Genomic DNA, 112812 nt, shown 5'->3' with positions numbered 1-112812 from the left:
CGGGCAGGTGCGGGGCCAGTTCGTCCAGCAGGGTGCCCATGTCCTGGGGCTTGACCGTGAGGATGAGGGTGTCGGCGGTCTTGGCGGCCTCGGTGTTGGCGACCGGGGTGACTCCGTAGCGGGCGCGGAGTTCTTCGGCGCGTTCGGGGCGGCGGGCGGTGACCAGGAGGTCGGCGGGGGCCCAGCCGGCCCGGATCATTCCGCTGAGCAGGGCTTCGCCGATCTTGCCGGTGCCGAGGACTGCGACTTTCTGGCTCATGGGGTTCAGTCTGGCACCGGGGTTGAGCCGTGCGGGCTGTTTGTCCGGCAGGTGGAACGTCGGTTCGCGGGTGGGTGCCGCCGCCCCGCCGCCCCGGCGGCACGACGGCCGGCGGCTACGCGGTACGCCGACGGAGTGTGGCCGCCCCGAGGGCCAGCACCAGTACGGCGCAGCCGGCCACGATCAGCACGTCCCTTACGAAGGTCGCCGTCATGTCCGTGTGGTGCAGGACCTGGTTCATGCCGTCGACGGCGTACGACATCGGGAGGACGTCGGAGACGGCTGTGAGCACGGGGTGCATGTCGGACCGGGGAGTGAACAGGCCGCAGAGGAGGAGCTGGGGAAAGATCACCGCGGGCATGAACTGGACCGCCTGGAACTCCGAGGCCGCGAAGGCCGAGACGAAGAGGCCGAGAGCCGTGCCGAGCAGGGCGTCGAGCAGGGCGACGAGGAGGAGGAGCCAGGGTGAGCCGGTGACGTCGAGGCCGAGGAGCCACACGGCGAGTCCGGTGGCGAGTGCGGACTGGACGATGGCGAGGGCGCCGAAGGCGAGGGCGTATCCGGCGATGAGGTCGGCCTTGCCGAGGGGCATGGCGAGAAGGCGTTCGAGGGTGCCGGAGGTGCGTTCGCGCAGGGTGGCGATGGAGGTGACGAGGAACATCGTGATCAGCGGGAAGATGCCGAGCAGGGAGGCGCCGATGTTGTCGAAGGTGCGGGGGCTGGCGTCGAAGACGTAGCGCAGCAGGATCAGCATCAGGCACGGGATGAGGATCATCAGCGCGATGGTGCGGGGGTCGTGCCGGAGCTGGCGCAGGACCCGGGCGGCGGTGGCGGCGGTGCGTGAGGTGTTGAGCGCGCTGGTGGGGGCTGCGGGGGTGGTCGTGCTCATCGGGTCGTCTCCTGGGCGCGGGTCGTCTGCTGGGTGCGGTGTGCGGCGGCGGCTTCGTCGACGAGGCGGAGGAACGCGGCCTCGACGGTGTCGGTGCCGGTGCGGGTCCGCAGGGCGTCGGGGGTGTCGTCGGCGAGGATCTCGCCCTCGCGCATGAGGAGGAGGCGGTGGCAGCGCTCGGCCTCGTCCATGACGTGGGAGGAGACGAGGAGGGTGGCGCCGCGGGTGGCGGCGATGTCGTGGAAAAGGGTCCACAGGTCGCGGCGCAGTACGGGGTCGAGGCCGACGGTGGGTTCGTCCAGGACGAGGAGTTCGGGGGTGCCGAGCAGGGCCACGGCCAGGGAGACCCGGCCGCGCTGGCCGCCGGAGAGGTTGCCGGCGAGGGCGTCGGCGTGGCTGGTGAGGTCGACGTCGGCGAGGACGCGGTCGGCTTCGTTGCGGCGGTCGGCGGCCGGGCGGCCGGGGGCGAGGATCGCGGCGAAGTATTCGAGGTTCTGGCGGACGGTCAGGTCGTCGTAGACGGAGGGGGCCTGGGTGACGTAGCCGATGCGGCTGCGCAGGGTGGGGTGGCCGGCCGGGTGGCCGAGGACGTTCAGGGTGCCGGTGACCTTGGCCTGGGTGCCGACGATGGAGCGCATGAGGGTGGATTTGCCGCAGCCGGAGGGGCCGAGGAGGCCGGTGATCTGGCCGCGGGGGACGGTGAAGCGGAGGTGGTGCAGGACGGTGCGGGGGCCGCGGGCGACGGTGAGGCCGTCGGCTTGGACGGCATAATTCATCATGCGGTGAATAATTGGCCCGGCAGGCCCGGACGTCAAGGGCCCGGACACGAAGGGGGGCGGGGAGTGAGGGTGTGGGCATGGGAAAGCGGCGGCCTGATGCCGTCCGCATCCGGCCGCCGCTGTGCTGTTCGCGCGAAGCCGTGGCTCAGGGCTTGGTGGCGACGAGGAGGAACACGTCGTAGGTCTCCTCGACGACGCCGTCCGGAAAGACCTTCAGCAGGTGGGCGCGCTCCTCTTCGAGGAAGGCGGTCCTGCGCTCGGCGGGCGTGAGGAGGAACGCCGAGTGGCTGCCGATGTTCGCGAGATGGGTGTCGATCGTGACCCGGCGGCTCCAGCGGACCTCCCGGCGGTCGAAGCGGAGACGGCCGCTCGGGTCGGCCAGTTCGGTGCGGCTGCCGTCCCGTTGCTGGGCGACGACGTCCACGCCGAAGAAGTCTCCGATCCGGACGGCGGCCTCGGCGATCCACTCGACGTCCAGGGCGTCGCCGTTCCACCACAGCGCCAGCGCCCCACCGGGCCGCAGCACCCGCAGCGCTTCCGGCACCGAGCGGGCGGTGTCGGTCCAGTGCCAGGACTGGGCGTAGGTGACGAAGTCGGCGTGCGCGTCCGCGACGGGGAGGGCGTTGCCGTTGCCTCGGACGAGCGGGAGACGGGGCAGCCCGCGGCGGAACTCGGCGGCCATGCCCGCGCCGGGTTCGACGGCGAGTACGTCGGCACCGCGGTCGTGCAGCAGCGCGGTCGCGATGCCGGTACCGGCGCCGACGTCCACGACCCTGGCACCGGACAGGGACCGGCCGGCCAGTTCCTCGACGGCGTCGAAGAGGGCGGGCGGGTAGGAGGGGCGGTTCGCCGCGTACTGGGCGGCGGCGGAGTTGAAGGACTGGGCGCGGTCCGTGGGCGAGGGCATGGGTGGTGGTGTCGTGGCCATACGGACAAGAACACCACTCGGGCGGGCGGTCTGCCGGGTGTGCGCGAACACCGGCTGCCCTGGCGGCCGCCGGAGTGCCGGCGGCGCGGCTGCGGCGGGTGGGCGGTGCGGATAACGTGACGGAAGTCGCCCGTGGTGCGGGCGTGTTGGAGAAGGAGGACGGCGTGGGCGGGGACATCGTGGTGCGGCCGGTGGGGTGGGTCGTCGGCGGGCGGGGAGAGGTGCGGGACGACGAGTGGGGCGGGGTGCGTGCCGTGATCAGGGTCGACGGTGAACGGTTCACCGCGGAGGCCCTGGCCGGGCTGGAGGACTTCTCGCATCTGGAGGTCGTCTACCACTTCGACCGGGTGCCCGAGGAGAGGATCGAGACCGGGGCCCGGCATCCACGGGGCAACGCCGACTGGCCGAAGGCCGGCATCTTCGCGCAGCGCGGCAAGAACCGGCCCAACCGGATCGGGGTCTCACGCTGCCGGGTGCTGCGGGTCGACGGACTGGACGTGCACGTCGAGGGGCTCGACGCGGTGGACGCCACCCCGGTGCTGGACATCAAGCCGTACATGGCGGAGTTCGGGCCGCAGGGCGCGACCCGCCAGCCGCAGTGGGCCACGGAGATCATGAGCCGGTACTACTGACCGGGCCGGACCGCGCCGGGTCGCTCCGGGCCGGGCCCGGTGGGGGCGGCGGGAGCCGTTACCGGCGGCGCTTCTTCTTCGACGGGTTGCCGGTCCGCCGGGAGGTGCGGCGCTCGTACTCCTCACGGGCCTTCTCGTATTCCTCGCGGTGCAGCTTCTCTCCGGGGGCCTCGGTGAGGCAGCGGAAGAAGTAGGCGAGGAGGGAGCCGACGAAGCCGATGGCGAGCAGGCCGCGCAGGGAGGCCTGGCGCTGCGGGTCGTGCCGCCGGGCGAAGCCCTCCCAGGTGTTGCGGAAGGCGAGCGCGCTGCAGATCGCGAACATGGCGATGATCAGCACGGTCACGAAGGAGCCGGTGTCGGCGATCCGGATGCCCTCGTAGGCGAAGCGCAGGACCAGACAGGAGACGACGGCGGCGGCGAGCGAGCCGATGGCGGCGCCGGCGCGGCGGGCCGGGTAGCCGTTGTCGTGGTTCACCCAGGTGGTGCCGAAGAAGCGGAGGGGCTCGGGGCGCGGGCCGCCGCTCTGGGCCGCTGCGCCCGGGGAGCCCGCCGGGGTGTCCGGGGTGCCGGTTTCGTCGCTCACGGGAACGATTATGGCGCCGGGCCGGGGCGGGCTCCCGGTGGGGTCAGCCGCAGCGCGGGGCGATGTAGCCGTCGCTGCCGGTCTGGACGTAGGCGTCGGACACGTACTCGCCGTTGTTGATGTTGTCCCAGACGTTCGTGGTGCCGTACGGGCCGCTCACCGTCGTTCCCGGCGTCTGGCAGAAGACCGGGACCTTCGCCCCGACGGCCAGGACGCGGACGAGGTTGTAGCTGGTGCCGGGGCCGCTGCGGACGTTCAGGCGGACGCCCGGGGCGACGGAGTAGTAGTGCAGTGCTGTGGCGCTGGCCTCTTCGGCACGTTCCACGGACATGAAAGCCCCCCGTTCGACCCCATGACTGTCATGGGGTCGCGTCGATTCCCAGGAAACGAGCCGCGAAACACCGGTGCGCGACTCGCGCGCGAAGGCTAGCAAGCCGCCTCTGTCCCGCACGAGTCATCGACTAGGCTCCGTGCGTCGCGCGCGCGGTCGAACAGCACGGGGGTGGTCGCATGACGCCACGCAGGAACACAGGAGCGGGCGCGGAAGCGGAACTTCCCGAGTACGCCGGTCACTACCGCCTGGAGTCACGCCTGGGGTCGGGTGGCATGGGTGTCGTCCACCTGGCCCGGAGCACCTCGGGCATGAAGCTCGCGGTGAAGGTCGTACATGCGGAGTTCGCCAGGGATCCGGAGTTCAGAGGCCGTTTCCGGCAGGAGGTGGCCGCCGCTCGCAAGGTGAGCGGGGCCTTCACCGCTCCCGTGGTCGACGCCGATCCGGATGCCGACCGGCCCTGGATGGCCACGCTGTTCATTCCGGGCCCGACCCTTTCCGGCGAGGTGAAGCGGAACGGGCCGATGGATTCGGGTCAGGTGCGCCGGCTGATGGCGGGGCTGGCCGAGGCGCTGCGCGACATCCACCGGGTCGGGGTGGTGCACCGGGATCTGAAGCCGAGCAACGTCCTGCTCGCCGAGGACGGGCCGAAGGTCATCGACTTCGGCATCTCCCGGCCGAAGGACAGTGAGCTGCGTACCGAGACCGGGAAGCTGATCGGCACGCCGCCCTTCATGGCGCCCGAGCAGTTCCGGCGGCCGCGTGAAGTGGGGCCCGCCGCCGACGTCTTCGCGCTCGGGTCCGTGATGGTGCACGCGGCGACCGGGCGCGGCCCCTTCGACTCCGACAGTCCCTATGTCGTGGCCTACCAGGTCGTGCATGACGAGCCGGACCTCACCGGGGTGCCGGACGACCTCGCTCCGCTGGTGCGGCGGTGCCTGGCCAAGGAGCCGGAGGACCGGCCGACCCCGGATGAACTCATGCGGGAACTGCGGTCGGTGGCCGCCTCGTACGACACGCAGGCGTTCATACCGGCGCAGCGGTCCGGTGCCGGAGCGACTCCGCAGCCCCCGGCCGATCAGCCCGTGCCCGCGGTCAGGAGGCGGGTCGGCCGCAGGGTGGCCGTGGGGGCCGGGGCACTCGGTCTCGCCGTGGTCGCCACGTTGGCCTCGGTTCGGCTGGCCGGCAGCGACGCGCCCACGTCGGCCGGCACGCATCCCCGTACCAGGGAGGCGTCGTTCAGTTCCTGGACGGCCAGGCCTGCGCCCGGGGCGTCGGGGATGCCCCAGTGCGCGTACGGCGCGGGGAAGTTGTTGTGCGCGCAGTCCGGCACGGTCTTCGCCTTCTCCCCCGCCGACGGAGAGCTGGTGTGGCGCCGCCCGCTCGCCACCGGGTCCGGCGGCGGACCGCCGGTCGTCTCGGCCGGGCTCATCCAGCCCTTCACCAATGGCGGCTCGCAGCTCGTGGCGCTCGACCCGGGCTCGGGCGACGAGGTCTGGAAGCGGCGCCTCGCCCCGGGTACCGCGGTCCGGTACACCGGCCGGACGGCCCTGGTCGCGGAGGCCGACGGAAGGGTCACCGGTATCGACGGCGCCTCGGGCAGGACCCTGTGGAGCCGCCGGATCGCCGGTCAGGGCAGGCCGACCCTCGTCTCGTTCCCCGCGGACCCGCTGGCGTACGCGACCAGCACGTCGGCCGACGGATCGAGCACACGGATCGCCGCCGTGGACCCGCGAAGCGGTGACGTGCGGTGGCAGGCCCGGCTGGAGGGAACGCTGGAGCCCGTCGGCACCGGGGGCGGCTCCGTCTCCTTCCTCTCCGTCGGCAGTGTCTACGGGGAGACGAAGGCCGTCGTCCGCTACACGCCCGCCACCCGGTCGACACGGCGTGTGGCGCTGCCTGTGGCGAGCGAGGCCGCACAGGCCACCGTGCGGGGGGACGCCGTGTACCTTCTCGCGGCCGGTGGCTCTCTGGAAGCCGTGGACATGGGCGTGCGGAAGCAGTTGTGGCGCGTGGAGACCTCGGTGAGCCGTGGTTCGGCGCCGGTCGCGGACGGCCGGTATGTGTACTTCACCGCGGGTGACGGACGGCTCCTGGCCGTCGACGCCCGTAAGGGGCATCTCGTCGGGCAGACTTCCGCGCGGCTGGGCGCGGACTCGGCGAAGGTCATGGGCGCGCCTCCCGCGCCGGTGCTCGACGCCGGCCATGTCTACGCCGCCGCCCCCGGCGGAGGCGGCCCCTAGTGCGGTGGTGCCGGGTCAGCCCAGCTTGGTCACGTCGCGCACGGCGCCCTTGTCGGCGCTCGTCGCCATCGCCGCGTAGGCGCGGAGGGCGGCGGAGACCTTGCGGTCGCGGTTCTTCGGGGCGTAGACGCCGTTCAGGGCCTGCTCGCGGCGGGTCAGCTCCGCCTCGTCGACCAGCAGCTCGATCGTGCGGTTCGGGATGTCGATGCGGATGCGGTCGCCATCCTGGACCAGGGCGATGGTGCCGCCGGAGGCGGCCTCCGGGGAGGCGTGGCCGATGGACAGGCCGGAGGTGCCGCCGGAGAAGCGGCCGTCGGTGATCAGCGCGCAGGACTTGCCGAGGCCCCGGCCCTTCAGGTACGAGGTCGGGTAGAGCATCTCCTGCATGCCGGGGCCGCCCTTGGGGCCCTCGTAGCGGATGACGACCACGTCGCCGTCCTTGACCTCCTGGGTGAGGATCCGCTGGACGGCCTCCTCCTGGGACTCGCAGACGACCGCCGGGCCCTCGAAGGTCCAGATCGACTCGTCGACGCCGGCCGTCTTCACGACGCAGCCGTCGACGGCGAGGTTGCCCTTGAGGACGGCCAGGCCGCCGTCCTTGGAGTAGGCGTGCTCGGCGGAGCGGATGCAGCCGCCCGCCGCGTCGTCGTCCAGGGCCTCCCAGCGCTCGGACTGGGAGAAGGCCTCGGCGGAGCGGACGCAGCCGGGGGCGGCGTGCCACAGTTCGACCGCCTCGGGGGACGGGGAGCCGCCGCGGACGTCCCAGGTCTTCAGCCAGTCGGCCAGCGAGGGGCTGTGGACGGCGTGGACGTCCTCGTTGAGCAGGCCCGCGCGGTGCAGTTCGCCAAGGAGGGCGGGGATGCCGCCGGCGCGGTGCACGTCCTCCATGTAGTAGGTGCGGTTCTTCGCGACGTTGGGGGCCACCTTCGCCAGGCACGGGACCCGGCGGGAGACGGCGTCGATCTGCTCCAGGCCGAAGGGGACGCCCGCCTCCTGGGCCGCGGCCAGCAGGTGCAGGATCGTGTTGGTCGAGCCGCCCATCGCGATGTCCAGGGCCATGGCGTTCTCGAAGGCCTGGAAGGTGGCGATGTTGAGCGGCAGGGCCGACTCGTCGTCCTGCTCGTAGTAGCGGCGGGTGAGGTCCATGACCGTGCGGGCCGCGTCGACGTAGAGCTGCTTGCGGGCCGTGTGGGTGGCGAGGACGGAGCCGTTGCCGGGGAGGGAGAGGCCGATCGCCTCGGTCAGGCAGTTCATCGAGTTGGCGGTGAACATGCCGGAACAGGAGCCGCAGGTCGGGCAGGCGTTCTCCTCGATACGGAGGATGTCCTCGTCCGAGATCTTGTCGTTGACGGCGTCGGAGATCGCGTCGACCAGGTCGAGCGTGCGGACCGTGCCGTCCACCAGGGTGGCGCGGCCGGCCTCCATGGGGCCGCCGGAGACGAAGACCGTCGGGATGTTCAGGCGCAGGGCCGCCAGCAGCATGCCCGGGGTGATCTTGTCGCAGTTGGAGATGCAGACCAGGGCGTCGGCGCAGTGGGCCTCGACCATGTACTCCACCGAGTCCGCGATCAGGTCGCGGGAGGGGAGGCTGTACAGCATGCCGCCGTGGCCCATCGCGATGCCGTCGTCCACGGCGATCGTGTTGAACTCGCGCGGGATGCCGCCCGCCTCCGTGATCGCCTCGCTGACGATCCGGCCGACCGGCTGCAGATGGGTGTGGCCGGGCACGAACTCGGTGAAGGAGTTCGCGACCGCGATGATCGGCTTCCGGCCGATGTCCGCACCGGGTACACCGGAGGCGCGCATCAGGGCGCGGGCGCCCGCCATGTTGCGACCGTGGGTGACTGTGCGGGACCTCAGCTCGGGCATCGTCGCTCGCTCCTTCGAAGACCTACGAAGACCTACCGTCAGAGAGTTCTGACTGTCTCCGAGCGTACGCCGGTGCTCCAAACGCTGGACACGGTTGTCCGGAATTCGGGACACACGTCCCATGAGCCGGCGGGTGCGGGCTCAGGGGCGCGTCAGATGTCCCTGCACGACGGGAGCGACCCGGGCGATGATCTGTTCCAGGTCGGCGGACGCCAGCGGCTCCAGTTTGATCACATAGCGCATCATCGCCGTTCCCACCAGCTGCGCGGCCGCCAGCTCGGCCCGCAGCTCCGGGTCCGGCAGGTCCACCTGGGCGGCGATGCGGCGCAGCAGCTGGGAGGCCACGAGGCGGCGGAAGACGGCGGCGGCGGTCTCGTTGTTCACGGCGGAGCGGAGGATCGCGAGGAGGGGCGTACGGGTCGTGGGGTTGTCCCAGACGCCGAAGACGAAGCGGGTCAGCCGCTCCCCCACCCCGTCCAGGGAGCCGGCGGCCAGCGCCTCGGGGGCGTTCAGCGCGGGCGCGAAGGCCACCGCGACGGCCGCCTCGAAGACCTGCTCCTTGGTGCCGAAGTAGTGGTGGACGAGCGCGGAGTCGACCCCGGCCGCCTTGGCGATCCCGCGTACGGACGTCTTCTCGTACCCGCGCTCGGAGAACTCCTCGCGGGCCGCGGACAGGATGCGGTCGCGGGTGTCGGCGGACTCGGCGCGCGGCGGGCGGCCTCTTCTGCGGGCCGTCGGCTCACCGGTGGCGGGTGTCTCGCTCATGGCCGGGGCACCCTCACCGCCGACGCCAGGTGCTTGCGGGTGAAGGCCAGGGCCTCGGCGAGGTCGGCCTCGCGCTCGGCGCTGGACATCGCCCGCCGGGTGTTGACCTCGATGACGACATGCCCGTCGAAGCCGCACAGGGTCAGGCGTTCCAGCAGCTCGGCGCAGGGCTGGGTGCCGCGCCCGGGCACCAGGTGCTCGTCCTTGGCCGAGCCCCGGCCGTCGGCGAGATGCACATGGCCGAGGCGGTCGCCCATGCGGCCGATCATGTCCAGGGCGTCCGTGCGGGCCGTCGCCGTGTGGCTGAGGTCGATCGTGAAGTGCCGGTAGTCGTCGTTGGTGACGTCCCAGTCGGGGGCGTAGGCGAGCATCTCGCGGTCGCGGTAGCGCCACGGGTACATGTTCTCGACGGCGAACCGTACGTCCGTCTCGTTCGCCATCCGCCAGATGCCGTCGATGAAGTCGCGCGCGTACTGCCGCTGCCAGCGGAAGGGCGGGTGTACGACGACGGTGGAGGCACCCAGCTTCTCGGCGGCCGCCTGGGCCCGCTGCAGCTTGACCCAGGGGTCCGTCGACCAGACCCGCTGGGTGATCAGCAGGCAGGGGGCGTGCACGGCCAGGATCGGGATGCCGTGGTAGTCCGACAGGCGGCGCAGCGCCTCGATGTCCTGGCTGACGGGGTCGGTCCACACCATGACCTCGACGCCGTCGTACCCGAGGCGCGCGGCGATCTCGAAGGCCGTCGCTGTGGACTCCGGGTATACGGAGGCCGTCGACAGGGCAACGGAGACGTCCCTTGGTTCAGCCACGTCCGACACCATACGGGGTGGAGTGGCCCGGGTGTCGGGTGCCTGTTCCCCGTTGTGAGCTTTGCCATTCGGGCGGGCGCGGCGACCTCCGGGGGGAAGCGCGCCCACGCGGCACAGCCGCCCGCCGGTACGGCCGCGCGCCCTCCTTTGCGGGCCTAGTCGGACCCCATGTGGTCCAGGCGGCGCAGGATCACGCCCTCGCGGAGGGCCCAGGGGCAGATCTCCAGGCTCTCCACGCCGAACAGGTCCATCGCGCCCTCGGCCACCAGGGCGCCCGCCAGCAGCTGGCCGGCCCTGCCCTCGGAGACTCCGGGAAGCTCGCCGCGCTGCTGCTCCGTCATACCGGCCAGGCGCGGGACCCAGGCCTCCAGGGACTCGCGCTTGAGCTCGCGCTGGACGTAGAGGCCCTCGGCGCTGCGGGCGGCGCCGGCGATGCGGGCGAGCTGTTTGAAGGTCTTGGAGGTGGCGACCACGTGGTCGGGGGCGCCGAAGCGGCTGAATTCGCCGACCGTGCGGGCGATCTCCGTGCGGACGTGGCGGCGCAGGGCGCGTACGGCCTCGGGGTCGGGCGGGTCACCGGGCAGCCAGCCCGCGGTGAGCCGGCCGGCGCCGAGCGGCAGGGAGACGGCGGTGTCCGGCTCCTCGTCTATGCCGTAGGCGATCTCCAGGGAGCCGCCGCCGATGTCCAGGACCAGCAGCTTTCCGGCCGACCAGCCGAACCAGCGGCGCACGGCGAGGAAGGTCAGGCGGGCCTCCTCGGCGCCGCTGAGGACCTGCAGCCGTACTCCGGTCTCGTCGGCCACGCGCGCGAGGACGTCATCGGCGTTGCCTGCCTCGCGGACGGCGGAGGTCGCGAACGGCAGCAGATCCTCCACGCCCTTGTCCTCGGCGGCCTGGAGGGCGTCCCGTACGACGGCGACCAGCTTCTCGATGCCGTCGTCGCCGATGGCACCGCTGTCGTCGAGGAGTTGGGCGAGCCGAAGGTCGGCCTTGTGCGAATGCGCGGGCAGCGGGCGCGCGCCGGGGTGAGCGTCCACCACCAGCAGATGCACCGTGTTCGAACCCACGTCCAGGACACCGAGTCTCATGTACGGAACGCTACTGCCAGATCGTCCGTGCACGGTCCCCGGTGCGGCCCCGGGGCACTTACCCTGGACGCGTGCCAAAGACGAAAAAGGCGAAGAACCACAAATCCGCCAAGGCAGTGAAGGATTCTTCGCAGGCGAAGGCGTCCACGTCCCGGAAGGCCCCGAAGGTGAGCGACGAGAAGGGGCTCGACTTCGCGCGCGCCTGGGTGGAGTTTCCGGATCCCGCGGACGACGAGCAGGTCTTCCGCTGTGATCTGACATGGCTGACCTCTCGCTGGAACTGCATCTTCGGCAGCGGCTGCCAGGGCATCCAGGCGGGCCGCGCGGACGACGGGTGCTGCTCGCTGGGCGCGCACTTCTCGGACGAGGACGACGAGAAGCGGGTCGCCGCGCACGTGGCCCGGCTCACGCCGGACATCTGGCAGCACCACGCCGAGGGCACCCGCGGCGGCTGGGTCTCCGAGGACGACGAGGGCTCCCGCCAGACCCGCCCCTACCAGGGCTCCTGCATCTTCCAGAACCGGCCCGGTTTCGCGGGCGGCGCGGGCTGCTCGCTGCACATCCTCGCGCTGCGCGAGGGCCGGGAGCCGCTGGAGACCAAGCCGGACGTGTGCTGGCAGCTGCCGATCCGGCGGACGTACGACTGGATCGACCGGCCGGACGACACGCGCGTGCTGCAGGTGTCCATCGGCGAGTACGACCGCCGGGGCTGGGGTCCGGGCGGACATGACCTGCACTGGTGGTGCACGTCGGCGACCTCGGCGCACGGCGCGGGCGAGCCGGTGTACGTGTCCTACCGGGCCGAGCTGACGGAGCTGATGGGCAAGGCCGGCTACGACCGCCTGGCCGAGCTCTGCGAACAGCGACTGGCGTCGCAGCTCCCGCTGGTCGCCCCGCACCCGGCCGACCCGGCCCCGTAGCTCCTTGCCCGCGCAGCCGCCCGCCCGTCCCAGGCCCGCGATCCAGCCCGCCCCGCACCTGCCCACCCCTAGCTCCCGGACGGGCTCGGCGTCTCGGTGTCGGGCTGTGTCGGCGTCGGGGTGGGGGACGCCGGCGGTGACGGCGGGCCGGTGGGGGGCGGGGAAGCCGGTGGTGACGGTGGGGGCTGGGTCGGCGGAGGGTCGGCTGGTGTGCTGGGCGGGGGCGGGGTGGGCTCGGCGGAGGACGGCGGGGGTGTGGCGCGATGGGTGGGCGCCGTGCCGTAGCCGTCGATGGAGACCACCGCGCCGGCCGGGGAGACCGCCACCTGTGCGTGCCAGTGCCCGGCGGGCTCGCGCAGATGGTCGACGTACACCTTGACCGTCAGCGTCTCGCCGGGCCGCAGGGTTCCCGAGGACCGGCTGAGGTAGAGCCAGCCCACCGAGGTGGACGCGGACCAGCGGACCGGCCCGGAGCCCGAGGCGCTGAGGGTGATCAGCGTGGTGTCGCCGTCGCCGTCGGCGCTGACGTCGAGCTGTCCGGAGTCCCTGCCGCCCGCCCCGTGGACGCTGACGACCTCCACGGAGACGTCCGCCTCGCCGTCCTCGCCGATGCCGGTGCCGGACTTCACACTAGCGTTCCCGGCGTTCTCGTAGCCGCCGGCCGTGTCGCTGCCGAGGGCGTCGGGGCCCTGCGCCTCGCGCGCGGTGGCCGAAGGGCCGCCTTCCGCCTCCGCCGTCGGGGCGCCCCGGTAGGCGGCCCACAGCGCCAGGACCGGGGCGGCGACCACCGTGGCGACGACCGTCGTGGTCACCGCACGCGCGCGTAGCCGGTCGCGGCGGGCCGCGCGGTCCTTGGGGTCCATCGGGAAGCCCTGCCGGTCGAAGCGGGGCACGGCCACGCCACGCGCGCGTGAGGGGTGGGCGAGAGCCATGTGGAGGGCCGCGCGCGGGGCCTCCAGGACGGGCAGCTCGGCCGGGGTGACCGTGTCGCCGGGCCAGCGGCCGGGGACGGCACGCTCGGCGGTGCGGCGGCAGCGCGGACAGTCGTCGACGTGCCGGACCAGTTCCCGGCGCAGGGCCGTGCTCAGGACCAGGCCGCTGTCCCCGGTGAGGTGGGCCACGCTCGGACAGCCGCCGGTCTCGACGACGGCGAGGGCCGCGCGGGTGCGCTCGACCTCGCAGGCGGCCGTGGCGAGCAGTTCGCGCGCGACGGCGGGTTCCCGGCCGAGGACGGCGGCGACCTCGTGCGCGGCCAGGTGGTGACGGACGGCGAGTTCGAGGGCCTCGCGCTGCTCCGGGGTGGTGCCGGCCGCCTCCGGCCAGGCCAGCAGGGCCAGTTCGCGGCGCCGCTGTTCCCGGACCTCCGGGGCGACGGGCGGCTCGGGGGCCGGGTGTGCGGCTCCGGGTCGGCCGGCCGCGTGGGTGGCCTGACGTTTCTGCTTGGCCTCGGCCAGCTTGCGCAGGCACGCCCAGCGGGCCAGGGCGTACAGCCAGGCCCTGCGGTCGGCGGCCTGCGGGGCCCGCTGGCCGCGCCGCTCGGCCAGGGCCAAGACGTCGCCCAGGGCGGCGGTGGCCGCGTCGTGGTCGCACAGCACCGACAGACAGTAGGTGAACAGTCCGTCCAGGTACGGCTCGTAGCGCCCCGGCGGCCGCTGGGCGAGGGTGCGCGCGGCGGCACGATCACGCGCCTCGCGGTGCACGCGGTGCGCTCCGGTGCTGCGGGTGGTGGTCTGTGGGCTGCTGCTCGTCACCCGTGCGACCGTAGGCGGCCGTGGAGTGCCCGTTCTCGAACCTTGAGCAGTTTTAACCCGCACGGGTGAAACGATCCCTCATAAGGGGACGGGAACCCTTTGTTCCATGGCGCGATCCCGACGGGTGGTGGCCGATACCGGTTCACCCCCAGGTGGTCCGGGGACGCGTTGTCAGTGCCGCGGGCTACGGTTTCCGCATGGCTGCCCGTACCAAGACCACCAAGGACCGCCCGTCCTACCGCTGCACCGAGTGCGGCTGGCAGACGGCCAAGTGGCTCGGCCGCTGCCCCGAGTGCCAGGCGTGGGGCACGGTCGAGGAGCACGGCACGCCCGCGGTCCGTACGACGGCACCGGGCCGGGTCACCACCTCCGCGCTGCCCATCGGCCAGGTCGACGGCCGGCAGGCCACCGCCCGCTCGACCGGCGTGCCCGAGCTGGACCGGGTGCTCGGCGGCGGCCTGGTGCCCGGCGCGGTGGTGCTGCTCGCGGGCGAGCCCGGCGTCGGCAAGTCCACGCTGCTGCTGGACGTGGCCGCCAAGTCCGCGAGCGCCGAGCACCGCACCCTCTATGTCACCGGTGAGGAGTCGGCGAGCCAGGTGCGGCTGCGCGCCGACCGCATCCGCGCCCTCCACGACGAGCTGTATCTGGCCGCCGAGACGGACCTGTCCGCCGTCCTCGGCCACTTGGACGAGGTCAAGCCGTCCCTGCTGATCCTCGACTCGGTGCAGACGGTCGCCTCCCCTGAGATCGAGGGTGCGCCCGGCGGCATGGCCCAGGTGAGGGAGGTGGCGGGTGCGCTGATCCGCGCGTCGAAGCAGCGAGGCATGTCCACGCTCCTGGTGGGCCACGTCACCAAGGACGGCGCGATCGCCGGCCCCCGCCTCCTGGAGCACCTGGTGGACGTGGTCCTGCACTTCGAGGGCGACCGGCACGCGCGCCTGCGCCTGGTCCGCGGTGTGAAGAACCGCTACGGCGCCACCGACGAGGTCGGCTGCTTCGAGCTGCACGACGAGGGCATCACCGGCCTCGCCGATCCCAGCGGCCTCTTCCTCACCCGGCGCGACGAACCGGTCCCGGGCACCTGCCTGACCGTCACGCTGGAGGGCCGCCGCCCGCTGGTGGCCGAGGTGCAGGCGCTGACCGTGGACTCGCAGATCCCCTCCCCGCGCCGGACCACCTCGGGCCTGGAGACCTCGCGCGTCTCGATGATGCTGGCCGTGCTGGAGCAGCGCGGCCGGATCAGCGCGCTCGGCAAGCGGGACATCTACTCCGCGACGGTGGGCGGTGTGAAGCTGTCGGAGCCGGCCGCCGACCTGGCGATCGCGCTCGCGCTCGCCTCGGCCGCCAGCGACACCCCGCTGCCGAAGAACCTGGTGGCCATCGGCGAGGTCGGCCTCGCGGGCGAGGTGAGACGGGTCACGGGCGTGCAGCGCAGGCTCGCCGAGGCGCACCGGCTGGGCTTCACGCACGCGCTCGTGCCGACCGATCCGGGCAAGGTCCCGCCCGGCATGAAGGTCCTGGAAGTCGCCGACATGGGGGACGCGCTGCGGGTGCTGCCGCGCTCCCGTCGCCGAGACGCCCCACAGGAGGCGGAGGACCGCCGGTAGACTTTGCCCTGGTCTCGCCCGTCCGTACGAACAGAGTGCGGCTGTGGGAGCGCGTCAGAACCTGCGACCGGAGGAGTGCAGTGGCAGCCAACGACCGGGCAGCAGCTCCCGGAAAGTCCGGTGGGAGTGCCGGTTCCGATGGCCTGATGCGCGCCTCGCTGAGCGCCGTGGCTCCCGGTACGGCCCTGCGTGACGGCCTTGAGCGGGTGCTGCGCGGCAACACCGGCGGGCTGATCGTCCTCGGCTCCGACAAGACGGTCGAGGCGATGTGCACGGGCGGGTTCGTGCTGGACGTGGAGTTCACCGCCACCCGGCTGCGGGAGCTGTGCAAGCTGGACGGCGGCATCGTGCTGTCGTCGGACCTGTCGAAGATCCTTCGGGCCGGCGTGCAGCTGGTCCCGGATCCCACCATCCCCACGGAGGAGACGGGCACCCGGCACCGTACGGCGGACCGGGTGAGCAAGCAGGTCGGCTTCCCCGTGGTCTCCGTCTCCCAGTCGATGCGCCTGATCGCCCTCTACGTCGACGGTCAGCGGCGCGTCCTGGAGGACTCCGCGGCGATCCTGTCCCGTGCGAACCAGGCGCTGGCCACGCTGGAGCGCTACAAGCTGCGCCTGGACGAGGTGGCGGGCACGCTGTCGGCGCTGGAGATCGAGGACCTGGTGACGGTGCGGGACGTGTCCGCCGTCGCACAGCGACTGGAGATGGTCCGGCGCATCGCCACCGAAATCGCCGAATACGTGGTCGAACTGGGCACGGACGGCCGCCTTCTCGCACTCCAGCTGGAGGAGTTGATCGCCGGGGTCGAGCCCGACCGCGAACTGGTCGTCCGGGACTATGTCCCCGAGCCCACGGCGAAGCGTTCCCGCACGGTCGAGGAGGCGCTGGCCGAGCTGGACGCGCTGACCCACGCGGAGCTGCTCGAACTGGGCACGGTGGCGCGTGCGCTGGGTTACACCGGGTCCCCCGAGACGCTCGACTCGGCGGTGTCCCCGCGGGGCTTCCGGCTGCTGGCGAAGGTTCCGCGCCTTCCGGGCGCGATCATCGACCGCCTGGTGGAGCACTTCGGCGGCCTGCAGAAGCTGCTCGCCGCGAGCGTGGACGATCTGCAGACCGTGGACGGCGTGGGTGAGGCCCGGGCGAGGAGCGTCCGGGAGGGCCTGTCGCGCCTGGCCGAGTCCTCCATTCTGGAGCGGTACGTCTGAGTTCGGGCCGTGCGCCCCAACCACCGGGCAACTTCCCCCAGTTGACCAAATGACGTTGCCTGCGGTGATCACATGTAGGTAACGTGACACCGACCATTGTTCGATTTCAAATTCGAACTGCAGGGGGAAATCCATGAAGAAGCGCCTTATCGGCACGTTCGCCGCGGTGGCAGTCCTCGCCCCGGCACTGACCCTTGTGGACACGGGGCAGGCGTTCGCCGCCGGCAACCGCGTGACCTGGAGGAACAACTACGACGGCGGGTATCTGACGTACGTCAACTACCGGCTCCGTACGACGGGGGACGGCGTAGACCCCTCCCAGAGCCCGACCGTGTGGTGGGACGAGTACAAGCAGTCCGACGGCAGCTACGTCCTCAAGTGGCACATGAACGGGAAGTGCCTCGACAGCAACAGAAACGGTGACGCGTACCTTCTCGACTGCAACGGTGGCGACTACCAGAAGTGGTACGAGACCCACGACTCCTCCGGCTGGCGGCTGAAGGACAAGGCCACCGGGCGCGTCCTCTCGTCGGTGGCCACCTTGCCGAAACGAATTCGGACCGTCGGCGACGACGGCTACCCGATCGAGCGCTGGAGCTGACCCACAGTTCACAACGCACTCCAGAAGGGACACCCCCGGCCTCGTCGAGACCGGGGGTGTCCCCTTCACCGACCGTCTTGGAGAGCCCGCAGAGGCCCGGCTCAGTCGGCCGACAGGACGAAGGACGCCTGCACCTTCCCGAACCCCGGTGCCTTCGCCTCCAGCAGATACGTCCCCGCGCCGGCCGAACCGCCGGAGGCCTTGGCGCAGTGCGGAGCGCTCGGCTTGCGGTCCCACTTCACGGTGTAGGTGATGCTCTGCCCCGCCGGCACCCGGAACACCAGGCTCCCCGGGCCCTTGGGGCAGTCGGCCGACGACCAGAACGCGTCGTTCCCGTCCGCCGGCGTGATCGTCAACACCGCGCCCTTCGGGCCGAGATCGACCTTGCAGTCGGCGGACGAGCTGTTCTTCGCGGTGAGTTCGAAGGCCGGCGTCTGGTCGGGCGAGTAGGAGTTGTGCAGGCTCCGCAGGCTCAACGCCACAGCGGCGGACGTGCAGTTGGGCAGGGGCGAGGATGCCGTGAGCGCATCGCCCGTACCGACGTTGCCGCCGGAGGCCGCGCCGGAGCCGCCGCCGGAACCGGAGGAACCGGCGGAGCCGCCGTCCGCACCGCTGCCACCGCCGGAACCGGAATCACTCCCGCCGGATCCGCCGCCCGACTCGTCGCGGCCGCCCGGCCGTTGGCTGATCGCGGGCCCGGACGAGGAGGGCCCCGGAGTGATGGTGGGTGCGGGATTCTTGCCGTTGGACCCGCCGGCGCTCTTCTTGCCGCTGCCGCCGCCGGCGGTGACGATCCACGCGATCAGCAACGCCAACACCGCGATCACCGACAGCAGTACGACCCTCCTTCGCCAGTAGATGGAGGAGGGAAGCGGCCCGATCGGATTGCGCAATGATCCCACGGCGCAAACTGTACGAGAGATCCCCGAGCTTGCTTGCGCCACCCGCCGCACGAGCGCCAACTTTTCCCGATCATCATCCCGGTAACTTCCGTCGGCCCGGGGACCCTTCAGCGGTCATGACGCTGAGTGATCGCGCCGTCACCTGTCATGCGGGGCGAGCCGTGGCAGGATCGGAAGGCCATGACTGAGAAGCTTCACGCCCCCGTGATCGCCTGGTTCGACGCCCACGCCCGCGACCTCCCCTGGCGCCGCCCGGAGGCGGGTCCGTGGGGTGTGATGGTCAGCGAGTTCATGCTCCAGCAGACCCCGGTCAACCGGGTGCTGCCCGTCTACGAGGAGTGGCTGGCCCGCTGGCCCCGCCCCGCCGACCTGGCCAAGGAGGCCCCGGGCGAGGCGGTGCGCGCCTGGGGCCGGCTCGGCTATCCGCGCCGGGCCCTGCGGCTGCACGGCGCCGCCGTCGCCATAACGGAACGGCACGGCGGGGACGTACCGACGGGCCACGCGCAGCTGCTGGCACTGCCCGGCATCGGTGAGTACACGGCCGCCGCGGTGGCCTCGTTCGCGTACGGGCAGCGGCATGCGGTGCTGGACACGAATGTGCGCCGGGTCTTCGCGCGCGCGGTGACGGGGGTGCAGTACCCGCCGAACGCGACGACGGCCGCCGAGCGCCGGCTCGCCCGTGAGCTGCTGCCCGAGAGCGAGGACACGGCCGCGCGCTGGGCCGCCGCCTCCATGGAGCTGGGCGCGCTGGTGTGCACGGCGAAGAACGAGGGGTGCGGGCGGTGTCCGATCGCCACCCAGTGCGCCTGGCGGCTGGCCGGCAAGCCGGAGCACACGGGTCCGCCCCGGCGGGGGCAGACGTACGCCGGCACGGACCGGCAGGTGCGCGGCAAGCTGCTGGCGGTGCTGCGGGAGGCGTACGCGCCGGTGCCGCAGGCGGTGCTGGACCGGGTGTGGCACGAGCCGGTGCAGCGCGCCCGCGCGCTCGACGGGCTCGTCGCGGACGGTCTGGTGGAGCCGCTGCCGGGCGGTCTGTACCGGCTGCCGCTGAGCTGACGGACAGCCAAGTCACAGTTCCGGGGGCTCTGTTACGGAGCCGTTTACTCGATGAAAGCGCCCATAAAGGGTCATAACAGTCGGCCTGCTCACCCCGTTCCCCCCTCCGTTACACAACCGACGGATAGCCGATTGCTAGCCGCAGGCTGGTTCGGACAACGCCGTGACAACCGCTCCGTAGCTTTCTTTCCGTGCCCGGCAGACCACCGGGCAAGAGGACGCGGGACTTCAGGCACGGGCCGGAGTGAACGGGGAACGGAGGCGGTTGATCATGGCGCAGGGCGAGGTGCTCGAGTTCGAGGAGTACGTCCGTACCAGGCAGGACGCGCTGCTGCGCAGCGCGCGTCGGCTGGTTCCGGACCCCGTCGACGCCCAGGACCTGCTGCAGACCGCGCTGGTGCGCACGTACGGCCGCTGGGAGGGCATCGCGGACAAGCGGCTCGCCGACGCCTACCTGCGCCGCGTCATGATCAACACGCGTACGGAGTGGTGGCGGGCACGCAAGCTGGAGGAGGTCCCGACCGAGCAGCTGCCCGACGCGTCCGTGGACGACGCCACCGAGCAGCACGCCGACCGGGCCCTGCTGATGGACGTCATGAAGGTGCTCGCTCCGAAGCAGCGCAGTGTCGTGGTGCTGCGACACTGGGAGCAGATGTCCACAGAGGAGACGGCCGCGGCCCTCGGCATGTCGGCCGGTACGGTCAAGAGCACGCTGCACCGGGCGCTCGCCCGGCTCCGCGAGGAGCTGGAGGCCCGCGATCTGGACGCACGCGCGCTGGAGCGTGAGGAGCGGGAGCGTTGCGCGGCCTGACCGGGGCCGGGTCCGTCGGGACCCGAGGAAGCACGCAGGCGGTGATCGCGACGGGGGTCGCGCTCGCCGCCCTCGCCCTTTTCGCCGCCGCGTGCGGCACGGGGGGCACCGGCACCCGGGACGAGGGCCCGGCACACGCGTCGGCGGCCACGGGAGTCGTCGCCTCCCCCAGCCCCAGCCCGACCCCGACCAGCCGCTACCGGGAGGTGGACGCGGTCTCCCTGCTCAAGGAGGACCCGGCGGTCTCCACGGAGGTGAAGCGGGAGCTGAAGCCGTGCAGCGGCGACGACTATCCGGTCGAGGCCACCTACGGCGATCTGACCGGCGGAGCCGTCAACGACATCATGGTCAACGTGTGGGCCTGCGGTGACGAGGTGGGAATCGGCACGTACGTGTACCGGGACGTCGGGGGGACGTACAAGAATGTGTTCAAGGCGGAGGTGTCGCCGGTCTTCTCGGAGATCGACCACACCGACCTGACCGTGACCCAGCAGGTGTACGACACGGACGACACGACGTCCAACCCGTCCCGGGAGATCGTGATCACGTACCACTGGAAGGCGGGCCGGTTCACCGAGCGGACCAGGCACGAGACCGTCTACAGCAGGACCGGCGGCGACGCGGCGCCGGCGCAGGACAACTGAACCCCCCACACGCACATTACGAGGACTGAGAGCACCGGGATGGCAGACCAGACCCACGTCCTGTTCGTCGAGGACGACGACGTCATCCGCGAGGCCACCCAGCTGGCCCTGGAGCGGGACGGCTTCGCGGTCACCGCCATGCCCGACGGGCTTTCGGGTCTGGAGGCGTTCCGGACGAACCGCCCCGACATCGCCCTGCTGGACGTCATGGTCCCCGGTCTGGACGGCGTCAGCCTGTGCCGTCGTATCCGGGACGAGTCGACCGTGCCGGTGATCATGCTGTCGGCGCGCGCCGACTCCATCGACGTCGTCCTCGGCCTGGAGGCGGGCGCCGACGACTATGTGACCAAGCCGTTCGACGGCGCCGTGCTGGTCGCGCGGATCCGGGCCGTGCTGCGCCGCTTCGGGCACGCGGGCGGCGGCAGCCAGGCCGAGTCCGGCGCCGACGCGTTGACCGGCGGGGTGCTCACCTTCGGGGACCTTGAGATCGACACCGAGGGCATGGAGGTACGCCGGGCCGGGCAGCCGGTCGCGCTCACCCCGACGGAGATGCGGCTGCTGCTGGAGTTCTCCTCCGCGCCGGGCACCGTGCTCTCCCGGGACAAGCTGCTGGAGCGGGTCTGGGACTACGGCTGGGGCGGGGACACCCGGGTCGTCGACGTGCATGTGCAGCGGCTGCGCCAGAAGATCGGCCAGGACCGCATCGAGACCGTCCGCGGCTTCGGCTACAAGCTGAAGGCCTGAGCGGGGCGGCGATGCGGCGGATACTCCGGAACCCGGTCCGGCGCATGGAGCGCGCGGGCCTGCACACCGGGCTGAGATGGAAGCTCAGCGCGGCGATCGCACTGGTGGCCGGACTGGTGGCGATCGTGCTGAGCCTGGTGGTGCACAACGCCGCCCGGGTCTCGATGCTCGACAACGCACGCGACCTGGCCAACCAGCGCCTCCAGTGGGCGCAGCTCAACTACGACCACAACCGGCGGCCGAACTACCCGAACGTCAAGCTCGACGACCGCGACCTGCCGGCCGCGCTGCTCAAGAAGGTCACGACGGGCCGCAAGGCCAGCGACGTCATCGACCAGGGCGGAGCGCCGGACATCTGGGCGGCCGTGCCCACCAAGGACGGGCATGTGCTGTCCCTGCACAGCCATATGCCCGACCGTTCCACCGACGTGATGAAGGACCTCGACCAGGCGCTGGTCATCGGCTCCGTCTCGGTCGTCTTCGGCGGCAGCGCGCTCGGCGTGCTGATCGGCGGGCAGCTGTCCGGGCGGCTGCGCAAGGCGGCGGCCGCCGCGAACCAGGTCGCCAAGGGCGAGACCGACGTCCGGGTGCGGGAGGCCATCGGCGGGGTCGTCCGGGACGAGACCGACGATCTCGCGCGGGCGGTGGACGCCATGGCGGACGCGCTGCAGCAGCGGATCGAGGCCGAGCGGCGGGTCACCGCCGACATCGCGCACGAGCTGCGCACCCCGGTGACGGGTCTGCTGACGGCCGCCGAACTGCTGCCCCCCGGCCGTCCCACGGAACTGGTCCTGGACCGGGCGAAGGCGATGCGCACCCTCGTCGAGGACGTCCTGGAGGTGGCCCGCCTGGACGGCGCCTCGGAGCGGGCCGAGCTGCAGGACCTCATGCTCGGCGAGTTCGTCACCCGGCGCGTGGCCGCCAAGGACCCGGACATCGAGGTGCGGGTGGTGCACGAGTCGGAGGTCACCACGGATCCGCGGCGGCTGGAGCGGGTGCTGTTCAACCTGCTCGCCAACGCCGCACGGCACGGCAGGCCGCCCATCGAGGTGACCGTCGAGGGCCGGGTCATCCGGGTCCGCGACCACGGTCCCGGCTTCCCCGAGGAACTGCTCGCCGAGGGCCCGAGCCGCTTCCGTACCGGCAGCAAGGACCGCGCCGGTACGGGCCACGGGCTGGGCCTGACCATCGCGGCGGGCCAGGCCCGGGTGCTCGGTGCCCGGCTGACGTTCCGCAACGTACGCCCCGCCGGAGCGCCCGCCGGCCTCCCGGCCGAGGGCGCGGTGGCCGTGCTGTGGCTCCCGGAGCACGCGCCGACGAACACCGGCAGCTATCCGATGCTGCCGACGTCGGGCGGAGCGGGCAGCTCCCGGCATCGGCCGGGGGCGGCGCCCTCGTAACCGGCAGCGGCCGGGGGCGGCGCGCTACCGCAGCAACGACTCGGTCAGCCGGTCGGCCGCGGCCCGGTCCAACGGCGCGTGCCCCAGCAGGAACCGGTACCAGAAGAACCCGTAGAACTGGTCGACCAGGACGTCGACGTCCCGGTCGGCGGCCAGTTCCCCGCGCTCCCGCCCCCGTTCGAGCACCGCGCGCACCGCGGCCCTGCGGGACTCCGTGAACACCCGCAGCAGCTCGGCCAGATGCGCGTCCCGGGCCGCCTCGCGGACGAGGGTGCGCAGGGCCGGCGCGGACGGCCGGCGCTGGGCGGCCTCGAAGGTGGCGACGGCCAGTCGGCGCAGGTCCTCGCGGAGGCTGCCGGTGTCCGGCGCGGGCACGTCCTGGGCGGCGCGGTCGGTGAGCGCGTCCAGCAGGACGGCACCCTTGGAGGGCCACCAGCGATAGAGGGTCTGTTTTCCGACCCCGGCCGCGCGCGCGATCGTCTCCACGCTGACGGGGGCGCCGTCGGCGTCGGCGAGCAGTTCCAGCGCGGCGTCGAGGATCGCGAGGCGTGCGGCCTCGTTACGGCGCCGTCCGGTGTGCGGGCGGGGTTCCTTGCTGTCGTGCACGGGCCCATCCTCTCCGAAACCGCTTGACGAGACCAGCAGTCTCGGCAATTCTTTAACGAGACCGGCGTTCTCGGCAATGGGCCGGAACCCGGTGATCCCTGGGAGAGAGAGCCCCTCATGAGCACTCCGCACAGCCCTGCGCACCCCTTGGCCGGCCGGCGCGTCGTCGTCATGGGCGGCAGCTCCGGCATCGGCGAGGCGGCGGCCGCGGTCTTCGCGGCGGACGGCGCGGAGGTGGTCGTCACCGGCCGCGACCAGGCCCGCCTCGACGCCGCGGCGGACCGGATCGGCGGCAAGGTCACGACCTACCGGCTGGACGGGACGGACCGCGCCGCGGTCGACGCCTTCTTCGCGGACTCGGGGCCCGTCGACCACCTGGTCGTCGCGCTCAGCGGCAGCAAGGGCGGCGGCCCCTTCGCCGAACTGGACCTGGCCGAGCTGCGGGACGGCTTCGCCGGCAAGTTCTGGCCGCACGTCCAGGTGCTTCAGGCCGCCCTGCCGGCCCTGCGCCGCGACGGCTCGGTGACGCTGGTGACCGCCGCCTCCGCCCGCGCCGCCCTGCCCGGCACCGCCGGCCTCGCCGCGATCAACGGCGCCCTGGAGGCGATGGTCCCGCCCCTCGCCGTGGAACTGGCGCCGCTCCGCGTCAACGCGGTCTCCCCCGGCGTCGTCGACACGCCCTGGTGGGACGGTATGCCGGCCGAGCAGCGCCGGGCCGTCTTCGACGGCTTCGCCGCGATCACGCCCGTCGGGCGCGTCGGCCGCCCGGAGGACATCGCCCGTGCGATCCACATGCTCGCCGCCAACGACTTCATGACCGGCGTGGTGCTGGAGGCGACGGGCGGCGCGACACTGGCGACGGGCCGCTGACAGCGCCCGGCCGCGAGGCGCTCATCAGGCCCAGTCGCGCTCCAGATCCAGACCGCCCGCTCGCCGCTGCGTGAACGAGAACCAGTTGCCGGAGTCGTCCCGGAAGAGCGCCTCCGTACCGTACGGCCGCTCCTGGGGCTCCTGGAGGAACTCCACTCCCCGCTCCTTGAGCTTCTTGTAGTCGCCGTGGATGTCATCGGTCGCCAGCACGCCCGCGCCGAGCGCCCCCTTCGCGATGAGCTTGCGCATCATCTGCGCGGACTCGGGGTCCATCGCGGGCGGACCCGGCACCATCAGCGTCAGCTCCACGTCGGGCTGGTCGGGGGCGCCGACGGTGAGCCAGCGCATCCCGCCGTCCCCCATGGTCATGTCCGTACGGACCTCAAGGCCCAGCTTCTGGGTGTAGAACTCCTTGGCCCGGTCCTGGTCGAGGACCCAGACGGTGGTGATGGCAAGCCCCTTGATCATGGTTCTGCGCTCCTGTCGGCGGCGTTTGGCGGGGGGAGGGATTCCCGTTCGTCACCGTAGGCAGGCCCGGACGCGGCGCGCTTCTCGGATGTTGCGCTTCTGAAGCCGCCGGCCCAGAGCATGGCGTAGCACCCGGGGATGAGAGCGGCGCCACGGCCGACGTGCTTCGTGCGGTACTCGCTCGGGGTGAGTCCGGTGCGGGCCTTGAAGCGGGCGGAGAACGTGCCGAGGCTGCTGAAGCCGACGAGCGTGCAGATCTCGGTCACGGTCAGGTTGGCGCAGCGCAGCATCTCCTCGGCCCGCTCGATGCGCCGGTGGGTCAGATACTGCCCGGGCGTCTCGCCGTAGGCGTCCTTGAAGGCGCGCAGGAAGTGGAACCGCGAGTACCCGGCGCGGGCGGCGACCGCGTCCAGATCGAGACCGGGGTCGGCCCAGTCCCGGTCCATGGCGTCCTTGGCCAGACGCATACGGCGCAGCTTGTCCATGCGGCCGATGGTGGCACGGGGCACTGACAACCGCGCCGGCCGGCAGGAGGGCGGGCATGAAGAAGGCCCCGGGGGCGGACACCGACCCGGGGCCTTCGGTTCAGATGCGGCTCAGACCGCTTCGACGACCTGCACGGGAGCCACGTCGTCGCCGCTCTCCGCCGACGGCTTCCCGCCCCTCAGCGGGACCTCCTTCACGAACAGCGCCGCGATCAGCACGACCACCGCGACCGCCGCGCCCAGCAGGAACGCCGAGTGCGTACCGGCGGACACCGCGTGCTGGTACGCGTCCCGGATCGGGCCCGGCAGCATCTTGAGGTGCTTCGCGTCCAGCGCGGCGCTCTTCTCGGTCATGTGCTTGCCCACCGCACCGGCCCGCTCGGCCATGACGTGCTGGACCCGGTTGTTGAACAGCGCGCCCATGATGGCCACACCGAAGGAGGAGCCGAGCGTACGGAACAGCGTCGAGGACGACGAGGCCACGCCCATGTCCTTCATCTCCACGCTGTTCTGCGCCACCAGCATGGTGACCTGCATCAGGCAGCCCATGCCCAGACCCAGGACGGCCATGTAGACGCCGGAGGTCAGCCGGGTCGTACCGGTGTCCATCAGCGACAGCAGGTACAGCCCGACGATCATCAGCGCGCCGCCGGCGACCGGGAAGATCTTGTAGCGGCCGCTGTTGGTGGTCACCCGGCCCGCGACCATCGAGGTCACCAGCATCGCGCCGAGCATCGGCAGGAGCAGCAGACCGGAGTTGGTCGCGGAGGCGCCCTGCACCGACTGCTGGTACAGCGGCAGGTAGAGCGTGGCGCCGAACATCACGAAGCCGGTGATGAAGCCGATGAGGGACATCAGCGTGAAGTTGCGGCTCCCGAACATGTGCAGCGGCACGACCGGCTCGGCCGCCTTGGTCTGCCAGAACCCGAACCCGATCAGCGCGGCGACACCGATGCTGATCAGCTCCATGATCCGCGCGGAGGTCCAGGCGTACTCGCTGCCGCCCCAGGTGGTGACCAGCACGATCGCGGTGATGCCGACGGTGAGCAGGGCGACGCCCAGGTAGTCGATGCGCGCCTGCGCCCGCTTCTTGGGCAGGTGCAGCACGGCGCTGACCAGCGCGAGGGCGACGGCACCGAGCGGCAGGTTGATGTAGAAGGACCAGCGCCAGCCCCAGTTGTCGGTGATGGTGCCGCCGACCAGCGGTCCGCCGATCATCGCCAGCGCCATGACGCCGGCCATCATGCCGGTGTACTTGCCGCGCTCCCGCGGCGGGATCAGGTCGCCGATGATCGCCATGACGCCGACCATCAGGCCGCCGGCGCCGAGGCCCTGCACGGCCCGGAAGCCGATCAGCTCGCCCATGTTCTGGGCCATGCCGCTGAGCGCTGAGCCGATCAGGAAGATCACGATCGAGCTGAGGAAGGCGCCCTTGCGCCCGTACATGTCGCCGACCTTGCCCCAGATCGGGGTCGAGGCCGCGGTGGCCAGGGTGTACCCGGTGACCACCCAGGACAGGTGCTCCAGGCCGCCCAGCTCGCCCACGATCGTCGGCATCGCGGTGCCCACGATCATGTTGTCGAGCATCGCGAGCATCATCGCGATCATGAGCGCGAGCAGGACCACCCGCACGCTCCTGGGCCGTTTGCCCTCCGTGCCGCTTCCCACCGTGTCCGCCATCTCTTCCACTTCCCCCTACCGCGGCCACTTACTTGCCGCCCGGCTAGTTCACTACACTGGGAAAGTAGACCCGCTACTAGCCGGTCGTCAAGTAAGTTTCCGCGGAAGCGCGAGGAGTACGAGGATGGGCGTCACCATGGACGGCACCAAGCAGCAGCGCCGCGGCAACACCCGCCAGCGCATCCAGGACGTGGCGCTCGAACTCTTCGTGGAGCAGGGCTACGAGAAGACCTCCCTGCGCGAGATCGCCGAGCGTCTCGACGTCACGAAGGCGGCCCTGTACTACCACTTCAAGACGAAGGAAGAGATCATCGTCAGCCTCTTCGAGGACCTGACGAAACCGATCGAGGACCTGATCGAGTGGGGCCGCAGCCAGCCGCACACGCTTCAGACCAAGCAGGACATCGTACGGCGCTACAGCGAGGCGCTGGCCGGCGCGGAGCCGCTGTTCCGCTTCATGCAGGAGAACCAGGCGACGGTACGGGAACTGCGCATCGGCGAGGCCTTCAAGGACCGGATGCGGGGTCTCAGGGACATCCTGATCGACCCCGAGGCCGAACTCGTGGACCAGGTGCGCTCCGTCAGCGCGATGTTCACGCTGCACGCGGGGATGTTCGTGATGCAGGACCTGGAAGGCGACCCCGAGAAGAAGCGCGAGGCCGTTCTCGAGGTCGCCCTGGACCTGGTCACGCAGGCGCACGAGCACGCCTGCGAGAAGGGCCAGGTCAGAGACTGACGCCCTTGGCGCGCAGGAACGCGACCGGGTCGACGGCGGAGCCGTAGTTCGGGGTCGTACGGATCTCGAAGTGCAGGTGCGGGCCGGTGGAGTTGCCGGTGGAGCCCGAGAGGGCGATGTGCTGGCCGGTCCTGACGATCTGACCGGCCCTGACGTCGATCCGGGACAGGTGCGCGTACTGCGAGAAGGTGCCGTTGGCGTGCTTGATGACGACGGCGTTGCCGTACGCGGGGCCGTCACCGGCGCCGTTCGGACCGGCCTTGACGACGGTGCCGCCGTGCGCGGCGATGACCTCGGTGCCGGTGGGCACGGCGAAGTCCTGCCCGCTGTGCTTGGCGACCCAGTGACTGCCGGCCTGCATGAAGCTGGCGGACAGCGTGTACGACCTCACCGGGTCGACCCAGGTGGCGGCCGACGGTGCGGCGGCGCTCGCGACCCCGGTCCCCAGCACGGCCGCGGCGCCGGCACCGGCGGCCAGGGCGGCCACGCGGGTGCGGAGCGGGGACGTACGGGAAGAACGGGACGTGACGCGCTGGAACATCGAGACCTCGTGAACTCGGGGACAAAACCGCCACCCCGCGAACAGAGGTCCGGCGAGGTGGCCGTCCTTTGGTAACCGATCACCTCATCCAGCCCAAAACGCCCCATCTACGACGCGACACCGTTCTCTTCCGCGCACTTCCGGGACGAAAGTCCTTGTCGCGCGGATGACCGATCCCACTATCACGGCTAGTAAGGGAAATTTCGCCTGTGCCGCTTATCACCGGCCGGCCAAACCGACGATCACAGAAATGTGACGCACGCCCCTAGGCGCCTACCGTCCAGTAACCCTACGGTTCCTCTCGCGCCATCCTCACCTCAGATCATGCCCCTGACATTCAGGCACGTGTACGGACGTGAGAGGACCCCCACCGATGACCAGACGCCCCTGGGCGCGCCGCATATCCGCGACCGCCGTCTCCGTGGCCGCCCTGGCCGCGCTGGCCGCCCCGGCCGAGGCCGCGACCGCGAGCAGCACCGCCGGCGGCACCGCCTCCGCGACCACGGCTTCCGCGACCACGGCCTCTGCCGCCAAGGTCGACTACGCCACCTGGCAGAAGGACTGCCAGGCGGTGATGGACCAGGCCCTGCCGTACCTGAAGGAGCGCATCGCCGCCGCCCGGCCGGGCGAGAAGCAGGCGATCGTCTTCGACATCGACAACACCACGCTGGAGACCGACTTCGGCTTCAGCTACCCGCAGCCGGCCAACAGGCCCGTGCTGAGCGTCGCCAAGTACGCCCAGGAACACGGCGTCTCGCTGTTCTTCGTGACGGCCCGCCCGGGCATCATCTACCTGCCCACCGAGTACAACCTCGCGTACGACGGCTACGACGTCTCCGGCCTCTACGTCCGCGGCCTGTTCGACCTCTTCAAGGACGTCGCCGCCTACAAGACCGCCCAGCGCGTCGACATCGAGAACAAGGGCTACTCGATCATCGCGAACATCGGCAACAGCGCCACCGACCTGTCCGGCGGCCACGCCGAGAAGACCTTCAAGCTGCCGGACTACAACGGCCAGTTGTCGTAACCGCGGTCGTCACCGGGGCTTCCCGGGCATGCGGAAGGGGCCGGTGCCCAAAGGCACCGGCCCCTTCCGTTCGGACGATCCGCCGGAGGCTTACGCGTCCTTGCTCAGGTTCGGTCCGGCACCGCCGGCCGCCTGCTCGATCGGCGGGACGTCGGGCAGCGCCGACTTCTCCTCACCCCGGAAGGTGAAGGTCTGGGTCTCGCCCTCGCCCTCGGTGTCCACGACCACGATGTGACCGGGGCGCAGCTCGCCGAAGAGGATCTTCTCCGACAGCGTGTCCTCGACCTCGCGCTGGATCGTGCGACGCAGCGGACGCGCGCCCAGCACCGGGTCGTAGCCCTTCTTGGACAGCAGTTCCTTGGCGGTCTGGGACAGTTCGATGCCCATGTCCCGGTCCTTCAGGCGCTCGTCCACCTTGCTGATCATCAGGTCGACGATCCGCAGGATGTCCTCCTGCGTCAGCTGCGGGAAGACGACCACGTCGTCGACACGGTTGAGGAACTCGGGGCGGAAGTGCTGCTTGAGCTCGTCCGACACCTTGTTCTTCATGCGCTCGTAGTTGGTCTTCGTGTCACCCGCGGCGGCGAAGCCCAGGTTGAAGCCCTTGGAGATGTCCCGGGTGCCGAGGTTGGTCGTCATGATGATGACCGTGTTCTTGAAGTCCACGACCCGGCCCTGGGAGTCGGTCAGGCGACCGTCCTCCAGGATCTGCAGCAGCGAGTTGAAGATGTCCGGGTGGGCCTTCTCGACCTCGTCGAAGAGGACGACGGAGAACGGCTTGCGGCGGACCTTCTCGGTCAGCTGGCCGCCCTCTTCGTAACCCACGTATCCGGGCGGGGAACCGAAGAGACGCGAGACCGTGTGCTTCTCGCTGAACTCCGACATGTCGAGGGAGATCAGCGCGTCCTCGTCGCCGAAGAGGAACTCGGCGAGCGCCTTGGACAGTTCGGTCTTACCGACACCGGACGGGCCGGCGAAGATGAACGAACCACCCGGACGCTTCGGGTCCTTCAGGCCCGCACGCGTACGACGGATCGCCTTCGACAGCGCCTTGACGGCGTCGTTCTGGCCGATGACCCGCTTGTGCAGCTCCTCCTCCATGCGGAGCAGGCGGCTGGACTCCTCCTCGGTCAGCTTGAAGACCGGGATGCCGGTGGCCGTGGCGAGGACCTCGGCGATCAGCTCGCCGTCGACCTCGGCGACGACGTCCATGTCGCCGGCCTTCCACTCCTTCTCCCGCTTGGCCTTGGCGGCCAGGAGCTGCTTCTCCTTGTCGCGGAGGGAGGCGGCCTTCTCGAAGTCCTGCGAGTCGATCGCGGACTCCTTGTCCCGGCGGACGGCGGCGATCTTCTCGTCGAACTCGCGCAGGTCCGGCGGAGCGGTCATCCGGCGGATGCGCATCCGCGAGCCGGCCTCGTCGATCAGGTCGATCGCCTTGTCCGGCAGGAAGCGGTCGGAGATGTACCGGTCGGCCAGGGTGGCGGCCTGGACCAGCGCCTCGTCCGTGATGGAGACGCGGTGGTGCGCCTCGTAGCGGTCACGCAGACCCTTGAGGATCTCGATCGTGTGCGGCAGGGACGGCTCGGCGACCTGGATGGGCTGGAAGCGGCGCTCCAGGGCCGCGTCCTTCTCCAGGTGCTTGCGGTACTCGTCCAGGGTGGTCGCACCGATGGTCTGCAGCTCGCCGCGGGCCAGCATCGGCTTGAGGATGCTCGCCGCGTCGATGGCGCCCTCGGCGGCACCCGCACCGACCAGCGTGTGCAGCTCGTCGATGAACAGGATGATGTCGCCGCGGGTGCGGATCTCCTTGAGGACCTTCTTCAGGCGCTCCTCGAAGTCACCGCGGTAGCGGGAGCCGGCCACCAGGGCGCCGAGGTCCAGCGTGTAGAGGTGCTTGTCCTTGAGCGTCTCGGGCACCTCGCCCTTGACGATGGCCTGGGCGAGGCCCTCGACGACGGCGGTCTTGCCGACGCCGGGCTCACCGATCAGCACCGGGTTGTTCTTGGTACGGCGGGACAGCACCTGCATGACCCGCTCGATCTCCTTCTCGCGCCCGATGACCGGGTCGAGCTTGGACTCACGAGCGGCCTGGGTGAGGTTCCGGCCGAACTGGTCCAGGACGAGGGAGGTCGAGGGGGTGCCCTCGGCGGGGCCGCCGGCGGTGGCGGTCTCCTTGCCCTGGTAACCGGAGAGCAGCTGGATGACCTGCTGCCGCACCCGGTTGAGGTCTGCACCCAGCTTGACCAGGACCTGGGCGGCGACGCCCTCGCCCTCGCGGATCAGGCCGAGCAGGATGTGCTCCGTGCCGATGTAGTTGTGGCCCAGCTGAAGGGCCTCGCGGAGCGACAGCTCCAGGACCTTCTTGGCACGGGGGGTGAAGGGGATGTGCCCGGACGGGGCCTGCTGGCCCTGACCGATGATCTCCTCCACCTGCTGGCGGACCGCCTCAAGCGAAATGCCGAGGCTCTCCAGGGCCTTAGCGGCGACACCTTCGCCCTCGTGGATGAGACCCAGGAGGATGTGCTCGGTGCCGATGTAGTTGTGGTTGAGCATCCGGGCTTCTTCCTGAGCCAGGACGACAACCCGCCGCGCGCGGTCGGTGAACCTCTCGAACATCGTTAATCGCTCCTCAGAGCGGTCAGGCAGTGGGGGGAACTTCCCCTCCCTGTCCTTCCGCAGCTTAGTCCCGCAAGCGGGGACCGCTCATTCCAACTGCCGACACCGTCCTTGGCCTCCTGACCCCGAACGCCGACATCTGCTCCAACCCGATGGTGCGAGACGATGTTCCCGCAGGCCAGGCAGTTACCCCACTCGCCAGTACGCCGATGGCGAACGTGAGACGGCCCATCCTGCGTGTCGCCCCCTCCCACTAGGGATGTCTTACCCGCTGGGACTGACACTCCATGCCGCGCGCACCCATTCCCTCCGCTATGGGCGAACAACCTCGCGCCTCCCCCGCACCCCCACGCGCCCCCATTTCGCGACTCTGCGCGATCACCGGGGAACCCAGCGTAACTCGCTGGTCGCTTCTGCGGTTGCGCTGGGCATGGTTGGCTCGTTCCCCACGGCCTCAACGGTCCCCCTTCCCCGGCGCCCCTTGGATCCGGGCGTACCGGATGCGTGCGATCTCCCGGCCGGCCCGGATGCCCGGGCCCGTCACTGGTACGAGAACGATCTGGGGTGGGCGACCGTGCCCGGACGGCCGCTGCGGCTGCTGACGGGGCTGCGGTTCGACGTCCTGGACGTGCCGGCCGAGGCGGGCGCGGGTGCGCTCCGGCATCTCGCGGCGGGCTCCGCCGTGGCGCTTCGGGGCGACCGGATGCAGCTGCTGGTGGCCGCGGGCAGCGCTGAGGAGCTGCCGGGGCTGCTGGACTGGCTGGAATGGAGCGCCGTGACGCTCGATCTGCGGGTCCTGGGCGTGGGCGGTGCGATCCGGGCACCGGCCCCACCGGGGGCCGTCCCCGCGGGGCGTGCGGCACCGATGGCCGTCCGCTCTGCGCAGGGGGCCGCCGTGTGGCTGCGGCCCCCTGGGCCTGGAGGCGAGGCCGAGGCCTCGCTGCCGACGATGCCGGCCGTGGGGCGCGAGGGGAGCGCCCCCGATCTCGTACGACTGGTGGACACGGTGGCAGCGCACTGTCACCGGGTCCGGCTGCGGCGCCTGCGCGCCGGGCTGCCGACCGACTGCCTGCGGGATCAGCCGTTGGCCTTCTCGTAGGCCTCGCGAATGGACGCGGGAACACGGCCGCGGTCGTTGACCTCGTAACCGTTCTCCTTCGCCCAGGCGCGGATCGCCGCGGTGTCCTGGTTGCCACCCGCGGCGGCGCGCACCTTTCCACGCCCGCCCGAAGCACGGCCTCCGGTACGACGACCACCCTTCACATAGGGCTCGAGAAGGCCGCGCAGCTTGTCCGCATTGGCCGTCGTGAGATCGATCTCGTACGTCTTGCCGTCCAGCGCGAACGTCACGGTCTCGTCCGCCTCGCCGCCGTCGAGGTCGTCGACAAGAAGGACCTGAACCTTCTGTGCCACCGGATTTCCTTTCATCGATAACGTTGAGGACCAGGGGTGTGTGGCGTCCCGCCGTTTCGCCGCCCCTGTTATATGCAGTACTGCAGTACGTCGGAAAGCAAACCGCTTTTGCCGGAAAAACACAAACCCCTGGCAGAGGACCGACGGACCGCCCCTGCCCGGAAACATGCGCGTTTCGGACATAGGGAACCTGGGCAATGACGATCACAGATGCAGAAGCATCCGGCTGTTGCCCAAGGTGTTCGGTTTCACTCGTTCGAGACCCAGGAACTCCGCGACGCCCTCGTCATAGGAACGCAACAGCTCCGCGTAGACATCGGTGTCGACCGGCGTCTCGCCGATCTCGACGAAGCCGTGCTTCCCGAAGAAGTCCACTTCGAAGGTGAGGCAGAAAACCCGGCGAACGCCGAGCCAGCGCGCGGTCTGCAGCAACTTCTCCAGCAACTGATGACCGACGCCCGCGCCCTTGAGGCCGGGCTTCACCGCGAGAGTGCGGACTTCCGCGAGGTCCTCCCACATGACGTGCAGCGCGCCGCAGCCGACCACCTCGGCGTTGTCGTCGCGTTCCGCGACCCAGAACTCCTGGATGTCCTCGTAAAGGGTGACCGTGGCTTTGTCGAGCAGGATGCTGTCACGGACGTAGGCGTCGAGGAGGTGGCGTACGGTCGGCACATCGCTGGTCCGGGCACGCCGGACGGTGATGGCTTTTGCGGAGACTTCGGGACGCTCTGCTGACATGAGCGGACGCTATCGCCCGTCCGCGCCCCCGGCCGAGCCGGGGTTCTCCTCTTGCCGGGCTTCGGGCGCTTCCTGTTGCGCGGCTTCCCCTTGCGCGGCTTCCCGTTGCCGCGGTTCGGGGGTTCGGGGGGTTTCCGGGCCCTGGACGATGCGTACGGCGTCCCTGAGGGCCTGGCGCTGTTCCTCGCTCATCATCCCGAAGAAGGCGACGAGAGCGGCGGCCGGGTTGTCGCTCTGCGACCAGGCGTCGTTCATGAGGGCGGCGGCGTACGCGGCGCGCGTCGAGACGGCCTCATATCGATAGGCCCGCCCTTCCGCCTCGCGGCGGACCCAGCCCTTCTGATGGAGATTGTCCAAAACGGTCATCACGGTGGTGTACGCGATGGAGCGTTCCTGCTGGAGGTCTTCCAGGACTTCTCGAACGGTCACCGGGCGGTTCCACTTCCACACCCGCGTCATGACCGCGTCTTCGAGTTCTCCCAATGGGCGAGGCACAGCTCAGAACAATAGTGGGAGATCCCGGCAATGGCCTGCCGGACGTGCACTAAGCCGCGAATAGGAACAAAAAGGGCGTACGGCTCGGAGTCGCACCGGGATAGCGACGGCCCGCGGGAGCGCTCAGGCGTCGCCGCGGGCGGGGGCCTGGCGCGCACCCTCCGCGCGCGCGAGGGCGGCGTCGACGGCGGCGTCCTCCTTGGCCTTGGCGGCCCCGCCCTGGGTCTTCACGATCACCCTGACCACACCGATGAAGAACACGGCCATCACGACCGGAGGCACGAGCGCGGAGACGTAGTCCATGGCACCAGAGTATCCACGCCCCAAACGCCCGAAAGGCACGGGGTACGCGCGCGAACCCGTACCGGCCGGGGGCCGGTACGGTCAGCCGGCGGCCAGTTCGCGGGACTCGGCCGGGGGTGCCGGCTTGCGGCGCGGGAAGACCTCGCCCGGCGTGGGGATGGGCCGCTTCGGCGTGGCGGGTTCCGGAGCGGGCCGCTCCGCGGGCGTCGGCGCGGGCTTCGGCGTCGGCTTCGACACGGGGTCCTGGGCGGGCTTCTGGGCGGGCTCCTGCGGCTCCTCGGCCTGCCGGACCCCTGGGCCCGCCCCGCCGCCCTGCAGGGCCATCAGGCGGGTGCGGGAGGGCGGTACGGCGGGTGCGGGCACCTTGCGCGCGCCCTGCGCGAACCGGGCCCGCACGTCCTGCTCCGCCAGTGCCCGGCAACGGTCCAGCAGCGCGGCCGCCGCCGGGCTCCTGGGCAGCGCCCGCAGTGCGGCGAGATCGTCCGGCGTCGGCCGGTGCCCGGCCCCCAGCGCCTCCTCCAGGAGGGTGAGATAGCCGGCGGCGGTGCCCGGGAGCGCGGCCCGGTACCGGCCCAGGTCGGCCACCAGGAAGGCGCGCAGTCTCGCCCCCTCGCGCATCGCCTCGTCGAGCGACTCTGCGAGCCGGCAACAGTCCTTGACGTCCTCGGCGGACGCTTGGCCGGGGTGAAGGGCGAGGGCGAGGGCGCGGCGGAGCACACGCAGCTCCTCCACGCCGAACGCCATGCCGCCGCGGGATCCGTATGGCGTGGGCATGCGGCGACGCTACCGCTAATCGGACAAAAGTGACGGATCTGGATGTTTTTTCGACGCGTGTCGTTCCCGGTTTCCCCCGACCGGGGCCACGCGCACGGAGAAACGGGAAAACCGGCGCTCCGGGAGGGCGCCGGTCACCTCACACGACGCGCCCAGAGGGCGCCGGTCACCTCACAGACGCGACACGTTCCGCTCGTACACCAGGCGCAGCCCGATCAGCGTCAGCCACGGCTGGTGCTCGTCGATCACCGAGGACTCCCCCAGCACCATCGGCGCGAGCCCGCCCGTGGCGATCACCGTCACGTCGTCGGGATCGTCGGCCAGCTCCCGCGCCATGCGGCTCACGACCCCGTCGACCTGCCCGGCGAAGCCGTACACGATGCCGGCCTGCATGGCCTCGACCGTGTTCTTGCCGATCACGCTGCGCGGCCGGGCCACCTCGATCTTCCGCAGCTGCGCGCCCTTGACGCCGAGCGCCTCCACGGAGATCTCGATGCCGGGCGCGATGACGCCGCCGACGTACTCCCCGCGCGCGGAGACCGCGTCGAACGTGGTCGCCGTACCGAAGTCGACGACGATCGCCGGGCCGCCGTACAGGTCGACGGCCGCGACCGCGTTGATGATCCGGTCCGCGCCGACCTCCTTGGGGTTGTCGGTGAGGATCGGCACCCCCGTCTTGACGCCGGGCTCGACGAGGACGGCGGGTACGTCGCCGTAGTACCGCCGGGTGACCTCGCGCAGTTCGTGCAGCACCGACGGGACGGTCGCGCAGATCGCGATGCCGTCGATGCCGTCGCCCAGCTCCTCGCCGAGCAGCGGGTGCATGCCCATCAGGCCCTGCAGCAGCACCGCCAGCTCGTCCGCCGTCCGGCGCGCGTCGGTGGAGATGCGCCAGTGCTCGACGATGTCCTCACCGTCGAACAGGCCGAGGACGGTGTGCGTGTTGCCGACGTCGATCGTGAGCAGCATGGCCGTTACTCCGCCTCGCGCAGATCCAGGCCGATGTCCAGGATCGGCGAGGAGTGGGTGAGCGCGCCGACGGCCAGGAAGTCCACGCCGGTGTCGGCGTACACGCGCGCGACGTCGAGCGTGAGCCGGCCGGAGGCCTCCAGGAGGGCCCGGCCGTGGACGATCCCGACGGCCTCCGCGCACTCGTCGGGTGTGAAGTTGTCCAGCAGGATCAGGTCGGCGCCCGCGTCGACCACCTCGCGCAGCTGGTGCAGGGTGTCGACCTCGACCTCGATCGGCACCTCCGGGAACTGCTCCCGTACGGCCTTGAAGGCCTGCGCGACGCCACCGGCGGCGACCACGTGGTTGTCCTTCACCAGGGCCGCGTCGGACAGCGACATGCGGTGGTTGACGCCGCCGCCGCAGCGCACGGCGAACTTCTCCAGCGAGCGCAGCCCGGGGGTCGTCTTGCGGGTGTCGCGCACCCGCGTCTTGGTGCCCTCCAGCGCGTCCGCCCACGCGCGCGTGGCGGTCGCGATGCCGGACAGGCGGCACAGGATGTTCAGCGCGCTGCGCTCGGCGGTCAGCAGGTCACGCGTGCGCGTGGTGACCGACAGCAGCTTCTGCCCGGCCTCGACCCGGTCGCCGTCCTCGACATGCCGCTCGACCTCGAACTCGTCCGCGCAGACCACGGACAGCACGGCCTCGGCGACCCTCAGGCCCGCCACGACGCCCGCCTCACGCGCGGTGAAGTCGCCGGTGGCCACCGCCTCCTCGGAAATGGTCGACACGGTCGTCACGTCCACGCCGCCGTCCAGGTCCTCCTGGATGGCCACGTTGGCGATGTCCTCGACCTCTACGGGATCGAGCCCGGCGGCGGCCAGCAGCTCGGCGAGCGCGGGGTCGAGCCCGCTCTCCAGGTACTCCTCGTCGCCGTCCGCGCCACAGGCACAGCCGTCGCCGCAGCCACCGGTGGGGGCGAGGGGAAGGTCGTCGGTGCTCACGTCTGTCACTGCTCCTGGGGCGCTGGGATTACCGGGTAGGGGGGAAGTCTGCGGTGTCGGTGGTGTGCACGGCCAGGGACCGGTCGGGGTTCAGCCGTACGACGATGTGGCGCCGCCAGCGGGTGTCGTCGCGCTCCGGGTCGTCCTCGCGCCAGTGGCAGCCGCGGGTCTCCTCGCGCAGCCGCGCGGCGGCGACCAGGACGCGGGCGACGCACAGCAGGTTGGTGGCCTCCCAGGTGTCCACACCGGGCTCGGCCGTCTTGCCGTTCTCGTCCAGCGCGTCACGGGCCTCGCTGTGCAGCCGCTGGAGCTGCCCGGCGGCCTTCGCCAGGGACTCCTCCGAGCGCAGCACGCCCGCGCCCTCCGTCATGATCCGCTGGATGGCGAACCGGGTCTCCGGGGCGAGCAGCGGGTGCGCCGGCTTCTCGGGGTCCGGGACGGGCTGGGGCACGCCCGCGTGCAGGCCGTTCTCCGCTCGGGCGGCGGCGATGTCGGCGGCGATCCGCTCGGCGTAGACCAGGCCTTCGAGGAGGGAGTTGGAGGCGAGCCGGTTCGCGCCGTGCACGCCGGTGCAGGCGACCTCGCCGCACGCGTACAGGCCGGGCACGGTGGTGCGCCCCTGGGCGTCCGTGCGCACGCCTCCGGAGGCGTAGTGGGCGGCCGGGGCGATCGGGATGAAGTCCGTGACCGGGTCGATGCCGTTGGCGCGGCAGGCGGCCGTGATGGTCGGGAAGCGGTGCTCCCACATCTCGGCGCCGAAGTGCCGGGCGTCGAGGTACATGTGCTCGGCGCCCTGCTCCAGCATCCGCCGCAGGATGCCCTTGGCGACGATGTCCCGGGGCGCCAGCTCGGCCAGCTCGTGCTGGCCGACCATGAAGCGCACGCCGTCCGCGTCGACCAGGTGGGCGCCCTCGCCGCGTACCGCCTCGGAGACCAGCGGCTGCTGGCCCTCGGCCTCCGGGCCGAGGAACAGCACGGTCGGGTGGAACTGCACGAACTCCAGGTCGCTGACCTCGGCGCCCGCGCGCAGCGCCAGGGCGACGCCGTCACCGGTCGACACGGACGGGTTGGTGGTCGCGGAGAACACCTGGCCCATGCCGCCGGTCGCCAGCACCACCGCGGGGGCGTGCACGGCGCCCACGCCGTCGTGCTGGCCCTCGCCCATCACGTGCAGCGTGACCCCGGCCGTGCGGCCCTCGGCGTCGGTGAGCAGGTCCAGCACGAGCGCGTTCTCGATGGTGCGCAGCCCACGCGCCCGTACGGCCTCCACGAGCGCCCGGGAGACCTCCGCGCCCGTCGCGTCGCCGCCCGCGTGCGCGATCCGGCGCCGGTGGTGGCCGCCCTCGCGGGTGAGGTGGATGTCGCCCTCGTCGTCGGTGTCGAAGTGGGCGCCGGTGGAGATCAGCCGCCGTACCGCGTCGGGGCCCTCGGTGACGAGGATCCGTACGGCCTCCTCGTCACACAGCCCCGCGCCGGCCACCAGGGTGTCCCCGAGGTGCTGTTCGGGCGTGTCGCCCTCCCCGAGCGCGGCGGCGATGCCGCCCTGTGCCCAGCGGGTGGAGCCGTCGTCCAGGCGGGCCTTGGTGACGACGACGGTCGTCAGGCCAGCGGCCTCGCAGCGCAGGGCAGCGGTCAGGCCGGCCACCCCGGAGCCGACGACGACCACGTCCGCGGAGATGGACCACCCGGGAGCGGGTGCGTGCAGTCGTATGCCAGTGCTGGTGCCTGTGCTGGTGCCTGTGCTGGTCACGAGGCGGCTCCGAAGGTGAGAGGGAGGTTGTCGATCAGCCGGGTCGTGCCGACCCGGGCGGCGACGGCGAGAACGGCCTCGCCGGTGAAGTCGTCGCCGATCTCGGTGAAGTCGGACGGGTCGACGAGGCTCAGGTAGTCCAGTTCGAGCGGCGGGGCGAAACGCGCGGCCTCGTCCAGCACCTGCCGTGCGGCCGCGCGGACGGCCGCGGGACCGCCCGGGGACGCCGTGGCGACCGCGTGCGCGTCGGCGGCGGCGCGGGACTCCCCCAGGGCGCTCAGCGCCTCGGCACGCGCGTGCGTGGAGGGCACTTCGCGGGCACGCGCGCGCAGCGCCTCCTGCGCGGCGTGCCGGTCGCGGCCGGCGAACAGCGCCCGGGACAGCGCGAGCGCGGTACGGCGCTCGTCGGGCGAGAGGTAGCGGTTGCGGCTGGACAGGGCGAGCCCGTCCTCCTCGCGCACGGTCGGTACGCCGACGATCTCCACGCCGAAGTTCAGGTCCCGCACCATGCGCCGGATCAGGGCCAGCTGCTGGGCGTCCTTCTGGCCGTACAGGGCCACGTCGGGGCGGGTGAGGTGCAGCAGCTTGGCGACGACGGTGAGCATGCCGTCGAAGTGGCCGGGCCGCGAGCCGCCCTCCAGGCGTTCCCCCATGGGACCGGCGGTGATCCGGACCTGGGGGTCACCGCCTGGGTAGACCTCGTCCACGGAGGGCGCGAACACCGCGTCCGCGCCGGCCTGAGCGGCGATCTTCAGGTCGGCGTCCAGGGTGCGCGGATAGCGGTCCAGGTCCTCGCCCGCGCCGAACTGCAGCGGGTTGACGAAGACGGTGACGACGACCTCGCCGTCCGGGCCGGCGATCTCACGCGCCGTGCGGATCAGGGTGGCGTGGCCCTCGTGCAGCGCGCCCATGGTCATCACGACGGCACGGCGGCCGTGGCGCACGCGCGCGTGCAGCTCGCCGGCGGTGCTCAGCAGGGCGGTGGTCATCGGTCGTTCCCCTCGGTGCCGTGAGTGCCGTTCGTGCCACGGGTGCCGTCGGCCAGCACGCCGAGCAGGTCCTCGGCGAGTTCGGGCTTCAGCAGGCCGTGCGCGAGCGCCCGGTCGGCGGTCGCGCGGGCCATCGCGACGTAGCCCGCGACGGTCTGCGGGGCGTGCCTGCGCAGCTCGGTGATGTGCGCGGCGACCGTGCCGGCGTCCCCGCGCGCGACGGGCCCGGTGAGCGCCAGGTCGCCGGAGCGCAGAGCGTTGTCCAGGGCGGCGCCGAGCAGCGGGCCGAGCATCCGGTCGGGCGCCGCGACGCCCGCCGTGCGCAGCAGCTCCATCGACTGGGCGACCAGGGTCACCAGATGGTTGGCGCCGAGCGCGAGGGCCGCGTGGTACAGCGGGCGGTTCTGCTCGCTGATCCACTCGGGCTCGCCGCCCATCTCGATGACGAGGGCCTCGGCCGCCAGCCGCAGTTCCTCGGGCGCGGTGACGCCGAACGAGCAGCCGGCGAGGCGCTGGACGTCGACGGGGGTGCCGGTGAAGGTCATCGCCGGGTGCAGGGCCAGCGGCAGGGCGCCCGCGCGCAGGGCCGGGTCGAGGACCCCCGCGCCGTACCGGCCGGAGGTGTGCACGAGCAGCTGTCCGGGCCGTACCGCGCCGGTCTCGGCGAGGCCGGTGACCAGGCCGGGCAGGACGTCGTCGGGAACGGTGAGCAGCACCAGGTCGGCGCGCTCCAGGACTTCGGCGGGCGGCACCAGCGGCACGTCCGGGAGCATGGTCTCGGCGCGCCGCCGGGAGGCGTCGGAGACACCGGAGACGGCCACCGGGCGGTGCCCGGCGAGCTGGAGGGACGCGGCGAGCGCGGGGCCCACGCGGCCGGCGCCGACGACACCGACGGTGAGCCGCGCGGGGCGGTCCTTGAGGTCTGGCTGGTGGACTGTACTCACGCGACGGAGGCCTTCCCGTTCCAGTCCGCTCTGGGTACCGGACGATTTCTCGTCATGTTAACGCTATCTCGGTCCGGCGCCGACCGGTTGTCCACAGGCTGTGGGTTACACCACGCCGTCACCACGCCCGCCCGCGTCTGCGCGCCGGGCCGTGCCGCGCCTGTCCCCGGAGCCCCGACGCATGCCGCCCCCGGCCGTAATCCGACTGACCGCGCGCGGGGCCGCGCGGCATGATCCGTGCATGACCAACATGGCCGAGCACGGTGAACAGCAGCAGACGGAGCAGTCCGGACAGGAGCGGATGCGGGAGCGGCGGCTGGCCGCCTTCGCGAAGGCGGAACGCGTGCTCGCGCGCGAGGGAGCCCGGCGCACCGTGAGGGAGCGGCTGGCAGCCCTCCAGGAGGCGGCACCCGAGGTGTACGACCTGGACCGGACGGTGGACATCTACGGCAACCGGATCGTGGCGGACCTGGAGGAGCGGGTAGCGGCCCTGCTCGGCACGGAGGCCGCCGCGTTCTTCCCGAGCGGCACGATGGCCCAGCAGGTGGCGCTGCGCTGCTGGGCGGGCCGCACCGGCGACCGCGCGGTCGCCCTGCACGCCCTGGCCCACCCCGAGGTGCACGAGCGGCACGCGTTCAGCGAGGTCAGCGGGTTGCGGCCGGTGCGCGTGACCAGCGAGCCCCGGCTGCCCACGGCTGCCGAGATACGCGATCTCGAAGAGCCCTTCGGGACGCTGATGCTGGAACTGCCGCTCCGGGACGCCGGCTATGTGCTGCCCACCTGGGAGGAGCTGACCGAGGTCGTCGAGGCCGCACGGGAACGCGACGCGGTGGTGCACTTCGACGGGGCGCGCCTGTGGGAGACCACGGTCCACTTCGGCCGGCCCCTGGCGGAGATCGCCGGGTTGGCGGACAGCGTCTACGTGTCGTTCTACAAGTCCCTCGACGGCTTCGGCGGCGCCGCGCTGGCCGGCCCGAAGACCTTGGTGGACGAGGCGAGGACGTGGCGGCACCGGTACGGCGGCCAGATCTTCCAGCAGTTCCCCACCGCGCTGTCGGCGCTCATCGGCCTGGAGCGCGAGCTGCCCCGGCTGCCGGACTACGTGCGGCACGCGCGCGTGGTCGCCGCCGCGCTGCGTGAGGGGTTCGCCGCGGCCGGGTTGCCGTGGGCTCGCGTGCACCCCGAGGAGCCGCACACCCACGAGTTCCAGATCTGGCTGCCGTACGACTCCGGGGTCCTGCTGGAGGCGGCGGTGCGCCAGGCCGAGGAGACGGGCACGTACCTCTTCCCCGGTTACTGGGAACGGGGCGGGCCGGGGCTGGCCTACGCCGAGGTCACCGTCGGCGCCCCCGGCCTGGAGTGGACCGCGGACGACGTACGGGCGGCCGTGGCCGACTTCGTCACCCGCCTGCCCGCAGGCTGACCGCGGCGACGCGGCGTGCCAGCGCCCACGTCCACGGCACGCGCGGGGCGCGGGCGCTGGGCGGGCTGATCAGAGCGCGCGTGGGCGCAGCCACCGGCGCAGGGCGTACCGCACACGTCCTCGCGCCGGGCGCCCGGCGATGACCGCGTCGAAGCGCCGGCGGTCCCGCAGTTCACGAAGTACGCCGACGTCGTGCCGGCCGGGCGCGGGCGGCTCCGGCTCGCCGAGCACGCGGGCGCGATGGCTGTCGAGGAGGTACTGCTGGGTGATGCTCATGGCGGATCGCCTTCTCGTAAGATCTCGGGACATGGACTGGTCACCGACCGCTCGATGACCGTTCGGGCTCCGCGGCCGCCCCGGTGCCTCCACCCTGCCGCCGGCCGGGGGTGGTTGTCCCGTGGATTGACGGCTGCCGTCAATCCACGGCGGCGCTGTCAGTGGCCCGGTGCACGATGGAGGACATGAGCGTGACCATCGACATCACCGGCCTGCCCCCGGAGCGGGTCTCCGTCGTGCCCTCCCCGCTGGCGGAACTGGGGATGGCCCTGCACGCCCTGAGCGAGCCCGGCCACCACCCCGACCTCCAGGGCTGGGCGACCGCCGTCTCGTCCCGCCTGGATCCCTGCCTGGCCGACCGGCTGTGCGAGGCGGACTTCCTGTGGCGTACGACGTTCTCGGACGTCTTCGCCCCGTTCGCGGGCATCCCCGGCGGCCGCACGCTCCCCGGGGCCACGCTCGCCGAGGAACTGGACCTCCTGGACAAGCTGACGGACGAACAGTTCGTCCACGCCGTCCTGGAGTTCACCTGCCAGCTGCGCTACGACGTCCAGGATCCCGGCCCCCTGGCCGACCCGGAGCTGCGCCGCCGCTCCCTGGAGCTGGCCGCCGCACGCGGTGGCGCGCAGGAGCGCTTCACGCACCGGCTGCTGGACGACCCGCCAGCCGTCCGGGCGTGGTTCCGGCAGCTGATGCTCGACTGCGACCAGGCCTTCTTCGCCGACACCTGGTCCCGGCTGCAGCCCCAGCTCGCCGCCGACGCCCGGCACAAGAGCGAACTGCTGCGCCGCAAGGGCCTCGCCGAGGCCCTGTCATCCCTCTCGGGAGCCATCTCGCTGGACCAGGAGGCCGCGCTCATCACGGTCGACAAGCTCCTGGTGGGCCGCACCGCCACCGGCGACGGCGGCCTGGTCCTCGTCCCGACGAGCATGGGCTGGCCGCACCTGATGGTGCTGCACCGGTACGGCTGGCAGCCCTCGATCACCTACCCCGCGAGCGGCACGCGCCCGCAGGCCCCGTCCGTCGAACAGCTCACGCGCCGGCTGGAGGCGCTGGCCCACCCGGTGCGGATGCGGCTGTGCCGGCATCTCGCCCGGGCCGCGCACACCACCGGCGAACTGGCCGACGCCCACGGCATGTCCGCTCCCGAGATATCCCGGCACCTCACGGTGCTGAAGAAGGCGGGCCTGGTCACCGACTGCCGCCGGGGGCGGTACGTCCAGCACCAGCTCGACCTCGCGGCGGTGGCCCGGCTGGGCAGCGACTTCATCGAGGGCGTCCTGCGCTGAAGCCGGGCCCGTGCGCCGCCCCTGGTGTCCCGCACCGAAGCCGGCGCCGTACGGCCCCCGGTGGCCCGCGCCGAACCCGGGGGGCCGTACGGCACGCGTCAGCCGTGCCCGCCCGCGCGCACCAGCCCCGTCTCGTAGGCCAGCACCACCACCTGGACCCGGTCACGCAGACCGAGCTTGGTCAGGATGCGGCCCACATGGGTCTTCACGGTCGCCTCGCTCAGCACCAGCCGGGCCGCGATCTCACCGTTGGACAGGCCCTGCGCGACCAGCACCATCACCTCGCGCTCCCGGTCGGTGAGCCGCTCCAGTTCCTTGTGCTGCGGCTCCTTTCCGGCGGAGGGCAGCATCGGCGCGAAGCGGTCCAGCAGGCGCCGGGTGGTGGACGGCGCCACGACCGCGTCGCCGCTGTGCACGGCACGGATCGCGCCCAGCAGATCACCGGGCGGCACGTCCTTGAGCATGAATCCGGAGGCGCCCGCCTTCAGCCCGGAGAAGGCGTACTCGTCCAGGTCGAAGGTGGTCAGGATCAGCACCTTGGGCGGGTCCGACTCCATGCAGATCCGCCGGGTGGTCTCCACCCCGTCCAGCTTCGGCATGCGCACGTCCATCAGGACGACGTCGACGTCCGTGGACCGCAGCACCTGCAGGGCCTCGACGCCGTCGCCCGCCTCCGCGACGACCTCCATGTCCGGCTGGGCGGCGAGCACCATCCGGAATCCGGTGCGCAGCAGCACCTGGTCGTCGACGAGCATCACGCGGATCGTCATCGGGCCTCTTTCGTTCGGGGCGGTGGATCGTGCTTCAGAGCGAGGGTGTTACAGGTGGCGGGGGTGTTACAGGTGTCAACAGGGGGCGTGCGGCCACGTCAGTGCGCCGGTTTGAGCGGCAGCAGGGCGCTGATGCGGAATCCTCCGCCCGGACGCGGGCCGGCGTCCAGGGTGCCACCGACCATGCCGACCCGCTCGCGCATACCGATCAGGCCGTGTCCCTGGCCGTCGGCGCCGCCCTCCTCGTACAGCTCGTGCGGGGCGCCCTTGCCGTCGTCCTCGACGAGCAGGCCGAGCCCGTCGTCGAAGTAGACCAGCCGGACGCTCGCGCCCGCGTGGGGGCCGCCGTGCTTGCGGGTGTTGGTGAGCGCCTCCTGCACGATCCGGTACGCGGTCAGCTCCACGCCGCTGGGCAGCGGGCGCGGGGTGCCCTCCACCTTGAAGTCGATCGGGAGACCGGAGCTGCGGCACTGCTCGATCAGGTCGTCGATCTGCTCGACGTCCGGCTGGGGGACGTACTCCCCGCCCTCCTGGTGCTCCCCGGTGCGCAGCACGCCCAGCAGGCGGCGCATCTCGGCGAGGGCCTGACGGCCGGTGGACGAGATCGTCTCCAGGGCCTTTTTGGCCTGGTCGGGCGCGGCGTCGAGGACATAGGCGGCGCCGTCCGCCTGCACCACCATCACCGACACGTTGTGCGCGACGACATCGTGCAGCTCACGCGCGATACGGGCGCGTTCGGCGGCCACCGCGACCTTCGACTGCGCCTCGCGCTCCTTCTCCAGCCGGGCCGCGCGCTCCTCCAGCTGGGCGAAGTAGGCACGCCGGGTGCGCATGGAGTCACCGAGCACCCAGGCGAGCGCGAAGGGCACCGTCTGGAAGACCGCGATGGCGACCTGCCCGAAGAAGCTGGAGTGCTCGGCCGGCCAGCGGATCTGCGCGAGGGTCGCCGCGACGAGGCTGACGGCGAGCGCCAGCCGGGAGGCCCAGCGCGCACCGACCGCCGCCACCGTGTACGTGATCACCAGCATCGCGAAGTCGGCGACGGTCGGCTCGACGTCCAGCACCAGCTGGGCCAGGCCCGTCGCGAGGGCGACCAGCAGCATCGGCTCCGGGTAACGCCGGCGCAGCGCGACGACGGCACACAGGACCACGGACACGGCCATCCCCGCGACGCGTGTCCCGTGGTGACCGGTCGTCCCGCTGAGGTTGACCACGCTCACGCCGGACAGCCCGAGCAGGACGACGGCCCAGAAGGTGTCGACCCAGGTCGGGTGGCGGCGGAGGAAGTCGTAGAGGCGCTGCACGTAACCCAGAGTAGGGAAAACAGATGCGTGCAGGGGTCAACCGGAGGGCCGATCCACGCTGGGCGCGTGTACTCCGCAAGGTGGAGGAAGTGATCATCTGTGCGCCTAGTCTGTTGCGGTGACGGATGAGACGGGACGGGAAGCGGAACGGTCTTCCGGCGCGGGGCACGGCGACCACGACCGGTGGGACGGCCCGCGTGGCTGGCGCGCGGCGACCGGGGCGGCACTGTACGGCCCCGGCGGCTTCTACCTCCGCCCGGAGGGCCCGGCCGGCCACTTCCGCACGTCCGTGCACGCCTCCGCGCTGTTCGCGCGGGCCGTGGCCGGGCTGCTGTGCCGGGTGGACGAGGCACTGGGACGGCCCCCGGCGCTGGACTTCGTCGACATGGGAGCCGGACGCGGCGAACTGGTCACCGGCGTGCTCGCCGCTCTGCCCGCCGACGTGGCCGCACGCGCGCGTGCGTACGCCGTGGAACTCGCCGACCGCCCGGCCGGCCTGGACGAACGGATCACCTGGCTGGACACGCCGCCGGCCGCCGTAACGGGCCTGCTGTTCGCCAACGAGTGGCTGGACAACGTGCCCGTGGACGTCGCCGAGGTGGACCCCGCGGGGCTGCCCCGGCTGGTGCTCGTCACCGGCGACGGCGAAGAGCGGCTCGGAGAGCCGGTGACCGGCGCCGAGGCGGACTGGCTCGCGCGCTGGTGGCCGCTGCCGGCCGAGGAAGGGCTGCGCGCGGAGATCGGGCTGCCCCGGGACCTGGCATGGGCCTCGGTGGTGGACCGGGTGGTGCGCGGGCTCGCGGTGGCCGTGGACTACGCGCACACCCTGGACACCCGCCCTCCGTTCGGGACGCTCACCGGCTTTCGCGCGGGACGCGAGACGGCGCCCGTGCCGGACGGGTCGTGCGACATCACGGCGCACGTCGCGCTGGACGCGTGCGCGGCGGCTCCCACGGCGCACACGCCCTCGGGCACGCCCGGAGAAGCGGCGCGCACGGCTCACGACACGGTCTGCGCACCCACGGAGGAGGCGCGCACGCCCTACGACACGGCTCGCGCTCCCTCGGACATGCCCGCCGTGCCGCCGGGTACGGCTCGCACATCCCGGAACACCGCGCCCGTGCCTTCGGACGCGCCTCCGAGCCCGGCGCACAGGCCCTCAGACACGGCGCAGGCGCCCTCCTCCGCAGCGCGCGCCCTGCCGGCCGCGCGCCTGCTCACGCAACGCGCCGCCCTGCACGCCCTCGATATCACCGGCGCGCGCCCCCCGCTCGCGTTGGCCTCCACGGACCCCACCGCCTACGTGCGCGCCCTCGCGAGCGCCGGGGAGGCCGCCGAGCTCACCGCCCCGGGCGGCCTCGGCGACTTCGGCTGGCTGCTCCAGCCGGTCGGAATCCCGCACCCGCTCGCCTGAGCCGGCCGCCACCGTGCACACGGCCGGCCGTGTGCCCGCGGCCGGCGGCCGTGCACACCGGCCGGCCTACTTGTCGATGTCGCCGACCACGAAGAACATCGAGCCCAGGATCGCCACCATGTCCGCCACCAGCGTCCCCGGCAGCAGTTCGGTCAGCGCCTGGATGTTGTTGTACGACGCCGAGCGCAGCTTCAGCCGGTACGGCGTCTTCTCGCCCTTGCTGACCAGGTAGTAGCCGTTGATGCCGAGCGGGTTCTCGGTCCACGCGTACGTGTGCCCCTCGGGCGCCTTCAGCACCTTCGGCAGCCGCTGGTTGATCGGCCCCGGCGGCAGCTCGGCGAGCCGGTCCAGGCAGGCGTCGGCGAGGTCCAGCGCGTTGTGCGTCTGCTCCAGCAGGACCTCGAAGCGGGCGAGGCAGTCGCCCTCGCTCCGGGTGACGACCTTCAGGGTGTCCTGCAGGTCGCCGTACGCCAGGTACGGCTCGTCGCGGCGCAGGTCGAAGTCGACGCCCGAGGCGCGCGCGATGGGCCCGCTCACGCCGTAGGCGTGCACGGTCTCCGGCGTCATCGCGCCCACCCCGCGGGTGCGGCCCCGGAAGATCTCGTTGCCGAGCACCAGGTCGTCGAAGACGTCCATGCGCGAGCGCACGTCGGCGACCGCGGCACGCGCGCGTGCGGTCCAGCCGGCCGGCAGGTCCTCCTTGAGGCCGCCGACGCGGTTGAACATGTAGTGCATGCGCCCGCCGGAGATTTCCTCCATGACGTTCTGCAGCACCTCGCGCTCCCGGAACGCGTAGAACACCGGGGTGATGCCGCCGAGCTCCAGCGGGTAGGAGCCGAGGAACATCAGGTGGTTCAGCACCCGGTTCAGCTCGGCGAGCAGCGTGCGCGTCCACACCGCCCGCTCGGGCACCTCCATGCCGAGCATCCGCTCCACGGCGAGGACCACGCCCAGCTCGTTCGAGAAGGCCGACAGCCAGTCGTGGCGGTTGGCGAGCACGATGATCTGGCGGTAGTCGCGCGCCTCGAAGAGCTTCTCGGCGCCGCGGTGCATATAGCCGATCACCGGCTCCGCGCGCACGATGCGCTCCCCGTCCAGCACGAGCCTGAGCCGCAGCACGCCGTGTGTGGACGGATGCTGGGGTCCGATGTTGAGCACCATGTCGGTGCTTTCCGCGGCGCCGCCGATCCCGACCGTGGTCTCCGTCGTAGGAGTCATGGCCCCAGTTTCCCCTACGTACGCTGGGCCCATGGAGACGGGGAGCCCGGATGAGACCGGGATACCGGGGGCCGAGCTGGTGTGGCGGGGGCTGCAGCCCGCTCTGATACGGGTGCGCCGGCTGCTCGTGGTGGTGTGGACGGCGGTGCTCACGGTCGCCGTCGGGCTGCTGCTGGGCCTGCTCGTGGGGCCCGTGTGGGCCGCCTTCGCGCTGGCTCCGCCGGCCCTGGGCGCGTGGGGCTGGCGGCTGGTGGAGCGCAACTGGCGCTCGTGGCGCTACGCCGAGCGCGCGGACGACCTGCTGATCAGCCGCGGTGTCCTGTGGCGCGAGGAGACGGTGGTGCCGTACGGGCGGATGCAGCTGGTCGAGGTCACCTCCGGACCCGTCGAGCGGCGCTTCGGGCTGGCCCACGTGCAGCTGCACACGGCGGCCGCCGCGACCGACGCGACCATCCCCGGCCTGGACCCGGCCGAGGCGGAGCGGCTGCGCGACCGGCTCACCGAGCTGGGCGAGGCCCGATCGGCGGGCCTGTGACCGCCCCCGACCACGGCGACGCCGTACCCGCCGCGGAACCGGCGCAGACGACACAGGCCGGGCATGCGGGGCATGCCGGGCATGCAGCGGAGCGCGCGGCGGTGACCGAGCGCCGGTTGCACCCCGTCACGCCCTTCCGGCGGGCGTGGGCACCGATCACCGTGCTCGCCGGATGGGCGGTGCACGACCCGAACGCGACGCAGCAGCAGCTGGAACGGCTGACCACCACCGTGCTGCTGCTGGGACTCGCCGTGCTGGTGCCGGTGGCCGGCCTCTACGGCTTCCTGTCCTGGTGGTTCACGCACTTCGCGGTCACCGACACCGAACTGCGCATCCGCACCGGCCTGTTGTTCCGGCGCACCGCGCACATCCGCCTGGAACGCATCCAGGCCGTGGACGTCTCCCGTCCCCTCCTCGCGCGCGTGGCGGGTGTCGCCAAGCTGCGGATCGACGTCGTGGGCGCCGACGACAAGGACGAACTGGCCTTCCTGGGAGAGCGGGAGGCACGCGCCCTGCGCGCGGAACTGCTGGCGCGCGCGGCGGGTTTCGCTCCCGAGACGGCGCGTGAGGTCGGCGAGGCGCCGGCGCACGAGCTGCTGCGCGTCCCTCCGCGTGCTCTGGCGCTCTCCCTGGCGCTGACGGGCGCCACCTGGGGCGCATGGTGCGCCGCGGTCGTCGTACCGACCGCGCTGTGGCTCACCACCCACAACCTGTGGACGGTCCTCGCGACCGCCCTGCCGCTGCTCGGCGCGGCCGGCGCGAGCAGCGCGGGACGGTTCGCCGGCGAGTTCGACTGGAAGGTGGGCGAGTCTCCGGACGGGCTGCGCATCGACCACGGGCTGCTCGACCGTACGCACGAGACGGTCCCGCCCGGGCGGGTGCAGACCGTGCGGATCGTGGAGCCGCTGCTGTGGCGGCGGCTCGGCTGGGTGCGGGTGGAGCTGGACGTGGCCGGGTCCGCCAACTCGGTGCTGGTGCCGGTCGCCCCGCGCCCGGTCGCCGAGTCGGTCGTCGCGCGCGTGCTGCCCGGTGTGACGGTGCCCCAGACGCTGGGCGGGCCCCCGCGCCGGGCCCGCTGGTGCGTGCCTGTGTGGTGGCGCGGCCACCGCCTCGCGGTCACCGACACCGTGTTCGCCACCCGGCACGGCCTGCTGCGCCGCCGGCTCTCGCTGGTCCCGCACGCCAAGGTGCAGAGCGTACGGCTGAGCCAGGGCCCCTGGCAGCGCCTCTGGCGGCTCGCCGAGGTCCACGTGGACACCGGAGCCGACAAGACCGTGACAGCCCGTCTGCGGGACGCCGAGGACGCCGCGCGGCTCCTGCACGCCCAGGCGGAGAGGTCCCGTACGGGCCGCCGGGTCGCCCGCCCGGACCGCTGGATGACATGAGGCCCGGCTCCCTCGCGGGAAGCCGGGCCCTGTCGTCCTCGTGAGCCGTGATCGCTCAGGAAGCCGCGCTGCGCAGCCCCTGCACGTCGATCTGCTCGGTCTCGTCGTGCGCGGTGAGGTCGATGACCTGGCCGACACCGAGCGACTGCGCGTCGGCCTGCTTGAACCCGGCCTCGGACTCGGCCTTGTGCACGGCGAGCGCCTCCTCGCCGACGACGTCGGCGAGATCCTCGTTCTGCACGGAGTCCAGCGCGGCCTTCGGTCCGCCCTTCTGGGTGCCGAAGAAGTCGAAACCGCCCTCGACCGTCTGGCGCCGCGCGGGCGCGGCCGGTACGACGGCCACCGCGGTCGGCACCGTGAAGTGCCCGGCAGGCTGCCCCACGGGCTTGGCGGGCTCGGCCGGTGCCGTGGGTTCGGCGGCCGCGCGCGCGTGCCCGCCGGCCGCCACGGGCTGCCCCTGTGCCTCGTCCTCCTGGGCGGCCGGCGCACCGGCCTCACTGCGAGCGGCCTCGGCGCCGTCCGTCGCGCCGCCTTCCGCCACGCCGTCCGGGGCATCCTGCGCGGCGGCTTCCGAGGCGGCGACGGAGCCGGCCGCGCCCGCAGCGGACCTGCGACCGTCGGCCCTGCCCGCCGGGACGGCCTCCGTGACGGCGCCGGCTTCGGCGGCTTCGTGCTCGCCGGTGCCGGGCTCGCGGGGCTCGGAGGGGGCAAAGGCCTCGGGGCTCTCGCGGACCTCGGGGGTCTCGGAGGTCTCGGGAACAGCCGGCCGCACAGCGGTGTCCCCGGCGGCTATCTCCTCGGCAGCTATCTCTTCGGCAGCGATGCCCTCGGCAGCCGTGTCCTCAGCAGTCACGGCCTCGGCAGTCACGGCCTCCGCAGCCGTGTCCCCCGCTGCCGTGTCCCCGGCGGTTATGTCCTCAGCTGCCGTGCCCTCGGCTGCCGCGGCCTCGGACACCGCGGGCGTCGACGCTTCGGCGGCTTCCGTCCCGGCGTCGGCCGGCGCTTCGCCGCCGAACCGGGCCAGGGCCGTGAGGGCCTGCCGGTACAGCCGGCCGCCCTCGGGCGAGAACACCGCGCAGGCCGCCGGCTCGTCCCCGGATTCCTCCCGGTCCTCCCCGGCGATCGCGGCCGGCTCTGCGGCCTCGCCCGCTCCCTCGACGGCGGCAGGGTCCGGGGCCTCGTCCGCCTCCGCCACCCCGGCCGGCTCGGGCTCGGCGCGGCGCGCGGGCGGCAGCGCGGGCGGGGACGACGGCTCGGCGGCCTCGATCTCCAGCAGCCGGCGCCCCTCCAGGGCGGTCGCGCGCTCGGTCTCCGCCGTGGCGTACCGGCGCAGCAGGGCCGCGTGCTCGTTGCGCAGGCCGGCGAGCTCCGCGCGCTTGGCGCGCAGCCGCTGCTCCAGCTTGGCGCGCAGCTCGCGCGACTCCTCCAGGTCGGTCTCCAGTTCGGCGACCCGCTCCTCGTACCGCCATTCGTCGCCGACACGCGCGCGTGTCAGCTCGGCGACCCGTTTGCCCGCCTGTGCGTCCCAGCGGCGCATCACGACCGCGCCGACGACCGCCGTCGCGGCGGCCGCTGCGGCCAGTACGCGCAACACCGTGGTCTCGGAGAACGCCCAGGGACCCAGCGCGCAGACGACGGAGACACCGGCGATCGCCGACGGAGGCAACAGCCGGTGCAGGGGTGGTGAATGGCGGTGGCGTCCACGTGGCATGGCCAGAAACTTACCGCGCGTAGGCGAATCGCGGACCCCCGCCCCGTAAAAACACGGCCACAACACCGGCTTCACGGGGCGTCAGGCGTTCGCCGGCTCAGCGGTCGGTGAGACGTCCGCTCATCCACTGCAGCGCCGCCGGGATCTCGCGCCGCCAGGTGTTGAAGTTGTGCCCGCCGCTGTCCAGGATGATCGACGAGATCCGGGTCAGCTTCGTGGCCTGCACGCGCGCGATGAACTGCAGTGTGTCTTTGTAGTTGTGCTCGCCGACCTTGCTGCTGGTGACGAGCAGCGAGGTGTCCGGCGCCTGCTGGTGCTGGAGCATCCAGTGCAGGTCGGCGCGGTTCTGCAGGTTCTTGTCGCCGTGGAAGAGGTCGCCGGTGGTGGGGTCGATCGGCGCCTTGTAGTAGGGCGACAGGCCCGCGGCGGCCGCGTACACGTCGGGGTGGTGCATGGCGAGCTTGAGCGCGCAGTAGCCGCCCGTGGAGTCACCGATGACACCCCAGCTGCCGGGCCGCTTGCCGACCCGGTAGTGCGTGAGGACGGCCTCCGGCAGGTCCTGCGCAAAAAACGTTTCTGTCTGCGGTCCGCCCGGGACGTCCACGCACTCGGTGTCCCGGGGCGGCGCCACGGTGGGCCGCATCATCACCAGGATCATCGGCTGGGCCCGCCCGTCCTTGGCCAGCTGCTGTGCCGTGTGCGGGTAGTGCAGCTTGTCCACCAGTGCCTGCGCCGTACCCGGGTAGCCGGTCAGGACGACCGCCGCCGGGAACGTACGCGTGCGGTACTGCGGCTGGAAGTACTCGGGCGGCAGGTAGACGAACGCCGGCGTGGCGATGTGGCTCCTGCGGCCGACGATGTCGACCTTCTGTATCTGCCCGGTCATCTGCGGGCCGTGGCCGCGCACGCCCTGCACGTCGGACGACGAGAGCACCTGGACCGGGCCGCCGGTGCCGCCGCCCGCGGCGTGGTCGACGACGACGCCCTGATCGGTCTCCTGGCCCAGCAGGTCCGCCCAGCTGGCGTAGAAACCGAAGGCCTGATTGGCGGCCAGGCCCACGGAGGAGAACAGCGCCAGCTGGGTGGCGAGCAGTAGTCCGACTCTCCCGCTGACGGTCCGCCAGCTCTGCCGGGCGAGCCGCGGCCACAGCCACACCGTGCCGACGAACAGGACGGCGGCGAAGAAGATCGCCAGTACCAGCACCTTGTTGCTCGTGAGACCCATGGGCTGTTTCCTGCCTGCGCTTTCCGCCCGGCACCCGCCCACGCTTCGTCGCGAGGGCTTGCCCGGGGCTTTCCTTGGCCTTTGACCCGACTTTCCGGTGGGGAGTGAACCTCTCTCCCCAAGACACCGTCCTAGAGGGCGCAATGTCGCCGGATGCCCGATCGGGCCCGGGTTCAAGGTCTCTCGCAGAACTACGGGATGCGATGTCTGTCAGGATAGATGGGGAAATGTCGGGCGGGGTTCCGGGCCGATCAAGCCGGGCGCGGCGCATACTGCGCGGTCCGCGCCCCGAGGCCGCCCCCGCCCTGGTCGGCAGGGCGGCCGCGCTCGTGGGCGTCCTGGACATCGCCGCGGGTGTGTTCCCGCGCTTCCGGCACAGCCGTATGCACGCTATCGCCGAGGTGCTGCCGGGCTCGTTCGGCCCCTTCGCCGCGGCGCTCTCGCTGAGCTCCGGCGTGCTGTTGCTGCTGCTCGCGCACGGGCTCAAGCGGCGCAAACGCCGGGCGTGGCGCGCCGCGGTCGTGCTGCTGCCGGCGGGCGCGGTGGCCCAGGTCGCCTACCGCCACTCGATCCTCGGCGTGCTGATCGCGGTCGCGCTGCTCGTTCCCCTCCTGCTGCACCGAAGCGAGTTCTCGGCGCTGCCCGACCCGCGCAGCAGGTGGCGGGCGCTCGCCAACTTCGTGCTCATGAGCGCCGGTTCGCTCCTCCTCGGGCTCGTCATCGTCAGCGTCCACCCGCACCGGACGATCGGCGATCCGAGCCTGGCCGACCGGCTGACGCACGTCATCTACGGCCTGTTCGGCTTCGAGGGCCCGGTCGACTACCAGGGCAACACGTCCTGGACCGTCGCCTTCTCCCTCGGCGCCCTCGGCTGGATCACCGCCGCCACCACCATCTACCTGGCGTTCCGCCCCGAACACCCGGCCGCGCGCCTCACCGAGGAGGACGAGTCCCGCCTGCGGGCCCTGCTGGAGAAGCACGGGCGCCGTGACTCCCTCGGCCACTTCGCGCTGCGCCGCGACAAGGCGGTCGTGTTCTCCCCCAGCGGCAAGGCCGCGGTCACCTACCGCGTCGTCTCCGGCGTGATGCTCGCCAGCGGCGACCCCATCGGCGACGTGGAGGCCTGGCCCGGCGCCATCGAACGCTTCATGGACGAGGCCAAGGCGCACTCCTGGACCCCGGCCGTCATGGGCTGTTCGGAGACGGGCGGCGAGGTGTGGACCCGCGAGACCGGCCTCGATGCCCTGGAACTGGGCGACGAGGCGGTGGTGGACGTCGCGGATTTCTCCCTCGCCGGACGCGCGATGCGCAACGTCCGACAAATGGTCAAGCGCATCGAGCGAGCCGGCTACGAAACGCGGGTACGGCGCATCCGTGACCTCGGCGACACCGAGCTGGAGCGCATCCGCCGGGCGGCGGAGGACTGGCGGGGCACCGACACCGAGCGCGGCTTCTCCATGGCGCTCGGCCGGATCGGCGACCCCGTCGACGGCGACTGCCTGATCGCCACCGCCCACAAGTCCGACGAGCAGCCCGGCGAGTACGGCGACCTGAAGGCGATCCTGCACTTCGTGCCCTGGGGCAGGGACGGCGTCTCGCTGGACCTGATGCGCCGTGACCGCAGCGCGGACCCCGGCATGAACGAGCTGCTGATCGTCGCCGCCCTCCAGTCGGCCCCGAAGTTCGGGATCAGCCGCGTCTCGCTGAACTTCGCGATGTTCCGCTCCGCCCTCGCGCGCGGGGAGAAGATCGGCGCCGGCCCGGTGCTGCGCGCCTGGCGCGGACTGCTGGTGTTCCTCTCGCGCTGGTTCCAGATCGAGTCGCTGTACAAGTTCAACGCCAAGTTCCAGCCGCGCTGGGAGCCCCGCTTCGTGGTCTACCGGCACTCCGCCGACCTGCCCCGCATCGGCTTCGCCGCCATGCAGGCGGAGGGCTTCGTGGACCTCGCCGTGCCGCTCCCACGCTTCCTGCGCCGGCGCAGGGCGGCGGCCGCCGAGCGCACCTGCGCGCACGCCGTGGCGGACCGCGAGGTCCACGCGGCCTGACCCGCCGCACGACGCAACCAGACGCCTGATGACCCGACGGTGTGACCAAGACGCGCCCGGGCGGGCGCCCCGCCCCCTGAGGCACCGGGGCTCCCGCCCGGGCCGCGGCGCGTTCGCGGCACCCTCCTGGGCCTACGCTGAACGTATGAACAACCTCAGCGGGCGCGGCCAGGTGGCGGGCCTTCCGGCGTGGGACCGGTGCGCGGTCATGGGTGTCGTCAACGTGACCCCCGACTCCTTCTCCGACGGAGGCCGCTGGTTCGACACGTCCGTCGCCGTCAAGCACGGTCTGGACCTCGTCTCCGAAGGCGCGGACCTGGTCGACGTCGGCGGCGAGTCCACCCGTCCCGGCGCCACCCGTGTGGACGAGGCCGAGGAGCTCAGGCGGGTCATCCCGGTCGTGCGCGGCCTCGCCTCCGAGGGTGTCGTCGTCTCTGTCGACACCATGCGCGCCTCCGTCGCCGAGCAGTCCCTCGCGGCCGGCGCCGCCCTCGTCAACGACGTCAGCGGCGGCCTCGCCGACCCGGCGATGATCCCCGTGGTCGCCGACGCGGGCGCCCCGTTCGTCGTCATGCACTGGCGCGGCTTCCTCAAGGGCGGCAACGTCAAGGGCGTCTACGACGACGTCGTCACCGAAGTCGTGGACGAGCTGCACGCGCGCGTGGAGGCCGTCCTCGCCGGCGGCATCGCCCCCGACCGGATCGTCGTCGACCCCGGCCTCGGCTTCTCCAAGGAGGCCGAGCACGACCTCACCCTCCTCGCCCACCTCGACCGCCTGCGCGCCCTCGGTCACCCGATGCTCGTGGCCGCCTCCCGCAAGCGGTTCCTCGGCCGTGTCCTCGCCGGCCCGCAGGGCGCGCCCCCGCCGGCCCGGGAGCGCGACGCCGCCACGGCCGCGGTCTCCGCCCTGGCGGCGCATTCCGGCGCGTGGGCGGTGCGCGTCCACGAGGTCCGCGCCACCGCGGACGCGGTACGGGTCGCGCGCGCCATGGAGCAGGCGCGTGCAGCGGGCTGCGCAGCGGGATCAGCGCCGGGCGCACGACGCGAGGAAGGGGCGCGCGAAACGGGGCACACGCTGGGCGATAAGGGTGAACGTGGGGCGGACGAAGCCCGGTGAGCGCCCCCCATACGGACGTCGAGCAGGTGGAGGCCGCCAACACCGCCTTCTATGAGGCGATGGAGCGCGGTGACTTCGAGGAACTGTCCGCGCTCTGGCTCACCCCCGCCGACCTGGGCGTCGACGAGGAGTACCACGACCCGGCGGACACCGGCGTGATCTCCTGTGTGCACCCCGGCTGGCCGGTGCTCACCGGCCGCGGCGAGGTCCTCCGGTCGTACGCCCTGATCATGGCCAACACCGACTACATCCAGTTCTTCCTCACCGACGTGCATGTCTCCGTCACCGGCGACACCGCCCTCGTGACCTGCACGGAGAACATCCTCAGCGGCGGCCCGGCCCCGGCGGACGGCGCGGAACTGGGACCGCTGGTCGGCCAGCTCGTCGTCGCCACGAACGTGTTCCGGCGCACGCCCTCCGGCTGGAAGCTCTGGTCCCACCACGCCTCCCCGGTGCTGGCGGAGAGCGACGGCGAGGACGGCGAGACCGGCATCAATGGCGTGAATCCGGACGACGGACCGCTCGCCTGAGCGGGTACCCGTCTCCGCAGGAGCAAGAAGTGGTTGGAATCACCTACCCCGGGGTAGGAGCCGCTACCAGCCCATGACGGGGCCGTGTTTCCCCGGGGAAACACGAGGTGAACCCTCGTGGTCCCGGGCCCGCGCCCGCGCCCCGCAACCCGGGTTTGTCAGTGCCCGCAGGTAGATTCGTCTGAGGCCGGTGTGCCGCCCGCACGCGGTACGGACCGGTCCTTCCCGACGATTGCAGGAGTGATTCGCGTGGATCGTGTCGCGCTGCGCGGCCTCAAGGCCCGCGGGCACCACGGGGTGTTCCCCAAGGAACGCGAGGAGGGCCAGACCTTCATCGTCGACCTCGTCCTGGGGCTGGACACCCGGCCGGCGGCGGCCGACGACGACCTGGCGAAGACCGTGCACTACGGCATCGTGGCCGAGGAAGTCGTGGCCGTGGTCGAGGGCGAGCCGGTGAACCTCATCGAGACCCTCGCCGAGCGGATCGCCCAGACCTGCCTGAAGCACGAAGGGGTCCAGGAGGTCGAGGTCTGCCTCCACAAGCCGGACGCGCCGATCACCGTTCCCTTCGACGACGTGACCGTCACCATCACCCGGAGCCGAGTATGACCCGACCTTTCCTCCAGGGTCACAGCGACCCGACCGTCCAGCCGGTACCCGCCTCGGTCGTCGAGCAGGTCGACGCCGCCGACACCACCCTGCAGAACCCGAAGTGGGCCGTCATCTCCATCGGCGCCAACCTCGGCAACCGCCTGGAGACCCTGCAGGGCGCCGTCGACGCGCTCGAGGACACCCCTGGCGTCCGGGTGAAGGGCGTCTCCCCGGTGTACGAGACCGAGCCCTGGGGCGTCGAGCCCGGCAGCCAGCCGTCGTACTTCAACGCGGTCGTGCTCCTCAAGACCACCCTGCCCCCGGCCTCCCTCCTGGAGCGGGCGCACGCCATCGAGGAGGCGTACAAACGCGTCCGTGACGAGCACTGGGGCCCCCGCACCCTGGACGTCGACATCGTCGCCTACGCCGGCGTCACCTCCGACGACCCGCACCTCACCCTGCCCCACCCGCGCGCCCATGAGCGCGCGTTCGTGCTCGCGCCCTGGCACGACGTGGACCCGCAGGCCCAGCTCCCCGGCCACGGCACCGTGGCCGATCTGCTCTCGGCCATCACCCGCACAGGAGTCGAACCCCGCGAGGACCTGGAACTCCGACTGCCCGAGTAGTCGTTAAGGTCAAGACGACAAGGTCATGAGCGGCCGCCGTCCGGGCCGGTCCGGGGGAGCTGAAGGGACACCGTGAGAGAGCTGCGCATCAGGGTGCTGGCGGGCGTGTTCGTCGTGGCCGGCGTCCTGTCCTGGGCGGGCGCCCGCCTCTGGAACTCGATCGGGACCCTCCCCAGCGTCCCCCTGGCCGCCCCCATCGTCCTGGCCCTGATCGCGGTGGTGCTGCTCGCCACGGCGCTCTCGCTGCGCGCCCGGTTCAAGGCCCAGCGCGAGCGCCGCCCCGGCGCGAAGGGCGTCGACCCGCTGATGGCCGCCCGCGCGGTCGTCTTCGGCCAGGCCAGCGCGCTGGTCGCCGCCCTCGTCGCCGGTATGTACGGCGGCACGGGCGTCTTCCTGCTGGAGCTGCTGGACATCCCGGCCCGCCGCGACCAGGCCTTCTACGCCGGCTTCTCGGTCCTCGCGGGCATCGCGGTCATAGCGGCGGCCCTGTTCCTGGAGCGGGTGTGCAAACTCCCGGAGGACGAGGACCAGAACCACCCGGGAGCGGAACCGGCGGCCTGACCGCCGGTTTCCCGAAGCACCGGTTCAGAGCGCCGGTTCAGAGCAGGTTCAGTGCGCCATGATCAGGCTCATGGCCTCGTTCCGCGTCGCCGCATCCCGCAGCTGACCGCGCACGGCGGACGTTATGGTCTTCGCCCCCGGCTTGCGGATGCCGCGCATGGACATGCACATGTGCTCGCACTCCACGACCACGATGACGCCCCGCGGCTCCAGGATCTCCATCAGGGAGTCCGCGATCTGGGTGGTGAGTCGTTCCTGCACCTGCGGCCGCCGGGCGTAGACGTCCACCAGCCGGGCCAGCTTGGACAGGCCGGTGATCTTCCCGGTGACGGACGGGATGTAGCCGACGTGGGCGACACCCCGGAACGGGACCAGATGGTGCTCGCAGGTGCTGTACACCTCGATGTCCTTCACGAGCACCATCTCGTCGTGCCCCAGGTCGAACGTCGTCGTCAGCACGTCGTCGGGCTTCTGCCACAGACCCGCGAAGATCTCCCTGTACGCACGCGCCACCCGCGCCGGCGTCTCCCGCAGGCCCTCCCGGTCCGGGTCCTCGCCGACCGCGATCAGCAGTTCCCGTACGGCGTTCTGGGCGCGCTTCTCGTCGAACTCGCCGATCTGGCCCTCGCCGTCCAGCGTCACCGGGTCGGTCATCTGGTTCCTCGTTCCTGTGCTTCACGCATGGCGGCGGCCACGCGTCTGTCTGCGGACATACGAACGCCGCGCCCACCAGGCTAAACCTGGCAGGCGCGGCGTTCATTCCAGGCCGGTTGGCCGAAACGCGGTCAGCTCTCCGGGCGGTCCTCCGGAGCCTGGTCCGTGACCGGAGCCGACTCCGTGGCGGTGGACTTGACCGTGCTGATCGCGGCCGTCGCGCCGTTCGCGCCGTTGGTCAGTGCCAGCTCCTTGGGGGAGAGCACCGGCGGGCGGGTGGACGGGGTGCGGCGGGAGGAGCCGGTCCAGGCGGGCCGCGGCGGGCGCTTGACGATGGGGGCGAAGATCTCGGCGATCTCCTCCTTGCCCAGGGTCTCCTTCTCCAGCAGGTGAAGGACGAGCTGGTCGAGCACGTCGCGGTTCTCGACCAGGATCTCCCAGGCCTCGTTGTGCGCGTTCTCGATGAGCTTCTTGACCTCTTCGTCCACCAGCGCGGCGACCTCTTCCGAGTAGTCACGCTGGTGAGCCATCTCACGGCCGAGGAAGGGCTCGCTGTTGTCGCCGCCGAACTTGATGGCGCCGAGCCGCTCGGTCATGCCGTACTGCGTGACCATCGCACGGGCCAGGTTGGTGGCCTTCTCGATGTCGTTCGCGGCACCGGTGGTCGGGTCGTGGAAGACCAGTTCCTCGGCGGCGCGGCCGCCCAGCATGTAGCCGAGCTGGTCGAGCATCTCGTTGCGGGTGGTCGAGTACTTGTCCTCGTCGGGCAGCACCATCGTGTAGCCGAGGGCGCGGCCGCGGGACAGGATCGTGATCTTGTGGACCGGGTCGGAGTTCGGGGAGGCCGCCGCGACCAGGGCGTGACCGCCCTCGTGGTACGCGGTGATCTTCTTCTCCTTGTCCGACATGATCCGGGTCCGCTTCTGCGGGCCCGCGACCACACGGTCGATCGCCTCGTCCAGCGCCCTGTTGTCGATCAGCTTCTGGTCGCCGCGGGCGGTCAGCAGCGCCGCCTCGTTGAGGACGTTCGCCAGGTCGGCACCCGTCATACCGGGGGTGCGGCGGGCGACGGCGGCCAGGTCGACGTCGGGGGCGACCGGCTTGCCCTTCTGGTGGACCTTGAGGATCTCCAGGCGGCCCTGCAGGTCCGGCGGGTCGACCGCGATCTGGCGGTCGAAGCGGCCGGGACGCAGCAGCGCCGGGTCGAGGATGTCGGGGCGGTTCGTGGCGGCGATGAGGATCACGCCGCCCTTGACGTCGAAGCCGTCCATCTCGACCAGCAGCTGGTTCAGGGTCTGCTCGCGCTCGTCGTGACCACCGCCGAGGCCGGCGCCGCGGTGACGGCCGACCGCGTCGATCTCGTCGACGAAGACGATCGCCGGGGCGTTGGCCTTGGCCTGCTCGAACAGGTCACGGACCCGGGAGGCACCGACACCGACGAACATCTCGACGAAGTCGGAACCGGAGATCGAGTAGAAGGGGACGCCCGCTTCGCCGGCCACGGCACGGGCGAGCAGCGTCTTACCGGTACCCGGGCGGCCGTAGAGCAGCACACCCTTGGGGATCTTGGCGCCGACGGCCTGGAACTTGGCCGGCTCCTGCAGGAACTCCTTGATCTCGTGGAGCTCCTCGACGGCCTCGTCACAACCGGCGACGTCGGCGAAGGTCGTCTTCGGGGTGTCCTTGGTGATGAGCTTGGCCTTCGACTTGCCGAAGTTCATCACCCGGGAGCCGCCGCCCTGCATCTGGTTCATCAGAAACAGGAAGACGACCACGATCAGGACGAAGGGCAGCAGGGAGAGCAGGACGCCGACGAACGGGTTCTGCTTGGACGGCGAGACCGTGTAGCCGTCCGGGATCCGCTTCTGCTCGTACTTGGTCTGGAGCTGGCTGGCGATGGTCACGCCCTGGTCGCCGATGTAGCTCGCCTGGATCTTCGAGCTGCCGTCGACCTTCTGGCCGTCTTTGAGGGTGACCTTGATGGTCTGCTCGTCGCCTGTGGTCAGTTTGGCCGACTGGACCCTGTTGTCATTGATCGCCGCAACGACCTGGCCGGTGTCCACCGTCTTGTAGCCGCCGGACGAGCCGACGACCTGCATCAACACGACCACGGCAAGGACGGCCAGCACGATCCACATGACCGGCCCACGGAAGTATCGCTTCACGTCCATCCATACGGAGCGGTGCCGCCCCGTCCCTCCTGCCATAGTGAGTTTGATAAGACAGTTCTTCTGACGGTACCCCAGCGTGGTGGTCCGAAGCCGCACGAAGTCGCTTCCGACGGCTGGGAAACCCGTCTCTGCATGCTTCAACGGCGCGGAACCCGCCGGGGTTCCCGATCGTCCTACAAGCTTGAGCCGAGTGGCTCAGCCCACGACCCGGTCCGGCTCAGCCGCCGTAGACGTGGGGCGCGAGCGTACCGACGAACGGCAGGTTGCGGTACTTCTCGGCGTAGTCGAGGCCGTAGCCGACGACGAACTCGTTCGGGATGTCGAAGCCGACCCACTCGACGTCGATGGCGACCTTCGCGGCGTCCGGCTTGCGCAGCAGGGTGCACACCTTCAGGGACGCGGGCTCGCGGGAGCCGAGGTTGTTGATCAGCCAGGACAGGGTCAGGCCGGAGTCGATGATGTCCTCGACGATCAGGACGTGCTTGCCCTTGATGTCGGTGTCGAGGTCCTTGAGGATCCGCACGACACCGGAGGACTGGGTGCCCGCGCCGTAAGAGGACACGGCCATCCAGTCCATGGTGACGGGGGTGGACAGCGCCCGGGCGAGGTCGGCCATGACCATCACGGCGCCCTTGAGGACGCCGACGATGAGCAGGTCCTTGCCCGCGTACTCCGCGTCGATCTTCGCGGCCAGCTCGGCCAGCTTCGCGTCGATCTCTTCCTTGGTGATGAGCACCTGCTGGAGGTCGGCACCCATGTCTTTCGCGTCCACCCGCATCACTTTCGGTCGTCCCGCAGTTACGGCCGTAGGCCACGGCCTCCGGCTCGGGCCGTGTGCACGGCCACCGGCTGCCCGGACCGGTCGCCGGAGGGTCGCTCCGCGGGACCGGGATTCAGCCTTGCCGAATCACCAGTCTGCCACCCTGCCGCTGGGCGACGACTTTGCCCGGGAGATTGATGGCTCCCTGGCCGCGCCAGCCGGTGATCAGGCGGTCGACTTCCTCGATGTGGCGGGCGAACAGCGAACCGGCCGGTGCGCCGGCCTCGATGGCGGCGCGGCGCAGGATGCGGCGGCGCACGGCGGGCGGGAGGGCGTAGAGCTTGGCGCACTCCAGCAGGCCCGCTGCGTCCCGTACGGAGGCCTCCGCCTGGCTGGCCCAGGTGTCGAGGGCGTCGGCGTCGTCGCGGGAGAGCTGGGCGGTGCGGGCGAGCGCCTCCACGACCCCTTTGCCGAGGGCCTTCTCCAGGGCGGGCAGGCCCTCGTGCCGGAGCCGGGAGCGGGTGTAGGCGGGGTCGGCGTTGTGAGGATCGTCCCAGACGGGGAGGGACTGGACCATGCAGGCCTTGCGGGCGGTCTGCCGGTCGAGCTCCAGGAAGGGGCGCCGGTAACGGCCGGCGGCCCCCGAGACCGCCGCCATGCCGGACAGGGAGCGGATGCCGGAACCGCGGGCGAGGCCCAGCAGGACGGTTTCGGCCTGGTCGTCGCGGGTGTGGCCGAGCAGGACCGCGGCGGCGCCGTGGCGTTCGGCGACGGCGTCGAGGGCGGCGTAGCGGGCGTCCCGGGCGGCGGCTTCCGGTCCGCCGTCGCGGCCCACGGTCACGGCGACGGACTCGACCGGGGCGAGGCCGAGTTCGCGCAGGCGCAGGACGACCTCGTCGGCGCGGAGGTCGGAGCCGGGCTGGAGGCCGTGGTCGACGGTGACGCCGCCGGCGCGGATGCCGAGCTTGGGCGCTTCGAAAGCGAGGGCCGAGGCGAGCGCCATGGAGTCGGCACCGCCGGAGCATGCGACGAGCACGAGCGGGGAGGGGAGCCGCTCGGCTGTGCGGTCCGGGCGCGCGCCGACGGCCTGCCGGGCGCCGTGCCCGGCGAAGCTGTGGTGGTGGTTGAGGATGTCGTGGAGGACGCGGCGGACCGCCAGGCGTATCGCCGCGACCGCAGGATGGGGACCCATGTCCGGTTCCCTTCATGAAGTTTTCGGGGGGTGAGCCCGAGCCGGTCACTCAGAGTGTGTAAATGGTGACAGAAGCGGGACGTTCCCCGAGCATTGCACGCCTACGCATGGCTCACGGTCCCTCGGACGGGTGATTGGAGGGGCGTTCGCCTGCCGTCGGCCGGATTCCACTCACGACGTGTCCATGCCGCTCACGACTCGGCCTTGCGGTGCACCCGCGCGACCCAGTCCGCCGGTTTGGCGATCTCCGCCTTGGTGGGGAGGGTGTTCGGCGAGGTCCACACGCGGTTGAAGCCGTCCACGCCGACCTGTTCGACGACGGCCCGCACGAACCGTTCGCCGTCCCGGTACTGCCTGAGTTTGGCATCCAGACCCAGCAGCTTGCGCAGGGCGAGGTCCAGGCGGGAGGCGCCCTTGGCGCGGCGCTGCTGGAACTTCTCGCGAATCTCCGAGACGGTCGCTACGACGCTGGGCCCGACGCCGTCCATGACGTAGTCGGCGTGCCCTTCCAACAGGGACATCACGGCGGTGAGGCGGCCGAGGATCTCGCGCTGGGCGGGGGTCTGCACCAGCTCCACGAAGGACCGTCCGCCGTCCTCCTCCTCGCCCTCGGGGCGGCCACCGGCGAGGGACTGCGCGGCTTCCCTGATCCGTTCCAGGAAGGTCATGGGGTCGACGTCGGTCTCCGCCAAGAACGACTGGATTTCGCCCTCCAGGTGGTCGCGCAGCCAGGGCACGGCCGTGAACTGGGTGCGGTGGGTCTCCTCGTGCAGGCAGACCCACAGGCGGAAGTCGTGCGGGTCGACGTCCAGTTCGCGCTCGACGTGGACGATGTTGGGGGCGACGAGGAGGAGGCGGCCCCCGCCGTTCTCGCCCGCGGGCAGCTCGCGGGTGGCGGGGGCGAAGGTCTCGTACTGGCCGAGGACGCGGGAGGACAGGAACGACAGCAGCATGCCGAGTTCGACGCCGGTGACCTTGCCGCCGACGGCGCCGAGGACCGCGCTGCCGGGGTTGCCGGAGCGGCGTTCCTGCATCTTCTCCAGGAGCGGCTTGAGGATCTCGCGGAAGCCGGCGACGTTGGCGCGGACCCAGCCGGGGCGGTCGACCACGAGGACGGGGGTGTCGTGGGTCTCCTCGGTGCCCATACGGGTGAAGCCCCGGACGTGTCCCTCCGAGGCTTTGGCGTGCCTGCGCAGCTCCGCGACGACGGCACGGGCCTCGTCGCGACTGACGTCCGGACCCGGTCGTACGAGCCGTGTCGCGGTTGCCACCGCGAGGTTCCAGTCGACCATCCCGGGAGATGCGGTGCCACCGAAGCCAGTCATGTCGACAACCGTACGGGACCGTTCCCCGTCGGGGCAGGCGGTGACGGGCGGAACGACAGCCCACGGCGGTACGGCGGTGCGGCGCCGCACCGCGCGGTGCGGTGCGGTGCGGTGCGGCCGTGGGCTTCGGCGGCGGGTCCGCCTACCGGCAACCGCATCCCGCCAGTGCCGTCGCCGTCGTGTCCAGCGCCGCCTGGGCCTGCAGCGGGTCGGTGGTGCCGGAAGCCAGGAAGGCGAAGGCCAGGAGGCGGCCGTCGGCGTCCACGACCGTGCCCGCCAGGGTGTTGACGCCGGTCAGGGTGCCGGTCTTGGCACGGATGACGCCGGCGGCGCCGTCGGTGTAGCGGTGGGTGAGGGTGCCGGTGAAGCCGGCCACGGGCAGGCCGGTGAGGACGGGGCGCAGGCCGGGGCGGCCGGGGTCGCCGGCCGTGACCAGCAGGGCGGTGAGGAGGTCGGCGGTGAGCCGGTCGTCGCGGCTGAGGCCGCTGCCGTCGTGGAAGGCGGCGCCGGACATCGGCAGGCCCAGCTTGGTCAGCCGCGCGGAGATCGCCCTGGCACCGCCGTCGAAGCTGCCGGGTTCGCCGCTGGCCAGGGCCGTCTGGCGGGCCAGGGCCTCGGCGATGTCGTTGTCGCTGTTGGTCAGCATGCGCTCGACCAGGGCGGACAGCGGCGGGGAGGAGACCGCGGCGAGGGTCTCCGCGCGCGTGCTCGCCTTGGAGGGGCCGGGGGCCGTGGTGGCGATGCCGGCGTCCTTGAGGAAGGCCGCGAACTTGCCGGCCGCGTCCTTCGCCGGGTCGGCCACGCGGTGCGCCGGACCGCTGACGGAGTCGTTGACGCGGCCCTCGTCGACGGTCAGGGCGCTGACGGGCGCGAGGTTGTCGTTCACGCCGATGGCGTGCAGGGCGGGGCCGGAGTAGAGGGTCGTGTCGTAGGAGAGCGTGACCTTGTGGACGCCGCGCTTGTGGAGCGCCTGCACGGTGTCCGCCGCCAGCGTGCGCAGGTCGGCCCAGTCGCCGCCCCCGGCCTTCCCGTGGGCGGTGAGGGTGGGGTCGCCGCCGCCGACCAGGACGAGTTCGCCGGTGTCGGGTTCGAGCGCGGCACGGGTGGTGAGGCGGTGGTCGGGGCCCAGGGCGGACAGGGCGGCGACGGCGGTGGCGATCTTCGTGGTCGACGCGGGGGTGAAGCCCTTGCCGGCCTCGGTGCCGTACAGGCGCTTGCCGGTGGCCACATCGACGACGGCGGCCGCGTGGTCGCCGCCCAGCGCGGAGGCGCCCAGGAGGCGCCCCAGGGCGTCCGAGAGGGCCTTTCCGGCCGGCGGGGCCGTCCTGGTGTCCACGGCGGCCGTACGCGCGTCCAGGCCCGCCAGGACGGGCGCGGCGCTCGGCGCGGGCCGGGCCCCCGCCGCCGTACCGGATCCCGCCGCGGCGGAGCCATCGTGATCTGTGCCACCTGGCCGCTCCAGGGCGGTCGCCCGGTCCCGCTCCGCCGTACGCTGACCGTTGGCGTCCCAGGGGCCCGCCGCGGTGACCACACCGGCGGCGAGCGCGAGGCCGGCGGTGGCGGCGCCCGCGGTGTACTGCCAGGTCCTGGCCGCCTGCCGACGGGGCGGGCGCGGGGACCGGGGCCGCAGGGCCCGCGTCAACCGTGCGATCCGCGGCTTCGCGGCCGTCGCGGCCCGTGCCAGACGCGGTCGTACGGCGTCCGCGATCCGCTCGACCTGCGGTCTCGCAGCCCGCCAAGGCCTCAGCTCTGGCACGACCACCAGCCCCTTTCGCGATCACACACCTGCGTGAGGGACACTTAACCACCAGAACTATGTGCTGATCATGGAGGAGCCACCGGTGGAGTTCGACGTCACGATCGAGATCCCGAAGGGTTCGCGCAACAAGTACGAGGTGGACCACGAGACCGGTCGGATCCGCCTGGACCGTCGCCTCTTCACCTCGACCGCCTACCCGACCGACTACGGCTTCGTCGAGAACACCCTCGGCGAGGACGGCGACCCGCTGGACGCGCTGGTCATCCTGGACGAGCCGACCTTCCCGGGCTGCCTCATCCGCTGCCGCGCGATCGGCATGTTCCGCATGACGGACGAGGCGGGCGGCGACGACAAGCTGCTGTGCGTCCCGGCCACCGACCCGCGAGTGGAGCACCTGCGCGACATCCACCACGTGTCGGAGTTCGACCGCCTGGAGATCCAGCACTTCTTCGAGGTGTACAAGGACCTGGAGCCCGGCAAGTCGGTCGAGGGCGCCAACTGGGTGGGCCGTACGGACGCCGAGGTGGAGATCGAGCGGTCGTACAAGCGCTTCAAGGAGCAGGGCGGCCACTGAGCCCCGCTCGTCGGAACGGGCCGTACGCGTGCGTGCGGCCCGTTCCGCGTTCATGTGCGCGCAGGGCCCGTCCGGGTACCTGTGCGCATACTGAGCCGTACGGAATGTGTTGTGCAGGGAGCGGTGCGAGGTGACGGAGGCGGAGGACCGCAAGCCCCGGTCGGACGAGGCGCGGTACGACCCGGAGATCACGTCCGAGTTCGCCATTCCCGTGGGTCTGGACGTCCCGAGGACGGTCGGTGAGCCGGAGACGACTTCCGAGTTCGCGGTGCCGCAGGGGCTGCAGACGCCGCAGTCGCCGAGTGCCGAGCCGGAGGGGTCGGCGTTCAGCACGCCGCGCACCTACAGCGCCAAGGAAGCCCCGACGGCGTTCACGCCGGCCACCGGGGTGCCGCTGGTCAGCCTGGTCAAGGACGCCCCCTGGCAGGACCGGATGCGCACGATGCTGCGCATGCCGGTGGCCGAGCGGCCCGCGCCGGAGCAGGTGCAGCGGGAGGACGAGGTCGGCCCGGCCGTCCCGCGCGTGCTCGACCTGACCCTGCGTATCGGGGAGCTGCTGCTGGCCGGCGGCGAGGGCGCGGAGGACGTGGAGGCCGCGATGTTCGCGGTGTGCCGCTCCTACGGGCTGGACCGCTGCGAGCCGAACGTCACCTTCACCCTGCTGTCGATCTCGCACCAGCCGTCGCTGGTGGAGGATCCGGTGACGGCCTCGCGGACGGTGCGGCGGCGGGGCACCGACTACACGCGGCTCGCGGCCGTGTTCCGGCTGGTCGACGACCTGACGGACCCCGAGACGCATGTCTCGCTGGAGGAGGCCTACCGGCGGCTGGCGGAGATCCGCCGCAACCGGCACCCCTACCCGGGCTGGGCGCTGACCCTGGCCAGCGGTCTGCTCGCCGGTGCGGCCTCCGTCCTGGTCGGCGGTGACCTGATCGTGTTCGTCGCCGCGGCCGTCGGCGCGATGCTCGGCGACCGCCTGGCCTGGCTGTGCGCGGGCCGCGGGCTGCCGGAGTTCTACCAGTTCACGGTGGCCGCGATGCCGCCCGCGTCGATCGGGGTGGCGTTCGCGCTGGCGCACGTCGACGTGAAGGCGTCCGCCGTCGTCACCGGTGGACTGTTCGCGCTGCTGCCCGGACGGGCGCTGGTGGCGGGCGTGCAGGACGGCCTGACGGGCTTCTACATCACCGCTTCGGCGCGCCTGCTGGAGGTCATGTACTTCTTCGTCGGCATCGTCACCGGCGTGCTGATCGTCCTGTACTTCGGCGTGAAGGTCGGCGGCAAGCTGAACCCGGACGCGGCGCTCGTCATCAACGAACGGCCGCTGGTGCAGATCGCGGCGTCCATGCTGCTGTCGCTGACGTTCGCGGTGCTGCTCCAGCAGGAACGTTCGACCGTGCTGTGGGTGACGCTCAACGGGGGCGTGGCATGGTCGGTGTACGGCGCGATGCACTACGTCGCCGACATCTCGCCGGTGGCGTCCACGGCCGTCGCGGCGGGACTGGTCGGGCTGTTCGGGCAGCTGCTGTCGCGGTACCGGTTCGCCTCCGCCCTGCCGTACACGACGGCGGCGATCGGGCCGCTGCTGCCGGGTTCGGCCACCTACTTCGGTCTGCTGAACATGGCGCAGAACGAGGTGAACAAGGGGCTGGTGTCGCTGGCGAACGCGGCGTCGCTGGCGATCGCCATCGCCATCGGGGTCAATCTGGGGTCGGAGATCTTCCGGCTGTTCCTCAGGATCGGCTCCGCCGGGAAGCGGCGGGCCGCCAAGAGGACCAGGGGTTTCTGAGGGTCACCGGGCGCGGTGGTCGCCCTGGCCGTAGTCGTACGGGTACGCGTTCGGGTCGTACTGCTGGGGCTGGGCGTAGGGCTGCTGCTGGGGGTACTGCTGCCGGCCGTGGTACGGGTCGTCGTAGCCGCCCTGGTTCCAGTACTGCTGTTCCTGCTGCTGGGGCTGCTGGTACGGCTGCTCGTAGGGGCCGCCGTACGGCTGGTCCGGCTCGATGCGGCGCAGCTGGGTGGTCTCGGTGTCCATGACCGGGGGAGCCGGGCGGGACGCCTCCGGTGCCGGCCGCGGGGCCTTCTTCTGCTTGCCACGGGCGCGCAGCAGCTCGATCGCGACCGGGATCACGGAGACGAGGACGATCAGGATCAGGATCGCCTCGATGTTGTTCTTGACGACGTCGTTGTTGCCGAGCCAGGAGCCGAGCAGGGTGACGCCGGCGCCCCACAGCACGCCGCCGATGACGTTGAAGACCAGGAACGAGCGGTACTTCATGCCGCTGACGCCGGCGATGATCGGCGTGAACGTGCGCACGATGGGCACGAAGCGGGCCAGGACCAGGGACTTCGGGCCGTACTTCTCGAAGAACTCGTGCGCCTTGGTGACGTTCTCCTGCTTGAACAGGCGCGAGTCGGGGCGGTTGAACAGGGACGGGCCGACCTTCTTGCCGAACATGTAGCCCGCCTGGTCGCCGAGTATCGCGGCGAGGCAGATCAGGGCGATCGCACCCCACAGCGGGAAGTGCAGCTGGTCCGACGTGATCAGCAGGCCGCAGGTGAACAGGAGCGAGTCACCCGGCAGGAAGAAGCCGATGAGCAGTCCGGACTCGGCGAAGACGATGAGCAGCAGGCCCCAGATGCTGTAGGTGCCGAGCAGGTAGTTGGGATCGAGCCAGCTCGGGCCGAGGGCGAGTGTCATCACGGGTCCGGGCTCCAGGGGGGTCAAGGCGGCTACGGCGGCTGGTCTTCGGTGGGGTGCCGCACAAAGCTATCAACGTGAGGGGACCGCCCCAGGTTCCACCGGTGTCTCCGGGATGCGCTGTGGGATGACTGAGAGAAAGCTGTGACGCATGGGACTCGATGACTACGGCGGCGGCCAGGGGCCCCAGCCGGACGTGCTGGTCGTGACGACGAACGACGTGCCCGGGTACCGGGTGCAGACGGTGCTGGGCGAGGTGTTCGGACTCACGGTCCGCTCCCGGCATCTCGGCAGTCAGATCGGCGCCGGGCTGAAGTCGATGATCGGCGGCGAGCTGAAGGGGCTCACCAAGACGCTCGTGCAGACCCGCAACCAGGCCATGGAACGCCTCGTGGAACAGGCACGCGCGCGTGGTGCCGACGCGGTGCTGGCGTTCCGGTTCGACGTGACCGAGGCCGCGGACGTCGGCACCGAGGTGTGCGCCTACGGCACGGCGGTGGTCCTGGCCCGGGAGTGACCCCCCTGCACGCCCGGGCCGGGACCGGTCAGGAGGTGTGCCGGTCGGCGTTGGCGAGGATCGCCGCACGCAGGTGCTCGGCGAGCCCGGGGTGCATGGAGTCGTAGAACGCCTTGAAGCGCTCGTCGGAGACGTACATCTCCCCGAAGCACCGGTGCATCTCGTAGGGGACCTCGAAGTACCACCTGCTGATGTGCTGCCGGTGTTCCTCGGCCAGCTCCATGGCCGCCTGACCGGCCGGCCGCTCGCCGGCGGCGACCAGGGCCGCGTACCGCACGCCCCAGTCGTCGACCTCGGCCTTGATGCGCTTCCAGTCCTCCTTGCCGTAGGCGGCGGCGCGGCGCTGCGACTCGGCGTACGCCTCGGTGTCACCCCAGCGCGCCTCCGCCTCCTCGCGGTACTGCTCGGGGTCCTTGTCCCCGAAGACCTCGAACCGCTCCTGCGGCGTCAGGTTGATGCCCATCGTGCGTGCCTCCATGGCGTGCTCCACGGCCGCGGCCATCTTCTGCAGCTTCTCGATCCGGGCGGTCAGCAGTTCGTGCTGGCGGCGCAGGTGTGCGCGCGGGTCCACGTCCGGGTCGTCGAGCAGGGCCGCGACCTCCTCGAGCGGGAAGCCGAGCTCCCGGTAGAACAGGATCTGCTGGAGCCGGTCGAGGTCGGCGTCGTTGTAGCGCCGGTGGCCGGCGTACGTGCGCTCGCTGGGTACGAGCAGACCGATCTCGTCGTAGTGGTGCAGGGTGCGCACCGTGACGCCGGCGAACCCCGCGACCTGTCCCACGGAGTAGCTCACTCTTCCGCTCCTTGTCGTCCTTGTGGTCGGTACGCCGTCCACGCTGAGGCCTCACGCCACGTGAGGTGCAAGCCGGTTTCCGCGCGGGACGCTCAGGATGTTCGGGAGGTTATGCGCATTTTGTCCGTTTATGGTGAGCCCGTGGCCCAGGAACCCCACGCGTCACAGGCGCCGCCGACCGCCCCTACGGCTCCGGCGCGGGCCCTGCTGCCCTTCATCCTGCCCGCCGCGGTCGTGGGCGTGGGCGCGAGCCTGGCCTTCATCGGGGTCAGCGCGGCGGCGGAGCAGCTCCAGCACGTGCTGTGGGGGCCGCTGCCGGACGCTCTCGGGGTGGGCCCCTACTCGGTGCTGTGGATCTTCGTCATGCTCGTGGCGACCGGGATCGCGGTCGGGCTGGTGGTCTGGAAGGTGCCCGGCCACGCCGGTCCCGACCCGGCCACCGTGGGCCTGAACGCCCCGGCCATGGCGCCGGTCGTGCTGCCCGGCCTGGTGCTGGCGACCGGGCTGATGCTGGCCGGCGGTCCGAGCCTCGGCCCGGAGAACCCGATCATCGCCGTGAACGTGAGCCTCGCAGCCTGGCTCGGCGCCCGCCTGATGCCCCGGACACCGGGCAGCCTGTGGCCGGTGCTGGCCGAGTCGGCGACGATCGGCGCGCTGTTCGGCACGCCGGTGGCGGCGGCGCTGGTCATCTCCGAGGCGCTGGCCGGACGCCCGATGCGCGGCCGGCTGTGGGACAACCTGTTCGCGCCGCTGACCGCCGGCGCGTGCGGGGCGATCACCACCACCCTGGTGTCCCATCCGACCTTCGACCTCGGGCTCCCGCCCCTGGGCCACCCGGACGGGAAGGACGTCCTGGCGGCCCTCGTGATCGCCTCGGCGACCGCGCTGCTCGGCATGTGCGCCGTGTACGCCTTCCCTTACGTCCACGCGGCCTTCCGGCGGCTACGGCACCCGATGCTGATGCTTCCGGCCGGCGGGGTCGTACTGGGCGCCCTGGGGGCCCTGGGCGGCCGTCTGACGCTGTTCAAGGGGCTCTTCGAGGTCGGGGAGCTGGCCCACGACCCGGCGGGCTGGTCGGCGGGGCAGTTCGCCGTGATGGCGGTGGTGAAGCTGGCCGCGCTGCTCGTCGCCGCGTCCTGCGGCTTCCGGGGCGGCCGTATCTTCCCGGCGGTCTTCGTCGGCGCCGCCCTGGGTCTGTGCGCCCACGCGCTCGTTCCGGCCGTGCATCCGGCGCTGGGCGTGGCCACAGGCGTCCTGGGCATGCTCCTGGCGGTCACCCGGCAGGGCTGGGTGAGCCTGTTCACCGCCGCAGCCCTGGTCGCCTCCCCCGCGATCCTCGCCCTGCTGTGCATCGCGTCACTGCCGGCCTGGCTGCTGGTGACGGGGCGTCCGCAGATGCAGCTGCGTGAGGACGGCACCCCACTCCGCTGAAAAAACCTTCCCTGGAGGCACGTTCATGGCTCTGCACAAAGGTCCCGAGAAGCACGAAGAGCGGACGATGTCGGTCAATCCGTTCTTCGGCGAGGCCGATCCGGTCGGCGGCATGGCCGAGGCCCCGCCCACGCACCGGCTCCCGGACGCGCCGCTGCCCCCGTCGACGGCGTACCAGCTGGTGCACGACGAGCTGATGCTGGACGGCAACTCCCGGCTGAACCTGGCCACGTTCGTCACCACCTGGATGGAACCGCAGGCCGGGGTGCTGATGGCCGAGTGCCGGGACAAGAACATGATCGACAAGGACGAGTACCCGCGCACGGCCGAGCTGGAGCGGCGCTGTGTGGCGATGCTCGCCGACCTGTGGAACGCGCCGGACCCGTCGGCAGTGGTGGGCTGTTCGACGACCGGGTCCAGCGAGGCGTGCATGCTCGCCGGGATGGCGCTGAAGCGGCGCTGGACGCGGCGCAACGCCGACCGCTACCCCGGCGGCGCACGGCCCAACCTGGTCATGGGCATCAACGTCCAGGTCTGCTGGGAGAAGTTCTGCAACTTCTGGGAGGTGGAAGCGCGGCTGGTACCCATGGAGGGCGACCGGTTCCACCTGGACCCGCAGGCCGCCGTCGAGCTGTGCGACGAGAACACCATCGGGGTGGTCGGCATCCTCGGCTCGACGTTCGACGGCTCCTACGAGCCCATCGCGGAGCTGTGCGCCGCCCTGGACGCCCTGCAGGAGCGGACGGGGCTCGACGTCCCGGTGCACGTGGACGGCGCGTCCGGCGGCATGGTGGCACCCTTCGTGGACCCGGACCTGGTCTGGGACTTCCGGCTGCCGCGCGTGGCCTCGATCAACGCCTCGGGGCACAAGTACGGGCTGGTGTATCCCGGAGTCGGCTGGGCGCTGTGGCGGGACCGGGAGGCGCTGCCCGACGAACTGGTCTTCCGGGTCAACTACCTGGGCGGGGACATGCCGACCTTCGCGCTCAACTTCTCCCGGCCCGGCGCCCAGGTCGTGGCGCAGTACTACACGTTCCTGCGCCTGGGCCGCGAGGGCTACCGCGCGGTGCAGCAGTCGACGCGGGACGTGGCCACCACGCTCGCCGGGAAGATCGCGGCACTCGGCGACTTCCGGCTGCTCACACGCGGCGACCAGCTGCCGGTGTTCGCGCTGACCACGGCCGACGACATCACCTCGTACGACGTCTTCGACGTCTCCCGGCGGCTGCGCGAGGGCGGCTGGCTGGTGCCCGCGTACACCTTCCCGGCGCACCGCGAGGACCTCTCCGTGCTGCGGATCGTGTGCCGCAACGGTTTCTCGCACGACCTGGCCGACCTGTTCCTGGAGGACCTGACCCGCCTGCTGCCCGAGCTGCGCCGGCAGCCGCACCCCCTGACCCGGGACAAGCAGGCGGCCACCGGCTTCCACCACTAGGGCCCGGCGAGGGGCCGCGGAAGGGCCGGACGCGCCCGGTCCACCGCCGGCGGAGCGCGCTCGCCCGCTCCCCGTCACCCCGCTGGTGCCGGCGGTCGCCCTCCGGATGCCGCTCCCCCGTCGCGTACGGGTTCTCCTCGCCCTCGGCGAGCAGCCGTCAGCTCGTACGCGGTGCGCGGCGGCCCGTCGGCCGGGGACGGCGCGATCTCGTGGGCGTGCAGCAGCCCTTGCCGGGCCGGCGATCACCCCCAGGATGCGCCCTGGTCCTGGGCCTCCTGGGCCACCAGCTCGAAGGCCGTCCGGCCGTCCAGGGACTCGCGGATGATGTCGGCGTGGCCGGCGTGCCGGGCCGTCTCGCGGATCAGGTGCAGACACAGCCAGCGCAGCGAGACCCGGGCCTGCGGCGGGAACCAGGGGTCGGGCGGCAGCGGGAAGGTGTCGTCCAGGCTCGGCGCCGAGCGGATGAACTTCTCCGTCTCGGCGGCGACCTCCTCCCAGTACGCCAGCTGCCCGGCGACCGTCTCGTCGTCGCTCAGCCGGAAGCAGTCCTGCCAGTTCGACTCGTCACGCCGGACCGCCGGCTGCTCCTGCTTGGCGCGTGCGACCCAGCCCTGCTCGACCTCGGCGACATGCTTGAGCAGGCCGCCCAGGGAGAGCTCGCTGGCGCTGGGGCGGGTGCGGGCCTGTTCGTCGGTCAGGCCGAGCACGGCCCGGCGGATCCCGCCGCGCTGCTCCTCGATGAACGCCAGCAGCGCTCCTCGCTCGTCGCCCTTCGCCTCCGCAGGCACGTGCTTGACCATGACGGCCGCCTTTCATCGGTTCACCGGGGCTCTCGCCCTGACACCGATGACGTTACGGACCCTTGCGGTCAGGTGTTGTCCGCAAGGGCCCTCCTCGGCCGGAATTCGTCAGAACGGGAACGCGCTGCGGCCGTGCTGCACCGAGATCCACTTGACGGTCGTGAACGACTCCAGCGTCGTCTCGCCGTTGAGGCGGCCGATGCCGGAGTGCTTCTCGCCGCCGAACGGCACGATCGGCTCATCGTGGACCGTGCCGTCGTTCACGTGGAACATGCCGGTGTCGATCTGCTTGGCGAAGGCGACACCGCGCTCGATGTCACCGGTGTGGACGGCGCCGCTGAGGCCGTAGGGGGTGTCGTTGACGATGCGGAGCGCCTCCTCCTCGCCGTCGAACGGGATGAGGAAGACGACCGGGCCGAAGACCTCCTGCTGGAGCAGCACGGAGTCGGCGGGGATGTCAGTCAGCACGCTGGGCTCGACCAGGTTGCCGGAGGTGCCGCCCCGCACCAGGGCGGTGGCGCCCTCGGCGACCGCCTGCTCGACGGTGCCGGAAATGGCGTTCGCCTGCTGGGAGTTGATCACCGGACCGATGACGGTCTGCGGGTCGCGCGGGTCACCGACCTTCAGCGACTTCACCTTGGCGACGAACTTCCCCGTGAACTCCTCGGCGATCGAGCGGTCCACGAGCACGCGGTTCGCGGCCATGCAGACCTGCCCCTGGTGGACGAAACGGCTGAAGACCGCCGCGTCCACCGCGTAGTCGAGGTCGGCGTCGTCCAGGACCACCAGCGCGCTGTTGCCGCCCAGTTCGAGCACCGAGCGCTTGAAGTTGGCGGCGCAGACGGTGGCCACGTGCCGGCCGACCTTGTCGGAGCCGGTGAAGGAGATGACCTTCGGGACCGGGTGCTCGATGAACGCGTCGCCGATCTCGGCGATGTCGGTGACGACCACGTTGAGCAGACCGCCGGGCAGCCCGGCCTCCTCGAAGATCTTCGCGATCAGGGTGCCGCCCGCGATCGGGGTGTTCTGGTGCGGCTTGAGGACCACGCCGTTGCCGAGCGCGAGCGCCGGGGCGACCGACTTCAGCGACAGCAGGAAGGGGAAGTTGAAGGGGCTGATCACACCGATGACACCCACCGGTACCCGGTAGACGCGGTTCTCCTTGCCGTCGACCGGGGAGGGCAGGATCCTGCCCTCGGGGCGCAGCGCCAGGTGGATCGACTCGCGCAGGAACTCCTTGGCGAGGTGCAGCTCGAAACCGGCCTTCACGCGCGTGCCGCCCAGTTCCGCGACGATCAGGTCGGCTATCTCCCGCTCACGGTCCTCTATGAGTCTGAGCGCCCGCTCCAGGACCGCCCGGCGGGCGTAGGGGTTGGTCGCCGCCCACTGCTTCTGGGCACGGGCGGCGGCCCGGTAGGCCTGGTCCACCTCGTCGACCGTGGCCACCGTGATCGAGGCCAGCTTCTCGTCGTCGTACGGGTTGAAGTCGATCACGTCCCAGGAGCCGGTGCCCGGACGCCACTCGCCGTCGATGTACTGCTGGGCCAGGTCGGTGAAGTAGGACGACATGTGATCCCTCAATCACTAGCGGAGCCAGATCCCGGTCACGGTCTGATCGCACGTCATCGTACCTGCGTTTCAAGCGAGTTGAAGGAGCCCTCAGGACAGTTGCAGAAGACCTCGCAGCAGGTCCCGGCTCTCGTCGGGGCCCGGGCTGTCCTGCTGCAGTTCCTTGAGCGCCTGCTCGTACTGGGCGACGTCCTCGCGCTTGTCCAGGTAGAGGGCGCTGGACAGCTGCTCCAGGTAGACGACGTCGGACAGGTCGGCGTCGGGGAAGCTGAGGATGGTGAAGGCGCCGCTCTCGCCGGAGTGCCCGCCGAAGCTGAACGGCATGACCTGCAGCCGTACGTTGGGCCGCTCGGAGATGTCGATGAGGTGCTGCAGCTGGCCGCGCATGACCTCGCGGTCGCCGTAGGGGCGGCGCAGGGCGGCCTCGTCGAGGACGATGTGGAACTCGGGGGCGTTGTCGGAGAGCAGGCACTTCTGCCGTTCCAGCCGCAGCGCGACCCGCCGCTCCACGTCGGCGGAGCTCGCGCCCTTCATACCGCGCCGGACCACCGCGCGGGCGTACTCCCGGGTCTGCAGCAGGCCGTGGACGAACTGCACCTCGTAGACGCGGATGAGGGACGCGGCGCCCTCCAGGCCCACATAGGTGGGGAACCAGCTGGGCAGGACGTCGGTGTAACTGTGCCACCAGCCGGCCACGTTGGCCTCGCGGGCGAGGGAGAGCAGTGACTCGCGCTCCGTCTCGTCCGTGATGCCGTACAGCGTCAGCAGGTCCTCCACGTCCCTGGTCTTGAAGCTCACCCGGCCCAGCTCCATCCGGCTGATCTTCGACTCGGAGGCTCGGATGGAGTACCCCGCCGCCTCGCGCGTGATCCCCCGAGCTTCACGCAGTCGCCTGAGTTGCGAGCCGAGCAGCATCCGCCGCACCACCGATCCGGGCTCTCCCGCGCTCACGTTCGCCGCCTCCCCAACCGTCTTCAGGGCCCGCAGTCTGCCACTAAAACACTTCGAGCAGTACTCGTCCGGTTACGGAAACGGAAAGAGGCGGCCCGTTTCTGCCCGCCTGTTTTCGGGAAGAGGTCAGGACCACTGACGACAACCGTCGGCAAGATGGCGGAAAAAATGGCCAAGAAGCGGTACGGGAAGTGCTATTTCGGTCGCGTGCACGTGCATCTGCCCTTGCATCTGCTGTGCGCATCCGAAACCATGGTGCCGCGCCACCGCTGCATCGCAACGACCGCGAACTCTCGGGAGTGCCTCGCATGGGGACGAATGGATCGACCATGCTCAAGCCGTTACGGCAGGGCCTTCCGCCGCTGGATCCCGCAGCCGTGTCCGATGCCGCCTCCTGCGCCCTCCCCGCCCGGCTCGAAGCGGTGCGCGAAGCCCGGCGCTTCACCCGGGGCACCCTCGACCAGTGGGACGTCGGCGACCGCTTCGACGACATATGTCTCGTCGTCTCCGAACTCGTCACCAACGCGCTGCGCCATGCGCTGCCGGACGCGGCGGGATGTCCCGACCGCGCCTCCGTACGGCTGCATCTGATGCGCTGGAGCGAGCGACTGGTGTGCGCGGTGCGCGACCCGAGCCACCAGACGCCGGTCCCGCGCGACTCGGACGACTTCTCCGCGGAGTCCGGACGCGGACTGTTCCTGGTCGACTCCTTCTCCGACAGCTGGGGCTGGCACCCGCTCGCCGGCACCCTGCACGGCAAGGTCGTCTGGGCGCTGTTCCGGCTCCGGCCGGCCGGCTGACGCCGCGCAGGGCCGACGGGCGCCGTATGTCTACGCGCGTCGCGCCGGATCTTCCCGCACGGCCGACATCGTTGCCACCGGAGTCCCGCACCCCCCGGCAGGGAGCCAGGGCGTCAGCTCGTGATCAGATGGTCGAACTCGCCGTCCTTGATGCCGAGGAGCATGGCCTCGATCTCCGCGCGCGTGTAGACGAGCGCCGGGCCGTCGGGGAAGCGCGAGTTGCGTACGGCGACCTCGCCGCCCGGCAGTCGCGCGAACTCCACGCAGGAGCCCTGCGAGTTGCTGTGCCTGCTCTTCTGCCAGGCCACGCCGCCCAGTTGCGCGGCATCCATGCCGTTGTACACGTCGTACCCCCCGTACACGCCGTCAACGTCGCGGTCCACAGGTCGCTCCCCGGTGGTGCACTGGCTGGTGTGGCCATAGATGCTCTGGTCAACTGACCCGGATCATAACCTTGTTCATGTGCAGATGCATGAGCAAATGCACGTGCACGCGCGGTACTCCCATGGTTACAGGTTTGACGTCCGCTTTACCGAAGCTGGTCCAGCGCCTGCCCCAGAGCGGGCAGGACATGCCCACGCCATCCCCCGTCCATGATCTTCCGTGCCATGAGCTGAGCCGGCTCGTCCGGATCGAATCCCTCGTGCACTAGGAAGAGACGCGTACCGCGCCCTTCCTGTTCCAGGGTCCAGGTGATGGTCCAGTCCGCGGGATTGGCCGGATCGGCGTCGGTCCAGCGGACGGACAGCATCCGCTCGATGTCGTAGGCCACGACCCGCACCTCCACGACGCCGGAGAAACGGGAGTTGGGACGCGGGACGGAGGTCATCCGGTACCGGTGGCCGACCTCCAGCCGGAAGTCCTCGGCGCCGGGCATCTGCCAGCGGGCGAGCAGTCCGGGCTCGGTCAGGGCGCGCCAGACCTTGGCGGGCGGGTGCGGGAAGAAGTGGTCGACGCGGATCGTGGTCAGGTCGTCCGCGTCACTGCCGGGTGCGGTGCTCATGAGGGGTGATCGTCGGGCATGCGGTCGAGCAGATCACCGAGGCCCCGCAACCGCTCGCGCCAGAACCGCTCGTACGGGTGGAGCCAGTCCTGCACCTCGGCGAGCGGGGCCGCCTCAAGGCGGTAGATGCGCTGGCGTCCGGAGCGCTGTTCGGAGACGAGGCCGGCCTCCCGGAGCACCCTGAGGTGTTCCGAGAGGCTCGGGCGGCGCATGTCGAAGTGGTCGGCCAGGGCCTGGACCGGCTGCGGTCCGCGCTCGCGCAGCAGCCGCAGCACCTCGCGGCGGGTGGCGTTGGCGAGCGCGGCGAAGACGCGGTCCTCGGCGGCGGTACCCGTCCCGTTCATGGAGCGGTCAGAAGCCTTCCTTCTCCGTCAGCAGCATCAGGCCGTTGCCGTCGGGGTCCGTGAAGGAGGCCATGCGCCCCCAGGGGAGGTCGTCCGGCCCCTGTACGGGGATCCCGGACTCGGCGAGCCGGGCACAGTCCGCGTCGACGTCGGTCGTGGCCAACATGATCCCCCGCGCGGAGCCGGGTGCGAAACCGCCCATGCCGGGCCCGGAGAGCGTGAAGACCGTCCGCGCTCCCTCGGGGGCCACCTGGAGCCAGCGGCCCTGGGGCGTGTCCCGGTCGGCGGTGACCGCGAAGCCGAGGACGTCCCGGTAGAAGCGCAGGGCGCGGTCCTGGTCGGAGACGGGGAGCGTGACGAAGGAGGCGTGCGTGATGGTCATGCCCGGAGAATAAGTAGGCATTCTCCTACGCGTCAACCGTAGGGGATTGCCTACCTATAGCGGTTCGAGGGGTGTGCGGCGCGGGGCGCGAGTGCCGGACGTGGGCGCGAGCAGGCTCACAACGGATTCCTGCCCGGCGTCCGGAGGTCCTCTTGGTAACTGCTGGTAGCTTGCTGCGGGCCGCCCCGGCCGAGGGCGGCCGACCGCTACAGCTTGGGAGCTTTCCGGTGACTTCTGCGACTGCAAGGAGCGCGACTGCCGCAGGGCCTTCGACCGCGAGGCGTTCTCCCGCGAGGCTGCGGACCGCGACCGTGGCCGCGGGGCTGGCGTGCGCGGTCGCCGTGTTGACCGCGTGCAGCGGGGGCGGGGGCGGGAAGAGCGTCTCCTCGGCGTCCCCGAGCGCGACCGCATCCACCGCGGGCTCCGGCTCCGCCGCCGTGACCGGGGCCGCCGGCAAGCTCCAGGGAAGCTGGATCACCACGAGCGGCGGCAAGATCGTCGCCCTCGTGATCACCGGGAAGAAGGCCGGGCTGTTCGTGACCGGCCACAAGGCGTGGTGCCAGGGGGCCGCGGGCGAGGAGGCGGGGATGCAGATGATCCATCTGACCTGCCCCGACGGCGACAAGAGCCGGGCCACCGGCATGGTCGACTCGGTGGACGGCAAGGGCCTGACGGTGAACTGGTCGGGCGGCACCGGCCGGGAGACGTACACCAAGGCGGACGGCGGCAAGCTGCCGTCGGCACTGCCTACCCGGGTGAAACAGTGATGTCGGCGGGGCGTGCCACCTGAAGTGATGATTCCGGAGGGGTGCGCGCGCGAGGGCGGCGCACAGGCGCCATGATGCAGGGGCACCGTCACGACCTCGATGGGACCTGCTCATGCGCGCCATTTCGCTCACCGTCTCGGCCCTCGCCGCCGCCCTGCTGCTCACCGCTTGCGGCGGCGGCGGAACCAAGAGCGAGGGCAAGAACAGCTCGGCCTGCGAGATCGGCGGGGTCTCCGTGCAGATCGGGTCGGCGAGCGTCGCACCGAAGGCCGGTGACACGGGCGAGATTCCCGTCAGCATCACCAACCAGAGCAAGCCGTGCACCCTGGACCACTTCCCGGGCGTGGTGCTGAACGCCGGCGGCGCCAAGGCCGACGTGCCCGCGCTCAAGGGCGCGAAGGCCCAGAAGCTCAAGCTCGCCAAGGGCGACTCGGCGTCCTTCACCATCAGCTATGTGCGCGGCGAGGCGGGCGGCAAGTCCGGCATGGACGCGAAGACCGTGACGATCAGCCTGCCGGGCTCCCCCACCGCCCGGAGCTTCCCCTGGTCCTACGGCCCCGTCGCGGCCCAGGCCGGCGGAAGCGGCCCGGACGCCTCTGTGAGCGCCTTCCAGCAGGTCGGCGACTGAGCCTCACACCGACCGACGTCGCTTGGGCGGGGCGTCACTCCAGCCGGGGGCGGGCCCTGACCTGGGCCCGGTCCGCCGCTCGCGCACCCTCCGTCCACCCGGCCGCGTCGCTCACGCCGCGCAGCCGGGTCGTGGTCGTCTCGGGGAACATGCGCTCCAGCCGGTCGGTGACCGCCACCTCCCTGGTGGCGAGGACCGGCAGCAGGTCCTGCGTGACCTGGGTCTCGGCGGCGGCCGCGAGCCGGTCGCCGACGCGATGGGCGTAGGCGGCCAGGAACGACTGCCGGAAGGTCTTGGTCCGCTTGCGCCCGCCGGCTCTCTGCGCGGCCTCCGCCTTGGCCATCGCGTGCGTGGCCTGCACCAGCAGCGAGGTGTAGAGCAACTCGACCACCTCCAGGTCCGCCTCGAAGCCGACGACCGTGGAGAAGCCGAACGGTTCGTTCCACACCGCGCGGCAGTGGTTCGCGCCGGCCACGGCGTCGAGCAGGACCGCCTTGGCCTGTTCGTACGGCGGTTCGACACCGATCCGGCAGGCGCCGGGCGCGTCCGGCGCGGGCGCCTCGGCGGCGAGCAGCGCCTCGTCGACGCTGTGTCTCGCCATCAGCTCCTGCGCCTTGGCGCTGAGCGCCTCCGCCTCCTCCGGATACCCGGTGGCCTCGGCCTTGGCGAGCAGGGCACGGATGCGGGTGAGCATGCGGGAGGCGGCCGGGCCGGGGGCGCGGCGGGTCTCCTCCTGCAGGGGCTCCAGGGCGGGCAGGCGCAGCAGCAGGCGGTACAGCTCCAGGGCGGTCGTGGCCTGTGCGAAGCGGTCGGACTCGCGGGCGGGGTCCTCGGGCAGCTCCCTCAGCTGGGCGGCCCAGCGCCGCCCGCGCGGACGGTCCTGTCCGGCCTGGGCACGGATCAGTGCGGCGGCTCGGCGCACATGTGCGTCGTCCAGCTCGCGGCGCACCAGTCGTACGACGTCGGCGGGCTGCCAGCCGCGCCGCCAGGCCGTCGCGACGAACTCCTCGCCCCGCCGCGCCAGTTCGGCGTCCGCGGCTGGGTCGGCGGCGAGGAGGGAGGCGCCGGTGTCGAGGCCGGTGTCGGTGTCGTCGTAGAGGGCGGCCCGGAAGGCGCGCTCGACGGTGCTGGCAGTGCTGGTCACACCGTCGATCGTGCCATGCCCCACCGACAGCGGGCCGAGTGTTGTCCACAGGCTGTGGACGACGGGATTCCTCTGCGCGCCACTACAACGCGTACCTCCGCCCAGGGAAACCCGACTGTCAACTGACAGTTGACACCCTTGGGGGCGCAACCTACGGTTGACACATGGCGACCAACCCGAACATCACGGCATCCGTACGCCTCGACGACCTCATCGAGGCCATCAAGAAGGCCCACTCCGAGCCGCTCGAACAGCTCCAGGACGCGGTGATCGCCGCCGATCACCTCGACGAGGTGGCCGACCATCTGATCGGCCACTTCGTCGACCAGGCCCGGCGCTCGGGCGCGTCCTGGACCGAGATCGGCAGGAGCATGGGCGTGACCCGGCAGGCGGCGCAGAAACGGTTCGTGCCGAAGGAGTCCGCCGGCCTCGAAGCAGCCGACTTCAGCCGCTACACCCCACGCGCCCGCAACGTGGTCATGGCCTCGCACAACGAGGCGCTGGCCGCCCGCAACCCCGAGGGCCGCCCCGAGCACCTGGTCCTCGGACTGCTGGCCGAACCGGAGGGCCTGGGCGCGAAGGCGATCACCGAGCAGGGCGTCCTCCTGGACGTCGTACGCCAGGCCGCGACCGCCGCGCTCCCGCCCGCCGCGGACGAGGTACCCGACCTCATCCCCTACGGCCCCGCCGCCAAGAAGGCCCTGGAGCTCACCTTCCGCGAGGCCCTCCGGCTCGGCCACGACTACATCGGCACCGAGCACATCCTGCTGGCCCTGCTGGAACACGAGAACGGCCAGGGCGTCCTCAGCGGCCTCGGCATCACCAAGGCGGCGACGGAGGAGTACGTCCGCGAGGTGCTGGCGCTGCTGCAGGCCAAGCACCGGGAACCCGCGCAGGACCGCACCCAGGACTGACATCACAGGTCAGGGCCATTGTCAGTGCCGCCTGCCACACTCGCATCCATGACCGACCGGTGGGCGCTCGCACCGGCCGAGGACGGAGGCGTGGACGTCGCCCCCCTCGGTCCGGACGGGCTGCCCGCCGGGCCGGTGCGGCGGGAGAGCGATCTCGCCGGGGCGGTGCGGAGCCGCCCGGAGGTGACGCGCTGGGTGTGGCGGTCCACCCCCGAGGTCTACCCGCGTCTGCTCGCCACGGGGGTGCGAGCAGAGCGGTGCTACGACATCGAGGACGCCGAGACACTCCTGCTGGGCCACGAGGGCCGGTACGGCGAGCCGCGCTCGGCCGCCGCCGCCCTGGCCCGCCTCCGGGGCGGCCCCGTGCCGCCCGACCCGCCCCAGCGCTCGGCCGCACCGGGCGCCCAGTCCCCGCTGTTCGAGCCCACCGGCACCCACCTGCCCCTGCCCGACCTCCTCGCGGTCTACGCCGAGCAGCTCCGGCGCCATGAGCGGACCGCCCACCCCGACCGGATGCGGCTGCTGACGGCCGCCGAGTCGGCCGGAATGCTGGTGGCCGCCGAGATGAACCACGCGGGCCTGCCGTGGAGCACCGAGGTCCACCGCGGCCTGCTGCACGACCTGCTGGGCGAGCGGTACGCGGGCGGCGGCGAACCGCGCCGCCTCGCCGAGCTGGCCGACGAGGTGTCCGCCGCCTTCGGACGGCGGGTGCGCCCGGACCTGCCCGCGGACGTCGTCAAGGCGTTCGCGCAGGCCGGGATCAAGGTGCGCTCGACCCGCCGCTGGGAGATCCGGTCCGTCGACCACCCGGCCGTCGAACCCCTGCTGGAGTACAAGAAGCTGTACCGCATCTGGGTGGCGCACGGCTGGTCCTGGCTGCAGGACTGGGTCCGCGATGGCCGTTTCCGCCCCGAGTTCCTCGCCGGCGGCACGGTCACCGGACGCTGGGTGACCAACGGCGGGGGCGGACTGCAGATCCCCAAGGTGATCCGCCGGGCCGTGGTCGCCGACCCCGGCTGGCGGCTGGTGGTGGCCGACGCCGACCAGATGGAGCCGCGTGTGCTCGCCGCCATCTCCCGGGACCCCGGCCTGATGGAGGTGGCCGGCCGAGACAGCGACCTCTACCAGTCCGTCTCCGACCGCGCCTTCTCCGGCGACCGCGACCAGGCCAAGCTCGCCGTGCTCAGCGCGGTCTACGGCCAGACCTCGGGCGACGGCCTGAAGAACCTGGCCGCGCTCCGCCGCCGCTTCCCGAAGGCCGTCGCCTACGTCGACGAGGCGGCCCGCGCGGGCGAGGAAGGCCGGCTGGTGCGCACCTGGCTGGGCCGCACCTGCCCGCCGGCCGCCGGGTCCGGCGAGGACACCGCGGAGGAGGCGGGCATCCCCGTCGGCGAGGACGACGACGGCACGCAGGCCGACGGCCCCACCGCCTGGGTTCCGGGCTACGCCTCCACCAACTCCCGCGCGCGGGGCCGTTTCGCGCGGAACTTCGTCGTCCAGGGCAGCGCCGCCGACTGGGCCCTGCTGATGCTCGCCGCGCTCCGTCAGGCCTGCGCGCACCTCAAGGCCGAGCTGGTCTTCTTCCAGCACGACGAGGTGATCGTGCACTGCCCCGCCGAGGAAGCCGACACGGTCGTCCAGGCCATCCGGGCCTCCGCCGCCCTCGCCGGACGGCTGACCTTCGGCGAGACACCGGTGCGGTTCCCGTTCACGACGGCGGTGGTGGAGTGCTACGCCGACGCCAAGTGAGCGCTGCGGCAGCGCACATCGGTTACGGCGCGAGGGCGGAACGGGCGCGCCCCGGAGGCGCTGTTCCCGCGCTCTTCGGTCACTGGGCGAGAAGCTCCCGCAGCTCCGTCACGATCGTCTGCTCGTCCGTGCCGTCCAGCGCCGCGAGTGCCGCGTGCCAGGCGCCGTGCGCCTCCGGCCGCCGCCCCTGCGCGCGCAGCAGCAGTCCCTGCTGGTGCCGGGCCAGGCCGCCCATGTAGCGGTCGGTGCGGGCGTCGGCCCGGCTGAGCAGCTCGGCGCACTCGTGGGCCGCCCGCTCGGTCTCCCCCAGTTGCCGCAGCGCGCGGACCAGGCCGAGCCGGGTCTGGGACTCGCCGTGCCAGTCGCCGTGGTCGCCGAGGATGCGCAGGCTCTCCTCGAAGTGCCCGGCCGCGGCCCCCGGTTCGCCCAGGGTGAGATGGGCGTAGCCGATGTTGCAGTGCGCCGAGTGCTGCACGATGACCGCGCCGATCGCGTCCCCGATCGCCAGCGAGCGCCGGTGCTGCTCGATGGCGGCGCGCGGGTCGGTGTGCTCGTAGAGGTTGCCGAGGTGGCTGTGGGTGATGGCCTCCCCGTAGGGGTCGTTCAACTGCCGTGAGTACGCGAGGCTCTGCTTCAGCGCCTCCCCGGACTCCGCGAACCGCCCGAGTCCTTCCAGCAGCAACCCGCGGTTGTTCAGGCAGCGCCGGATCCGGGAGGCCACACCGAGCCGCCGCCAGATCTCCAGAGAGCGGTCGGTGAGGGCGAGGGCGTCCTTCTGCCGGCCGGTCAGGAAGTGCAGGCCCGCCAGGTCGCCCAGCGCATACGCCTCGGCCGCCGCGTCCCCGAGCCGCCGCGCCGCCCCGAGCGCGGCCCGCCCCAGCACCTCCATCTCGGCGACCCGCCCGCTGCGCTGGACGTACGGGAAGAGCAGCCGTGCCAGCGCCGAGAGATGGGCGGCCCGGGCCGCATCCGGCGTGTCCGCGTTCCGCGCCACCAGGGTGACGACGTTCTCCAGCTCCGCCTCGCCCCAGGCGAAGGCCTGCTCGGCGGATTCGAAGGACATCAGCCCGGCCACGTCCGCCGTGTGTTCCGGCGGCTGCGCGGAGGTCGGCCGGCGCCGGTCGTCCTGGTCGAGCCCCGGCTCCGCGATCGCCTCCAGCAGCCGCTCGGCGACGGCGGCGTACCAGCGCAGGGCGGTCAGGTCGGGGGCGGGGGCCGGGCGGGAGCCGGATACGGCGGCGGCATCGGCCCGGCCGGCGTGCTCCCGGCGCGGGTCGTGGCCGTCGCGGCCCGGCTCGGTGCCGGGCGGGGCACCGGGTGCCCGCGTGCCGGTGGCTTTCCCCGTTCCCCTGCCCGTGTCCGCCAGTTCGCGGGCGAAGTCACGGACCAGGTCGTGCGGGACGTAGCGGCCGAAGGCGGTCTCCTCCAGCAGGGCGACGTCGACCAGGCGGTCGAGGGCGGCCTCGGCGCGACGCTCGTCGGTGCCGGAGAGGCGGGCGATCAGTGGGGCGCCGTAGGTCGGCAGATCGAGCGCGCCGATGCGGCGCAGCGCGAGGGCGGCGTCCCGGTCCGCCTCGCGCTCGGCGGCGGCGAGGGCGTCGTGGGCGACGGCCAGGGAGCGCCGGACGCTCAGGTCGTCGTACTCCAGATTCCGCAACCGTCCGCCGGTCTCGGCGAGTTGACCGGCCAGCACGTCCGGGGTGAGGGCGCGGCGGGCGGCGAGCCGGGCGGCGACGACGCGCAGCGCCAGCGGGAGCCGGCCGGTCAGCTCGACCAGGGCGTGCCCGGCGTCCAGCCCCTCGCGCCCGCTCACCGCGCGGAGCAGCGCCGCGCTGTCCTCACCGGTCAGCGGGGCGAGCGGGAAGCGCCGGGCGCCGTCGAGCGCGGTCAGCGGCGAGCGGCTGGTGACGATCACCGCGCAGCCCGGCCCGGCCGGCAGCAGCGGCCGTACCTGGGCCGCGCTCGCGGCGTCGTCCAGCACCAGCAGGACGCGGGCCGGGGCGAGCAGCGAGCGGAGCAAGGCGGCTGCGGCGTCCGGGTGTTCGGGGATGCTGCGGGGCTCCGCGCCCAGGTCCCGCAGCAGCGCGGCGAGTGCCTGGGCCGAGGTGAGCGGGGTCATGCCGGGGGTGGCGCCGTGCAGGTTGACGTACAGCTGGCCATCGGGGAATCGTTCCCGCAGGCCATGCGCGACGTCCAGGGCGAGCGCGCTCTTGCCGACGCCCGCCATACCGCTGATGACGGCGATGGCGGGAGCGGGGGCGGGCGGCTCGGTGAGCGCGTTCCGCAGTGCGCGGCGGGCATCGTCGCGGCCGGTGAACTGGGCGGGCGGGGGCGGAAGCTGCGCCGGCCGTGGGGTCTGCCGCGCGTCCGGCGCACCGCCCTCGTGCGGGGCCGCAGCCGCATCCTGCTCCTCGGCGACGTCCGAGCGGTGGTCGGTCGCCGGCTGTTGACGGGCGACGCCCGCCACGCCCGGTCGGCGGGAGTCGCGCACCTTTTCCGCCCGCCGGCGCTCCTCGCCGCTCCCCCGCAGCACCTCGACATGCGCCTCGCGGACCGCCGGGCCGGGTTCGATGCCGAGTTCCTCGACCAGGCGGGCCCGCAGGTCACGGTGCACGGCGAGAGCCTCGGCCTGACGGCCGGTGCGGTGCAGGGCGAGCATGAGCTGACGGTGGTAGGCCTCGCGCAGCGGGTACTCGGCGACCAGCGCCGCCAGCTCGGGAACGATCTCGGCCAGGCGTGCGCCGCCCAGGTCGAGTTCGGCCTCGTAGCGCCACTGCAGCAGGAGCAGCCGCGCCTCCTCCAGGCGCTGTACCAGGGCGTAACCGCCGAGGTCGGCGGGGAGCCCGCTGAGCGGGGTGCCGCGCCAGAGCGCGAGCCCGGCCGTACAGGCCCGTACGACACCCGGCCAGTCCCGCCGGGCATGCGCGGCCCGCGCCTCGGCGACCCGGGCGTCGAAGACATGCACGTCCAACTCGCCGTGAGCGATGCGTAGTACGTAGCCCGGCGGTACGGCCCTGAGCCGGTCGGGGTCGTCCAGGAGCCGACGCAGCCGGGTGACGTGGTTGTGCAGGGAGGCCTGCGCGGAGACGGGCGGCGCCCCGCCCCACAGGGCGTCCTTCAGCGACTCCACCGACACGACCCGGCCCGGCTCCAGCAGCAGTGCGGCGAGCAGCACACGCACCTTGGGGCTGCCGATGGCACGGAGGCGGTTGTCGGCGCCGTCCTTGCCGTCGGGGCGGTCGGTGGTGGGCCCGTCGGGAAGGACACCGGGGGACTCGGTCGAGATTCCGAACGGCGGTCGGTCGTACAGGACCGGTGGTCCCAGCAGTCCGAACCGCAGCCCGCACCGCCGCATCACGCCGCTCCACTGCCTTCCCGCGCGGTCGGGGCCGACCATGCTCCGCGACGAGCGTGCGCCCGCCGTCCCTTGGCGGAAATCCGCCCTGTCCCAGGGGGATTCTCGCCACCTTGCGTCTGCCGGCCCGGCCCCGGATCGGCCAGTTCGGGGGCCTGTTCCGGAAACCGTCGGCAAGTTCCAGCCAACGGGGCCGCAACCTGCCGACGAACCGTTGGCCACATGTTAGCGATCCGTTGGCGAATCCTGATGTGATCATCTCCATCGGATCTGGCCCGACGGCGCGCGCGTATGTCGCGTAACTCGGGGGAGTGTCGCCGCAGGCTGGATCCGGGGACGCAAGGGGCCCCGGTCGGCGGAGGTGAACGCCCGGGGCCCCGTCCCGTTCCTTTCCCCACGGCCCGCCGGCGGAGCGCCACGCCTCCCGGCACGACGCCGACGCCCGGACCACCGGACGAGGCCCCCGCCCCTCAGATCACCGGCGGACGCCCCAGCCGGGTCAGCCGCCACACCGTCCGCCAGCGCATGGGCCGACGCTCACCGGACGGCTCCCGCAGCCCCTCCATGAACCCCGCGAACCATGCCTTCAGGCCCGCCAAGGAGCGGGTGCGGGCGAGGGTGAGCAGCGTCCACACCCCGAGGTGCACGGGGATCAGCGGCAGCGGCAGCCGGCGCCGGACCAGCCAGACGCGGTTGCGGGCGTTGACGCGGTAGTAGATGGCGTGCCGGGCCGGGGAGGTCTTGGGGTGCTGGAGCAGCAGTTCGGGGGCGTACAGGATCTTCCAGCCGGCGTCGGCGGCGCGCCAGGCGAGGTCGGTCTCCTCGTGCGCGAAGAAGAACCGGGCGGGCCAGTCCCCGGTCTCGGCCAGCATCGCCATGCGGAAGGCGTGTCCGCCGCCGAGGAAACCGGTGACGTAACCCCCGCGCAGCGGATCGGACTTGCCCACGCGGGGCACATGCCGCTGCTGGGTCTCGCCGTGCTCGTCGGCGATACGGAAACCGACGATCCCGAGGCGCGGGTCGGCGGCGTACAGGTCCCGTACGCGCCGCAGCACATCGGCGTCGACGAGCAGGCCGTCGTCGTCCAGTTCCACGACGACGTCGACGTCGCCGTACTCCCGCAGCCGGGCGAGGGCGACGTTCCGGCCGCCCGGGCAGCCGAGGTTCTCCTCCACGTCGATGGTGGTGACCTCGCCGGGCAGGGAGAGCCGGCGGGCGAACTCGGGCAGTCGGCAGCCGTTGCCGACGACGACGATGCGGGCAGGGGCCAGATCCTGCTTGGCCACGGACTCCAGCAGGGCGTCGACCTCGGCGGGCCGGTTGCCCATGGTCACCACGGCGACGGCGATCCTCGGCTCCGCCACGTCCCTCACCCCATCCGGCCGACGGCGGCACCGCGCCCTGACCGCGCGGTGCCCACCGTTCACCAAGATGTTGCCTCAGGTCCGCGGGTTCACCGGACCCTGATTCACTTTGCGGCCCTTTTGCTCCCCATTCATCCGCACGTTCCGCGAACCCCGGCCCCTCGCCCGGAGCGGCTGACGACAGCCGCAGCCCGGGGCGCCCCCGGCCGCACGGGGGCGGGGCAGGGCCGACCGGGGGCGGGCAGGGCCGACCGGCCTCGTCGCGAGGAGCCGGACGGCCCCCCGTCGGGGATCTGTCGGCACCCCACCGGGGACCTGTCGCCCCTGTCGACGCCCTGCCGGGCGGTGGAGGCTGCCCGTGACGGCTCGAACCGGAGGTGCGCCGTGGGCAGCGACGACCGACGGGGAGAACAGACGAAGCTGAGGGTGTCCCTGGGCCGCCAGGACGGCTGGACGGTCGCCAGCCTGGCGGGCGAGATCGACATCCTGACCGTACCGGGGCTGCGTGCGCACCTGGGGGATCTCGTGGCCGGCCACGGCGGGCGCCCCCGAGTGATCATCGACCTCGGCGACGTCACCTTCTGCGACGCGCACGGTCTGAGCGCCCTCATCGGCGTTCACCACACGGCCGCCCGGCGCGGGGGCATGGTGCGCCTGGTCGTCCCCCAGGGGCGGGTGCGCAGAATCCTGCGCGTCACCAGGCCGACCCACAACCTCCAGGTGCACGACACCCTGAACGACGCGCTCGCGGTCGACCCCGCGTGAGGAGTCCGCGGGCGCGGCACCAGATGCGGCGGGCGGCCCACTTCGACCACACGTGCGTGCCACCGTTCCGCGTCAAGAAGGCGTAGCCGTACGTCGGTTCGCCCAGGCCTGGGCGCGGAACACTGGGGGGCGTCGATCAGTCCGACTTCGGCGTTCCGTCGACGAAGTGAACTGCCCCCAGAGGGAGTTGGCCACCCGACCTGCCTTTTCCTGGAGGGCGTCCGACTTGCGATCAGGGCCCAGGAGTGCTGGTCTGGAATGGGTAGGGGCAACCGGCATCAGTACCGGCCGAAGTGATTTCCCGAACTGGTATCCAGGCGCCGAGCAGGAAGCAGCTGAGCGCGTCATGTGACCACGGGATGCCCTGCACCGCCCCCCTGCCGGAGGTTCACGATGACACACGTCTCTTCCGCCCGCAGTCCACTACGCCGGATCATTGCCCTGTTCGCGGTGGGCGCCCTGACGCTCTCCCTCTCGGTCACGCTGACGCTCGCCTCGGCGAGACACGCGTCCGCCTTGTGCATCGCAAGTAGGTTTGCGGGAACGTGGCGTTCGTCCGATGACAGGCTGAGCCGTATCGACGTGTGGTCCGGAGAGGACTGCGGCCTCTACGCAAGAGCCTGGTCCACCTGCCGGAGCGACGCGACTCGTGACTGCAGCTGGAGTTCGCGCTCGAAGAAGCTGCAAGACACCCCGGACAGGAACTTCCGGTTCTTCTACTACAACTGGAACAACGCGAACGAGGTGCTGCAGCTGACCCTGAAGAGCGCGAACAACCTGTCCGTGTTCGATCACATCGACTGGACGTCCGGCAAGAAGGAAAGCTTCACGGTCTCGATGACCAAAGATCGCTGAGAGTGCGAAGGGGCTGAGAGTGCGAGGGCTGGAGCTCCCTGCGCCGCCGTCGCACCCGCTGAACGAAAAACCCCAGCTCAGAGAAATCCGGGCTGGGGTTTCAGCGGAGCCGCTTTCGGGATTCGAACCCGAGACCTACGCATTACGAGTGCGTTGCTCTGGCCATCTGAGCTAAAGCGGCGTGTCACTCGCACCCATGGTGCGATCAGCGACGTCGGTAAGTCTACACAGTTTCCGAGGGTGCTTCGTACCAGCCCCGGAGCAGGGGGCTCCGGGGCTGATACGAGGGCTATGAGCAGCGTTTTCCCGCGGTCGGCGGGGTGCCGTGGAGCAGGTAGGTGTTGATCGCCGTGTCGATGCAGGCGCTGCCGCGGCCGTAGGCGGTGTGGCCGTCGCCGACGTAGGTCAGGAGGCGGGCCGAGGAGAGCTGGCGGGACAGGGACTGCGCCCAGCGGTAGGGGGTCGCCGGGTCGCGGGTGGTGCCGACGACCACGATCGGCGCCGCGCCCTGGGCCTTGATGCGGTGCGGCCCGCCCATGGCCCTCACCGGCCAGTAGGCGCAGTTGAGCGACGCCCAGGCCAGGCCGGCGCCGAAGACCGGGGACGCCTTCTCGAAGGCGGGCAGGGCCTTCTCCACCTCGTCGGGGCCGGTGAAGGCGGGCGGCAGGTCCAGGCAGTTCACCGCGGCGTTGGCCATCATCAGGTTGCTGTAGTGCCCGTCCGCGTCGCGTTCGAAGTAACTGTCGGAGAGCGCGAGCAGGCCCGCGCCGTTGTTCTCCCGCATCGCTGAGGCCAGCACCTCGCGCAGCTGGCCCCATGTGCCCTGGTCGTACATCGCCGCGATCACCCCGGTCGTGGCCAGTGCCTCGCCGAGCTTGCGGCCGTCCGCATCACCCGCCGGGATGGGATGCGCGTCGAGCTTGCGGAAGAAGGCCCTGAGGTGGTCGCCGACCTGCGCGGGCGTCGTGCCCTTGCCGCCGAGCGGGCAGTCGGTGTGCCGTACGCAGTCCTTCGCGAACGCCTGGAACGCCGTCTCGAAGCCGGCCGTCTGGTCCAGGTTCAGCCGCCGGGCGTCCAGGGAGGGGTCCATCGCGCCGTCCAGGACCACCCGGCCGACCCGGTCGGGGAACAGCCCGGCGTACGTCGCCCCGAGGAACGTGCCGTACGACGCACCCACATAGTTCAGTTTCGGATCACCCAGTAGCGCCCGAAGGATGTCCATGTCCCGCGCCGCCTCGACGGTGGAGACGTGCCGCAGCAGCCGCGCCGAGCGGGCCCCGCAGCTCTCCGCGAACTTCTTGTCCGCCGTGACCAGCGCGTTCCGCTCCTTCTGGTCGTCGGGCGTCAGATCCGTCTGCGTGTACGCGTCCATCTGGCGGCCGTCCAGGCACTCGACGGGCTCGCTGCGGGCGACGCCGCGTGGGTCCACCGCGACCATGTCGTAGCGCGCGCGGACGTCGGCCGGGTAGCCGACGCCCGCGTAACTCTGCAGGTAGCCCACCGCGGAGCCGCCCGGACCGCCCGGGTTGACCAGCAGCGAACCGAGCGGCTTGCCCTTGCCGGTGGCCTTCTTGCGGGCGACGGCGAGCCGGACGTCTCCGGCGCCGGGCTTGGCGTAGTCCAGCGGGGCCTTCATCGTCGCGCACTGGAAACCGGCGACACCACAGCTGCGCCAGTGCAGCGTCTGGCGGTAGTACGACGACAGCGCCGACGGTGTCGCACGCGGCAGCGCGGCCAGCGCCGCGTCCGTCGTACCGCCGGCCGATGTGGTCGAGCTCCCGGAGGAGCAGGCGGACACGAGCAGGGCGACGGCCGCGAGAACGGTGGCCGTGAGGCGGGCCGTCGTCCGGGTGCGGGGGCCCCGGGGCCGGCGGGGGGATGGCCTGAGGTGCATCAGCCGAGCGTAACGCTGTGCGACGGTTCGAGTGCGGTGGGCGGGGATTATGGCTCGTACGGGGGACATACACGCCTGGCGCGGGCGAACCGGGGGGACGCTGAGGCGGGCCACCCGCGGCCTGCGGTGGTCAGCCCGCCCGCAGTGCCATCGTCATCGCCTCCACCGCCAGCAGCGGCGCCACGTTGCGGTCCAGGGCCTCGCGGCACGCGGCGATCGACTCGATGCGGCGGAGCGTGGACTCCGGAGTGCTGCCGCGTGCCAGTCGCTCCAGGGCGTCCTCGGTGTCGGCGTTGGCGATCGCCACGCGGGAGCCGAGCTGGAGGGCGAGGACGTCCCGGTAGAAGGTGGTGAGGTCACCGAGGGCGACGTCGAGGCTGTCGCGCTGCGTACGGGTTCTGCGGCGCTTCTGCATGTCCTCGAGGTCCTTCATGACGCCTGCCGTGCCGCGCGGCAGCCGGCCGCCCTGGGCGGCGCCCAGCGCCGCCTTCAGCTCCTCGGCCTCCTTGCCGTCCATCTCCTCGGCGAGCTGCTTGGCGTCCTCGGCGGCGGCGTCGACCAGTTCCTGGGCGGCTCTGAGGCAGGCGCCGACCTCGTCGAGGCGCAGCGGCAGCCTGAGCACGGCCGCGCGGCGCTCGCGGGCCGCCGGGTCGGTGGCGAGGCGCCGGGCCCGGTCGACGTGTCCCTGGGTGGCGCGGGCAGCGGCCGCCGCGACGCCGGGCTCGATGCCGTCACGGCGTACGAGCATGTCGGCGACCGCGTCCACGGACGGCGTGCGCAGGGTCAGGTGGCGGCAGCGGGAGCGGATCGTCGGCAGGACGTCCTCCACGGAGGGGGCGCACAGCAGCCAGACCGTGCGCGGGGCGGGCTCCTCGACCGCCTTGAGGACGGCGTTGGCCGATTTCTCGTTCAGCCGCTCGGCGTCCTCGACCAGGATGATCTGCCAGCGGCCGTTCGCCGGGGCGGTGAACGACTTGCGGACCGTGTCCCGCATGTCCTTCACGAGGATCTCGGAGCCGACGGCAGCCACCGAGGTGACGTCCGCGTGCGTGCCGAGCAGCGCGGTGTGGCAGCCGTCGCAGAAGCCGCAGCCGGGGGAACCGCCCAGGGCGCGGTCGGGGCTCACACACTGCAGGGCCGCTGCGAAGGCCCTCGCCGCCTGGTTCCGGCCGGCCCCGGGCGGGCCCGTGAACAGCCAGGCGTGCGTCATCCTCGACGCCTCGGGCAGCGGCTTGTCCGCCGCCACCGCGGTGACGAGGGCGTCGGCGTCCCGCGCGGCCGCGTCGAGCACCGCGCTCACCTTCTCCTGCCCGACGAGGTCGTCCCACACGGTCATGGGTCACGCCGCCCTTCCGTCACACTGCGCCTTCCGCACTCCATTGTGCGGGTGGGCACTGACAACGCGGTGCGTGGGCCGTCGGTGACGCCTGCGACGCGTTCGGTGACGGTGACCGCGGCGAAGTGGAAGAGCGGCACCGACCGCTGTTCCGGTCGGTGCCGCCCTGGGCCCGTGCGCTGAGCCGTGTCCGCGCGGGCCGGCTGTCAGCCGCGGCCGCCCCGGCCTCGGCCCCTGCGGTCCTGATCCTCACCGGGACCGCCGTGGCCCCGCTCGTCGTAGGACCCCAGCAGCTCGTCCGCCAGCGAGGGCAGGTCGTCCAGCGGGGTCTCCTCGGCCCAGTCCGGTCGCGGCCGGCGGCGCGGGGTGCCGTCGGCGTCGATCTGGGGCATCTCACGCGTCCGGCCCTCGGCGCCGTCGGGGCCCGCGGCGGGCCGCTCGTCCCGGAAGAAGCCGGGCGGCACCCGGTCCGTCGGCGCGTCATCCCGCACGGGCGGCAGTACGGCCGTCTCGTCGGCCGCACCCGAGACCGGCGGCAGCACGGCCGTCTCATCGGCCGCACCCGAGACCGGCGGCAGCACAGCCGTCTCGTCCGCCGCACCCGGAACCGCGGGCGGTTGCGGCAGCTCGGCCGTGACCTCGGCCTCGGAGCCGGGCTCGGCCGCCCTGGTCGCCCCGACTTCCCCGGCCGTCTCCCGTCGCTCGTCCGACCGGCTCCGTTCGTCCCGTTCATCCCGTTCGTCACGCACGGGACGCAGGACCGTCGTCTCCTCCGTGCCCGCCCCGCGCATGCCCGGCTCACCCGGTCCCGGAGAGACCACCGGCGTCGGGACCGTCTCCTCGGCGCCGCGCCTGCCCGGCGACACCACCGGCGTGGGGACCGTCACCGCGTCGGAGGCCACGCCCGGCGCGGCGGGCAGGGGTGTGCTGGACCTGCGGGCCGCCGTGTCGGCCGCCGCCGCGGCCTCGGCCGCCTGCCGACGCGCCTCCTCGGCACGCAGCAGAGCCTCCTCGGCCTTGCGCTGCTTCTCCAGGCGCCGGGCGTCCTCCTCGGCGCGCAGCCGGGCCTCCTCCTCGGCCTGCCTGCGGCGCCGCTCCTCCTCGGCCCTGCGACGGGCCTCCTCCTCGGCGCGGGCCTTCTCCTCGGCGAGCAGCCGCTGCCGCTCCTCCTCCGCACGCCGGGCCGCTTCCTCGGCCCGCTGCCGGGCCTCCTCCGCCTGCCGTTCGGCCTCGCGGCGCTGCGCCTCCTCCAGCTCGCGGCGCTTACGCTCCTCCTCCTCGGCGCGCAGCCGGGCCAGCTCCGCCTGGCGCTCGCGCTCCAGGCGCTCCTCCTCGGCCTTGCGCGCGGCCTCTTCCTCGGCCTTGCGACGGGCCTCCTCCTCGGCCTTCTTCCGCGCCTCCTCCTGGGCCTTGATCTCGGCCTCGGACAGCGGCAGCACGGTGTCGAGCCGGTGCCGGATCACGGTGGTCACGGCCTCGGGCTCCTGGCCGGCGTCCACGACCAGGTAGCGGCCGGGGTCGGAGGCGGCCAGCGTGAGGAAACCGGCCCGTACGCGCGCGTGGAACTCCGCCGGCTCCGACTCCAGCCGGTCCGGCGCCTCGGTGAACCGCTCGCGGGCGGCCTCGGGCGAGACGTCCAGCAGGACGGTCAGGTGCGGGACGAGGCCGTTGGTCGCCCAGCGGTTGATGCGGGCGATCTCGGTCGGGGACAGGTCGCGGCCGGCACCCTGGTAGGCGACGGAGGAGTCGATGTAGCGGTCGCTGATGACGACCGCGCCGCGCTCCAGGGCGGGGCGTACGACCGTGTCGACGTGCTCGGCGCGGTCGGCGGCGTACAGCAGCGCCTCGGCGCGGTGCGACAGGCCCGCCGAGGACACGTCCAGCAGGATCGAGCGCAGCCGCTTGCCCACGGGCGTGGCGCCGGGCTCGCGGGTGAGCACGACCTCGTGGCCCTTGGCGCGGATCCACTCGGCGAGGGCCTCGGCCTGGGTGGACTTGCCGGCGCCGTCGCCGCCCTCCAGGGCGATGAAGAAGCCGTTCGCCGCCGACGTCTCGGCCGGGTCGTCGCCGCCGAGCAGCGCGTCCTTGAGGTCCTGGCGCAGCGGGATGCCGGAGCGGTCGTCGACCTTGGCGAGCACCAGCGCCGCGACCGGCAGCAGCAGGGCGCCGACCAGCATCAGCGTGAAGGAGGCGCCGCCGTGCGCGAAGACGAACCTGCCGTCCTCCATCCGGTGCCGGCCGATGAGCCCGGCGACCACAGGGGCGATCAGCGCGCCGAGCGCGATGAAGACCCGGACGACCGCGTGCAGGTGCTCGGTGACGCGCGACCGGCGGTAGTCCTCGGTCTCCTGGTCGAGCAGGGCGTGCCCGGTGTTGGCGGCCACACCCGCGGTGACGCCGGCCAGGGTGACGATCAGCAGCACCGTGGTGACGTCCGGGACCAGCCCCGCGGCCAGCAGGGCGATACCGGTGAAGGCGATCGCGAGGGCGAGCAGCCGACGGCGTGAGAGCGAGGGCAGCAGCGCGGGCGCCGTACGGATGCCGACGGCGACGCCGCCGGTCAGGCCCAGCACCAGCAGGCCGTACAGGACCGGGCCGCCGCCCAGGTCGGTGGCGTGCAGCACGCACACCGACACGGCCGCCGCGATGGCTCCGGCGACCGCGGCGCAGGCGGGGACGAGCAGCGGGATCGCGCCCGTGCGGCCCTTGTCGACGCCGGTGCCGGTGCGCGGGCGGCGCAGGCCCTCCAGCGGGGACCGCGCGCGCGGGGTGCGCGTGTCGGGCAGCTCCAGGAAGGTCAGCACGGACAGGGAGGCGGCGAACAGACCGGCCGCCACATACGCCCCGAGGGCCGCGTGGTGCTGGTCGAACCAGGCCACGCCGGTGCCCAGCAGGTTGTTGAACAGGGCGGCGACGACCAGCGCGGCTGCGGCCAGCGGCACGGCCAGGAAGCTGGTGCGCAGCGAGAGGCGGCGCAGGGCGTCCATGTGGTCCGGCAGCGGCCGCACGGTGGCACCCTCCGGGGGCGGGCCGGGCAGCAGGGCCGGGGCCGCGCTCTCCCGGCACACCGTCCACAGCCGCTCGGCGACGCCGGTGACGAAGGCGGTGACCAGCACGACGGCCAGTGCGTCGTCCGGTGTCCAGTCGATCCACAGGGGCGCGAGGATCAGCAGGGCGGCGCGCACACCGTCGGCGCCGACCATGGTCCAGCGGCGGTCGAGCGGGCCCTCCTGGGCGGTGAGCGTGGTCAGCGGGCCGAGGAGGACCGCGCCGAACAGCAGCGCGGCGAGGACACGGGCCGCGAAGACCGTCGCCACTGCGAACGCCACACCCCGGTATCCACCGCCGAACGCGCCCTCGACGATCGCCGCCTGCAGGGCGAGGACGACCAGGACGAAGAGTGCCAGGCTGTCGCCGACACCGCTCACCAGCTGAGCGCTCCACAGGCGCCTCAGCTGCGGTCGGCGCAGCAGGGAACGGACGGCGCGCTCGCGGGAGTCCGCGATCAGGGCGTCGTCCGGGGCTGCGGTGGGGGCCGTTGGCTGCTCGGCTCGCGTCATGCGTTCAGCCTATCCGCAGCCACCGACACCACACCTCGCCCACCCTGGCATGCACACGCCCCGACACCAAAGTGATGCCGGGGCGTTTGCATGGCGAAGCCGGAGGGACCCTGAGGGCGGGTCAGTCCTCCGCGCCGGAAGCCGTCGTCTTCGAAGCCGTCGCCTTCTTGGCGGTCGTCTTCTTCGCCGTGGTCTTCTTCGCGGCCGCGGTCGTCTTCTTCGCCGCCGTCTTCTTGGCGGCGGTCTTCTTCGCCGGGGCCGTCTTCTTGGCCGGAGCCTTCTTCGCGGTCTTCTTCGCGGGGGCCTTCGCGCGCTTCTCGGCGAGCAGTTCGAAGCCGCGCTCCGGGGTGATCGTCTCCACGCTGTCACCCGAGCGGAGGGTCGCGTTGGTCTCGCCGTCGGTGACGTACGGACCGAAGCGGCCGTCCTTGACCACGACCGGCTTGGCGGAGACCGGGTCCTCGCCCAGCTCCTTCAGCGGCGGCTTGGCGGCCGCGCGACCACGCTGCTTGGGCTGGGCGTAGATCGCCTGCGCCTCCTCCAGCGTGATGGTGAAGAGCTGGTCCTCGGACTGCAGCGACCGGGAGTCCGTGCCCTTCTTCAGGTACGGGCCGTAGCGGCCGTTCTGCGCGGTGATCTCCTGGCCGTCGGCGTCGGTGCCGACGACGCGCGGCAGCGACATCAGCTTCAGCGCGTCCTCAAGGGTCACCGTGTCGAGGGACATGGACTTGAAGAGGGAGGCCGTGCGCGGCTTCACCGCGTTCTTGCCGCTCTTCGGAGTGCCCTCGGGGAGGATCTCGGTGACGTACGGGCCGTATCGGCCGTCCTTGGCGACGATCTGGTGGCCCGTCTCCGGGTCGGCGCCCAGCTCGAAGTCGCCGCTGGGCTTGGCCAGCAGCTCCTCGGCCAGCTCGACGCTCAGCTCGTCCGGCGCCAGGTCGTCCGGGATGTCGGCGCGCTGGTGCTGCTCGGTGTCCTTCTCGCCGCGCTCGATGTACGGGCCGTAGCGGCCGACGCGCAGCACGATGTCGTTGCCCACCGGGAACGACGACACTTCGCGCGCGTCGATCGCGCCCAGGTCGGTCACCAGCTCCTTGAGGCCCCCGAGGTGGTCCCCGTCGCCGTTGCCGGCCTCGGCCGCGCCGCCGGTGGCCGTGCCCTCGCCGAAGTAGAAGCGTCGCAGCCACGGCACGGCCTTGGCCTGACCGGCCGCGATGCGGTCGAGGTCGTCCTCCATCCTGGCGGTGAAGTCGTAGTCGACGAGCCGCCCGAAGTGCTTCTCCAGGAGGTTGACGACGGCGAAGGAGAGGAAGGACGGGACGAGGGCCGTGCCCTTCTTGAAGACGTAGCCGCGGTCGAGGATCGTGCCGATGATCGACGCGTACGTCGACGGGCGGCCGATCTCGCGCTCTTCCAGCTCCTTGACCAGGGACGCCTCGGTGTAGCGGGCCGGGGGCTTGGTGGCGTGCCCGTCGACCGTGATCTCCTCGGCGCTGAGGGCGTCACCCTCGTCGACCTGAGGCAGCCGGCGCTCGCGGTCGTCGAGCTCGGCGTTCGGGTCGTCGGCGCCCTCGACATAAGCCTTCAGGAAGCCGTGGAAGGTGATCGTCTTGCCGGACGCGCTGAACTCGACGTCCCGGCCGTCGGCGGCGGCGCCGCCGATCTTCACGGTCACGCTGTTACCGGTCGCGTCCTTCATCTGGGAGGCGACGGTCCGCTTCCAGATCAGCTCGTAGAGCTTGAACTGGTCACCGGTCAGGCCGGTCTCGGCGGGCGTGCGGAAACGATCACCCGAGGGGCGGATCGCCTCGTGCGCCTCCTGCGCGTTCTTGACCTTCCCGGCGTACGTGCGCGGCTGCGGCGGCAGGTAATCCGCGCCGTACAGCTGCGTGACCTGGGCGCGGGCCGCGGCGATCGCGGTGTCGCTCAGCGTCGTGGAGTCCGTACGCATGTACGTGATGTAGCCGTTCTCGTACAGCTTCTGGGCGATCTGCATGGTCGCCTTCGCGCCGAAGCCGAGCTTGCGGCTGGCCTCCTGCTGCAGCGTCGTCGTACGGAACGGGGCGTACGGCGAGCGGCGGTACGGCTTGGACTCGACGGAGCGCACGGAGAAGCGGGTGTTCTCCAGGGCGGCGGCGAGGGCGCGGGCGTTCGCCTCGTCGAGGTGGAGGGTGTTCGCGCTCTTGAGCTGTCCCAGGGAGTCGAAGTCGCGGCCCTGCGCGACCCGCCTGCCGTCGACGGTCTGCAGCCGGGCGACCAGCGACGACGGGTCCGACGTGTCCCCCGCGCGGCCGGTCGCGAAGGTGCCCGTCAGGTCCCAGTACTCAGCGGAGCGGAACGCGATGCGCTCGCGTTCCCGCTCGACGACGAGCCGGGTCGCGACGGACTGGACGCGGCCGGCCGACAGCCGGGGCATGACCTTCTTCCACAGGACCGGCGAGACCTCGTAGCCGTAGAGGCGGTCGAGGATGCGGCGGGTCTCCTGGGCGTCGACCAGCTTCTGGTTGAGCTCGCGCGGGTTGGCGACGGCCTCGCGGATCGCGTCCTTGGTGATCTCGTGGAAGACCATCCGCTTGACGGGGATCTTCGGCTTGAGGACCTCCTGGAGGTGCCAGGCGATCGCCTCGCCCTCCCGGTCCTCATCGGTGGCGAGGAACAGCTCGTCGGAGTCCTTCAGCAGGTCCTTGAGCTTCTTGACCTGCGCCTTCTTGTCAGCGTTGATCACATAGATCGGCTGGAAGTCATGGTCGACGTCCACACCGAGGCGACGGACCTCGCCGGTGTACTTCTCGGGCACCTCCGCGGCGCCGTTGGGGAGGTCGCGGATGTGCCCGACGCTCGCTTCGACGACGTAGCCGGGGCCGAGGTAGCCCTTGATCGTCTTCGCCTTGGCAGGCGACTCGACGATGACGAGTCGGCGGCCGCCCTGTGCGGTCTCGCTGGTCGGGGACAACTTCGCTCTTCTCTCCGGTCGACGCTGGGGCCTACCCGGGCCTTGGTCCCGGGGGCGGCGTGCTTGGTGCTCGTGTGGTGCTGCGGAGTGTGACGGTACATCCCGCCCCCGTGTCAAACGGGAAAAGCCCACAACGGCCACTCGAACGGTAACCCGACTACCGGCATTCCTGCCGCCCGGAGTCCCGGGTACCCAGGCGAGGCATGTCCGGAGCGTGATGCTCCCCTTACTCTCGCGTGGCACTCGCCGCCGCACACCCGCCGACGTCAGAGGCGGGTCAGGCAGTACACACCGAGGGCGAGCGCGACCGTCCCGGCCACGCTCGCGAGGGCGGCCGATGCGATCTGGTTCACACCCTGGGCCACCGGCTCGCGGCGCCTGAGGCGGGTGCCGGTCCAGGCCAGAAGAGCACCTCCGAACAGGGCGAACACCATGCCCGTGAAGATCGCCGGCCCGCTCTCCATCCCCCGCCCACCTCTTCCGTGCCGTCCGGCTCCGCCCAGCGCGGGGAGAGTGGCACGCACGGGAGAAGGCCGGGCGACGCCGGGGTGAACGGAGGGCCAACGTGATGCCGAACACGCGAGCGGACGCCGCCGGCCCGGCGCGCCCTCCGTATTTTTCCGGCCTTTTTCCCGGCACCGGCGCGTCCCGGCCCCCGGCAGGGGGTCCACCGCGCCCGTGCCACGGGCATACGACGATGATCCGGACGCGGCCACCCCTGCGTCCCGGGACGGCTACGACCGCACGGGCACCCGCCGTACCTCAGGCGCACCAGGCCCTGTGGCCCGCCGCACACCAGACCGACCGCCACGACCCACCGCCGTCGCCGAACAGGCGCGGTCCGGCCCGCCGCACACCGAACCGAAACCGGTCGCCGCGGCCCGTCAGCTCGCGGGCTCCAGGAAGCCCTGCTCCACCAGGAGGCGGATCTGTGCGGGCGTCCGGTCGCGCAGTACCACCGGGTCCTCCTCCATGAGCTGGGCGATGGCGTCCAGGATGCGGCCGGCGCTCAGCGTGCCGTCGCACACGCCCGCGAACCCGGCGCCGACCGTGTCCACCTTGGTGGCCCGGCGCATGCCGCGGTGCTGGCGCAGCACCACGTGCTCCGGGTCCTCGGCGCCGGGCAGCCCGACCTGCTCCTGGACCACTTCGGCGGCCAGCCTGAAGTGGCTGTCGAGCAGCGCCGCGTCGTCGTGCTCCCGCAGGTAGTCGAGTCGCGCGAAGTGCGCCCGGATCGCGTCCCCGAGGGGCTGCTCGACCGGGTGCGGCCACTCCTCCACGGTGATCGAGGGCTCCGCCGCCCCCGTCCTGCGCAGAGTGATCCAGCCGAAGCCGACCGCCTTGACCTTGCGCGCCTCGAACTCGTCGAGCCAGGCGTCGTAACGCGCCTGGTACTCCGCCGGATCGCCGCGGTGGTCACCGGCGTCCCTCAGCCACAGCTCGGCGTACTGCGTGACGTCCTGTACCTCGCGCTGCACGATCCAGGCATCGCACCCGCGCGGCACCCACGACCTGAGTCTGTCCTGCCAGTCCTCCCCTGCCACGTGCTGCCAGTTGGCGAGGAACTGCGCGAACCCGCCCTCGTTCAGCCGTTCCCCCGCCTGCTGAACGAGCGAGCGGCACAGATCGTCCCCGCCCATCCCGCCGTCCCGGTACGTGAGGCGGGCGCGGGGCGAGATGACGAACGGCGGGTTGGAGACGATCAGGTCGAACCTCTCGTCCTTGCGGACCGGCTCGAAGAGCGAGCCCTCGCGCAGATCGGCGGTGGGCGCGCCGGAGAGCGCGAGCGTGAGCGCGGTGATGTGCAGCGCGCGCGGGTTGAGGTCGGTCGCCGTCACGCGCGTGACGTGCTGGGCGGCGTGCAGCGCCTGGATGCCGGAACCGGTGCCGAGGTCGAGGGCGGAGGCGACCGGCGTGCGGACGGTGATGCCGGCGAGGGTGGTGGAGGCCCCGCCGACGCCCAGGACGACCCCTTCGTCACGCCGGCCGATGCCGCCCGCGCCCCCGACCGCGCAGCCGAGGTCGGAGACGATGAACCAGTCCTCGCCGCCGGGGCCGCCGTAGGGCCGTACGTCCACGGTGGCGGCCACCTCGTCGCCGCCCACCCGCGTGAGCCACCCGGCCTCCAGGGCCTCCTCGGTGGGCAGAACGGCCGCCACACGCGCGTGCGGCACCGGTTGCTGGAGCAGGAACAGCCGGACGAGCGTCTCCAGCGGCGTGTCGCCACGGGTAGCCCTCAGCGCGGGCACGGTCTCGCTGCGGGCCAGCGCCGCGTAGGCGGGAGCCCCGAGCAGGTCGAGCAGTCCGTCGGCGGTGAAGGAGGCGCCGAGCAGGGCGTCCCGCAGCCGCGCGGCGACATCGAGGCGGTCGGTGGAGGGCACAGGAGAGGGGGTGGCGTTACTCACGCCCCCCATTGTGGCCCGTGGCGGACGCCTCAGCTGCTGGCCGGGGACGGCGAGGCGGAGGTCTTCGTGCAGCCGGACTGCTTGGTCACCGCCTGGTTGACGTCCCCCTTCTCAAGGCTCTGCAGGGCGGTGATCGCGCCGTCGTACTGCGTCGCCACCGCCTTCATCCGCTCCGAGAGGTCACCCAGACCGGAGGCGAACTTCGTCTGGTCCTTGGTGTCGAGCCCGTCCACCCGCTTCTTCAGATCGGCGTACGCCGACGACAGCGCGGTGAGCTTCTGAACGGCGTCCTGCTGGCTCTTCCGGCCGCTCTCGACGCCCGGAGGCGCTCCGGCGTCGGCCAGGGTGGTCGCGCGCGCCTTGAAGCCGTCGGCCAGGTCCTGGAAGGCCTGGGAGTCGGTCTTCTGGACGTCCTTGGGCGGGCCGTCCTTGGCGACCTTCGCCAGCGCGTCGAAGGCCCCGGAAATCTTCGCCTGCTGCGCCGGCAGCGGATCGCACACCGACTTGGCCCAGGCCACGAGCTTGGGGTCGGGCCCCTTGTCTCCACCGCCGCCGCTGCTGCTGCATCCCGACAGCGCCACCACCAGTACCGCACCGCCGGACAGTGCGGCCGCGAGCTTCTTGTTCACCGGATTGGTCCCTTCCATGGCTCTCGGCCCACGGACCCTACACGGCGGACGTACACCCTCCGCATCCCGTACGCCCCCCGAGACACCCTTTGTGACTCTTTGCACCATGCGAGAGAAGGCTCACCACGTGGGCGAACCCACAGCCGCGCGTACAGCGGGCCCGCAGACGCGCCCCGGACACGAACGGGCGGACGGCGCGTCAGCACGCGCCGCCCGCCCGCCGGTTGAGCAGGACTTCCCGAACAGGCCGAGAGTACGGCTACGAAACCACCGCCGTGTTCGCCGAGTTGGAGATCCGCTCGGTGCTCTCCTCGTCGCCGACGGCGATTCCGCGCCGCTTGGAGACGTACACGGCGACGACGATCACCAGGAGCGCGATGATCGCGGCCCCGATCCGTACGCCGAGGTTCTTGTCGTTGCCGTAGGAGAACTTGATCACCGCGGGCGCGATGAGCAGCGAGACCAGGTTCATGACCTTCAGCAGGGGGTTGATCGCCGGCCCGGCGGTGTCCTTGAAGGGGTCGCCGACCGTGTCGCCGATCACCGTCGCGGCGTGGGCCTCACTGCCCTTGCCCCCGTGATGGCCGTCCTCCACCAGCTTCTTGGCGTTGTCCCAGGCGCCACCGGAGTTGGCGAGGAACACCGCCATCAGCGTGCCCGTGCCGATCGCGCCGGCGAGATAGGAACCGAGCGAGCCGACGCCGAGCGTGAACCCGATGAAGATCGGCGCCATCACAGCGAGCAGACCCGGCGTCGCCAGCTCCCGCAGGGCGTCCTTGGTGCAGATGTCGACGACCTTGCCGTACTCGGGCTTCTCGGTGAAGTCCATGATCCCGGGCTTCTCACGGAACTGCCGCCGCACCTCGAACACCACCGCACCCGCCGAACGCGACACGGCGTTGATGGCCAGTCCGGAGAAGAGGAAGACGACCGCCGCACCCGCGACGAGGCCCACGAGGTTGTTGGGCTGCGAGATGTCCAGGGACAGGCTCAGCGGCGCCCCCGGGCCGGTGAGCTTCGCCCCGACGTCCTGCACATTGGTGGTGATCGCGTCGCGGTACGACCCGAACAGCGCCGACGCGGCCAGGACGGCGGTGGCGATGGCGATGCCCTTGGTGATGGCCTTGGTGGTGTTGCCGACCGCGTCCAGGTTGGTGAGCACCTGCGCGCCCGCGCCCTCGACGTCGCCGGACATCTCGGCGATGCCCTGCGCGTTGTCGGAGACCGGCCCGAAGGTGTCCATGGCGACGATCACGCCGACCGTGGTGAGCAGGCCGGTGCCGGCCAGCGCGACCGCGAACAGCGCCAGCATGATCGACGTGCCGCCGAGCAGGAAGGCGCCGTACACGCCGAGCCCGATGAGCAGGGCGGTGTAGACGGCGGACTCCAGGCCGACCGAGATACCGGACAGGACGACGGTGGCCGGGCCCGTGAGGGAGGTCTTGCCGATGTCCCGCACCGGGCGGCGGGTCGTCTCGGTGAAGTAGCCGGTCAGCTGCTGGATGACGGCGGCGAGCAGGATGCCGATCGCCACCGCGACCAGGGCGAGGATCCGCGGGTCGCCGTCCTTGCCCTTGATCGCCGCGTCCGTGACCCCGTCGAGGGCGGAGTACTTCGACGGCAGGTAGACGAAGACCGCGATCGCGACCAGCACGAGGGAGATCACCGCGGAGATGAAGAAGCCGCGGTTGATCGCGCTCATGCCGCTGCGGTCGGTGCGGCGGGGCGCGACCGCGAAGATGCCGATCATCGCCGTGATGACGCCGATGGCGGGGACGAGCAGCGGGAACGCCAGCCCGGAATCGCCGAAGGCGACCTTGCCGAGGATCAGCGCGGCCACCAGGGTCACGGCGTACGACTCGAAGAGGTCGGCCGCCATGCCCGCGCAGTCGCCGACGTTGTCGCCCACGTTGTCGGCGATGGTCGCGGCATTACGCGGGTCGTCCTCCGGAATGCCCTGCTCGACCTTGCCGACCAGGTCGGCGCCGACGTCGGCGGCCTTGGTGAAGATGCCGCCGCCCACACGCATGAACATGGCGATCAGGGCGGCGCCGAGGCCGAAGCCCTCCAGCACCTTCGGCGCGCTGGCCGCGTACACCAGCACCACGCAGGAGGCGCCCAGCAGGCCGAGCCCCACCGTGAACATGCCGACGACGCCGCCCGTGCGAAATGCGATCTTCATCGCGGTGTGCGAAACAGTGGTGAGATCTTTTTCCGGTTCGCCGGGTGCCGGTGTGGCCTCCCGGGCGGCCGCGGCGACCCGCACATTGCTGCGTACGGCCAGCCACATGCCGATATAGCCGGTGGCCGCCGAGAATGCCGCGCCGATCAGGAAGAACACCGATCGTCCGGCCCGCTGATTCCAGTCGTCCGCGGGCAGCAGCATGAGCAGGAAGAAGACGACGACAGCGAATACGCCGAGCGTGCGCAGCTGCCGGGCGAGATACGCCTTCGCACCTTCCTGGACCGCCTCGGCGATCCGTTTCATGCTGTCGGTGCCCTCGCCCGCGGCCAACACCTGGCGCACCAGGATCCCCGCGACCACCAGCGCGGCCAGGGCGACCGCCGCGATGACGGCCACCATGATCCGGTTGTTGTCGGTCAGGACCGCAGCTGCCAGAGACGTGGGATGATCCGACTGAGGGATGGAAAGCCCCGCCATTCGTCCTCCTTGACGCTTGGGCTGAGCTCAAGATGTGGACGGATTCTAGGTACCCCGGAGTGATCTCAACAGAGCGCGGTAAGCGGAATTAGCCTCCACCGGCTCATCAGCAAATGATCGCGATCTCGCCAGACCACCCGAATGGAGTAATGCCCCCAAGGCATTGTCAATGATCGTGAATTCCTTCACGAATTCTGGAGGGTGCCGCGTCCCGCCGGAAAAACACCGAGGGCCCTGCTCGGCAGGGCCCTCGTGAAGTGCTGCGTCGGCGTTCAGACAAGCGCCGCGGCCGGCGGTGTGGTCGGCCAGCTCATACGGATGAGGCCGCCGTCCTGTCCGGTGGTGACCTCCACGTCGTCGACGAGGCCGCTGATGACCGCGAGGCCCATCTCGTCCTCCTCGATCTCCGCGTCACCGTCCTGCGCGCCGGGCGTGTCGCCCGGCGTGGCGTGCGGTGCTTCGTCGCCGACCTCGATGGAGAACTGTTTCTCCTCCTCGATCAGCGCCACCTTCACGGGCGCGCTGATACCGCTGTTCTGGTGAAGCCCCACGGCACGGGAGCAGGCCTCGCCGACGGCGAGCCGGACCTCGTCCAGGACGGCCTCGTCCACTCCGGCCCTGCGCGCCACCGCGGCCGCCACCAGCCGGGCGGTCCGGACGTGCTCGGGCAGCGCGCTGAAGCGGAGTTCGACGGTGGCCATGCATCCCCCTAGTGACTACGGGCGTGCGGTCGGGGGCGGGGCCGCCGAGAGCCCGCACCCCCTGGTGTGCTTCTGTACCCGGACCGCGTCATCGGCCCGGACGGGACCGCCCGGCGGCCGGGCTCGTCGAGAGCCCGGCGCCGGTGACGGGCCCAGGGTCAGTCGGTGGCCGCCACCGCTTCCTCGACCGAGGTGTGGATCGGGAACACCTTGGTGAGGCCGGTGATACGGAAGATCTTGAGAATGCGCTCCTGGTTGCAGACCAGGCGCAGCGAGCCCTCATGGGCACGCACTCGCTTCAAGCCGCCGACCAGCACGCCGAGCCCGGTGGAGTCGAGGAAGTCCACGCCCTCCATGTCGACGACGAGGTGGAAATTCCCGTCGTTCACCAGCTCGACCAGCTGCTCGCGCAGCTTGGGCGCGGTGTATACATCGATTTCGCCACCGACCTCGACGACCGTACGATCGCCGACGGTACGGGTCGACAGGGACAGGTCCACGGATCCTCCAGCACCTTGCTATCGAGCGGTCGCCCCTCGGGCACCTCGGCTTGCGGCCCCCGGGACGCAACGCCAGCCGCGATGGCATTCAATCACTTACCGGCAGGCGCGCACGACGCCTTGGCTCCATTGTCCGTCACTCCAGTGACACACTCGGTGCCGATGGCCAAGAATCACCGATCCGATCGATCCCCGGCTGACCCGGTGTCCCGCCCGTCTCCGGGCGCGGTCCTGGACCGGCTCGCCTCCGGACCGAGCCGGTCTGCACGCATCACTCATACGGAGCACTTGCCCCCGCGCGCGGGCCGCCATGCCGTCTGGCCTGACCGGATTCGCTCCGAGGTGATCGCGGCCGTGCAGGCGTGCGGCATCGAACACCCGTGGGCGCACCAGGCAATGGCCGCCGAGCACGCCCTGGACGGCGAGTCGGTGGTGGTCGCCACCGGCACGGCGTCCGGCAAGTCCCTGGCGTATCTCGTGCCCGTCCTGTCCACCCTCCTGGACGGCTCCGAGGCCCCGAACGGGCGCGGCGCGACCGCCCTGTACCTGGCCCCCACCAAGGCGCTCGCGGCGGATCAGTGCCGATCGGTGAAGGAACTTTCACAGCCTCTGGGCACGTCGGTGCGCCCGGCCGCGTACGACGGCGACACCCCGTTCGAGGAACGCGAGTGGATCCGCCAGTACGCCAACTACGTCCTCACCAACCCCGACATGCTGCACCGCGGGATACTCCCTTCCCACCCGCGCTGGTCCTCCTTCCTGAAGTCGCTCAGGTACGTCGTCATCGACGAGTGCCACACCTACCGGGGCGTCTTCGGCTCGCACGTCGCCCAGGTGCTGCGCCGGCTGCGCCGCCTGTGCGCCCGCTACGGCGCCTCACCCGTCTTCCTGCTGGCCTCGGCGACCGCCGCCGAGCCCGCCGTCGCGGCCCGCCGGCTGACCGGCCTGCCGGTGACCGAGGTCGCCGACGACGCCTCGCCGCGCGGGGAGCTCGTCTTCGCCCTCTGGGAGCCCCCGCTCACCGAACTGCACGGCGAGAGGGGCGCCCCCGTACGGCGTACCGCCACCGCGGAGACCGCCGACCTGCTGACCGACCTCACCGTGCAGGGCGTGCGCTCGGTCGCCTTCGTACGGTCCCGGCGCGGCGCCGAGCTGATCTCGGTGATCGCCCAGGAGAAGCTGGCGGAGGTCGACCGCTCCCTGGTCCGGCGTGTCGCGGCCTACCGCGGCGGCTACCTCCCCGAGGAGCGCCGCGCCCTGGAACGCGCCCTGCACTCCGGCGAGCTCCTCGGACTGGCCGCCACGACGGCCCTGGAGCTGGGCGTGGACGTCTCCGGCCTGGACGCGGTGGTGATCGCCGGCTACCCGGGCACGCGGGCGTCCCTGTGGCAGCAGGCGGGCCGCGCGGGCCGCTCCGGCCAGGGTGCGCTCGCGGTGCTGGTGGCCCGCGACGACCCGCTGGACACCTTCCTGGTCCATCACCCCGAGGCCCTGTTCGACCAACCGGTGGAATCGACCGTCCTCGACCCCGACAACCCCTACGTCCTCGCCCCGCACCTGTGCGCCGCCGCCGCGGAACTCCCGCTGACCGAGGAGGACCTGGACCTCTTCGGCCCCGCCTGCGCGGACGTGCTGCCGCAGCTGGAGGCCGCGAAGCTGCTGCGCCGGCGGACGAAGGCCTGGCACTGGACGCGCCGGGAGCGGGCCGCGGACCTGACCGACATCCGGGGCGCCGGCGGCCGTCCGGTGCAGGTCGTCGAGGCGGGCACGGGCCGTCTGCTCGGCACGGTCGACGCGGGCGCCGCGCACTCCACCGTCCACGAGGGCGCGGTCCATCTGCACCAGGGCCGCACCTACCTGGTGCGTCACCTGGACCTGGAGGACTCCGTCGCCCTGGTCGAGCAGGCCGACCCGCCGTACTCCACGGTCGCCCGCGACACCACCGCGATCTCCATCCTGGAGACCGACACCGAGATCCCCTGGGGCGCCGGCCGCCTCTGCTACGGCTCGGTCGAGGTCACCAACCAGGTGGTCTCCTACCTGCGCAGACGCCTGATCACCGGTGAAGTGCTGGGCGAGACCAAACTCGACCTCCCTCCTCGTACGCTGCGCACCCGCGCGGTGTGGTGGACGGTCACCGAGGACCAGCTCGACGAGGCCCGGATCATCCCGGAGATCCTCGGCGGCGCCCTGCACGCCGCCGAGCACGCCTCGATCGGCATGCTGCCCCTGTTCGCGACCTGCGACCGCTGGGACATCGGCGGCGTCTCGGTCCCGCTGCACCCGGACACCCTGCTGCCGACGGTCTTCGTCTACGACGGCCACCCCGGCGGGGCGGGCTTCGCCGAGCGTGCCTTCCACACCGCCCGCGCCTGGCTCACCGCCACCCGGGAGGCCATCGCCTCCTGCGAGTGCGAGGCCGGCTGCCCCTCCTGCATCCAGTCTCCCAAGTGCGGCAACGGCAATGACCCGTTGCACAAGAGGGGGGCGGTACGGCTTCTCACGGTGCTCCTGCGGGGCGCGCCGGACGAGAAGGCGGTCCGGGAGGGCCAGACGTCTCCTGAGGGCCAGGAGAGGCCCGTGTGCCATGAGGGATCCGTGTGCCCGGAGGGCCGTGAAAGGCCCGTGTCTCAAAGGCGCCAGGAAAGTCCGGTGTCCCGGGGAGGCCGGGAGGGGCCCCTGCCTCCAGGGGGCCGGGAGAGCCACGAGGGTGCGCAGGCCCCGGAGGGGCGGGAGAGCCCGGAGGGGCGGGACGAGGCCGCTCCGGGGCGGTCGCCTCGCCGTTGAGGGTGTCCGGCGCCGGTCCCGCGGGGCCCGCTCTGGCCCTGACCTCCGCCGCGAACGGCCCTCTTCCCGCGGCCGCCGTCACGTCCGAGATCTCACCGACGAGCGCGCACCGCACCAGGCGGACCCCCTCGGCCGCAGCCACCCGCCCGGCCCGCTCGCAGGCCGCCGCACCTCCCTCGGACCAGTGGGCCGCCGCCGCGAGCGCCGCCAGATCCGCGCCGCCGGCCGCCCGGTGCCGGACCACGACGGCCTGCCCCAGCGCGAGCACGGCACCGAACACCGCGCACAGCACGGCGATCGCCCCCAGGCTCCACACGGTGGCGGACCCCCGGTCGGAGTACTGCCGGTCCGGCACCGCGCCTCTCCCCACCGCACGTCGCCTCATGACCTCCCTCCCCTTCGCCCCGTGCCGGCCGCCTCTCTCCGCCTCAAAGCCCCCTGCCTCCGTTCGCCCACGACGGCCGCCTCCCTTCGCCCCATGTCGGCCGCCTCATCCGCCTCAAAGTCCGCCGCCTCCCTTCGCCCCGTGCCGGCCACCTCACCCCCGCAAAACCCCCACCGTCCTTCGCCTCAAGGCCCGCCTCCCTTCGCCCCATGTCGGCCACCTCACCCCGCCTCAAACTGGCCGCCTCCCTTCGCCTCAAGCCCCGCCTCGCTTCTCCTCATGGCCCCGCCTCCCCGGTCTCCGCGCTGTCCTCGGCCGGTGCGACGGCCTCCTCCCGCACCTCGAACGGCAGCCCGCTCAGCACCGGCGGCCTGGCCACCACCGTCACCCGGACCTGATCACCCTCGCGCCCGACCATCACCCGAGCCCCGCGCGGCGCCGCCTGCCGGGTCACCGACACCACCGCGTCCGCCGGATCCTGACGGGCGGCGGCCCGGGCCCCCACGCGGGCGGCGTCCACGCACTGGATCTGTGCGGCCACCACGAGCAGCCCCCAGACCAGCGCCATGGTGAACGCCACCAGTACGCAGAGCACCACGGCCGCCTCCGCGGTCACGAACCCCCGGTCCGCGCCTCGCTCACATCCGCGCACTGAGGGCCTTCTTCACGATGTCCTGCAGCTCCGCGCGGACCTGGCCGCTGGTGACGACCTCGTACAGCAGCAGGGCGAACCCGACGGCCGCGATGATCCCCATCGCGTACTCGGACGTCACCATGCCTGCGTCCGCGCGGCACTTCCCCCGCAGCCGTACCGCCGCTTCCTTGATCTTCTTGTTCATTCCAACCCCCATGAGATTCGGGCCCTTTATGGTCTGTGCGCCTACTCCGGCTCGTTCGTCCCCGTACGTCTCATCTGCCTCCCCTCACCCCGCCCGCCAGTCCGATGACGACGGGCAGCACGCCGACCGCGATGAAGGCGGGCAGGAAGCACAGGCCCACCGGCGCGGAGACCAGTACGGCCGCGCGCCGGGCCCGGGCCGTCGCGGTGCGGGCCCACTGCGCGCGTGCGTCGGAGGCGAGG

The 112812-nt window shown here is 71.9% G+C and carries 104 protein-coding genes, 1 tRNA gene and 2 pseudogenes (2 of these 107 only partly in view); 39 read left to right on the top strand and 68 right to left on the bottom strand.

The window, feature by feature from the left end; all coding sequences use genetic code 11:
• The 4 genes from proC to IO33_RS0115925 all read right to left on the bottom strand — a co-directional run.
• Positions 1 to 259, bottom strand: the beginning of a protein-coding gene (proC, locus tag IO33_RS0115940; RefSeq protein ID WP_031165171.1) for a pyrroline-5-carboxylate reductase. The gene continues 554 nt to the left of window position 1, outside the view; the window shows 259 of its 813 coding nt (coding positions 1–259); it begins with the start codon at positions 257 to 259; its stop codon lies beyond the left edge, outside the window.
• Between the two features lie 115 nt (positions 260 to 374).
• Positions 375 to 1148 (bottom strand): ABC transporter permease, encoded by a 774-nt coding sequence (locus IO33_RS0115935; protein WP_031165169.1) that lies wholly within the window; start codon positions 1146 to 1148, stop codon positions 375 to 377.
• Positions 1145 to 1927, bottom strand: coding sequence for an ABC transporter ATP-binding protein (locus IO33_RS0115930; RefSeq protein WP_051926774.1), 783 nt, complete (start codon positions 1925 to 1927; stop codon positions 1145 to 1147). The genes IO33_RS0115935 and IO33_RS0115930 overlap by 4 nt, the downstream gene beginning before the upstream one ends.
• Positions 1928 to 2072: 145 nt before the next feature.
• Positions 2073 to 2834: a methyltransferase domain-containing protein gene (locus IO33_RS0115925; RefSeq protein ID WP_031165164.1), complete on the bottom strand. Its 762-nt coding sequence runs from the start codon at positions 2832 to 2834 to the stop codon at positions 2073 to 2075.
• A 197-nt stretch (positions 2835 to 3031) separates the two neighbouring features.
• Here IO33_RS0115925 and IO33_RS0115920 point away from each other — a divergent pair, with 197 nt between their 5' ends.
• Complete coding sequence (locus tag IO33_RS0115920) at positions 3032 to 3487, top strand: SAM-dependent methyltransferase (protein ID WP_031165162.1); 456 nt, start codon at positions 3032 to 3034, stop codon at positions 3485 to 3487.
• A gap of 58 nt (positions 3488 to 3545) precedes the next feature.
• Here IO33_RS0115920 and IO33_RS0115915 read toward each other — a convergent pair whose 3' ends face one another.
• The gene (locus IO33_RS0115915) at positions 3546 to 4070 is read right to left on the bottom strand and encodes a hypothetical protein (protein ID WP_031165160.1); all 525 of its coding nucleotides are present in this window, start codon (positions 4068 to 4070) and stop codon (positions 3546 to 3548) included.
• Between the two features lie 43 nt (positions 4071 to 4113).
• The gene (locus IO33_RS0115910) at positions 4114 to 4401 is read right to left on the bottom strand and encodes an SH3 domain-containing protein (RefSeq protein WP_031165158.1); all 288 of its coding nucleotides are present in this window, start codon (positions 4399 to 4401) and stop codon (positions 4114 to 4116) included.
• 179 nt (positions 4402 to 4580) lie between these two features.
• Here IO33_RS0115910 and IO33_RS0115905 point away from each other — a divergent pair, with 179 nt between their 5' ends.
• Positions 4581 to 6644 carry a serine/threonine-protein kinase gene (locus IO33_RS0115905; RefSeq protein ID WP_031165155.1) on the top strand — a complete coding sequence of 688 codons (2064 nt, stop codon included), beginning with the start codon at positions 4581 to 4583 and terminating at the stop codon, positions 6642 to 6644.
• A 15-nt stretch (positions 6645 to 6659) separates the two neighbouring features.
• Here IO33_RS0115905 and ilvD read toward each other — a convergent pair whose 3' ends face one another.
• From ilvD to IO33_RS0115885, 4 genes are all read right to left on the bottom strand, one after another.
• Entirely contained in the window at positions 6660 to 8513 is a 1854-nt protein-coding gene (gene ilvD / locus IO33_RS0115900; RefSeq protein WP_031165154.1) for a dihydroxy-acid dehydratase, read from the bottom strand.
• 141 nt (positions 8514 to 8654) lie between these two features.
• On the bottom strand, positions 8655 to 9278 hold the full coding sequence (locus IO33_RS0115895) for a TetR/AcrR family transcriptional regulator (RefSeq protein ID WP_031165151.1): 624 nt from the start codon (positions 9276 to 9278) through the stop codon (positions 8655 to 8657).
• Positions 9275 to 10099: a sugar phosphate isomerase/epimerase family protein gene (locus tag IO33_RS0115890; RefSeq protein ID WP_051926769.1), complete on the bottom strand. Its 825-nt coding sequence runs from the start codon at positions 10097 to 10099 to the stop codon at positions 9275 to 9277. Before IO33_RS0115890 ends, IO33_RS0115895 begins: the two co-directional genes overlap by 4 nt.
• A gap of 143 nt (positions 10100 to 10242) precedes the next feature.
• Positions 10243 to 11175: a Ppx/GppA family phosphatase gene (locus IO33_RS0115885; protein ID WP_031165147.1), complete on the bottom strand. Its 933-nt coding sequence runs from the start codon at positions 11173 to 11175 to the stop codon at positions 10243 to 10245.
• A gap of 71 nt (positions 11176 to 11246) precedes the next feature.
• On the opposite strand from IO33_RS0115885, the gene IO33_RS0115880 reads away from it, so the two are divergent.
• Positions 11247 to 12095 carry a DUF3109 family protein gene (locus IO33_RS0115880; protein ID WP_031165144.1) on the top strand — a complete coding sequence of 283 codons (849 nt, stop codon included), beginning with the start codon at positions 11247 to 11249 and terminating at the stop codon, positions 12093 to 12095.
• Positions 12096 to 12163: 68 nt separating this feature from the next.
• Here IO33_RS0115880 and IO33_RS0115875 read toward each other — a convergent pair whose 3' ends face one another.
• On the bottom strand, positions 12164 to 13846 hold the full coding sequence (locus IO33_RS0115875) for a BACON domain-containing protein (protein WP_031165141.1): 1683 nt from the start codon (positions 13844 to 13846) through the stop codon (positions 12164 to 12166).
• Between the two features lie 197 nt (positions 13847 to 14043).
• Between IO33_RS0115875 and radA the strand changes: the two genes are divergently transcribed.
• The 3 genes from radA to IO33_RS49360 all read left to right on the top strand — a co-directional run bounded on the left by radA (position 14044) and on the right by IO33_RS49360 (position 17259).
• Positions 14044 to 15453 (top strand): DNA repair protein RadA, encoded by a 1410-nt coding sequence (radA, locus tag IO33_RS0115870; protein WP_031165139.1) that lies wholly within the window; start codon positions 14044 to 14046, stop codon positions 15451 to 15453.
• 80 nt (positions 15454 to 15533) lie between these two features.
• Entirely contained in the window at positions 15534 to 16658 is a 1125-nt protein-coding gene (gene disA, locus IO33_RS0115865) for a DNA integrity scanning diadenylate cyclase DisA (protein WP_031165137.1), read from the top strand.
• Between the two features lie 133 nt (positions 16659 to 16791).
• Positions 16792 to 17259 carry an RICIN domain-containing protein gene (locus tag IO33_RS49360; RefSeq protein WP_031165135.1) on the top strand — a complete coding sequence of 156 codons (468 nt, stop codon included), beginning with the start codon at positions 16792 to 16794 and terminating at the stop codon, positions 17257 to 17259.
• 101 nt (positions 17260 to 17360) lie between these two features.
• On the opposite strand, the gene IO33_RS0115855 is transcribed toward IO33_RS49360, so the two are convergent.
• Positions 17361 to 18161 carry a hypothetical protein gene (locus IO33_RS0115855; RefSeq protein WP_209438863.1) on the bottom strand — a complete coding sequence of 267 codons (801 nt, stop codon included), beginning with the start codon at positions 18159 to 18161 and terminating at the stop codon, positions 17361 to 17363.
• 180 nt (positions 18162 to 18341) lie between these two features.
• On the opposite strand from IO33_RS0115855, the gene IO33_RS0115850 reads away from it, so the two are divergent.
• From IO33_RS0115850 to cseC, 5 genes are all read left to right on the top strand, one after another.
• Positions 18342 to 19217 (top strand): HhH-GPD family protein, encoded by an 876-nt coding sequence (locus IO33_RS0115850; RefSeq protein ID WP_031165131.1) that lies wholly within the window; start codon positions 18342 to 18344, stop codon positions 19215 to 19217.
• 271 nt (positions 19218 to 19488) lie between these two features.
• A complete protein-coding gene (locus IO33_RS0115845; RefSeq protein WP_031165128.1) occupies positions 19489 to 20028 on the top strand; it encodes a SigE family RNA polymerase sigma factor in 540 nt (179 codons plus the stop codon).
• A 41-nt stretch (positions 20029 to 20069) separates the two neighbouring features.
• The gene (locus IO33_RS0115840; RefSeq protein ID WP_031165125.1) at positions 20070 to 20672 is read left to right on the top strand and encodes a hypothetical protein; all 603 of its coding nucleotides are present in this window, start codon (positions 20070 to 20072) and stop codon (positions 20670 to 20672) included.
• A gap of 39 nt (positions 20673 to 20711) precedes the next feature.
• The gene (cseB, locus tag IO33_RS0115835; protein ID WP_031165122.1) at positions 20712 to 21416 is read left to right on the top strand and encodes a two-component system response regulator CseB; all 705 of its coding nucleotides are present in this window, start codon (positions 20712 to 20714) and stop codon (positions 21414 to 21416) included.
• An 11-nt stretch (positions 21417 to 21427) separates the two neighbouring features.
• Complete coding sequence (cseC, locus tag IO33_RS0115830; protein ID WP_031165121.1) at positions 21428 to 22816, top strand: two-component system sensor histidine kinase CseC; 1389 nt, start codon at positions 21428 to 21430, stop codon at positions 22814 to 22816.
• A gap of 24 nt (positions 22817 to 22840) precedes the next feature.
• On the opposite strand, the gene IO33_RS0115825 is transcribed toward cseC, so the two are convergent.
• Positions 22841 to 23422, bottom strand: a complete 582-nt coding sequence (locus IO33_RS0115825) for a TetR/AcrR family transcriptional regulator (RefSeq protein ID WP_031165118.1) — start codon at positions 23420 to 23422, stop codon at positions 22841 to 22843.
• 117 nt (positions 23423 to 23539) lie between these two features.
• Between IO33_RS0115825 and IO33_RS0115820 the strand changes: the two genes are divergently transcribed.
• Positions 23540 to 24292: an SDR family oxidoreductase gene (locus IO33_RS0115820; protein WP_209438862.1), complete on the top strand. Its 753-nt coding sequence runs from the start codon at positions 23540 to 23542 to the stop codon at positions 24290 to 24292.
• Between the two features lie 24 nt (positions 24293 to 24316).
• Here IO33_RS0115820 and IO33_RS0115815 read toward each other — a convergent pair whose 3' ends face one another.
• The 3 genes from IO33_RS0115815 to IO33_RS0115805 all read right to left on the bottom strand — a co-directional run bounded on the left by IO33_RS0115815 (position 24317) and on the right by IO33_RS0115805 (position 26925).
• Complete coding sequence (locus IO33_RS0115815; RefSeq protein WP_031165115.1) at positions 24317 to 24760, bottom strand: VOC family protein; 444 nt, start codon at positions 24758 to 24760, stop codon at positions 24317 to 24319.
• The gene (locus IO33_RS0115810; protein WP_051926783.1) at positions 24757 to 25245 is read right to left on the bottom strand and encodes a helix-turn-helix transcriptional regulator; all 489 of its coding nucleotides are present in this window, start codon (positions 25243 to 25245) and stop codon (positions 24757 to 24759) included. Before IO33_RS0115810 ends, IO33_RS0115815 begins: the two co-directional genes overlap by 4 nt.
• Before the next feature lie 111 nt (positions 25246 to 25356).
• Positions 25357 to 26925 (bottom strand): MDR family MFS transporter, encoded by a 1569-nt coding sequence (locus tag IO33_RS0115805; protein ID WP_031165110.1) that lies wholly within the window; start codon positions 26923 to 26925, stop codon positions 25357 to 25359.
• A 124-nt stretch (positions 26926 to 27049) separates the two neighbouring features.
• Here IO33_RS0115805 and IO33_RS0115800 point away from each other — a divergent pair, with 124 nt between their 5' ends.
• Complete coding sequence (locus tag IO33_RS0115800; protein WP_031165108.1) at positions 27050 to 27661, top strand: TetR/AcrR family transcriptional regulator; 612 nt, start codon at positions 27050 to 27052, stop codon at positions 27659 to 27661.
• Here IO33_RS0115800 and IO33_RS0115795 read toward each other — a convergent pair.
• Positions 27651 to 28202, bottom strand: a complete 552-nt coding sequence (locus tag IO33_RS0115795) for a M23 family metallopeptidase (RefSeq protein ID WP_031165105.1) — start codon at positions 28200 to 28202, stop codon at positions 27651 to 27653. The two genes, IO33_RS0115800 and IO33_RS0115795, sit on opposite strands and share 11 nt — an antisense overlap.
• Positions 28203 to 28575: 373 nt before the next feature.
• Between IO33_RS0115795 and IO33_RS0115790 the strand changes: the two genes are divergently transcribed.
• Complete coding sequence (locus IO33_RS0115790) at positions 28576 to 29229, top strand: HAD family acid phosphatase (protein WP_031165104.1); 654 nt, start codon at positions 28576 to 28578, stop codon at positions 29227 to 29229.
• A 90-nt stretch (positions 29230 to 29319) separates the two neighbouring features.
• On the opposite strand, the gene IO33_RS0115785 is transcribed toward IO33_RS0115790, so the two are convergent.
• Entirely contained in the window at positions 29320 to 31845 is a 2526-nt protein-coding gene (locus IO33_RS0115785; RefSeq protein WP_031165103.1) for an ATP-dependent Clp protease ATP-binding subunit, read from the bottom strand.
• A gap of 430 nt (positions 31846 to 32275) precedes the next feature.
• Here IO33_RS0115785 and IO33_RS0115780 point away from each other — a divergent pair, with 430 nt between their 5' ends.
• Positions 32276 to 32944, top strand: coding sequence for an SCO3374 family protein (locus tag IO33_RS0115780; RefSeq protein ID WP_209438861.1), 669 nt, complete (start codon positions 32276 to 32278; stop codon positions 32942 to 32944).
• Here the strand turns inward: IO33_RS0115780 and IO33_RS0115775 are convergent.
• The 10 genes from IO33_RS0115775 to IO33_RS0115730 all read right to left on the bottom strand — a co-directional run bounded on the left by IO33_RS0115775 (position 32923) and on the right by IO33_RS0115730 (position 41203).
• Positions 32923 to 33258: a histone-like nucleoid-structuring protein Lsr2 gene (locus tag IO33_RS0115775; RefSeq protein WP_031165101.1), complete on the bottom strand. Its 336-nt coding sequence runs from the start codon at positions 33256 to 33258 to the stop codon at positions 32923 to 32925. The two genes, IO33_RS0115780 and IO33_RS0115775, sit on opposite strands and share 22 nt — an antisense overlap.
• A 204-nt stretch (positions 33259 to 33462) precedes the next feature.
• A complete protein-coding gene (locus tag IO33_RS0115770) occupies positions 33463 to 33996 on the bottom strand; it encodes an amino-acid N-acetyltransferase (RefSeq protein ID WP_031165099.1) in 534 nt (177 codons plus the stop codon).
• 9 nt (positions 33997 to 34005) lie between these two features.
• Positions 34006 to 34455, bottom strand: a complete 450-nt coding sequence (locus tag IO33_RS0115765; protein ID WP_031165096.1) for a BlaI/MecI/CopY family transcriptional regulator — start codon at positions 34453 to 34455, stop codon at positions 34006 to 34008.
• A 159-nt stretch (positions 34456 to 34614) separates the two neighbouring features.
• Entirely contained in the window at positions 34615 to 34794 is a 180-nt protein-coding gene (locus IO33_RS0115760; protein ID WP_031165094.1) for a hypothetical protein, read from the bottom strand.
• Positions 34795 to 34875: 81 nt separating this feature from the next.
• The gene (locus IO33_RS0115755; protein WP_031165092.1) at positions 34876 to 35538 is read right to left on the bottom strand and encodes a hypothetical protein; all 663 of its coding nucleotides are present in this window, start codon (positions 35536 to 35538) and stop codon (positions 34876 to 34878) included.
• A gap of 201 nt (positions 35539 to 35739) precedes the next feature.
• Positions 35740 to 36537, bottom strand: a complete 798-nt coding sequence (locus IO33_RS0115750; RefSeq protein WP_031165090.1) for a type III pantothenate kinase — start codon at positions 36535 to 36537, stop codon at positions 35740 to 35742.
• Between the two features lie 5 nt (positions 36538 to 36542).
• Positions 36543 to 37520, bottom strand: a complete 978-nt coding sequence (gene nadC / locus IO33_RS0115745; protein WP_031165088.1) for a carboxylating nicotinate-nucleotide diphosphorylase — start codon at positions 37518 to 37520, stop codon at positions 36543 to 36545.
• A gap of 28 nt (positions 37521 to 37548) precedes the next feature.
• Positions 37549 to 39270, bottom strand: a complete 1722-nt coding sequence (locus IO33_RS0115740) for an L-aspartate oxidase (protein WP_031165086.1) — start codon at positions 39268 to 39270, stop codon at positions 37549 to 37551.
• The gene (gene panC, locus IO33_RS0115735) at positions 39267 to 40259 is read right to left on the bottom strand and encodes a pantoate--beta-alanine ligase (RefSeq protein ID WP_031165084.1); all 993 of its coding nucleotides are present in this window, start codon (positions 40257 to 40259) and stop codon (positions 39267 to 39269) included. The genes IO33_RS0115740 and panC overlap by 4 nt, the downstream gene beginning before the upstream one ends.
• On the bottom strand, positions 40256 to 41203 hold the full coding sequence (locus IO33_RS0115730) for a Rossmann-like and DUF2520 domain-containing protein (protein ID WP_031165082.1): 948 nt from the start codon (positions 41201 to 41203) through the stop codon (positions 40256 to 40258). The genes panC and IO33_RS0115730 overlap by 4 nt, the downstream gene beginning before the upstream one ends.
• Positions 41204 to 41444: 241 nt before the next feature.
• Between IO33_RS0115730 and IO33_RS0115725 the strand changes: the two genes are divergently transcribed.
• Entirely contained in the window at positions 41445 to 42626 is a 1182-nt protein-coding gene (locus IO33_RS0115725; protein WP_031165080.1) for a threonine aldolase family protein, read from the top strand.
• 69 nt (positions 42627 to 42695) lie between these two features.
• Here IO33_RS0115725 and IO33_RS0115720 read toward each other — a convergent pair whose 3' ends face one another.
• The gene (locus tag IO33_RS0115720; RefSeq protein ID WP_031165078.1) at positions 42696 to 42902 is read right to left on the bottom strand and encodes a hypothetical protein; all 207 of its coding nucleotides are present in this window, start codon (positions 42900 to 42902) and stop codon (positions 42696 to 42698) included.
• 185 nt (positions 42903 to 43087) lie between these two features.
• Between IO33_RS0115720 and IO33_RS0115715 the strand changes: the two genes are divergently transcribed.
• Positions 43088 to 44191, top strand: coding sequence for a DUF5937 family protein (locus tag IO33_RS0115715; RefSeq protein WP_031165076.1), 1104 nt, complete (start codon positions 43088 to 43090; stop codon positions 44189 to 44191).
• Positions 44192 to 44289: 98 nt separating this feature from the next.
• On the opposite strand, the gene IO33_RS0115710 is transcribed toward IO33_RS0115715, so the two are convergent.
• Positions 44290 to 44961, bottom strand: a complete 672-nt coding sequence (locus tag IO33_RS0115710; RefSeq protein WP_031165074.1) for a response regulator — start codon at positions 44959 to 44961, stop codon at positions 44290 to 44292.
• A gap of 98 nt (positions 44962 to 45059) precedes the next feature.
• The gene (locus IO33_RS0115705) at positions 45060 to 46265 is read right to left on the bottom strand and encodes a sensor histidine kinase (RefSeq protein ID WP_031165072.1); all 1206 of its coding nucleotides are present in this window, start codon (positions 46263 to 46265) and stop codon (positions 45060 to 45062) included.
• Between the two features lie 226 nt (positions 46266 to 46491).
• On the opposite strand from IO33_RS0115705, the gene IO33_RS47345 reads away from it, so the two are divergent.
• The gene (locus tag IO33_RS47345) at positions 46492 to 47679 is read left to right on the top strand and encodes an SAM-dependent methyltransferase (protein ID WP_245235800.1); all 1188 of its coding nucleotides are present in this window, start codon (positions 46492 to 46494) and stop codon (positions 47677 to 47679) included.
• Positions 47680 to 47745: 66 nt separating this feature from the next.
• Here the strand turns inward: IO33_RS47345 and IO33_RS0115695 are convergent, their stop codons facing one another.
• Positions 47746 to 48897, bottom strand: coding sequence for an NADH-quinone oxidoreductase subunit D (locus IO33_RS0115695; protein ID WP_031165068.1), 1152 nt, complete (start codon positions 48895 to 48897; stop codon positions 47746 to 47748).
• Between the two features lie 31 nt (positions 48898 to 48928).
• Here IO33_RS0115695 and IO33_RS0115690 point away from each other — a divergent pair, with 31 nt between their 5' ends.
• Entirely contained in the window at positions 48929 to 49432 is a 504-nt protein-coding gene (locus IO33_RS0115690; RefSeq protein WP_031165066.1) for a PH domain-containing protein, read from the top strand.
• A gap of 101 nt (positions 49433 to 49533) precedes the next feature.
• Positions 49534 to 50817: a PH domain-containing protein gene (locus IO33_RS0115685; RefSeq protein ID WP_245235799.1), complete on the top strand. Its 1284-nt coding sequence runs from the start codon at positions 49534 to 49536 to the stop codon at positions 50815 to 50817.
• A 55-nt stretch (positions 50818 to 50872) separates the two neighbouring features.
• Here IO33_RS0115685 and IO33_RS0115680 read toward each other — a convergent pair whose 3' ends face one another.
• Both IO33_RS0115680 and IO33_RS0115675 read right to left on the bottom strand, forming a co-directional pair.
• Entirely contained in the window at positions 50873 to 52528 is a 1656-nt protein-coding gene (locus IO33_RS0115680; RefSeq protein WP_031165061.1) for a hypothetical protein, read from the bottom strand.
• Between the two features lie 97 nt (positions 52529 to 52625).
• Positions 52626 to 53753 (bottom strand): alpha/beta hydrolase, encoded by a 1128-nt coding sequence (locus IO33_RS0115675; protein WP_031165059.1) that lies wholly within the window; start codon positions 53751 to 53753, stop codon positions 52626 to 52628.
• Positions 53754 to 53980: 227 nt separating this feature from the next.
• Here IO33_RS0115675 and IO33_RS0115670 point away from each other — a divergent pair, with 227 nt between their 5' ends.
• From IO33_RS0115670 to IO33_RS0115645, 6 genes are all read left to right on the top strand, one after another.
• A complete protein-coding gene (locus IO33_RS0115670) occupies positions 53981 to 55798 on the top strand; it encodes a phosphatidylglycerol lysyltransferase domain-containing protein (RefSeq protein WP_031165056.1) in 1818 nt (605 codons plus the stop codon).
• 145 nt (positions 55799 to 55943) lie between these two features.
• Positions 55944 to 56915 carry a dihydropteroate synthase gene (gene folP, locus IO33_RS0115665; protein WP_051926765.1) on the top strand — a complete coding sequence of 324 codons (972 nt, stop codon included), beginning with the start codon at positions 55944 to 55946 and terminating at the stop codon, positions 56913 to 56915.
• Entirely contained in the window at positions 56912 to 57445 is a 534-nt protein-coding gene (locus tag IO33_RS0115660) for a nuclear transport factor 2 family protein (RefSeq protein WP_031165052.1), read from the top strand. Before folP ends, IO33_RS0115660 begins: the two co-directional genes overlap by 4 nt.
• Positions 57446 to 57694: 249 nt before the next feature.
• Entirely contained in the window at positions 57695 to 58054 is a 360-nt protein-coding gene (gene folB, locus IO33_RS0115655; protein WP_031165050.1) for a dihydroneopterin aldolase, read from the top strand.
• Entirely contained in the window at positions 58051 to 58662 is a 612-nt protein-coding gene (folK, locus tag IO33_RS0115650; RefSeq protein ID WP_031165048.1) for a 2-amino-4-hydroxy-6-hydroxymethyldihydropteridine diphosphokinase, read from the top strand. Before folB ends, folK begins: the two co-directional genes overlap by 4 nt.
• 72 nt (positions 58663 to 58734) lie before the next feature.
• Positions 58735 to 59223 carry a DUF3180 domain-containing protein gene (locus IO33_RS0115645; RefSeq protein ID WP_031165046.1) on the top strand — a complete coding sequence of 163 codons (489 nt, stop codon included), beginning with the start codon at positions 58735 to 58737 and terminating at the stop codon, positions 59221 to 59223.
• A 48-nt stretch (positions 59224 to 59271) separates the two neighbouring features.
• Here IO33_RS0115645 and folE read toward each other — a convergent pair whose 3' ends face one another.
• The 6 genes from folE to dacB form a co-directional block, all read right to left on the bottom strand.
• Positions 59272 to 59877: a GTP cyclohydrolase I FolE gene (gene folE, locus IO33_RS0115640; protein ID WP_031165043.1), complete on the bottom strand. Its 606-nt coding sequence runs from the start codon at positions 59875 to 59877 to the stop codon at positions 59272 to 59274.
• 131 nt (positions 59878 to 60008) lie between these two features.
• Positions 60009 to 62048, bottom strand: coding sequence for an ATP-dependent zinc metalloprotease FtsH (gene ftsH, locus IO33_RS0115635; RefSeq protein ID WP_031165041.1), 2040 nt, complete (start codon positions 62046 to 62048; stop codon positions 60009 to 60011).
• A gap of 217 nt (positions 62049 to 62265) precedes the next feature.
• Positions 62266 to 62826 carry a hypoxanthine phosphoribosyltransferase gene (gene hpt / locus IO33_RS0115630; protein ID WP_031165039.1) on the bottom strand — a complete coding sequence of 187 codons (561 nt, stop codon included), beginning with the start codon at positions 62824 to 62826 and terminating at the stop codon, positions 62266 to 62268.
• 115 nt (positions 62827 to 62941) lie between these two features.
• Positions 62942 to 64000 (bottom strand): tRNA lysidine(34) synthetase TilS, encoded by a 1059-nt coding sequence (gene tilS / locus IO33_RS0115625; protein ID WP_031165036.1) that lies wholly within the window; start codon positions 63998 to 64000, stop codon positions 62942 to 62944.
• Between the two features lie 191 nt (positions 64001 to 64191).
• Positions 64192 to 65325 (bottom strand): zinc-dependent metalloprotease, encoded by a 1134-nt coding sequence (locus IO33_RS0115620; protein ID WP_031165034.1) that lies wholly within the window; start codon positions 65323 to 65325, stop codon positions 64192 to 64194.
• A 142-nt stretch (positions 65326 to 65467) separates the two neighbouring features.
• A complete protein-coding gene (dacB, locus tag IO33_RS0115615; protein WP_078963658.1) occupies positions 65468 to 67087 on the bottom strand; it encodes a D-alanyl-D-alanine carboxypeptidase/D-alanyl-D-alanine endopeptidase in 1620 nt (539 codons plus the stop codon).
• 79 nt (positions 67088 to 67166) lie between these two features.
• Here dacB and IO33_RS0115610 point away from each other — a divergent pair, with 79 nt between their 5' ends.
• Positions 67167 to 67658, top strand: coding sequence for an inorganic diphosphatase (locus IO33_RS0115610; RefSeq protein WP_030342671.1), 492 nt, complete (start codon positions 67167 to 67169; stop codon positions 67656 to 67658).
• A gap of 130 nt (positions 67659 to 67788) precedes the next feature.
• Positions 67789 to 69444: a threonine/serine exporter family protein gene (locus IO33_RS0115605; RefSeq protein ID WP_031165029.1), complete on the top strand. Its 1656-nt coding sequence runs from the start codon at positions 67789 to 67791 to the stop codon at positions 69442 to 69444.
• Between the two features lie 3 nt (positions 69445 to 69447).
• On the opposite strand, the gene IO33_RS0115600 is transcribed toward IO33_RS0115605, so the two are convergent.
• Positions 69448 to 70356 (bottom strand): DedA family protein, encoded by a 909-nt coding sequence (locus IO33_RS0115600; RefSeq protein ID WP_425347965.1) that lies wholly within the window; start codon positions 70354 to 70356, stop codon positions 69448 to 69450.
• A 151-nt stretch (positions 70357 to 70507) separates the two neighbouring features.
• On the opposite strand from IO33_RS0115600, the gene IO33_RS0115595 reads away from it, so the two are divergent.
• The gene (locus tag IO33_RS0115595; RefSeq protein ID WP_031165025.1) at positions 70508 to 70873 is read left to right on the top strand and encodes a YbjQ family protein; all 366 of its coding nucleotides are present in this window, start codon (positions 70508 to 70510) and stop codon (positions 70871 to 70873) included.
• Between the two features lie 28 nt (positions 70874 to 70901).
• Here the strand turns inward: IO33_RS0115595 and IO33_RS0115590 are convergent, their stop codons facing one another.
• Positions 70902 to 71663: a MerR family transcriptional regulator gene (locus IO33_RS0115590; protein WP_031165023.1), complete on the bottom strand. Its 762-nt coding sequence runs from the start codon at positions 71661 to 71663 to the stop codon at positions 70902 to 70904.
• A 141-nt stretch (positions 71664 to 71804) separates the two neighbouring features.
• Between IO33_RS0115590 and IO33_RS0115585 the strand changes: the two genes are divergently transcribed.
• Both IO33_RS0115585 and gad read left to right on the top strand, forming a co-directional pair.
• Complete coding sequence (locus tag IO33_RS0115585) at positions 71805 to 73094, top strand: ion channel protein (protein WP_031165021.1); 1290 nt, start codon at positions 71805 to 71807, stop codon at positions 73092 to 73094.
• 25 nt (positions 73095 to 73119) lie between these two features.
• Positions 73120 to 74529 (top strand): glutamate decarboxylase, encoded by a 1410-nt coding sequence (gene gad, locus IO33_RS0115580; protein WP_031165019.1) that lies wholly within the window; start codon positions 73120 to 73122, stop codon positions 74527 to 74529.
• Between the two features lie 155 nt (positions 74530 to 74684).
• Here the strand turns inward: gad and IO33_RS52420 are convergent.
• The 4 genes and pseudogenes from IO33_RS52420 to IO33_RS0115565 form a co-directional block, all read right to left on the bottom strand.
• A pseudogene (locus tag IO33_RS52420) lies at positions 74685 to 74765 on the bottom strand (PadR family transcriptional regulator); the annotation flags it as partial.
• A 6-nt stretch (positions 74766 to 74771) separates the two neighbouring features.
• Positions 74772 to 75329, bottom strand: coding sequence for a DinB family protein (locus IO33_RS0115575; RefSeq protein WP_031165017.1), 558 nt, complete (start codon positions 75327 to 75329; stop codon positions 74772 to 74774).
• A 108-nt stretch (positions 75330 to 75437) separates the two neighbouring features.
• Entirely contained in the window at positions 75438 to 76898 is a 1461-nt protein-coding gene (locus tag IO33_RS0115570; protein ID WP_031165015.1) for an aldehyde dehydrogenase family protein, read from the bottom strand.
• A 90-nt stretch (positions 76899 to 76988) separates the two neighbouring features.
• On the bottom strand, positions 76989 to 77813 hold the full coding sequence (locus IO33_RS0115565; protein WP_051926761.1) for a helix-turn-helix domain-containing protein: 825 nt from the start codon (positions 77811 to 77813) through the stop codon (positions 76989 to 76991).
• A 365-nt stretch (positions 77814 to 78178) separates the two neighbouring features.
• Here IO33_RS0115565 and IO33_RS0115560 point away from each other — a divergent pair, with 365 nt between their 5' ends.
• Positions 78179 to 78649, top strand: coding sequence for an ATP-binding protein (locus IO33_RS0115560; RefSeq protein ID WP_031165011.1), 471 nt, complete (start codon positions 78179 to 78181; stop codon positions 78647 to 78649).
• Between the two features lie 113 nt (positions 78650 to 78762).
• Here IO33_RS0115560 and IO33_RS0115555 read toward each other — a convergent pair whose 3' ends face one another.
• From IO33_RS0115555 to IO33_RS0115540, 4 genes are all read right to left on the bottom strand, one after another.
• Complete coding sequence (locus tag IO33_RS0115555) at positions 78763 to 79032, bottom strand: DUF397 domain-containing protein (protein ID WP_031165009.1); 270 nt, start codon at positions 79030 to 79032, stop codon at positions 78763 to 78765.
• Between the two features lie 146 nt (positions 79033 to 79178).
• A complete protein-coding gene (locus IO33_RS0115550) occupies positions 79179 to 79652 on the bottom strand; it encodes an SRPBCC family protein (protein ID WP_031165007.1) in 474 nt (157 codons plus the stop codon).
• On the bottom strand, positions 79649 to 79996 hold the full coding sequence (locus IO33_RS0115545; RefSeq protein WP_031165005.1) for an ArsR/SmtB family transcription factor: 348 nt from the start codon (positions 79994 to 79996) through the stop codon (positions 79649 to 79651). The genes IO33_RS0115550 and IO33_RS0115545 overlap by 4 nt, the downstream gene beginning before the upstream one ends.
• A gap of 7 nt (positions 79997 to 80003) precedes the next feature.
• Positions 80004 to 80378, bottom strand: coding sequence for a VOC family protein (locus IO33_RS0115540; RefSeq protein ID WP_031165003.1), 375 nt, complete (start codon positions 80376 to 80378; stop codon positions 80004 to 80006).
• A gap of 311 nt (positions 80379 to 80689) precedes the next feature.
• Here IO33_RS0115540 and IO33_RS0115535 point away from each other — a divergent pair, with 311 nt between their 5' ends.
• The gene (locus IO33_RS0115535) at positions 80690 to 81145 is read left to right on the top strand and encodes a hypothetical protein (RefSeq protein WP_037685462.1); all 456 of its coding nucleotides are present in this window, start codon (positions 80690 to 80692) and stop codon (positions 81143 to 81145) included.
• A 112-nt stretch (positions 81146 to 81257) separates the two neighbouring features.
• The gene (locus tag IO33_RS0115530; RefSeq protein ID WP_031164998.1) at positions 81258 to 81773 is read left to right on the top strand and encodes a DUF4232 domain-containing protein; all 516 of its coding nucleotides are present in this window, start codon (positions 81258 to 81260) and stop codon (positions 81771 to 81773) included.
• Between the two features lie 34 nt (positions 81774 to 81807).
• Here the strand turns inward: IO33_RS0115530 and IO33_RS0115525 are convergent, their stop codons facing one another.
• The gene (locus IO33_RS0115525; protein WP_031164996.1) at positions 81808 to 82917 is read right to left on the bottom strand and encodes a DUF2786 domain-containing protein; all 1110 of its coding nucleotides are present in this window, start codon (positions 82915 to 82917) and stop codon (positions 81808 to 81810) included.
• A 164-nt stretch (positions 82918 to 83081) separates the two neighbouring features.
• Between IO33_RS0115525 and IO33_RS0115520 the strand changes: the two genes are divergently transcribed.
• Positions 83082 to 83831, top strand: coding sequence for a Clp protease N-terminal domain-containing protein (locus tag IO33_RS0115520; RefSeq protein ID WP_031164993.1), 750 nt, complete (start codon positions 83082 to 83084; stop codon positions 83829 to 83831).
• Between the two features lie 48 nt (positions 83832 to 83879).
• A complete protein-coding gene (locus IO33_RS0115515; protein WP_031164991.1) occupies positions 83880 to 85580 on the top strand; it encodes a bifunctional 3'-5' exonuclease/DNA polymerase in 1701 nt (566 codons plus the stop codon).
• A 79-nt stretch (positions 85581 to 85659) separates the two neighbouring features.
• On the opposite strand, the gene IO33_RS0115510 is transcribed toward IO33_RS0115515, so the two are convergent.
• Together IO33_RS0115510 and IO33_RS0115505 are read right to left on the bottom strand one after the other, a co-directional pair.
• Positions 85660 to 88935 (bottom strand): AfsR/SARP family transcriptional regulator, encoded by a 3276-nt coding sequence (locus IO33_RS0115510; RefSeq protein ID WP_031164989.1) that lies wholly within the window; start codon positions 88933 to 88935, stop codon positions 85660 to 85662.
• Between the two features lie 470 nt (positions 88936 to 89405).
• Positions 89406 to 90299 (bottom strand): glycosyltransferase family 2 protein, encoded by an 894-nt coding sequence (locus tag IO33_RS0115505; protein WP_031164987.1) that lies wholly within the window; start codon positions 90297 to 90299, stop codon positions 89406 to 89408.
• A gap of 384 nt (positions 90300 to 90683) precedes the next feature.
• Here IO33_RS0115505 and IO33_RS50415 point away from each other — a divergent pair, with 384 nt between their 5' ends.
• Together IO33_RS50415 and IO33_RS50410 are read left to right on the top strand one after the other, a co-directional pair.
• A complete protein-coding gene (locus IO33_RS50415) occupies positions 90684 to 91064 on the top strand; it encodes an STAS domain-containing protein (protein ID WP_051926758.1) in 381 nt (126 codons plus the stop codon).
• A gap of 393 nt (positions 91065 to 91457) precedes the next feature.
• Positions 91458 to 91919, top strand: coding sequence for a hypothetical protein (locus tag IO33_RS50410; protein WP_157857855.1), 462 nt, complete (start codon positions 91458 to 91460; stop codon positions 91917 to 91919).
• A 107-nt stretch (positions 91920 to 92026) separates the two neighbouring features.
• Here the strand turns inward: IO33_RS50410 and IO33_RS0115490 are convergent.
• The 11 genes from IO33_RS0115490 to bldG form a co-directional block, all read right to left on the bottom strand.
• Positions 92027 to 92100 (bottom strand) — tRNA-Thr (locus IO33_RS0115490).
• Between the two features lie 108 nt (positions 92101 to 92208).
• Entirely contained in the window at positions 92209 to 93813 is a 1605-nt protein-coding gene (locus IO33_RS0115485) for an alpha/beta hydrolase (RefSeq protein WP_031164981.1), read from the bottom strand.
• A gap of 130 nt (positions 93814 to 93943) precedes the next feature.
• The gene (locus IO33_RS0115480; protein ID WP_031164979.1) at positions 93944 to 95149 is read right to left on the bottom strand and encodes a DNA polymerase III subunit delta'; all 1206 of its coding nucleotides are present in this window, start codon (positions 95147 to 95149) and stop codon (positions 93944 to 93946) included.
• 206 nt (positions 95150 to 95355) lie between these two features.
• Positions 95356 to 98709, bottom strand: a complete 3354-nt coding sequence (gene tmk, locus IO33_RS0115475) for a dTMP kinase (RefSeq protein WP_031164977.1) — start codon at positions 98707 to 98709, stop codon at positions 95356 to 95358.
• Positions 98710 to 98830: 121 nt separating this feature from the next.
• Positions 98831 to 101662, bottom strand: a complete 2832-nt coding sequence (gene topA / locus IO33_RS0115470; RefSeq protein WP_031164975.1) for a type I DNA topoisomerase — start codon at positions 101660 to 101662, stop codon at positions 98831 to 98833.
• Between the two features lie 266 nt (positions 101663 to 101928).
• Positions 101929 to 102126, bottom strand: coding sequence for a hypothetical protein (locus IO33_RS0115465; protein WP_031164973.1), 198 nt, complete (start codon positions 102124 to 102126; stop codon positions 101929 to 101931).
• A gap of 420 nt (positions 102127 to 102546) precedes the next feature.
• On the bottom strand, positions 102547 to 104076 hold the full coding sequence (locus IO33_RS0115460; RefSeq protein ID WP_031164971.1) for a DUF7059 domain-containing protein: 1530 nt from the start codon (positions 104074 to 104076) through the stop codon (positions 102547 to 102549).
• 20 nt (positions 104077 to 104096) lie between these two features.
• Positions 104097 to 104696, bottom strand: a complete 600-nt coding sequence (locus IO33_RS0115455) for a small secreted protein (protein WP_342448268.1) — start codon at positions 104694 to 104696, stop codon at positions 104097 to 104099.
• 259 nt (positions 104697 to 104955) lie between these two features.
• Positions 104956 to 107358, bottom strand: coding sequence for a sodium-translocating pyrophosphatase (locus IO33_RS0115450; protein ID WP_031164968.1), 2403 nt, complete (start codon positions 107356 to 107358; stop codon positions 104956 to 104958).
• A 272-nt stretch (positions 107359 to 107630) separates the two neighbouring features.
• Complete coding sequence (locus IO33_RS0115445) at positions 107631 to 108059, bottom strand: ATP-binding protein (RefSeq protein ID WP_031164965.1); 429 nt, start codon at positions 108057 to 108059, stop codon at positions 107631 to 107633.
• Between the two features lie 158 nt (positions 108060 to 108217).
• The gene (gene bldG / locus IO33_RS0115440; protein ID WP_010986038.1) at positions 108218 to 108559 is read right to left on the bottom strand and encodes an anti-sigma factor antagonist BldG; all 342 of its coding nucleotides are present in this window, start codon (positions 108557 to 108559) and stop codon (positions 108218 to 108220) included.
• 81 nt (positions 108560 to 108640) lie between these two features.
• Between bldG and IO33_RS0115435 the strand changes: the two genes are divergently transcribed.
• A complete protein-coding gene (locus IO33_RS0115435) occupies positions 108641 to 111346 on the top strand; it encodes a DEAD/DEAH box helicase (RefSeq protein ID WP_245235798.1) in 2706 nt (901 codons plus the stop codon).
• An 82-nt stretch (positions 111347 to 111428) separates the two neighbouring features.
• On the opposite strand, the pseudogene IO33_RS47335 reads toward IO33_RS0115435, so the two are convergent.
• From IO33_RS47335 to IO33_RS44165, 4 genes and pseudogenes are all read right to left on the bottom strand, one after another.
• Positions 111429 to 111731 (bottom strand): annotated as a pseudogene (locus tag IO33_RS47335) (Rv3654c family TadE-like protein); the annotation flags it as partial.
• A 277-nt stretch (positions 111732 to 112008) separates the two neighbouring features.
• On the bottom strand, positions 112009 to 112347 hold the full coding sequence (locus tag IO33_RS0115430) for a TadE family type IV pilus minor pilin (RefSeq protein ID WP_031164958.1): 339 nt from the start codon (positions 112345 to 112347) through the stop codon (positions 112009 to 112011).
• 22 nt (positions 112348 to 112369) lie between these two features.
• Positions 112370 to 112570: a DUF4244 domain-containing protein gene (locus IO33_RS0115425; RefSeq protein WP_051926756.1), complete on the bottom strand. Its 201-nt coding sequence runs from the start codon at positions 112568 to 112570 to the stop codon at positions 112370 to 112372.
• A 70-nt stretch (positions 112571 to 112640) separates the two neighbouring features.
• Positions 112641 to 112812: the final stretch of a type II secretion system F family protein gene (locus tag IO33_RS44165; RefSeq protein WP_031164954.1), read on the bottom strand. Its footprint extends 608 nt past the window's final position; 172 of the gene's 780 nt are visible here — the last part of the coding sequence; the start codon falls outside the window, past its right edge; it ends in the stop codon at positions 112641 to 112643.

The sequence above is a fragment of the Streptomyces durhamensis genome, assembly GCF_000725475.1.
GTDB lineage: Bacteria > Actinomycetota > Actinomycetes > Streptomycetales > Streptomycetaceae > Streptomyces > Streptomyces filipinensis.
Note: the sequence above shows the minus strand (reverse complement) of the source record. Positions and strands in the feature narration are given on the sequence as shown.

Excerpts from the sequence above, each read along its gene's own strand:
- IO33_RS0115935 (WP_031165169.1), bottom strand. The coding sequence starts at position 1,148 with ATGAGCACGACCACCCCCGCAGCCCCCACCAGCGCGCTCAACACCTCA.
- IO33_RS0115930 (WP_051926774.1), bottom strand. The coding sequence starts at position 1,927 with ATGATGAATTATGCCGTCCAAGCCGACGGCCTCACCGTCGCCCGCGGC.
- IO33_RS0115925 (WP_031165164.1), bottom strand. The coding sequence starts at position 2,834 with ATGCCCTCGCCCACGGACCGCGCCCAGTCCTTCAACTCCGCCGCCGCC.
- IO33_RS0115910 (WP_031165158.1), bottom strand. The coding sequence starts at position 4,401 with ATGTCCGTGGAACGTGCCGAAGAGGCCAGCGCCACAGCACTGCACTAC.
- IO33_RS0115905 (WP_031165155.1), top strand. The coding sequence starts at position 4,581 with ATGACGCCACGCAGGAACACAGGAGCGGGCGCGGAAGCGGAACTTCCC.
- ilvD (WP_031165154.1), bottom strand. The coding sequence starts at position 8,513 with ATGCCCGAGCTGAGGTCCCGCACAGTCACCCACGGTCGCAACATGGCG.
- IO33_RS0115895 (WP_031165151.1), bottom strand. The coding sequence starts at position 9,278 with ATGAGCGAGACACCCGCCACCGGTGAGCCGACGGCCCGCAGAAGAGGC.
- IO33_RS0115890 (WP_051926769.1), bottom strand. The coding sequence starts at position 10,099 with ATGGTGTCGGACGTGGCTGAACCAAGGGACGTCTCCGTTGCCCTGTCG.
- IO33_RS0115885 (WP_031165147.1), bottom strand. The coding sequence starts at position 11,175 with ATGAGACTCGGTGTCCTGGACGTGGGTTCGAACACGGTGCATCTGCTG.
- radA (WP_031165139.1), top strand. The coding sequence starts at position 14,044 with ATGGCTGCCCGTACCAAGACCACCAAGGACCGCCCGTCCTACCGCTGC.
- IO33_RS49360 (WP_031165135.1), top strand. The coding sequence starts at position 16,792 with ATGAAGAAGCGCCTTATCGGCACGTTCGCCGCGGTGGCAGTCCTCGCC.
- IO33_RS0115850 (WP_031165131.1), top strand. The coding sequence starts at position 18,342 with ATGACTGAGAAGCTTCACGCCCCCGTGATCGCCTGGTTCGACGCCCAC.
- IO33_RS0115845 (WP_031165128.1), top strand. The coding sequence starts at position 19,489 with ATGGCGCAGGGCGAGGTGCTCGAGTTCGAGGAGTACGTCCGTACCAGG.
- cseB (WP_031165122.1), top strand. The coding sequence starts at position 20,712 with ATGGCAGACCAGACCCACGTCCTGTTCGTCGAGGACGACGACGTCATC.
- cseC (WP_031165121.1), top strand. The coding sequence starts at position 21,428 with ATGCGGCGGATACTCCGGAACCCGGTCCGGCGCATGGAGCGCGCGGGC.
- IO33_RS0115820 (WP_209438862.1), top strand. The coding sequence starts at position 23,540 with ATGAGCACTCCGCACAGCCCTGCGCACCCCTTGGCCGGCCGGCGCGTC.
- IO33_RS0115815 (WP_031165115.1), bottom strand. The coding sequence starts at position 24,760 with ATGATCAAGGGGCTTGCCATCACCACCGTCTGGGTCCTCGACCAGGAC.
- IO33_RS0115810 (WP_051926783.1), bottom strand. The coding sequence starts at position 25,245 with ATGGACAAGCTGCGCCGTATGCGTCTGGCCAAGGACGCCATGGACCGG.
- IO33_RS0115805 (WP_031165110.1), bottom strand. The coding sequence starts at position 26,925 with ATGGCGGACACGGTGGGAAGCGGCACGGAGGGCAAACGGCCCAGGAGC.
- IO33_RS0115800 (WP_031165108.1), top strand. The coding sequence starts at position 27,050 with ATGGGCGTCACCATGGACGGCACCAAGCAGCAGCGCCGCGGCAACACC.
- IO33_RS0115795 (WP_031165105.1), bottom strand. The coding sequence starts at position 28,202 with ATGTTCCAGCGCGTCACGTCCCGTTCTTCCCGTACGTCCCCGCTCCGC.
- IO33_RS0115790 (WP_031165104.1), top strand. The coding sequence starts at position 28,576 with ATGACCAGACGCCCCTGGGCGCGCCGCATATCCGCGACCGCCGTCTCC.
- IO33_RS0115785 (WP_031165103.1), bottom strand. The coding sequence starts at position 31,845 with ATGTTCGAGAGGTTCACCGACCGCGCGCGGCGGGTTGTCGTCCTGGCT.
- IO33_RS0115780 (WP_209438861.1), top strand. The coding sequence starts at position 32,276 with ATGGTTGGCTCGTTCCCCACGGCCTCAACGGTCCCCCTTCCCCGGCGC.
- IO33_RS0115770 (WP_031165099.1), bottom strand. The coding sequence starts at position 33,996 with ATGTCAGCAGAGCGTCCCGAAGTCTCCGCAAAAGCCATCACCGTCCGG.
- IO33_RS0115765 (WP_031165096.1), bottom strand. The coding sequence starts at position 34,455 with ATGACGCGGGTGTGGAAGTGGAACCGCCCGGTGACCGTTCGAGAAGTC.
- IO33_RS0115760 (WP_031165094.1), bottom strand. The coding sequence starts at position 34,794 with ATGGACTACGTCTCCGCGCTCGTGCCTCCGGTCGTGATGGCCGTGTTC.
- IO33_RS0115755 (WP_031165092.1), bottom strand. The coding sequence starts at position 35,538 with ATGGCGTTCGGCGTGGAGGAGCTGCGTGTGCTCCGCCGCGCCCTCGCC.
- IO33_RS0115750 (WP_031165090.1), bottom strand. The coding sequence starts at position 36,537 with ATGCTGCTCACGATCGACGTCGGCAACACGCACACCGTCCTCGGCCTG.
- panC (WP_031165084.1), bottom strand. The coding sequence starts at position 40,259 with ATGACCACCGCCCTGCTGAGCACCGCCGGCGAGCTGCACGCGCGCGTG.
- IO33_RS0115725 (WP_031165080.1), top strand. The coding sequence starts at position 41,445 with ATGACCAACATGGCCGAGCACGGTGAACAGCAGCAGACGGAGCAGTCC.
- IO33_RS0115720 (WP_031165078.1), bottom strand. The coding sequence starts at position 42,902 with ATGAGCATCACCCAGCAGTACCTCCTCGACAGCCATCGCGCCCGCGTG.
- IO33_RS0115715 (WP_031165076.1), top strand. The coding sequence starts at position 43,088 with ATGAGCGTGACCATCGACATCACCGGCCTGCCCCCGGAGCGGGTCTCC.
- IO33_RS0115710 (WP_031165074.1), bottom strand. The coding sequence starts at position 44,961 with ATGACGATCCGCGTGATGCTCGTCGACGACCAGGTGCTGCTGCGCACC.
- IO33_RS0115695 (WP_031165068.1), bottom strand. The coding sequence starts at position 48,897 with ATGACTCCTACGACGGAGACCACGGTCGGGATCGGCGGCGCCGCGGAA.
- IO33_RS0115690 (WP_031165066.1), top strand. The coding sequence starts at position 48,929 with ATGGAGACGGGGAGCCCGGATGAGACCGGGATACCGGGGGCCGAGCTG.
- IO33_RS0115680 (WP_031165061.1), bottom strand. The coding sequence starts at position 52,528 with ATGCCACGTGGACGCCACCGCCATTCACCACCCCTGCACCGGCTGTTG.
- IO33_RS0115675 (WP_031165059.1), bottom strand. The coding sequence starts at position 53,753 with ATGGGTCTCACGAGCAACAAGGTGCTGGTACTGGCGATCTTCTTCGCC.
- IO33_RS0115670 (WP_031165056.1), top strand. The coding sequence starts at position 53,981 with ATGTCGGGCGGGGTTCCGGGCCGATCAAGCCGGGCGCGGCGCATACTG.
- folP (WP_051926765.1), top strand. The coding sequence starts at position 55,944 with ATGAACAACCTCAGCGGGCGCGGCCAGGTGGCGGGCCTTCCGGCGTGG.
- folK (WP_031165048.1), top strand. The coding sequence starts at position 58,051 with ATGACCCGACCTTTCCTCCAGGGTCACAGCGACCCGACCGTCCAGCCG.
- folE (WP_031165043.1), bottom strand. The coding sequence starts at position 59,877 with ATGACCGACCCGGTGACGCTGGACGGCGAGGGCCAGATCGGCGAGTTC.
- ftsH (WP_031165041.1), bottom strand. The coding sequence starts at position 62,048 with ATGGACGTGAAGCGATACTTCCGTGGGCCGGTCATGTGGATCGTGCTG.
- hpt (WP_031165039.1), bottom strand. The coding sequence starts at position 62,826 with ATGCGGGTGGACGCGAAAGACATGGGTGCCGACCTCCAGCAGGTGCTC.
- tilS (WP_031165036.1), bottom strand. The coding sequence starts at position 64,000 with ATGGGTCCCCATCCTGCGGTCGCGGCGATACGCCTGGCGGTCCGCCGC.
- IO33_RS0115620 (WP_031165034.1), bottom strand. The coding sequence starts at position 65,325 with ATGACTGGCTTCGGTGGCACCGCATCTCCCGGGATGGTCGACTGGAAC.
- IO33_RS0115600 (WP_425347965.1), bottom strand. The coding sequence starts at position 70,356 with ATGACACTCGCCCTCGGCCCGAGCTGGCTCGATCCCAACTACCTGCTC.
- IO33_RS0115595 (WP_031165025.1), top strand. The coding sequence starts at position 70,508 with ATGGGACTCGATGACTACGGCGGCGGCCAGGGGCCCCAGCCGGACGTG.
- gad (WP_031165019.1), top strand. The coding sequence starts at position 73,120 with ATGGCTCTGCACAAAGGTCCCGAGAAGCACGAAGAGCGGACGATGTCG.
- IO33_RS0115575 (WP_031165017.1), bottom strand. The coding sequence starts at position 75,329 with ATGGTCAAGCACGTGCCTGCGGAGGCGAAGGGCGACGAGCGAGGAGCG.
- IO33_RS0115570 (WP_031165015.1), bottom strand. The coding sequence starts at position 76,898 with ATGTCGTCCTACTTCACCGACCTGGCCCAGCAGTACATCGACGGCGAG.
- IO33_RS0115565 (WP_051926761.1), bottom strand. The coding sequence starts at position 77,813 with ATGCTGCTCGGCTCGCAACTCAGGCGACTGCGTGAAGCTCGGGGGATC.
- IO33_RS0115560 (WP_031165011.1), top strand. The coding sequence starts at position 78,179 with ATGCTCAAGCCGTTACGGCAGGGCCTTCCGCCGCTGGATCCCGCAGCC.
- IO33_RS0115550 (WP_031165007.1), bottom strand. The coding sequence starts at position 79,652 with ATGAGCACCGCACCCGGCAGTGACGCGGACGACCTGACCACGATCCGC.
- IO33_RS0115545 (WP_031165005.1), bottom strand. The coding sequence starts at position 79,996 with ATGAACGGGACGGGTACCGCCGCCGAGGACCGCGTCTTCGCCGCGCTC.
- IO33_RS0115540 (WP_031165003.1), bottom strand. The coding sequence starts at position 80,378 with ATGACCATCACGCACGCCTCCTTCGTCACGCTCCCCGTCTCCGACCAG.
- IO33_RS0115530 (WP_031164998.1), top strand. The coding sequence starts at position 81,258 with ATGCGCGCCATTTCGCTCACCGTCTCGGCCCTCGCCGCCGCCCTGCTG.
- IO33_RS0115520 (WP_031164993.1), top strand. The coding sequence starts at position 83,082 with ATGGCGACCAACCCGAACATCACGGCATCCGTACGCCTCGACGACCTC.
- IO33_RS0115515 (WP_031164991.1), top strand. The coding sequence starts at position 83,880 with ATGACCGACCGGTGGGCGCTCGCACCGGCCGAGGACGGAGGCGTGGAC.
- IO33_RS0115510 (WP_031164989.1), bottom strand. The coding sequence starts at position 88,935 with ATGCGGCGGTGCGGGCTGCGGTTCGGACTGCTGGGACCACCGGTCCTG.
- IO33_RS50410 (WP_157857855.1), top strand. The coding sequence starts at position 91,458 with ATGACACACGTCTCTTCCGCCCGCAGTCCACTACGCCGGATCATTGCC.
- IO33_RS0115485 (WP_031164981.1), bottom strand. The coding sequence starts at position 93,813 with ATGCACCTCAGGCCATCCCCCCGCCGGCCCCGGGGCCCCCGCACCCGG.
- IO33_RS0115480 (WP_031164979.1), bottom strand. The coding sequence starts at position 95,149 with ATGACCGTGTGGGACGACCTCGTCGGGCAGGAGAAGGTGAGCGCGGTG.
- tmk (WP_031164977.1), bottom strand. The coding sequence starts at position 98,709 with ATGACGCGAGCCGAGCAGCCAACGGCCCCCACCGCAGCCCCGGACGAC.
- IO33_RS0115465 (WP_031164973.1), bottom strand. The coding sequence starts at position 102,126 with ATGGAGAGCGGGCCGGCGATCTTCACGGGCATGGTGTTCGCCCTGTTC.
- IO33_RS0115460 (WP_031164971.1), bottom strand. The coding sequence starts at position 104,076 with ATGGGGGGCGTGAGTAACGCCACCCCCTCTCCTGTGCCCTCCACCGAC.
- IO33_RS0115450 (WP_031164968.1), bottom strand. The coding sequence starts at position 107,358 with ATGGCGGGGCTTTCCATCCCTCAGTCGGATCATCCCACGTCTCTGGCA.
- IO33_RS0115445 (WP_031164965.1), bottom strand. The coding sequence starts at position 108,059 with ATGGCCACCGTCGAACTCCGCTTCAGCGCGCTGCCCGAGCACGTCCGG.
- IO33_RS0115435 (WP_245235798.1), top strand. The coding sequence starts at position 108,641 with ATGGCATTCAATCACTTACCGGCAGGCGCGCACGACGCCTTGGCTCCA.
- IO33_RS0115425 (WP_051926756.1), bottom strand. The coding sequence starts at position 112,570 with ATGAACAAGAAGATCAAGGAAGCGGCGGTACGGCTGCGGGGGAAGTGC.